Genomic DNA, 112,474 nt, shown 5'->3' with positions numbered 1-112,474 from the left:
AAGCCCCTGGAGGAATACCTTGTTAGAGAGGCATTGTTTAACATTTTCAGGAGGGAAGATGTTAAAGAATACCTTCTTGAATAAAATGAAGGGCGCAACTGTTACGAATAACAGAGGTAGGATCGCCCGTCATTGCTCCTCATTTAAAAGCGTGTTGCAGCGCCCTGGAATAAATGAGGCTTTCATTATCTATCGCTGACACTTCGGGAGTGTTATTAATAGAAGATTGCCAGCCTGAACGTAAATACCACTGACGGCGTTTATTCAGTCTGACCGCTTATAATCCCTAACGGAGGTTATAAGGCTTAGAGCACGGAATATGCTCTCTGAAAGAGAATGTGCGCGGTGATTGTTCGTTACCACCCGACACAAGTGGGAACGCCCGCGCCACCCTTTGGAACTAAACACAACAAAGGAAAACAACCAGCTTTCAGAGAGAATATTCAGAGGGAGAGAGCGCCGCCTATGGGAAACGGCATTCTCAGGGAGAGCACACACTATGGGATAGTGTTTGCAAGTCGTATTGACGTACAAGGGAGATAAACGTGATTCGATACGTTTATTCAGGTCCTATTACCAATATAACATAAAAGTGACAATATTGCAAGCGTTTTATTCATTTTAATTGCATATTTATTCACTGTAACTTTGTAACAGATTGCTCAGTTCGTCCTTACACGCTGCCAGGGACAGCGCCAACTGTGTTACATCATCTATTAGCTCCTGATCCTCCCGTAGGCTCTCTGTACCCTCCACAGAGAGGATAATCCCCTCCAGCGCCACTGCTGACATATGACACAGCCTTACAGCGTCAGAGAGGCTCTCAGGCTTGCTCTCAGGGCTTGCCTTGTATACGGCGTTCACTGCTGCAAGCAGCGGCATATGTAGCTGTTGATGGAATTCGTCCAGAGCATCATCAATGTCAATCATTGGGTCATTCGTTCCTTATTGGCTTTAATTGTGGTAGCCACTGCCAGAAATGGCGTTGCGAGGGTCAATATCTTGTCTTCCAGTTCATCAAGCGCCGCTAATTTTTCTTCATCGGTTAGATAAGCGTCATTGGTGATGAGGTTTATCTCTTCGTAATACCATTGGCAGCACTTAACGTGTTGCGCGAATCTTTTAGTTTGTGTTGTCTGTGTATGCATTATTCTTTGTAACTGTCTCCGATGTTAAATAGTTCATCAAAATCCCTGGCTCCCGCCACGGTGTTGTTCATTGCGTTATATGTGAGATAATGGCGTAAAGAGGTGAAGCCTAACATCTGCCATTTTTTTAGCTGGCTATCGTCCCAGGTGTAAACTTTGCGTTTACGGGGTTTGTAATAAACACCCGGACACGAAGAAAGAATGTCATTCATCGCCGCCCACGTTTCACCGTCTGGCGGGGGTGAATCCACTAATTCAACGTGTTCTATCAAAGTGCCGGGGATTTCTTCGAGGGAAGTGATTAATAATCGCTGTTGCTGTTTTTGTGCTGCTTTGCCGATTCGTAGAATGTTATTCCGTTCTTTCTTACTCATTGCACCTCGTTAATTATTCGAGGTGATGAATGAAACGTTGTGAGACACATCAAAATCGTAATATCCACCACGACGCGTTAGCGTAATCACCTTTGCATCTTTCATCAGGGATAACCAATAACGGATTCCGCTTTCAGAATATCCAAGGGCAGACGCCAGGGTTTTGACGCTGGAACGGAATGTTCCGTTCTCACGGTGAAGGCTGGCGAGGTGGTTATAGATGCGGTAACAAACGTCATTAACTTGAAATTGATGCTTGGTAGCCTCATTGAGGCAGTAAAGATTGTTCAATTATTCTCCTGTTGCTTAGAGTTTCCCGGTTCGCTCATACAACATTCTTTTCATCTCAAGATGTTCTATGGCTGCCGGATTGGTTAGCTTGCCCTGACTCTCGAACATCGCCAGATAAGGCAAATCAAAATTATTGAAGCCAGTAAACTGATCGCCATCATTGCACCGTTTCAGATGCAGCCAATCCTTTGATTCGTCACGAGGATTTTTAAACTCGAATGGGGAAATGGCTTGCGGTGAGGCTGGTGTTTTCTTTGGCGCTGGTTTCTTCGTGGGCTTTGGCTTTGGCTTCACTTTTTCCGGCGTTGGCGCTTCTTCTTCCGGTGCTTCGTCAAGGTCGCACATCGGATCGGCTTTCGCCTCTTCGCGTTGTATCTCTGGCGCTACGTCTTCTTTGGCGTTGCTGAACACTGGATGTTTAAGACAATCCACCCAGACAGGCTTTTTTGTCGTCCCGGTGTTACGTTCGAGAAGGAATAATTCTGGGGAGAGATCGATAACAGTCCATTCGTAAGTTTTTCCTAATTTCTTTTTGGTGAGCAGTCCGGCTGCTTCCATTCTGCCAATTGCACTGCTCACTGTACCAACGTCAGAAACACCGATTGCCTCAGCGATGCTTTCAATGGTGTCGTAGTGCTTACCAGTTGTATAATACTTATTGCCTGTTGATTGGTCGGTGAATAAATGGAACCTCTTCCGCAGGATCATATATGCTAATTTGGCGTTACCGATTAGCTTTACTGACACGCCTGTTTTGAGATTTGTAATTCGGGTTGCTGATAATAATGCTTCTTCGATTGAGGCGTATTTGTATACTTTCCCGTCGATAAAGTTATTCTTTGCCATTGTTGTTTGCTCCTGTGTATGCTCAGTAAATTACGAATGCTCTTCATTTGGTTTTCTCCGCTTCTCATTCGTGGGATGAGTGTTAATGCTGGTACGTGGTTATTACGCGCCAGCTTTCGAGTATTTGATCGCCAGACTTTGGCATTCTTCAAGAAGGAGTGCGCTTACGCTCATTTTTCGGCGCTTCGCTTCTTTGAATAAAATCTGAAATGTCGCATCCGGGATCATTAACGATGTGGACGGCGGTAATTTGGTTCTCTTCTCGATCATACTGATTTCCTCCTTCAAATTTATTATTCAGCGGTAGAAGTGCGGATTTCATCCCAGCGCTTCAATACTTCTGTGAGAAAGGCTTCCCTTTCATGGTATCCGCGAGCGCGGCAAGCGTTGCGTAATGCTCGGATATGGTATCGGGTGGTTGAACCGTCCCGTAATTGTTGAAGGGTGTCTTCAACGTCGAAATATCTCAGTGTGGCCTCCTATGGTTGGCGTATATAAAAAAACACCTCGCAAACCTTATGGTTTCGAAGTGCGTTGATTGGATTGTGTGGATAAAGTTTTATGCTACATGGGTACTATAACATTTTTCTTACCTACCTGTCAACCCCTCAACGGTGATTTTGTTAAAAATTTTTGATCTTTTTCAAGGCGTTATATTTTTGCTTTGCGATTAGTGCTCTTTATAGCAAAAACAAATGCTATCTGTCAAGCGATATCTGTGGTATGATCCAAACCCGAGCAGCTCACCGATGGGCAACCAGCCAAAACCTTCTGTAACGCTTTGTACGGCGTTCTAACACATTCAGGCTACGATTGCATTACCTCCCCTCTTAAAACCGCTTACAGCGCGTCTTAGGCGCTCTATTCGCATCACTGCCGCCTTCTGGCACTTATTCCCAACCCCAAGAGCCTTAGCACGAGAATAACGGTAGTTATTGAGGGTTAATTGGTGATTGGTTAGGTTGGCTGGTGAACTGGAACCGTAGCACGGTGAACAGGGAACCTTAGCCGCTCTACCTTCGAGAATGAGCACAACTACGGACGGTAGGACGTAGGAGGGGTGAATTGTCGTTAGGTAGGGTTAGCATGTGTCAATTATCGTTAGATGGTTGGTACATGGTTACATCACGCCCACGGCGAAATGATAATGTGCCTGACTCACGTCAAGGCCAAAGCCTGGCACAATCCCAACTTGTAAAGAGATTACGCTTTGCTGCGTCGTGAGCGGAACGGGGCTAACCCCGAAGCCCGACAGGGTAGCGAAGGAGGTTACTTGCCAGGAGTGACGGCGATAGACGCCAGGCAAAAGATCTTGCGACAAGCGCAAAAACACAGATCTTTTAGAAATCTCTTTCTTTAGAATCGATTTCTAAAATCTCTTTCTATTGGACGGGTTTTTCCCTGGTATCATTGCCGAATACTCGGTTTTTTCCCGTGTATCCATTCTGAACAGTCGGGTTTTTCCCGTGTATCCTTCATCCTGCTAATTTCGATAGACGGGTTTTTCCCGTGCATTACGAGAGTACCAAAACGTTACTTTCAGCCCTTCACCCAACGATAGCTCGTCGCCCTGCTCACTTCGAATCATCCATACAACAACACCTAAGATTAATCCGAGGTTAACCTGGGGTTATCCTTACCAAATAGGCATCTAATCTGCTGGTAATTGGCAGGTAAAGATTGCCGTTGTTACAGGAGTAAAGTTGCCATAGTAACAATTGAAACTATTGATCAGTTTGCCTAAAAGCCTTACGCCGTGCGGCTCCAGCGATCATTGTCCACTATGAGCACTTTCATGACAGGTGCAATTTGCTTAAAGACTTTTTGTGTTTTATCAAATTTATTTTAATCGCGATTTTCCATGCCAAAACCGCCAATTAATTATCATTCTAATCATTTCAACACGTAATCAGTTTCAAGTGAATAAACTCTGCATAATCCGTGCATACTGGCAGGTTAGCGCCGCTCTCGCCTAACAACCCCACATTTACCAACCTAAAATCAATGAGATAGACAACAACCACACACAACCATCTGTAGTGTGATGTTCCAGTTTTGCCGCTCCTCTACGTGCCGATCTGATGATTTGGCAACGTGCAAACACATGTTTAAAAATGCCAAATAATTGATTTTATTGAAGATATTTTGTAATTATGCAAATTTCGATCTGGGTGTGCCTGATCTTTGCGTTCAGCACTGGACACAATCGCGCCATCCACCACACACAACACAGATCATTTATTGATCATTTTTCTTGCAAGATGATGAAATTGATCATATTGTTTACTTCATAGATTTAGATGTGTGACCTTATAGGAGGGTAAATTGAACAGAGCAGTAGTGTTAGACGAACAGCAAGCCAAAGCGATCAGGGAGTGGCTCAACGCACATAACAAGAGCCTGATAGCTGACGTTACGTTAATGATGCAAGCCGCCGTACTGCGTGTGGGTGATGCCGTCGCGTTACGCTTCGACGAGGTGATCAACGGTGAGATAGACATTGAAGAGCAGAAGACAGGGAAGCGTAAAGCCCTCACCCTTCCGGCTCCAGTGGTGCAGATGATCGCACGTCGCCGTGCTGAGTTTCCGCATGATTTGCATGTGTTCAGGAGCCAGCGTAACCGCTCGATGAACAAGCAAGCACCTGTACGACGCGAGGAAGTGAGTAAGCAGATCGCAGAAGCCGCTAAAGCTATCGGCATTCATGGCACTGTATCGGCGCACAGCTTCCGCAAAGCTGGCGGCAATGCCATCTACAAGCGTTCAGCAAACAACATCGCGTTAGCTATGACCGTGCTCAATCACAGCAACATCACTGACACCAGGCGCTATCTGGACTTAGACAAGCAAGCCGTTAGCCGGGTGATCAATGAGATGGACTTATAAGGGGGTACACATGAAAAACAGCTTACTGGTGCTGGCATTATTTCCAGCCCTCGGCCACGCAGGAATCACATTAACTTTAACGGACGAACAGGAGACAGATAACGCGAAGATCTGCGTATATAGCAACGCAAATTATACAGAGACAGTGACGATCAGACCGTCGCAGCAGTGCCGCTACACGATGACATTTGAGGAATAAAAAAATGAAATGGGCGAAAGTTGGACTTACACAACGAACGCCAATATCATACTCATGGTAAATTTAAAGAATTCGCCAATTTATCCTCTATAATTTCAGCACTTCTCACAATATATCTTGAACGTTCTAAAAGCTCATCATAAAAGAGGATGTCAATATTTTTCAAATTTCTTCTATAAAGTTCAAGTGTCTTTCTCTTAATGAGTTTTTCTTTATCCGAACCATCAATTGATGATAATGACCCAATAATCAATATACATTCGGTATCGAAAGACTCCTCATGAATCAAATTACCATCCGCAGTATAGTTCTTCGTCTGACTCTCTATTTCCCAGTTTGCTTTCTGAGCCAAAATTTGGCTTACTGCATCGGTTAGTTCACTCGAAAGGAACCATGTGTCAGAGCGACCTTGCCTTTTTGTGAATAGCTTTGTTGTTGGTGTCTTCAGTTCAACTATTTTTGTATATCGAGAATCTGACATTAAAAAATCAGCAATAACATCATTACCACCATTCAAGTCAGTTTTTGATATATGGGCTTCTCTTTGTAAAATCTTAAGAAATTTATACTTTAAGCCATACCCGAATATCCATTCATTACGTTCAAAAAAACGCTGCCAATCAGGTTCTGTATGATTTTCTGGATGCTCAAGCATATCCTCATACTCGGAAAGTGATTCTTTTCTCCCAAGTATTGTATTAATATCATTATTTGTCAGTTTGTTGCTAACAAGATGCTGCAATGCCATAACCAGAGAGTGATTATCAGCATGTTCAAGTATATTGATTATCTCATTGTAATTATCTTTGACTTCAACGAATCTTCCAGTTGATACAGATGAGTTATCAGCAATTACGCTATAGCTGGACAAATATTTGTGCAACTGTTGCAGGTTCTGAATATTAAGTTTACATGTAAAACGAGGCGCTCCAGTATTTGAGCAATGAGCGAAAAAACATGCTGATATATCTTCTATGTTTTTCTCTTGCGTATCAAGACCTGATATATTTAATACCAGGTCATTAACGCCATCACTTCCGATCACATGTGAATGGCTAAGACTCATATTTTACACCTTAGCTATGACATTTTGGTATCCGTCATACTCAGGATTATATTTTTCATTAATTGGAAACTCTGGTTCATTCTCAAGAATCACAACATTAGATAAAGTTTCTATATCAAATGTTCTAAACTCAGGGAAATTAGGCGCGGTATCAGTTACACCAGCAGTTTGCACTATATGCAACTTTGTAGTTTCAACACCATCACTTTTACGGCGCATTATAAAAATAGCATGGACGTTTCCGATTCTTTCACCAGCTACCTTTCCAGGCTTGTTATATTGGAATGAAATAGGTTTTCGTCTTTGGACTGACTCTCTTAACAATTGCAGACTCATATCAACTTCCTTTTAGGTCGTTTAGTTAGCGGCAATACATCAATCTTCATCGACAAAATTAATAACATCCGTACAAATGTGTCAAGGTGTTTCTTGCCATTTTTTGAACAATTGCAAGATCTTAGCGCCGTACAGAAAAGATCAAAACATCGCATTAGCAGCTCTGGCTAATTTGATCTCTGCCTCTTCTTCCTGCTTTCGAGCTAACCAGGCTTTACCCTCTGGAGTTGCCAGAAATTTACGGGCATGAATCTTACGGTTGTTGCGCTTTGTCGCGGCGCTTTTGGTCGCGTTTGCCATATTCTCACCTCAATTTGCAAATTTTCTATACGGATCAAGATACTGGAGGCTATCCAAAGTTGAGGAACAATGACAAATACAAAACCTTTGGGTAATACTTCACCTTTACGTGCCGTGATGGGCACATAAGAAAACGGGGAGCGTAGCGACTTCGTTAGAAGATCCGGCAATGTATCAATTACGTGATTTATCAGGTGATCGTTGTGTTCCGGTGATCGCTACCGTGGCAGAGCCGGATTCTTTCCCGATCCGGTTAGTGTCCCATCATTTACGCCTGTTTATCCATCCATCACAGCGCCATACAAAGCCCAGAGGCTTACGAATGAATCTGGTATGAACTGCCTGATCCTCGTGTTGCTTCACAGCAAGAATGATCAAGTAGCCCCCGCACGAAGGGGATCACGTTAGAGCTTCGTTATCATATTGTGTGGGCCTGGCTGCCCTGTTCGCACGATTCAGTTTTACAAAGCAAGTGGTCATGCAAGATTCACATGCTTCTACAGGTTGGACGCTTCGCACACCTGCCCATGCAATGTATACTGATAACCGCCCATACATCACACAGGCGTTTAGACGTGTTAAGACAGGATCAAAGGTCACGGGGAAAATCACGTAAGTCTTTGATTTTATTGAATGGTGCCGATAATAGGAGTCGAACCTACGACCTTCGCATTACGAATGCGCTGCTCTACCAACTGAGCTATATCGGCCCTGAAAGGACATGTTCACGAATGTGAGTCACGGGGTAAAAGGTTAAAACTAAGTGGGTGACGCGTCAATGGCCTTATGAATCAAACGGCTACTTTTGCATCACCCGCTTAGTATTAAGCACGAATGGTATCGTCGCCGAAACCAATCCACTTATAGGTCGTTAACGCTTCCAGGCCCATCGGGCCGCGCGCGTGCAGCTTCTGGGTGCTGACCGCCACTTCCGCGCCGAGACCAAACTGGCCGCCATCGGTAAAGCGGGTAGAGGCGTTGATATACACCGCCGAAGAGTCCACTTCGTTGATAAAGCGGTTAGCATTGCGCAGCGTACGGGTCAGGATGGCATCAGAATGCTGGGTGCCATGGGCGCGTATATGCGCGATGGCCTCATCCAGGTCCGCGACCGCTTTCACGTTCAGATCCAGCGACAGATACTCATCGTTGTACTGCTCCGCCTTCACCGGCTCGACGTTTGCCGGGCCGTTTTGCAAAACCGGCAGGGTGGCGGCGTCGGCATGCAGCGTCACGCCGCTTTCGGCCATCTGTTTGCTCAGGACAGGCAGGAAACGCTCGGCGATATGCTGATTCACCAGCAAGGTTTCTACCGAGTTACAGGCGCTTGGCCGCTGAACTTTGGCATTGACGATAATCTTCAGCGCCTCAGCCATGTCCGCCGAATCATCAATATAGATATGACACACGCCAATCCCGCCGGTGATCACCGGAATCGTGGACTGCTCGCGGCACAGCTTATGCAACCCGGCGCCGCCGCGCGGGATCAGCATATCGATGTATTTATCCATCTTCAGCATCTCGCCGACCAGCGCGCGATCCGGGTTCTCGATGGCCTGGACGGTTGCCGCCGGTAAACCGCACTCCTGCAGCGCCCGCTGAATCACTTTCACCGTGGCGGCATTGGTGCGCCAGGTCTCTTTACCGCCGCGTAGAATCGCCGCATTGCCGGTTTTCAGGCATAAAGAGGCCACATCAACGGTCACATTAGGACGGGCCTCGTAAATCACCCCAACCACGCCCAGCGGCACGCGGCGGCGTTCGATACGCAGGCCGCTGTCCAGCAGGCCGCCGTCGATCACCTGACCGACCGGATCGGCCAGATTGCAAACCTGACGGACATCGTCAGCAATCCCGCGCAAACGCGCCGGGTTGAGCGCCAGGCGATCGAGCAGCGCTTCGCTTAAGCCATTGGCGCGCGCTTCCGCCAGGTCCTCGGCGTTGGCGCGCAGAATCTCTTCGCTCTGCGCTTCGAGATAATCGGCAATCTTTTCCAGCACCTGGTTCTTTTCACGGCTGGAGAGTTGCGCCAGTTGGTAAGAGGCCGCCTTGGCAGCTATGCCCATTTGTTCCAGCATTTTCAGCTCCTTAACGGATAATCATATCGTCACGATGGACGGCGACCGGGCCATATTCGTAGCCCAGAATGGCATCAATCTGCTGCGAGTGCTGGCCGGCAATCATGCGCAGCGCATCGCTGTTGTAGCGGCTCACGCCGTGGGCGATATCGCGGCCTTCGCTATTGCGAATGCGGATAACTTCGCCACGCGAGAAGTTGCCGGTCACGGTTTTGATGCCTTTCGGCAGCAGGGAACTGCCGCGTTCCAGAATCGCCTGGGTAGCGCCGGCGTCAACGCTAATTTCACCCGCCGGCGGGGCGCCGAAGATCCAACGTTTGCGGTTTTCCAGCGGCGATTCCTGAGCGTGGAAGCGCGTCCCGACCGAAACGTTTTCCATCACGTCGGCAATCACGCCGGGACGGTTACCGGCGGCGATAATGGTGTCGATACCCGCGCGGCAGGCGACGTCTGCGGCCTGCAGCTTAGTACCCATGCCGCCGGTCCCGAGACCGGAAACGCTATCGCCGGCGATGGCGCGCAGGGCGTCATCAATGCCGTAGACATCTTTAATCAACTCGGCCTGCGGGTTATTGCGCGGATCGGCGGTGAACAGACCCGGCTGGTCCGTCAGCAGCAGCAGCTTATCGGCGCCGGCAAGAATCGCCGCCAGCGCGGAAAGGTTGTCGTTGTCGCCGACCTTGATCTCGGCGGTCGCCACGGCGTCATTCTCATTAATGACCGGCACGATGTTGTTATCCAGCAGCGCGCGGAGGGTATCGCGGGCGTTAAGGAAACGCTCACGGTCTTCCATATCCGCGCGGGTCAGCAGCATCTGGCCAACGTGAATGCCGTAAATAGAAAACAGCTGTTCCCACAGCTGGATCAGGCGGCTCTGGCCTACCGCCGCCAGCAGCTGTTTCGACGCGATGGTCGCCGGCAGTTCCGGGTAGCCAAGGTGTTCACGTCCGGCGGCGATCGCCCCGGAGGTCACAATGACAATACGATGGCCCATAGCATGCAGCTGTGCGCACTGGCGCACTAATTCGACGATATGGGCGCGGTTCAGGCGACGGGATCCGCCCGTTAAAACACTGGTGCCCAGTTTTACCACCAGCGTCTGGCTATCACTCATGATTCTCTGCCGTTCAAAAGGAATATCGATATCAAGCTGATGTTGTAACAGGACTCAGGCCGCTTGCCAACACTGGCGTGCCCGGGCGAACCACTTTATTGCGCGAGATCGGGCATTCTGGAGAATTCAGGTGACGAATTAATGACAGAAACATCTAAATACTCTTTTTTATAAAAAGTTCCACTTTGTCATAAATTTTTAATATCCGGGCGTTAAAAAACCTCCTGTTTTTCACGGGGCCTTCGCCCGGAATTGATTAGCGCGTATAAATAAATCACCAGGACTGAATAATGAAAAAGAGCTCACTGGCATTAATGATGATGGGTCTTATCGCTTCTTCGGCTACACCGGCAGCGGAAGTTTATAATAAAAACGCCAATAAACTGGACGTGTACGGCAAAGTCAGAGCGATGCACTATATCAGCGACGATAATAGCAAAGACGGCGACCAGACCTATGTGCGTTTCGGTATTAAAGGCGAAACCCAGATTAACGACCAGCTGACCGGTTACGGCCGTTGGGAATCTGAATTCTCCGGCAATAAAACCGAAAGCGACTCCACCCAGAAAACCCGCCTCGCGTTTGCCGGCCTGAAACTGAAAGACTTCGGTTCTTTCGATTACGGTCGTAACCTCGGCGCTCTGTACGATGTGGAAGCCTGGACCGATATGTTCCCGGAATTCGGCGGCGACTCTTCTGCGCAGACCGATAACTTCATGACCAAGCGTTCCAGCGGCCTGGCAACCTACCGTAATACCGATTTCTTTGGCGTCGTGGATGGCCTGGATCTGACCCTGCAATATCAGGGTAAAAACGAAAGCCGTGACGCCAAAAAACAGAACGGCGACGGGTTCGGCACCTCTTTAAGCTATGACTTCGGCGGCAGCGATTTCGCCATCAGCGCGGCCTATACCAACTCTGACCGTACCAATGACCAGAACCTGCTGGCCCGCGGCGTGGGTAAAAAAGCGGAAGCCTGGGCGACCGGCCTGAAATATGACGCCAACAATATTTACCTGGCGACCATCTATTCCGAAACTCGCAAAATGACGCCAATCAGCGGCGGTTTTGCCAACAAGGCGCAGAACTTTGAAGCGGTCGCGCAGTACCAGTTCGACTTCGGTCTGCGTCCGTCCCTCGGCTATGTTCTGTCCAAAGGCAAAGATATTGAAGGCGTAGGTAACGAAGATCTGGTCAACTATATTGACGTCGGCCTGACGTACTACTTCAATAAAAATATGAACGCCTTCGTGGATTATAAAATCAACCAGCTGAAGAGCGATAATAAACTCGGTCTCAGCGATGACGACATTGTGGCGCTGGGGATGACCTATCAGTTCTGATGGTGCTGATGCCAGGATGGCGTAAATGATACCGGGAAGGATCAAAAAAGCCGCGGCGCCAGGGCCGCGGCTTTTTATTGTGCATCATCAGCGATTTTTGGCGACGTGCAGGTTGTCATTATTCATGGTGATCTGCGCGTTATACTCCTTCGGCAGGCGACGCGCCTGATAGAACGCCGACTTCCAGTACGGATTGTCCAGCGATGAGCGCATGACGCCCTGGCTGGCGGAGGCGTGGAGGAAGTTCTGGTTGGTATCATAGAAGCCGACGTGCATGCCGCCTTTAATCCGGAAGAACACCAGGTCTCCGGGACGCAGCTGCTGCGGCTTCACTCGCTCTCCCATATGCAGAAGCTCTTTGGTGGTAACCCGCTCCATCGGCAGGTTGAAGCGGTCCTTCAGCGTACGCCAGACAAAACCGGAGCAATCGACCCCGCTTTCATCGGTACCGCCCCACTCGTAGGGGGTGCCGTGCCAGGTGTGCATCTGGTCGTGCAGCGCGGCGAGCACCGGAATCAGGTCATCTGAACCGCTGTCGATCGGGGCGTTGGCATGATGGGCTACGGTTTTCGGGTGTTTCGCCGGGGATGAACATCCTGCCAAAAGCAAAAAGGGGACTAATAATAAAGCGTGAGCAAGTTTAGGCGTCATATCGTTATTTTTCGTGAGGGAGAATGGGCCGTGGTCATTTATAACGTATCCGCCATATTGTCAGAATGGTTCGCTGAAAAATTTACGAAACCTTACGTAGATTAAACTTCCGGCTTCACATTCTTGATTCACGCGGTTAAATATAAGCGGGTTGGATGTAATGCAGTTTGTTAATAAATTATTTCATCATGAAACACTATTTCGCGACCGCAGATAAGACACATCTGATGTTAATTGCCTTATTGCCGGCGCAGAAGGTGAAAGATCCTCATCATTCGGCCATTGCGCGCTGGGGGCGACGTCCAGTACTTTGTCCGCTCAAGGTCCCTGTGAGGCAAGTTTATGCATCTCGATTTTCGCCAGCTGCGCAATTTTGCCGCATTGGTTGAATACGGTAGTTTTCACCGCGCCGCCGAGGCGGTATGCCTGTCGCAATCGGCGTTCAGCCGCAGTATTCAGGCGCTGGAGCAGAGCGTCGGCCATCCCTTATTCGACCGGCAGAATAAACTGCCGACGCTGACGCTACACGGGCAAAAGCTGCTGCCCTACGCCCGTCGTTTTCAGGAACTTAACGTCGAACTGAGTAGTCTGCTGGGGGATGCTGACGATACGCAAGATGGCGAGGTGGCGTTCGGCTGCGGCCCGGCGCCCGCGGCGCGCCTGATTCCGGCGGCCATCGGCGAGTTTCACCACCATCTCCCGCAGGCGAGGGTGCGTTTTCAGGTTGATAACTGGTTTGCCCTGCATCATGCGCTGACGACCCAGCAGTTTCCCTTCGTGGTGGCCGATAGCTGGCATGCGGAGCTGGATCCGCAGCTACGAGTCCAGCCGCTGAGCCCGCAGCGCTGTTTCTTCATCTGCCATGCCGATCATCCTCTGGCGCGGCAGGGGCCGGTGTCTATTCAGGCGATGCTGCGCTACCCCTTTGCCGCGCCCTATCTGCCCCCGGGGGTGCGAAAAGTGCTGGCGACCCTCAGTCAGCAGCAGGATTTCACCCCGGCGATTCAGTGTGATCACGTCTATGCATTGCTGTCGACGCTGGCGCGCACCCAGGCGATAAGCTTTGCCAGCGAAGACGGTTTCGCCCTGTGCCAGCATAGCCATCGCCTGGTGAAGCTTGAGCTCAGCGACCTCCCGGAAGAGTGGCGGTTGATGCAGACCCGGTTTGCGGTGATCACCCCGATTCACGCCGTGCTTTCGCCGCTGGTCACCCGATTTATCGATATTATCCTGCATACCGACCGCCAGCATCAGAACCCGCTGTTGGCGCCGGAGGAGGAGGCTTAGCCGGCGTTCTCCGCCTGGCCTTTGGCATCGTACTGCGGCCAGTGGTTTTCCAGCCGCTGCGTCTTCAGCGCCTGTTCGACAAACTGCCCGTCGACCCACTGCGTCACCGTAAAGGCGTTGCGAATGAGGCGGCCCGTTTTGGCCTGTTCAACGCTGCTGCTGAAGCTGTCGGTCAGGAACGGGTCGATACGCGGCGAGGTGCTGAAGTTGAGATCCTGCGGCTGCAGATCTTCAAGGAACAGCGCCTGTGGAATCTGGCTCTGCTGCGCCATCTCTGCCGACCAGGCCTCGCGATTCGCCGGGTTGCTGATTTCCGCCGCGTTTTTCACCAGCACATCGATAATTTGCTGGGTGGCCTGCGGCCAGGCCTGAATAAACGCCTGAGTTCCGAGAAAACCCGCCTGGGTCGTATTCTGGCGACCGGAATCACCGCTTTTCACCACCACGTCAATTTTGTCGCCGCGCAGCGCCAGCAGCGAGACGCCGCCCCATACCGCATCAACCCGGCCGGCCGCCAGCGCGGCTTTCCCGGCGCTCCAGTCCAGATTAATGACCTGCATATTGCGTTCGCTAAGCCCGACGGTCTGCAAGGCGCGATCGAAGGCCAGCTGGTCTGCGGTACCGCGATACACCGCCACGCGTTTACCTTTCAGGTCCGCCAGCTGTTTAATTCCCGATGCCCGGGTGGCGGCGAGGTAAGATTCCGAACCGCGGCTGCCCAGCAGCAGGCGGGTCGGCAGGCCGTTGGCTTTGCCGATAATCGCCGCCAGGTCACCGAGATAGACAAAATCGAGCTGCTGGTTGGCCAGCGCTTCATTCACCGCCGGTCCGGCGCCCTTAAAGAACTGCCACTGGACCTCCACGCCCTGCGGTTTAAACACCGCCTCCAGCTGATGGCGGATAAACGCCATTCCGACCGGCCCTTCAATGAACGGTTTGCTGCCGGCGCTCTGATCCGGAACGCCAATGCGAATGGTGTGCAGGCTCCCGGCCTGCGCGCTGGCCATCAGTGCGATCGCGGCGACCAGCGCCAGCGCTGTACGGGTAAAAAAGGCTTTCATCATTGGTGGTGACTCCCTGAGTTTTTTCTCACCCTAAAGAGGCCTGGCGCGTGCTGTTAAATGCTTTTATTCGCAGAGCAAAGGCAAAAATAAGCTAAATCAGGGCCCGCCTGTCCGCCAGGCTGAGATGCATTTGCTGCATCGGGATTATTCAGCAAACGCAATGGCGGGAGGCGGCGAGGCGCGATGTGATAGGGCGATGATTTCACCCACAACGGACTGCTATGTCGCAGATGATCTTGAAAACACGCCGGTTCACCTGGCCTGCCGTCAGGCTAAACGGCTGGCCCCTGTTGCTGCCCGCGCTGTTAGTGCTGGTGTGGCACATCGCCGCCGTGGAGCGCTGGATGCCGGAACAAATCCTGCCCGCTCCGGCGGTCGTCGCCGATACCGCGCTGTCGCTCCTCAGCGGCGATCTGCTGGCGCAGTGGGGGTTTAGCCTTCAGCATCTGGCCGTCGGGCTGCTGCTGGGCGTGGCGGCGGGGACCCTGCTGGGAGCGCTGTTTGGTCTGCTACCGGCCGCGGCCCAGCGGATAGAGCCGCTATTTTATGCCCTCGCGCAGATCCCCACCCTGGGCTGGATCCCGCTGTTTATGGTGCTGTTTGGCATCGATAACGGCCTGAAGCTGGCGGTTATCGTCAAAACAACCCTTGTCCCGATGACCATCAATACCCAGATGGCGGTAACCAGCATCCCGCAGGCGCTGGGGGAAGCGGCGCAGGTGATGAATTTTTCCCGCTGGCAACGGCTGCGCTGGCTGGTTATCCCCGCCAGTCTGCCGGGCTGGTTTACCGGCCTGCGGCTGGCGCTATCTCAGGCCTGGGTCTCGCTGATCGTTGTCGAACTGCTGGCCTCGTCTGAAGGGATCGGCTACCTGATGGTCTGGGGCCGCCAGCTGTTTCAGCTGGATATTGTCTTCGTCACCATCGCGGTGGTGGGCCTGAGCGGGTTGTTGATGGAGTGGGCGACGAACCGGGTATATGCCCGGCTGGTCTTCTGGCCGCAGCCCGCTACCGGGCGACTGGCCTGGAAGCCGCAGGCCAGCTGGCATACATTCCAGCTGCCGCTGATCCTGCTGGTGCTGTGGCAGCTGGCCAGCCGCTGGGGCTGGATCGACAGCGCGTTATTCTCCTCGCCGCTGGCGGTGGCGCAGCGCTTTATTGCCGGAGCGGCCAGCGGCGAGCTGCCTGCCGCGATGCTGGCGAGCCTCGGTCGGGCCTTTGCCGGCGGCGCGCTGGGGATCGCCGCCGGGCTGCTGTGCGGATTACTGCTGGCTTTGCGTCCGCGTGCCGGGCAGATATTGACCCCGACGCTGAACGTCCTGCGCCATATTGCGCTCTTTGCCTGGCTGCCGCTGCTGACGGCATGGGTGGGCAACGATAACGGCGGCAAAATCGTGTTTATCGCCCTGGCGTCCTTCTTCCCGATGTTTTTCAGCACCTTGCAGGCCGTCAGCCAGCGCGATCCGCAGCTCGATGAAGTGGCGAAGGTGCTGCGCTTTGGTCCGCTGACCCGTCTGCGGGCGCTGATTTTACCGGGGGCGGCGCCGGGCATATTTGCCGGCCTGCGCCTGGCGTTGATTTATGCGTGGCTGGGCAATATCGGCGCGGAATATTTCATGTCCTCCGGGACCGGTATCGGCAGCCTGATGATCAATGCCCAGCAGCTGCTGGATATGCCGACCATTCTCTGCGGCATGGTGCTGATTGGTATCACCGGCGCCGCGCTGGATAAAGGCGGACGTTTACTGGAATCTCGCGCCACCCGCTGGCGCCAACGGGAGCAACGATGACCGACTCGACCCTGGTCTCTTTTCGCCATGTGCATAAATCCTGGCAACAGGTGACGGCATTAGACAATTTCAGCCTCGATATCGCCGCCGGTGAGCTGGTGGTGCTGGTCGGCAGCAGCGGCTGCGGCAAGTCCACGCTGCTGCGGATGTTGATTGGCCTGGAGCCGGTGACGCAGGGGGAAATCCGCGTTAACGGCGAGCCGGTGCGCGGCGCGGGCAAAGAGCGCGGCATCGTCTTTCAGGAGCCGCGGCTGTTTCCCTGGCTGACGGTGATCGACAACGTGATGCTTGGCCTGGCGGATGAAAAGCTGAACCGCGGGGTGAAGCGCCAGCGCGCGCTGGAAATGCTGGAACGCGTACAGCTCACGGAGTTCGCCCATGCGCTGCCCGCCCAGCTTTCCGGCGGGATGGCCCAGCGGGTGGCGATTGCCCGCGGGCTGATCGCCCGGCCGCAAATTCTGATGCTCGATGAGCCTTTCGGCGCGCTGGATGCCCTGACGCGCCATACCCTGCAGCAGGAGCTGCTGCATATTCATCGCCGTACGGGGACCACCACGCTGCTGGTGACCCACGATGTGGAAGAGGCGGTGGCGCTGGCCGACCGGGTGGTGGTGCTCTCTCCCCGCCCGGGGCGGATCCGTGAGGTGGTGACGCTGGCGTTACCCCACCCGCGCCAGCGCGATGATGAGTCGTTTTCCGCCGCCTGCCGGCAGATTCGTACCTTGATTACTTGTGCCTGATTTGACTATTTAAGGAGTGACAACATGGGACATCCTTCCGTCTACCCGACCGGCGCCACGATCTACGATCCGCAGCGCGCGTGGAGCGGCTATACCGTTTTTCAGGCCACCGAACGCGGAGCGATTCTGCTTGATATGAATGGCAACGTGGTTCGCGAATGGCCCGAGCTGCACGGTTTCCCGAATAAGATCCTGCCCGGGGGGGCGATCCTGGGCCACAGCGGCGAACGCGATCCCCGCTACGGGATGCAGGATATGCTCGATCTGATTCAGGTGGACTGGGAAGGCAATATCACCTGGAAATTTGACCGCTATGAACAGGTGAGCGACCCGGGTCACGCGCCGCGCTGGATGGCGCGCGCGCACCATGATTATCAGCGTACCGGAAATCCGGTGGGCTATTACGCCCCGGGGCTCGAGCCGCAGGTTGACGGGGGCAACACCTTAATTCTGGCCCACACCAACCTGGTGAATGAAGCGATTTCCGACAAGCTGCTGCTCGATGACACCATCATCGAGGTCGACTGGCAGGGCAATGTGGTGTGGGAATGGCGCTGCAGCGATCATTTTCACGAGCTGGGCTTTGACGACGCGGCGCGCGCGGCGCTGCGTAATAACCCCAATATGCGCGCCAGCGGCGGCGGGATGGGCGACTGGATGCACATCAACTCCATGTCGGCGCTGGGACCAAACAAATGGTATGACGCCGGCGACGCGCGCTTCCATCCTGACAACATCATCTGGGATGCCCGCGAGTCCAATATCATCGCCATCATTGATAAACAGAGCGGCAATATTGTCTGGCAGCTTGGCCCGGACTACAGCACGCCGCAGCTGAAGCATCTGGGGTGGATTATCGGCCAGCACCACGCGCATATGATCCCCCAGGGATTACCGGGGGCGGGCAATATTCTGATCTTCGATAACGGCGGCTGGGCCGGGTACGGCGCCCCCAATCCGGCGTCGGCGGATGGGGTGAAAAACGCCTGGCGCGACTATTCGCGGATCCTCGAGATCAACCCGGTGACGCTCGATATCGAATGGCGCTACTCGCCGTATGAGGCGGATCTCCCGCAGCCAACCGACTCGTATCGGTTCTATAGCCCGTATATCAGCAATATGCAGCGCCTGGAAAACGGCAATACCCTCATCAACGAAGGCTCCAACGGACGTATTTTTGAAGTGACCCGCGATCATGAAATTGTCTGGGAGTATATTTCGCCGTTCTGGGGCAAAACGTTGAATAACAACATGGTTTACCGCGCCTATCGTATTCCGTACGCCTGGATCCCGCAGCTGGCGCAGCCGTCCGAAGTGCCGATTGCGGCGGTTGACGTGCGGACTTTACGCCAGCCCGGCGCCGCGCCCGCGGGGCCGGCGCAAAGCGTGGTGCGCGTCGCCGGCGTGCGGCCCTACAGTAAAAGCGCCGATGCGCTGTGCGTGGCGACTGACAACGATACCCTGCGCCGCAGCCCGAAACTGTTCCGCGTGGCGGAGAGCCGCTTCACGCCGCTGAACGCGGACAGCGAGCTCTCCGGCGAGTTTGAATCTCCGCTGCTGCTGTTCGTCGGGGCCGAACGCTGCGTCCACTGCCGCAGGTTGTGGCAGCTGCTGCGGCATGAGTCCCTGGCCAGCCACCTTGCGGCGCTGGAGACACGCTATTTGGATGCCGACCGTCATCAGCAACTGGCGACAACCCTGGGGGTCCGCGGCTTACCTACGCTGCTGATCCTGAAAGCGGGTCAGCCGACGGCGCGGGCCCCGGCGGATCTTTCCGTGGAAAGCCTGCTGGACTGGCTACAGAGCGCGGTGCGCTAACCCACGCGAGCGAAAGGGCGGCTGCGGCGTCAGGCCGGGCCGCCGTTCATCTGGCGGACAAAGGCGGCGGGAGCCTGGCCGATCGTTTTACGAAACATGGTGGTAAAGGCCGCCGGATGTTCATATCCCAGGCTGAGCGCCACGTCGGTAATCGTTCTGCCTTCGCGCAGCGCCGTCAGGGCGTACATCAGGCAGGCCTGCTGGCGCCAGTCGCGAAAAGCCATCCCGGTCTGCTGGCGAAAATGACGGTTGAAGGTACGAACGCTCTTATTAAGCCTGGCGGCCCACCGTTGCGGAGCGCTGTGAATATCCGGCTGCTGCAAAAAAGCGCTGCACAAGGCGGCCAGCTGCGCGTTCTGCGGCAGGGGGGTAAACATCGGCAGCGGCGACGCGGCTTTCAGTTCGTACAGAACCAGCTCAATGAGCGCCGCGTCATGTCCACTTTCGTTATACAGCAGCGGCAGCTGGCAGACGCTGAGCAGCAGCTGGTGCAGCAGCGGCGAGACCTGGACAACCTCGCAGCGTTCACCGGCGCGCGGCGCCGCCTCCGGTTCAATGTACAGGCTGTGGGTACTGACCCCCGGCATCCACACCCGGTGCGGTTTAGTGGCCGGGATCCACACGCCGCTGTACGGCGGAACCAGCCAGTGACCATCATCCGTCTCCACCTTCATCAGCCCGTTCATGGCATAGAGAAACTGCGCCCGGCGGTGGCTGTGGCGCGCCAGCTGGGTATTGGCCGGGTAATCGCTGCCCAGCGCCAGCACCCGGCGCGGGAGATGGTCGACATCATTAACGGCAATGTTGCGCATGAATCATGATCCTGGCTGAAATTCATAAGATGATGGCTTTTAATCGTAAGTCAGCCATGGGGTTATTCTATATCGTGACTGCTCTGAATGGAGGAGTATCCGATGATGTGCTGGCTTTTTTTCTGCGGCGTGGTGTGCGGGGTGACGACCTGGCTCTTTGGTTTTGGCGGCGGTTTTGTCACCGTACCGCTTATCTATTTACTGGTGACGGCGATCTGGGGGATGCACAGCGATATTGGCGCGCAGGCGATGCAGATTGCCGTGGCGACCTCCGCGCTGGTAATGCTCTGTGCGGCGCTGCTGGCGACCTGGCGTCATCTGCGGGCTGGAACCCTCTGCTGGCGTCCTCTGCGGGTGATGTTCATCGGCATCGCCGCCGGCGGTATAGCCGGCGCTGTGCTGGCGCTGTCGGTAAAAGGGGAGTGGATCCGCGGCCTATTTATCGCCTATTTGCTGGCGACGATCCTCGACTGCTACCTGCGACCGGGGTTTATGGCTCCGGCCACGCCGCGGCCCGCTCCGACGGCGGCGCGTGAACTGGCGACGGGCGGGGGGATTGGCCTGATTGCCGCGTTTCTCGGCGTCGGCGGTAGCGTGATGACCGTCCCGCTGATGCGTCGGCGCGGCGCGGCGATGGCGCAGGCGGCGGCGATGGCTAACCTGCTGACGCTGCCGCTGGCGGCGAGCGCCACCCTAACCTGGCTGGTGTTGGCATGGCTGTCGCCGACGCGTTTACCCGGCGGATTTATCGGCGATATCTGGCTTTCGGCCGCGGGGCTGCTGGTGGCCGGGAGCTGGCTGGGCCTGAGGATGGCGGCCCGCTGGCTCGGGCGCCTGCCGGACCGCTGGCACGCGCGAATATACCCGCTGCTATTGATGACGGTGCTGCTGGCGATGAGCGTCCAGGGATAAATTTCGCGGCAGCGGCGCAGCCATCACGGTGGTGGCATATCGCCGCCGATCCATTAATCTGACCTCTTTTTGGCGCTTTTTGCTACCCTTTGCCTGGCCGACAGGGAGAGTCATTCTGCTGTCATCCTGGTTAAGCATGCTCTGCTGAACCCATTTTGCTGATGAGGAAACATGAACGATGGCCAAAAATCTGACGATATTCGATCTGGATAATACTTTGATTAAGGGTGACAGCAGCACGATATGGAGCCGGTTTCTGGTGAGGGAAGGCTGGGTGAGCGATCCGGACTATCTGGCGCGCGAAGCGATGCTGATGGACGATTACGATCGCGGCGAAATGAATATTGCCGACTATGTTGCCTTAATCCAGGCGCCGCTGATCGGCGTGCCGCAGGCGGAAGTCGATGCGCTGGTTGCCCGCTGCGTGCGCGAGGAGATCCTGCCGCGCGTCTATCCCCAGGCGTGGGATCGGCTGCAGACCCTGCGGGCGCAAGGCGAGCAGATGCTGGTGATTTCGGCCTCGGTGAGCCTGCTGGTGCGCGCGGTGGCGTCGGCGCTAGGGATTGAGCAGGCGTTAGGCATCGATGTGGAGATGGCGGATGGCGGCTATAGCGGGGTGATTGCCGGCACGCCAAGCTACCAGCAGGGGAAGGTGGTGCGGCTGGCGGCGTGGCAGAAAGCCTGGCCGCATGAGAGCGGCCAGGTGACGTTCTATACCGATTCGATTAACGACCTGCCGCTGTGCCTGCACGCGGACCACGTCTGGCTGGTCAATCCCTGCCCGCAGCTGGCGGCGGCGAATGCCACCCACCGCTGGCCGGTGCTGGAATGGCGGCTCTGAGCGAATCCCTGCGGCCGCAGTCATCCGTCGCCCCGGTAAGCGCAGCGCGACCGGGGAGCGGGTTAATTCGCTTTGAACAGCGGCACCACGTGGCCGCCAATATAGCGGCGGCGCAGCCAGGCGGAGAGCGTATCCATCACCATGACCACCGCCACCAGCAGCAGGGTGATAAACATCACCACGTCCCAGTTCCACAAACGCATGTTTTCCGCATAAATCAGGCCGATACCGCCCGCGCCGACGAAGCCCAGTACCGCCGCCGAACGGGTATTCGACTCAATCTGATACAGGCTCAGCGCCAGAAACGTCGGAAAGGATTGGGTAAAAATGCCGAAGCGGTGCTTCTGCAGACCGTTTGCGCCCACCGCGGTCAGCCCGCGCCCCGGCGAACGGTCAACCGCTTCATGTCCTTCGGCATATAGCCGCCCGAGCAGCCCGGTGTCCTGCATGATAATGGCCAGCACCCCGGCCAGCGGCCCGAGGCCCACGGCGCGGACAAAAATCAGCCCCCAGATCGCCATATCAATACCGCGCAGCACGTCAAACAGGCGGCGCATCAGCAGGGCGATAAACCCGGGAATCAAGCCGCGCATTATGTTGCGCGCCGCGAGGAAAGAGAGCAGCAATGCGATGACCGTCGCGGTCAGGGTTCCGACGAAGACAATCGCCAGGGTGATGCCGATTTGCGTGAAATAGTAGCGGAACGGCCAGTTGAAAAAGTCATGCCAGACAAACATCCGCATCAGGTAGCGGCTGATTTGCTGCAGCCCGGTGGTAAGCTGCTCGCCGCTGATGCCGAAGCGGGTAAAAAACCACGCATAATAGAGCACGCAGGCCAGGGTCAGCAGTCCGACGTAACGCAAATAGCGCCCCTGGGCCTGATACAATTCCCGGTGCTGTCGACGGCTGGCGGCGACATCCGGTTGGCTTTGCCATTGACGACTCATTTTTTCCCCTCGAGTACCCACTGCCGCAGGCGACCGGACAGCATATCCAGCAGCGACACCACGATGATGATCAGCAGCAGCGTGATGCTGACCTGATCGTAACGATCCAGTTTGATGTTGGTCATCAGCTCCTGACCGATCCCGCCGGCGCCCACCAGCCCAAGAATGGTGGATGAGCGGAAGTTGATCTCCAGGCGCATAAAACCGTAGGAGAGAAAAATCGGTTTAACCTGTGGCCACAGCGCAAAACGGATCCGCTGTATCGGCGAGGCGCCGCAGGCCATCAGCCCGCGTACCGGCTTGTCCTGCGCGCTTTCCACCGCTTCGTAAAACAGTTTGGTCAGGCTACCGATGGTGTGCAGCATCAGCGCCAGAAAGCCGGGGATGGCGCCAATGCCGAAAGCCATCACGAAAATCACCGCCCACGCCAGCTCTGGCATGGTGCGTAAAAACGCCACCATCACGCGAATGGCGAAGCGCAGCGGCGGCGGCGACCAGGCGTTGCTGGCGGCCAGAAACGCCAGCAGGGTGGCGATAGCCACCGCCACCAGCGTAGAGGCCACCGCCAGCTGCAAGGTTTCCCAGATCAGCGGCAGCTGAATCGGCAGGCGATAGCCCCAGTAGGCCAGCGAACCTTTGGTATGAGAATCGGCGAACAGATCGCGGATATGGATCGTCGGCAGGGTCTCAAACATGTAATCAAGGAAGTTCGGCAGGGAGTGCCAGATGGTAAAAAGATTAAATTCGGCGGCGCTGCCGGCGGCGAAGTACAGCACCAGCAACAGCAGGGACCAGCTAAAAGTATCGCGTTTTTGCCGCGCCCGTACCTGCTGGTAGTAACGTTCAAATTCGCTATTCGATATATTCATACGTCGACGGGTCTTCAGCATGCCGCCGCCTCGCGCATTACCAGCCGGAGGCGGCGTTGGGGCGGGATTAACGGGCGCTCACCAGCTCGCGTTTCATATCGATAATCTGCTGGAAATCGGCGACGCTAGACGGGCCGATATGCTGGGTACCGCCCATCGCTTTGATAAAGCAGGCGTGATCGTCGGTATCCAGTTTTTTGACCGCGGCGACGACTTTGGCTTTAAAATCAGCCGGCAGCGCGTTGCTGACCAGAATCGGGCCGTTCGGAATCAGCGGCGATTGCCAGATGATGCGGATCTGCTTCATCAGATCCGGGTGATCCATGCGAATCAGGCGGTTGAAGGCACCGACGCTGTAGCCGCTGTTATAGTCGCCGACCAGCGATGTCCAGGTTACCGCCCCGGCGAACTGCCCGTTCAGCACCCCAAGAATGTCCTGCTCGTGGCCGCCGGAGAAGGTCACGCTGGAGAAGAAGTTGTTATATTTATTATCCGTGGTACCGCCGAACTGCTGTTTAAAGGTCTGGTTCGGAATCAAAAAGCCGGAAGTGGAGTCCGGATCGGCAAAGCCAAACGCTTTACCTTTCAGATCTTCTAACTTCTGATACGGGCTATCGGCTTTGACAATCACCACGGAATGGTAGCCGCGGGACTGATCTTTATCATCCACGGCGATCCCGACGATATCGACCGCTTTCGGGTTATTGATATAAACCGAGGCGTATGACGACGGCGACATACTCAGCACCACGTCGACTTTCCCGCCCAGCAGACCCTGAATGACCCCCGAATAGTCGGAAGAGTTACGCAATTTGGTGTCGACGTTCAGCTCTTTATCGAGAAACTGTTTTACGCACTGGTTATCACCAATCTGCTGGGTGGCGTTCTGCCCGCCGAGGATCCCCAGGTTTAGCTCTTTCGGCTGCTCCGCCGCACCTGCCTGCCATGCCATCATCATTCCCGCGACCGCTGCGGAGAAACGAACTGCGCCAGTGATGTATTGTTTCATTATTTTGTCCGTGTGAGTGGAAATTAATGCAATTGGCTAATTTCATCACCGTACAGCCGGTGCAGGATATCCTGGTTCAGCTGTGAGGGATGGTCGTCAAAAATAATGTTGCCCTTCGCTACGCCGATAACCCGCGTGCAATACTCTTTCACCAGTTCTACCGAGTGCAGGTTCACCATCACGCTGATGCCCTGTTCGCTGATTTCACGCAGCACGTCCATGATGCGCTGCGTATTTTTCGGATCGAGCGAGGCGACCGGTTCATCGGCCAGCAAAATGCCGGGCTTCTGCATCAGCGCGCGACAAATCGCGACGCGCTGCATCTGGCCGCCGGAAAGGTTTTCCGCCCGCTGCAGCGCATGCGGCAGCATATTCATCCATTCCAGCAGCGCGATGGCGCGGGCGCGGTCGGCGTCAGGGAAGACTTTGAACAGCGACTTCAGCGTCGAGGTCTGGCTCAGGCGGCCCAGCAGTACGTTAGTCAGCACGTCGAGACGCGGCACCAGGCAAAAATCCTGGAAAATCATTCCGCACTCGCTGCGCCAGGCGTTCAGCGCGCGGCCTTTGAGTTTCGCCACGTCATGCGGCATGCCCACTTCCGGGTAGCTGAGGATCTCGCCGCCGGTGGCGCTATGAGTACCGTTCAGCACATGCAGCAGGGTCGATTTACCGGCGCCGGAACGGCCGATAACCCCCACCAGTTCGCCGGCATGAAGGTCAAAGCTGACGTTATCCAGCACGACTTGTTGTGCGTTGTAAGACTTATTCAGGTTGCGCACGCTTAAGACTTTTCGCTGCCGGACGGTATTCGGCTGAAGCAAATGCGGATAATCGATGTCGGTTACCGCGGCAAGAGAACTATTCATAAGAGCGTCCAGGTTCGTCATTAAACTGGCACTATTAATGGCGTTTTATGTGATCGTTAGATGACGGTAAGGCGAAAAAATAGTGAACGGCGAGATTATTGCGCCAGCGATAGCGCGGGGAAAAGCGGTGGAAGCCGCATCTGGCGCAGCGCGTCAGATGCGGAAAAAGCCCTTTATTCGTCGTTCAGCAGCGGGCTGACCAGCGCAATGTGGGTTTTGATACCGACGGCCAGGGCATCTTCGTCGATGCGGAAATGCGGATTATGCACGTTCCAGACGGCCCCTTTTTCCTTGTTGCCGCAGCCGATAAACAGGAAGGTACCGGGAACCTTTTCCTGATAGGAGGAGAAATCTTCGCTGCCAAACAGCGGCCGATCCTCCAGCTTCAGGGTCCCCGCCGGGAAGTGGCGTTCGATAGCGGCGCGGGCGATGGCGTTGGTGCTGTCGTGGTTGTGGCCGACGGCGTAACCCTGCTGCCAGCGAATGTCGCAGCTTGCGCCGTGGGCGGCGGCAATCCCGTCAATGATGCGCGACATCAGCTGCGGCACCGCTTCGCGGACCTGCTGGTTATGGGTACGCAGCGTGCCGGCCAGGCGGGCGCTGTCAGGGATGACGTTGTAGCTGTCACCGGCCTGGAAGGTAGCGATGGTCAATACCGGCGCCGTACCCGGGTCGATATTGCGCGCCACGATCTGCTGCAATGCCCCGACCATTTCCGCACCGATGGTGACCGGGTCGATACAGTGCTGCGGCATGGAGCCATGACCGCCTTTGCCACGAATGGTGATATCGAAATTGTCGCTGGAGGCGACGTAGACCCCCTCTTTCAGCGTCAGGGTGCCGACCGGGCTGGTGGGGAAAACGTGCAGACCGAAAATATGCTCCACGTCGTCGACCACCCCCAGCTCCACCAGCTCCCGCGCGCCGCCCGGCGGCACTTCTTCCGCCGGCTGAAAAATAAATTTAATGTTGCCGTGCAGGTTATCGCGCAGCTGGCACAGCACTTTTGCCGCCCCCATCAGCATCGCCGTATGGGCGTCGTGGCCGCAGGCGTGCATCACGCCAGGCACGGTGGAGCAGAAACTCTCGCCGCTCTCTTCCTGCAGCGGCAGGGCATCAATGTCGGCGCGCAGCGCCCACGTCGGGCCCGGATGCGGGCCGCGCAGCACGGCAATCACGCTATTATCCAGCGGGCGGCTAATCTCCAGCCCGGTAAACGACGCCAGCTCGCGGGCGATGTAATCGGCGGTCGGCTTCTCCTGGAAAGAGAGGTCCGGGTGAGCGTGGATGTGGCGACGCCAGCGCAGCGCCTCTTCGGCGGCGGCGGAAATCAGCAGTTCGGTGGCGTGATTCATCAGATTCTCCTTCAATCAGCAACGGGCAGGCCGGCGACGGTTTTGCGTTTCATCAGCGGCAGCACCGCTATCGCCGAGCAGACCATCGCCAGTGACAGAAACAGGAACGCGCTGGCATAGCTGTGGGTTTTCGCCACCAGATAGCCAATCACGATCGGCGAAACAAAGCCGCCAAGGGTGCCGCCGGTATTAATCAGGCCGATAGCTGAACCCATGATGTTCTCCGGCAGCCGCTTCATCGGCAGGGTAAAAGCGGTAACGAAAGTGGCCATTAAAAAGATCTCGCCGACGAACAGCAGCAGGCTGGCGGTCAGCGCCGTCCCGGCATGAAAAATCGCGAAAATGGCGGCGGCGCTGAGCAGGGCGCTGACGGCGATCACCAGCGGTTCACGATGAAGAAAATATTTCCCCACCAGCCAGCCGGTTCCCAGCGATGAAACCCAGATCCCGAGGCCGCCGGCGGCCACCACATAGCCTGAAGCCGACAGCGACATGCCCATGCTTTGGACGAAGAATTTCGGCAGCCACGCCATCAGGCCGTAGCTGGGAATGTTGACGCAGAATATAGAGATAAACAGCAGGATAACCGTAGGGTTACGCCACAGCGCGCCGCCAGAGGATGCCTTCTTCGCGACTGCGGGAGCCGGCGGGCGGCGCGGTACCCGCCAGGCAATGAGGGCGGCAGTGACGCAGACCAGCGCTCCGAGGGCGGCAAATGAGCGGTGCCAGCCCAGCAGCGACAGGGCGTTCACCGCGATAATCGGCCCGATAGTCATCGCCAGACCGGCGGAGGAGAGCAGAACTGACTGAGCGAAGGTGCGTTTTTCGACGCTGAAATTACTGACTACCGCTTTCGCGCATGAGCAGGGGTAGCCGGAATGGCCCACCCCTGAGAGAAAGCGAAACAGCAGCAGCAGACCAAAGCTGAGGCCCAGCACGCCGAAGCAGAGGGCGAAAATCCCCAGCGCCGACAGCGACAGTACCAGCATCGTTTTATAGCCAATCCGGTCGTTCAACCAGCCCGCCGGGACCTGGAACAGGGAGTAGGCGAGGAAAAAGATACCGGTGATGTAGCCCAGCTGTTCCGCGTTGAGGCCAAATTCTTTTTCGATCGGCAGCAGCGCGAAGCCGGTGACGGTTTTATCGATATAAACGAATACGTAGCCAATAAACAGCAAGAAGATCATTTGAGACTGACTTTTCATTTTTGTTTCCGCCTTTTGTCTCATTAGTGTGTGTTGTGTGTGCGGGAGACCCCATCCGCATCCTGGGGCTTTACTGCAACGGCGGGAAGATATAATTTTTCTATAGGTGATGCTTTTTTCTGATAGGGGTTGGCGGTGAAATATCTCCCAAAAGTGAGCCATCTGCAGGCGCTAAGGCAGGTGGCGCGCAGCGGCAGCATCCGTTCGGCGGCACGTGAACTGGGTCAGTCGCAGCCGGCGCTCAGCCGGACGTTGCGTGAGCTGGAGCAGACCCTCGGCACGCAACTTTTGCTGCGTAGCAAAGAGGGGATCACGCTCACCGAAGCGGGCAGCGCGTTTTCGCAGCGCGCGGAGTGGGTGCTGGAGGAGTTGCGCCGGGCGGCGGACGAGGTTGAACAAATCAATCAGGTGACCCACGGCCGCCTGACGGTAGGCTTTTCTTCGCTGATCGCGCTGACGGTGTTTCCGGCGGTGGCGGAGGGGTTTAAGCAGGCGTTGCCGCAGATGCTGCTGACGCTAAAGGAGGGGCAGCTCTCCTCCCTGTTGCCCGGGGTGCGCAGCGGCGAAATCGATCTGGCGATCGGTTCGGTGGACCCGATGCGGCCGCCGGAAGGGGTGATGATTGAGCCGCTGTTTACCGCGCCGTTCTGCGTGGTGGCGCGTAAAGGGCATCCGCTGGCGAATGAAAGCGATTTGATGGCCTTACGGCGGGCGAAATGGTTGCTGCCGGAGTCGCCGATGGGCTACTACCAGCAGCTGCAAAACGAGCTGATTCATTTTTATCGCCAGGTGGCGATCACCCCGCTGCGTACGGACTCGGTGATCACCGGCCTCAACATGGTGCTGGAGTCTGATTATCTGACCATTGTCGCCCGGGCTATGAGTCACCCGCTCCAGCTCGGGGATAAGCTGGTGACCCTGCCGGTTTCCTCGCTGCCGGCGGCGCAGTATTGCGCCGTGTGGTCGCAAAAATCGGCATTGACCGCGAACGCGCAGCAGTTTCTTACCCGCCTGCGTAGCGCCTGTCAGCGTTACGCCTGGTAAAGCGGCGGTTTGCCAGCAGGCTCAGGCCGCAGCACAGCAGGTAATAGACCGCGCCGGTGAAGACGAAAATCGCCAGCGGGTAGATCTGCACCCGGTTGTTCACCTGACCGGCGACGGTGGTGAGCTCCGGCACGTTGACGATAAACGCCAGCGAGGTGTCTTTCAGCAGGTTGATAAAAATCCCCACCAGCGACGGCTGTACGTTGCGCAGCGCCTGCGGCAGCAGGATTAAGCGCAGCGTTTGCCCCGGGGAAAAGCCCTGAGTACGCGCCGCCTCATACTGCCCGGCGGGCAGCGACTGCAGACCCGCGAGCACCGAGTGCATCACCGACGCGGCGGTAAACCAGGCCAGCGCCAGCGTCACCGTCACCGCGCCCGGCAGGTCGCTTCCGGTGAGCATCGGCAGCAGATACCACAGCCAAAAAATGACGAAAATAAGCGGAATGCCGCGAATCAGCTCCGCCCAGAGAAACAGCAGCCGGCGCACCAGGCCGCCGTAGCGCCAGGCCGCGCCTGCCAGCAGAATCCCGACGGGTAGGGCCAGTGCCGCCGCGCCGATCGCCATCATCAGGGTCAGCGCGACGCCGCCGGGAATGCCATCCGCCAGCCGTCCCCACAGCAGGTAATCGAGGTTATCGGCGATCACCGCCAGATTAGCGTTCATGCTGGGTGCTCCTGTGCTGGGTTTTGCCCGGGCCGAGACGCGACAGCGCTATCCCCATCACCACGCCGAGCGCCAGGTACAGTACCGTGCCGACGGCGAAGGCCTCCAGCGCATGGGCGTTATAGCTTTCGATTTGCCGCACCTGGTAGGTCAGTTCCGCAAAGCCGATACCGCTGGCCAGCGATGAAAGCTTCATCAGATTCAGGTACTGGCCAATGATCGGTTGCCAGGCGTTCGCCAGCGCCTGCGGCAGCAGAATATGGCGCAGCTCGCCCCATGGAGTAAATCCCTGGGAGAGGGCCGCTTCCTGCTGGCCGTGGCTGACGGCGCGCAGCCCGGAAGCGATCTCTTCCACCAGAAATGCGGAGGTAAACACCCCCAGTCCCCACATCGAACAGAGAAACTCCGGCGTCAGCCACCAGACGTTACCCGGCAGAATCGACCATGGACGATCGGCGTTGATAAAATCCCGCGCCGCCAGTGGCAGCAGGTTCCAGGCGGCGAAATACCAGAACAACAGCTGAACCAGCAGCGGGGTATTGCGAAACAGCGAGACCCAGCAGGCCACCAGCCCACGGCCCGCTTTGCCGCCGCCTAAGCGCAGCGCCAGCAGCAGAACGGCCAGCACGGTAGCCAGTATGATCCCGGCGACGCTGACCCATACGGTGGTCAGAAAGCCGGAGATGATCCACTGCAGAGGCTGCCCGCTCAGTACGCCGTGCCAGTCGAGAACAGGGCTCACCCGAGACTCTCCTGGTGCAGCGGATTGAGCACCTTTTGCAGGAAGCGACGCGTGCGGGCGTGCTGCGGATGGGCGAAAAATTGCGCCGGCGGCGCCACTTCGAGAATGTCGCCGCCGTCGATAAACACCACCCGGTCGGCAATTTCGCGGGCAAACTGCATTTCATGGGTGACCACCAGCATGGTGATCCCGCTGTGCGCCAGCGCCTTCATGACCAGCAGAACTTCGCCGATCATTTCCGGATCCAGCGCCGAGGTCGGTTCATCGAAAAGAATAATTTGCGGCGAGGAGGCGAGGGCGCGGGCAATGGCTACGCGCTGCTGCTGGCCGCCGGAGAGCTGGGCCGGCATTTGCCGGGCTTTATCTTCCAGCCCGACCTGTCGCAGCAGCTCCAGCGCCCGCTGACGGGCGGCGTGTTTCGCCCAGCCGTGCACGCGTTCCAGCGCAAGGGTGATATTTTCCTGCGCCGTCAGATGGGCATAGAGGTTGAACTGCTGGAACACAAAGCCCACGCGGCTGCGCAGCTGGCGCAGGGCGCTGCCCGTCAGTTGGCTCGTCGGTTTGCCGTCGATCAGGATCTCGCCGCCGCTGAGGGATTCAAGCTGATTGATCAGGCGAATCAGGGTGGATTTCCCCGATCCGGAGGGGCCGAGTATCGCCACCACTTCCCCGGGATCCACCTGCAGATCCACGCCGTTCAATACCTGATGATCGCCGTAGCTTTTTGCCGCTTTACGGAATTCAATGCTGGCGCGCTGCAGATGCGAAAAATCCGCGGACGAAGCCGCGGAGCGTGAAAACAGACCCGATAACATATTATTTAGCTTCTATGGTAAACGCACGCGGCTGAGGCGTTTTGGTGGCCGGGCCAAACCAGACGTCATAGATTTTCGCGGCCTGGCCGGTTTTCTCCAGGTTGACCAGCTCATCATTCACCGCCTTCAGCAGCGCCGGTTCGCCTTTCTTCACGCCAACGCCGATCTCTTCTTTGCTCAGCAAATCAGGGAGGATTTTAAAGTTGGCTTTGTCCGGGGCCTCTGCCAGCAGACCGGCAAGAATGGTGCTGTCCTGGGTGATGGCCTGAACGTTGCCGTTACGCAGCGCGGTCAGCGCCAGCGGAATATCGTCATAGGAGAGCACGCGCGACTGCGGGAAACGCTGGTGCAGCGCCTGTTCGCCGGTGGTGCCTTTTACCGCGCCGATCCGCGCTTTGCTGTAGCTGTCGAGCTGGTCCGCTGATTTTGCCGGGACGAGGAACTGCTGGCCGGTGACAAAATACGGCGTAGAAAAATCAATGACCTGTGCGCGTTCCGGGGTGATGGTGATATCGGCGACGATCAGGTCGGCTTTACCGGATTGCAGCAGCGGAATACGGTTGGCCGGGTTGGTGGCCACCAGCTCCAGTTTTACCCCGAGCGATTTTGCCAGCGCCTGGGCGAAATCGACATCATAGCCCACCAGCTGGTGGGTTTTCGGGTCGACGGAACCAAACGGCGGATTGGCGTCGAAGGTAGCGACTTTCACCACCCCTGCGGCTTTAATGTCTGCCAGCTGGTCTGCCTGAACCTGGGCGGTCAGCGCCAGAATTCCCAGCGCCAGCGCGATTTTTGTTTTTGCAATGCGCATGATTATTTCCCCTGAATCCCTGTTTTTGTTTTGTGGCTATCACGCTCCCACAAATGGGCCGCCCCCGGCAAAGAAGAAAAAGTTCTTATCTATAACGAAAAAGAACTTAACAAACTCATGGGTATTCCCCGTCCGCGGTGCGCTGACCGGGGCGATGGATCAGGGGGGGCCGGATAAGGCGCGTCGCGCCGCTATCCGGGGAGCGCTGCGTAATATGCGTCTTTCGGCATTGAAAACCCGGAATTGATATTTCCCGCAGCGGAGGATCTGTGGTTGAAATGTAGCCAGACAAATCGCTTCCCGACGGAGGAAAAATGAAAGTAGCACTATGGCAACGAATCACGCGCTGGCTGGCTTTTTTATCTACCGGTGAGGCCGGGCAGCAGGATACCCAACGGATGATGGAGGCAATATTACCGGTCGCCAGCCTGTACGGCGTGGATATTGGCAATGTTGAAACACGGTGGTTTCGTCATGATAAAACATACTGAGCGACGCAGGACGCGTGAAGCCTACTGGAACGAGGTGTGCTTTGTGTAGCGCGAGGCTGCTGGAGGTTGCGGCGAAAGGGACGACAGGCCGCAGCCTCCAGCAGCTTTAATCTTTAACCCGGTTGAATCCCCAACGGTTTCACCTTGCCATGTAGCGCCGGATTGTCACTTTCGTCCTTGAGGTGTACGCCGGTCAGACGACGTAAAAAAGCCTGCTCCAGCAGCCACGCCAGCTTGAAGGCGGCGGCATCATAACTCAGCCCTTGCGGGCGAATATTCGAAATACAGTTGCGCTCCGACTCCAGCCGCTGGCGATGCGGTTGCCAGGTCAGATAGACGCCAAGGCTATCCGGCGAAGAGAGCCCCGGCCGCTCGCCAATTAACATCGCCACCGCCCTGGCCTGCAGGGTTTCCCCGATATCATCCCCCAGCGCCACCCGCGATTGATGGGCCAGCACTACCGGCGCCAGGCTGATCCCCAGAGTGCGCAGATAGGGCAGCAGCGCGCGTATCAGCGGCAGAGCCTGCCGGTGCACCGCATAAGAGGAAAGCCCGTCGCCAATCACCAGCAGCAGGTCGGCCGGACGGGCGCCGCTGGCGGCCAGACCGGCGCGGCTGGCGTCATCCAGACGACGTCCCAGGTCGGGGCGGTTAAGGTAAATATGCCGATCGCCGGCGGCGCTATGGACCGTTAACGCTGAGAGGCCCATTGCCGCCAGTTCGGGTTCCAGCCGCTCGCTGGCAAACGGCTGGTGGATGGCATCGCGCGCTCTGGCGTGCGCGAGGCCGAAATTGAGCACTTCGCGAGTCGGCAGGCTGGCGCCGCTGCGGCCGAGAGCAATACGCGCAGCGGTAAATTCACGTAGCGGATTCCAGGCGTCGGGGCGATTCATACCGATTCTCCTTGCGGCAGGACGGACAGCAGCGGGTGACGGGCATCGGTCAGACGCAGCGCGCCGTCCGGGTCAATAATCTGCATTCTGCTCAGCCAAGCGGCGAACTCCGGCGCGTGCTTTAAGCCCAGCAGGCGCCGGGCGTACAGCGCATCGTGAAACGAGGTGCTCTGGTAGTTGAGCATGATATCGTCCGCGCCCGGAACGCCAATCAGGAAGGTCAGTCCGGCTGTGCACAGCAGGGTCAGCAGAGTATCCATATCATCCTGATCCGCTTCGGCGTGGTTGGTATAGCAGACGTCGCAGCCGAGGGGCAGCCCCAGCAGCTTGCCGCAGAAGTGATCCTCCAGACCGGCGCGGATAATTTGCTTCCCGTCGTAGAGATATTCCGGGCCGATAAAGCCAACCACCGTGTTGACCAGCAGCGGCTCAAAATGACGGGCGACGGCGTAGGCGCGGGCTTCGCAGGTCTGCTGATCCACGCCGTGATGGGCGTTGGCGGAAAGCGCGCTGCCCTGACCGGTCTCGAAATACATCACATTGTTGCCCAGCGTCCCGCGGTTGAGGCTCAAGGCGGCTTCCCGCGCTTCCTGCAGCAGCGCCAGATTGATACCGAAACCGCTGTTGGCCGCCTCGGTCCCCGCCACCGATTGAAACACCAGATCGACCGGCGCACCGCGCTCGATCAGCTGCAGGGTGTTGGTGACGTGGGTCAGAATGCAGGACTGAGTAGGGATGGCGAAGCGCTGAATAATATCGTCGAGCATATGGTTAAGCTGCGCCAGCACCGGCAGGCTGTCGCTGGCCGGGTTGATGCCGATCACCGCGTCGCCCGCGCCGTAGAGCAGGCCGTCGAGCATGCTGGCGGCGATGCCTTTCAGATCGTCGGTCGGGTGGTTGGGCTGCAGGCGCACGCTAAGATGCCCCGGCAGACCAAGGGTATTGCGAAAGCGGGTGGTGACCCGGCACTTGCTGGCGGCGAGGATCAGATCCTGATTGCGCATTAATTTGCTGACCGCCGCCGCCATCTCGGGCGTAATCGCCCGCGCCACCCGCTGCAGAGTGGCGGTATCGGTGGCGTCATCCAGCAGCCAGTCGCGGAAATCGCCCACCGTCAGGTGACGAATGGCGGCAAAACCCTGGTTATCGTGGGTATCGAGTATCAGCTGGGTCACCTCATCCTGTTCATAGGGGATGAGAGGATTCGCCAGAATTTCGCTCAGCGGGACGTCCGCCAGCGCGATTTTCGCCGCCATGCGCTCCTCGGCGCTATCGGCAATAATGCCCGCAAGGGCATCGCCGGAGCGCGTCGGGGAGGCTTTGGCCATTAATGTCTTCAGGCTATCAAAGCGCCAGACCTGGCCTGATAGCGTGGTTTTATACATGCCGACTCCTCAGGAGACTGTGCGCAGCTGCGGATCCACCGCCGCGCGTTCGCGGGAGGCCGCGGTTTTACGGAACCACAGGTAGCCTCCCAGCATCATTGCCGCGAAAATCAGCGCCAGCAGCGGGTTATACCAGACCATCGCCACCAGGCAGAGCACCGCCATCGCCAGCGCAAACGCGGGCGCCCAGGGGTACAGCGGCGCGCGGAACGGCCGGATCAACCTGGGCTCGCTGCGGCGCAGTTTAAACAGCGCCGCCATCGAGGTGATATACATAACAATAGCGCCAAATACCGACATCGTGACGATGCAGGCGGTCAGCGGCATGCCGCTGATGGTGATCAGCGAGTCGGAAAAAATCGCCGCAATCCCGACCACGCCGCCGGCAAGGATCGCCAGATGCGGCGTGCGGGTGCGGCGGTTGAGGGTCGCGAGGCTGGCGGGCAGATAGCCGGCCCGCGCGAGGGAGTAGATTTGCCGGGAATAGCCCATAATGATGCCGTGAAACGAGGCCACCAGGCCGAACAACCCCAGCCATACCAGCATATGCAGCCAGCCGCTGCTGCTGCCCACCACGATTTTCATGGCCTGCGGCAGCGGGTCATTGATATTGGCCAGCGTGCGCCAGTCGCCGACGCCGCCGGCGAACACCATCACGCCGATCGCCAGCACGGTCAGGGTCAGAATGCCGCCCCCCAGGGCGCGCGGGATGGTGCGCTGCGGATCTTTGGCCTCTTCGGCGGCCATCGACGCGCCCTCAATCGCCAGAAAGAACCAGATGGCAAAGGGGATCGCCGCGAACATCCCCGGCAGCGCCAGGCCGCTGAAGCTCTCCGCCCCGGCCCAGCCGTTGGCGGTAAAGTGGCTCCATGAGAAGCCTGGCGCAACCACCCCCATAAACACCAGCAGCTCGAAAATCGCCAGCAGGGTGACAATCAGTTCGAAGGTGGCCGCGATGCCGACCCCGAGAATATTCAGGGTCATAAAGACCACGTAGGCGCCGCAGGCTACCCATTTCGGATCCAGCGCCGGGAACTGAACGTTGAGATAGGCGCCGATCGCCATGGCGATGGCCGGCGGCGCAAAGACGAACTCAATCAGGGTGGCAAAACCGGCAATAAAGCCGCCGGTGGGGCCGAAGGCGCGGTAAGCGTAGGCGAACGGCCCGCCGGCATGGGGAATCGCGGTCGTCAGCTCGGTAAAGCTAAAAATAAAGGCGCAGTACATGGCGGCAATCGCCAGCGCCACAATCATAAAGCCCAGCGTCCCGGCCTGCGACCAGCCATAGCTCCAGCCAAAATACTCGCCGGAAATGACCAGCCCAACGGCAATGCCCCATAAACGGAAGCTGCCGAGCGTTCTTTTTAATGTCGTGGTTTGCCCTGTCATCGTGAATACCTCAGCGGATCAAGATGAACGAGAGTTGCAAGGAGGATGCCAGAATGTCGCCCGCGCCGCTGGCCCGGCCGACGGCGGCGGGTGGGCAAAAATGGGGCAGGATGCACGACGATCGCATGACGGAATGGTGCAGGGCGTTTTGCATTTTATGGCGCGGCAGGGTATAACGGACCTCTTTTGGATGTTTGGATGTCCATACGTTTAGAAGTTCATATGCAGACAACGCAACAAGCCGATGGGTAGTTAACGCGCATCATGAAAACGCGCCATCTGATCATGCTGTCATTGGGCGGCGTCATTGGCACTGGGTTAGGGTGCGTACTATCTGGCTCGTTCACGGACATTGACCCAGGAGTCTCAACATGTCGCAGAGTAACCCGTTAACCGCGCTCCTTGCCAGCCAGCCCTTTGTGCTGCTTGACGGCGCGATGGCGACGGAGCTGGAAGCGCGCGGCTGTCATCTCGCCGATAGCCTATGGTCGGCGAAGGTGCTGCTGGAAAACCCGCAGCTGATCCGCGATGTACACCTCGATTACTTTCGCGCCGGGGCGCAGGTGGCGATCACCGCCAGCTACCAGGCGACGCCGGCCGGTTTTGCCGCCCGCGGGCTGGACCAGGCCCGGTCGAAGGCGTTGATTAGCACCAGCGTTGAGCTGGCGCGAAAGGCGCGGGAAGCGTATCTGGCGGAAAACCCGCGGGCGGGCACGCTGCTGGTCGCCGGGTCGGTCGGGCCCTATGGCGCGTATCTTGCCGACGGTTCTGAATACCGCGGCGATTACCAGCGCACTGCCCAGGCGTTTCAGGCGTTCCATCGGCCGCGGATTGAAGCCCTGCTGGACGCCGGGGCGGATCTCCTGGCCTGTGAGACCCTGCCGTCGTTGGCCGAGATTCGCGCGCTGGCGGCGCTGCTCGCCGACTATCCGCGCGCTCGCGCCTGGTTCTCGTTTACCCTGCGCGACGCCGGACACCTGAGCGACGGCACGCCGCTGCGGGAGGTGGTGGCCGCACTGGCGGACTCGTCGCAGGTGGTGGCGCTGGGGATAAACTGTATCCCGCTGGAGAGTGCGACCGCCGCGCTGGCGCATCTGCAGAGTCTGACCGCGCTGCCGCTGGTGGTGTATCCCAACTCCGGCGAGCACTACGACGCGCAGAGCAAAACCTGGCATCGCCACGGAGAAAACTGCGCCCGCCTGCATGATTACCTGCCGCAGTGGCTGGCGGCCGGCGCAAAGCTGATTGGCGGCTGCTGTCGTACCACGCCGCAGGATATTGCCGGTTTAAACGCGCGCCGCTGAGGGTTGCCGGGCCGCAGTACCCGGCAACGCATTACGCCGCCTCGGCGAGAACAAACATGCCGTACGGATGGATTTCGAGGTAATAGTGCTCGCCCACGTCCGGCTGCAGGCGGGTGGCATTCACCTGCAATAAGATTTCCTGCCCTTGCCATACCACCGTCACTTCATACTGCGGCCCCATATAGGCCACGTGATGAATGACGCAGCGCTGACTCTCCTCTCCGCGATCGCTTAAGGTGATCGCTTCCGGACGCACGCCGAGGGTGCCGGAGCCCCCGGCAGCAAAGTGCGCAGGGCGCGGCAGACGGTAGCCGTAGATATCAACATATTCCTGACTGAAGGTAGCCGGGAACAGGTTGGCGTCGCCCATAAAGCTTGCCATAAAGCGCGAGGCCGGCTGACGATAGAGCTCCTGCGGTGAGCCGATCTGCATAATATGCCCTTTATTCATCACCAGTACGGTGTCGGAAACCGCAAAGGCTTCGCTCTGATCGTGAGTGACGTACAGCGAGGTGATATCAAACTGCTTTTGCAGCTCGCGGATTTTGTCGCGCATGCTGCGTCTGAGGTTGGCGTCAAGGTTGCTGAGCGGTTCATCAAACAGCAGCACCTTCGGTTTGAGGATCAGCGCGCGGGCCAGCGCCACGCGCTGCTGCTGGCCGCCGGAGATCTGGTCGACATAGCGCTCTTCAAAACCGTCGAGATCGACCATCGCCAGCGCCTCCTTCACCCGGCGCTTCACTTCGGCGCGCGACACGCCGAGCATCTTCAGGCCATAGCCGACGTTTTCGCCCAACGACATATGCGGAAACAGGGCGTAAGACTGGAACACCATGCAGATATCGCGCTGCTGGATAGAACGATGGGTCACGTCCTCGCCATCAATGAAAATCTGCCCTGCGCTCGGTTTTTCCAGCCCGGCGACCAGCCGCAGAATGGTGGTCTTTCCGCAGCCGGAAGGGCCGAGCAGGGTCACCATTTGTCCCTGCGGAATGATGAGATTGATGTTGTCGATAACGGTGTTGCTGGCAAATCGTTTGCTGATGTTGCGCAGCTCAACAAAATTTTTCTGACTCATAGTGCGCTCCATTACGCCTGGTTTTTGGCTTTTGAACGGGAGATTCGCGCTTCACCGATCAGCCAGTCAAAGATGAAAATAATCGCCAGCATCACCACGATCAGGATCGAGCCGTAGGCGATCGCCACGCCGTACTCGCCGTCTTCCACGCGGTTGAGAATGTAGGCCGTTGCCACGCGGGTATCCGGCGTGACGAGGAACACGATGGCGCTAACGGTGGTGATGGCGCGCACGAAGCTGTAGATCAGCGCCGAGAGGATCGCCGGGCGCAGCAGCGGCAGCAGGATGTGGGTGATGGTGCGCAGTGAACCGGCGCGCAGGCTCAGGGAGGCCTCATCCAGCGATTTATCAATCTGCCCCAGGCCGGCGATCCCGGCGCGGATCCCCACCGGCACGTTGCGCATCACCATCGAGATAATGACGATAGCCGCCGTTCCAGTGAGGTACACCGGCGCGCTGTTAAAGGCGAGAATATAGGAGACCCCCGCCACGGTGCCGGGGACGGCAAAGCACAGCATAGTGGTGAACTCGATCGTCTTTTTGCCTTTAAACTGCTGGCGAACGACGATCCAGGCGATCAGCAGGCCGAAGGCGGCGGTGATAGGGGCGGCAATCCCGGCGTAGAGCAGCGTATCGAGCAGGGAAGGCCATGCTCCGTCGCTCATCCCCTGGCCGAATAGTTTAATAAAGTTATCCAACGTCAGGGTGTAATCGACGCCCCAGTTGACGGTGAAGCTGCCGTAGAAAATGCTGCCGTAGAGCAGGGCGTTAAAGGCGATCCACACCGCCAGCAGCGCGATCACGCTCCATACCAGAGTGACCGGCAGCGGCTGAACCTCGCCGCGGTAGGATTTACCGGATACCGTGACGTAAGAGCGCTTGCCGATCCACATGTACTGGATGCAGAACACCAGCAGAGAGAACAGCAGCAGGAAGGCGCCGAGGGTGCTGGCGGCCTGGTAATCGAGCTGTGAACCGGTGATGTAGAAGTAGATTTGCGTCGCCAGCACGTCGAAGTTGCCGCCGAGCACCAGCGGGTTACTGAAGTCGGCCAGCGACTGGACAATCACAATCAGGAAGGCGTTAGCCAGCGCCGGCTTGAGCAGCGGGACAAAAACGCCGTTAAAGGTCTGCCAGCGGCTGGCGCGCAGGGTGTAGGACGCCTCTTCCAGCGAGGGGTGAATGGTTTTGATCGCGCCGTCGAGAATCATAAACGCCATCGGGGTAAAGGCCAGGACCTGCGCCAGCCAGATGCCGGTAAAGCCGTACAGCCAGTTGGTGTTGCTCAGGCCGAACCACGCCACCATAAATTCGGTGACGTAGCCGGAGCGCCCCATCATCAGCGTCACCCCCAGGCCGACGACAAACGGCGGCGTGACGATCGGCAGAATCGAGAAGATGCGGCCAATAATGGCGCTGCGTATGGCGATACGGGTGGTGTAGATGGCCAGCACCAGGCCGAAGAAGGTGCAGCCGACGCCGACGGCGATCGACAGCAGGATCGAGTTGATGATGACCTGGACAATATGCGCCTGCGCAAGTACCACCATAAACGCCAGCGGCGCGAATTCCCCCGCATCGTTGGTGAACATCGGGATAAAAATCGCGATGCTTGGCCAGACGATAAAGATGGCGATGAGCGCCACAATCACCACCAGCGCGCCGATGACGAAACGGTCGCCTCCCAGCCATTCGAGGCGGGTCAGCGCCAGGGTCACGATCGCGCCCAATGCCACAAACAGTACGATGGTGGCGTAGCCTAAGCCACGGCCTTCAATCGTGGCGCTGATGACGATAAACGCCATGCACAGGAACGCCCAGCCGGCGTCGAAATAGTGGCGGCTGCGCGGCTCGCGTCCGGCCTCGTGGAACGGGCGAATCAGCAGCAGGCTCGGCAGCAAATACCACAAGGCGCTGATATTGAACTGTGACCAGCCGTAGGCGGCGAGAATTTCATCGCTCGTCGACTCCAGCAGGCCGTAATCGAGGCTCCAGCTCGGCAGCAGCGCGAACGCCAGCCAGCCCAGCAAAACCAAAAGGAATATCGCATCCCGTTTTTTAGCGGGACGGAGTGCAAGTGTGTGTGCCATAAGCTTTCCGGATGTTCAGGCCGGGCAAGGGGTGACGCTTACCCGGCAATAACCGCATACCCGCCGGCGAGCAGGCGGAAAATGTCTGCCGCCCATTGGGCAGAAAATGTGGGCTTATTTACCCATCTTCACTTCGCTGACCCACTTGTTGATCAGCGCCTTACGGACGTCGGTTGACCCGTACTTATCCATGTCGTAGTTGATCAGTTTCAGATCGTCGAGCTTCAGCGAATTCGGCGAGGTTTCGGCGGTGGTGTTGGTCAGGATCTGATAGGACTTACCCTTTTGCCACGCCAGCTCCTGGGCATCCTTCGACAGCACCCAGTCGACGAACAGTTTCGCGTTGTCGAGGTTGCGCGCGCCCTTCAGGATACTGACGCCGCCAATTTCGTAGCCGGTACCTTCGCACGGAGAAATCAGCTCCAGCGGCGCGCCCTGTTCTTTTTCCAGCGAGTAATCGTGCAGGAAGCCGATGCCAATTGCCGTTTCGCCGCGGGCGGCGTTGCGCGCCGGGGCAATCCCGGATTTGGTATACTGAGACACGTTGGCGTTCAGCTGTTTCAGGTAGTCAAAGGCCTGGTCTTCACCCCACAGCTGGGCGAAGGTCGCCAGCGCGGTGTAGGCGGTGCCGGAGCTTTGCGGGTCGGCAATCTGGATTTCGCCTTTGTATTCCGCTTTGGTCAGATCCTTCCAGCATTTCGGCACCGGCAGGTTTTTCTCTTTCAGGCGCTGGGTGTTGACGCCAAAACCGAGGATGCCGACGTAGACCGCCGACGAGTAGTTGCCTTTTAGCTTCGCCGGATCGCGAAATTTCTCCATCACCTGCTCGAGGTTAGGGGATTTATAGGGTTGCAGCAGGCCCATTTCCCCCGCCTGGGATTGCGGGTCGAGCGTGCCGCCGTACCAGACGTCGGCCTGCGGGTTTTTCTTCTCAGCATCGACCTTCGCCAGCGTACTGCCGGAGCCGTTGCGGATGAATGAGGTTTTTACATCATATTTGTCGCCGAAGGCTTTGGCTTCTGCCTCGCACATTTCGTTCGTGGCGCTGCAGTAAATCACCAGACGGCCTTTGGCGTGTGCCGCGCCGCTTAACGTCGCCAGCGCAATGCCGGAAGCCATCAGGGTTGTGACCAGCGTTTTTTTCATTGTTTTATCCTTTGATCGGGAGAGGTAGTAATGCCCGCCATCAGTAGCGGCATCAGCAATAAACCCATAAGTACCGCGGCGACCGAGACCATCAGCCCCAGCGTGAACAGCAAAATCATCGGCGCCCGCTGGCCGCTGAACAGCAAATCCGAGCCCCAACCGGCAAACAGCGCGCCGAGCAAGCCCCCCGCTTCAAACAGCATCACCGTGGCGTTGGCGCTGAGCAGGTTGACGCCGTGGTTCTCCGTCAGCCAGAGATTGCCCCAGTCGTTAAGGGCAATGCGGATCACATAAACCAGTACGTAAGAGACCCCCAGCAGCCAGATCATCGGGTTTTGCAGCATGGTGGTGCGCAGCATTTGCCACAGACCCATGGGCGGGCTTTGCTGCTCCTGACGTAGCTCCAGCGGGTCCCTGCGCCAGTGCCCAACCGATGGCAATCCCTCTTGCTGGGGCGTTCCTTTCAGCTGCAACGTTAACCAGACTCCCAGCGCCATGCTGATTACCCCCGGCGCCAGCATCGCCGCCTGCCAGCCCCACCAGTGGGCGGCAAAGGCGCTGATCGGCGGGATGATCGCCCCACCGATGTTGATCGACATATTCCAGCATCCCCACCAGAAACCGCGCTCATTGCGTGAGTACCAGTGGGTCAGCAGGCGGGCGCAGGGGGGCCACCCCCAGCCCTGAAAAAATCCGTTCAGCGTCCAGACCGCCAGCAGCAGCATCAGCGACTCGCCGAAGGCAAACACCACGTTCAGCAGGCCGGTGGCAAACAGTCCGACGCCCATAAACCAGCGCTGCCCGTGGCTGTCGTGCCACAGCCCGGCGGCAAATTTCGACAGGCCGTAGGTCAGATAAAACAGCGAGCCCAACAGTCCTATAGCGCCTTTATCCAGCCCGAGATCGGTTTGCAGCGCGGGAAGCACGTAGTTAAGGCTTTTGCGCGTCAGGTAAAAGGCGGCGTAGCCAATAACCATGCACATCAGCAGTCGTGAACGTAGCGTCCGGTAGCGTTGTTGGATTTCACTGGTCGCGCCTGGGGGCATAGTCGTCTCCGTTTTGCTGACTATAAGGAAGGGAAAACGAAAGGGGATGAGAGAAAGTCCGGAGTGGCTAAGACTTTTTCCTGGTTACGAGGCGGTTTGTTGCAAATTTGTGGGCAGGTTAACAATTACCCGCGTACCGCGCTGCGACTCCAGCGTCAGCTCGCCGCCGAGGGCGTTAACGCGCTCGCGCATCCCCTGAATGCCGAATCCGGGGGGGGTGCCGGGGCTAATGCCCACGCCGTTGTCCTCCACTTCCAGATGCAAAACGTTATCCTGCTGGCGCAAGGTAATCGCGACCTCGCTGGCTCCGGCGTGTTTGCTGATGTTGTTGAGCAACTCCTGCAACAGCCGGTACAGCGTGAAGCGCAGCGTTTCGCTTTCCGGCGTGGTGGTCAGCTGCCAGATAAACCGGCAGCGAATGCCGCGTTCGGCAAAGGCGAATTCATTGAGCAGATGCTGCAGCGCCTCCTCGAACGACAGTTCGTCAAGGGCCGGTGGGCGCAGCTGACGCAGCAGCTGGCGGGTGGAGTGATGGATCCGCCGGGCCAGGTCGTTAATCTGGCTGGCTGCCGCCTGGGTTTGCGCCGGGTCGCGCGCCCGCTTGACCAGCTGCGACTGGATCTGGATGGCCGTGATGTTCTGCCCAATTTCGTCGTGCAGTTCACGCGCCAGGCTTTTGCGCGTGTCTTCTTCGCTGTGGATCAACTGTTCGGTTAGCGCCCGCCGCGCCGCCAGCTCACTCTCCAGCCGCTGGCGGTAATGATGCAGGTTTTGCGCCAGATGCTGTTGACGGCTGATGGCGATCCCCAGGCCGATGCCGAGCAGTGACTGAGTGGCCAGGAAGATCTCCAGTTCCACCAGATTGCTGAATCCCACGCCAATCTGGCGGGCGATGGTAATCATCATACTGCCCAACAGACCGGCGAGTACGCCGCCCTGCCAGCCAAACTTCCACGCCATCACTACGTTAGGCAGAAATACCACGATCAGCAGCAGGCGCTCAATTTCCGGCGACAGCACCACCTGGGTAGCGATGCCGATAATAAAGAACAAACTGCACCAGATAATTAACGACGTGCGCAGCGGAGGGTTATTGGTATCCAGTCCCAGCAGGTTATAGCGATGCTGCTGACGTAAAAATTCAAAGATCAGATAGACGAACGGCGTCAGCAGCACGCCGCCGGTAAACGAAGCCAGACCTGGCAGCAGCACCGGGGTAGCCACAAACGGCGACAGCAGGGCGGTATTGAGTAATGAGGTCGCCGTCACCGTGGCCAGCAGCAGCGTCAACCGCTGCCAGTAAAGGGGAAAACGGTGCCACCAGGTCTGCGCAAGGGCGGCGGGAAACAGGGGAATGAACGGTGCGGCCAGCAGAGCATAGCCGCTCAGCAGCTGTTCGCCGTGCAGCCAGAACAGCATCGCCGCTGGCGGTAGCGCCAGCGCGGGCCAGTAGCGGCGTGAAAGCAGAATCAGCAGCGCCAGGTAGACGCCGTGGGGTAGAAAAAGCGCCGCCTGCTGACCGTTGTGGGTCAGGTAAAACCCGAGGGTCCACAGCATCAGCCAGCCGCTGCCCCAGGCCAGCACGATAAACAGCGAGATCACCCCATGGCGAAGATTGCGCGACATTAATGCCCCGGGAGCAGCTGGTGATCGAGGGCAAAATGCACCAGCTCAATGGTGCTGTGGCACTGCAGCTTGCTCAATACGTTGGCGCGGTGCACATGCACCGTCTTATGGCTGAGGTCGAGCGTATAGGCGATCTCCTTCACGCTGTTGCCTTTAATCAGCAGGTCAAAGACCTCGCGCTCGCGGGGAGTCAGTCCCCCCAGCGCCGGCGCCGGCTGTTCGCCGCCGCGCAGAGCCCGCAGAGCGTCGGCGCAGAGATAGTGCCCGCCCATGCCGACCGAACGCACCGCCTGCACCAGCTCTTCCGGCCCGCAGCGTTTGGTGAGATAGCCGCTGGCCCCGGCGTCCAGCGCGCTCTGCACAAAAGCCGGCGTGTCGTAGATACTGAGAATGATGGCGCGAAAGCCGGGCTTCTGCGCGCGCAGCCGTTTTAGCAGACTCAGGCCATTTTCATCCGGCATGGCGATATCCATCACCGCCACATTGACGTCATCGCGCAGCAGGGCAGGCCACGCCTGCGCCGCGCTGCTGTACTGGCCCGCAACATCGAGGTCTTCTTCGAGGCTGAGTAATTGCGCAAAGCCGGAACGCACTACCACATGGTCATCGACCAGCACCACCCGAATCATGTTGTTTCTCTCTTGCCGAATCATGATCCTATGATGCCTGCTGGCGCTGTGCTGGCAATCGGCCAGATGCAGTTATGCAATGCGTGTAACAAAACCGTCATACTTCTTTCTCATTCCCGGCGGCGTTCCGCGCTGCGACGAATGGCCGGGCGCTGGCGCATTTGACGCTTTTTGTGAAAAACAGATAACGATTGCCGGTATTTATCTAAAAACGATTGGCTATTAACCAGAATTTTTAATTACTTCATCAAACACATCAGGCCGGAAATACTGCACCCATAACAACTCAGGGGAAGCAGACACTATGGCACTCACATCGCGTTTCACACTTTTCGCCGCACTGGCATTCGCCGCATTTCAGGCGCAGGCGGTTAACGTCACCGTGGCTTATCAAACCTCTGCCGAGCCGGCGAAAGTCGCGCAGGCGGACAACACCTTCGCCAAAGCGAGCGGCGCGACCGTTGACTGGCGCAAATTCGACAGCGGCGCAAGCATCGTGCGGGCGCTGGCTTCCGGCGATGTGCAGATCGGCAATCTCGGTTCCAGCCCGCTGGCGGTAGCCGCCAGCCAGCAGGTGCCGATTGAAGTCTTCCTGCTGGCCTCGAAACTCGGCAATTCCGAAGCGCTGGTGGTGAAAAAGAGCATCACGAAACCGGAGGATTTGATCGGCAAACGTATCGCGGTGCCGTTTATCTCCACCACCCACTACAGCCTGCTGTCGGCGCTCAAACACTGGGGCATTAAGCCGGGGCAGGTGCAGATTCTTAACCTGCAGCCGCCGGCGATTATCGCCGCCTGGCAGCGCGGCGATATTGACGGCGCCTACGTCTGGGCACCGGCGGTGAATGAGCTGGAAAAAGAGGGCAAGGTGCTGACCGACTCGTCGCAGGTGGGCGAGTGGGGCGCGCCGACTCTTGACGTCTGGGTGGTGCGCAAAGATTTTGCCGATAAACACCCTGAGATCGTGAAAGCCTTTGCGAAGAGCGCCATCGACGCCCAGCAGCCGTACATCGCGAACCCCGATGAGTGGCTGAAACAGCCGGAGAATATCAGCAAGCTGTCGCGTTTGAGCGGCGTGCCGGAGGCCGACGTCCCGGGTCTGGTGAAGGGGAATACCTATCTGACCGCCGCCCAGCAGGCGCAGGAGCTGAGCGGCCCGGTGAACAAAGCGATCGTCGACACCGCTAAATTCCTCAAAGAGCAGGGTAAAGTGCCGACCGCCGGCGCCGACTACAGCCAGTACGTCACCGACCGTTTTGTGAAGTAAAGGAGGCCATGATGCTGCAAATCTCGCATCTCTCTGCCGACTACGGCGGTAAACCGGCGCTGGCAGATATCAACCTGACGCTGGACAGCGGCGAATTGCTGGTGGTCCTCGGGCCCTCCGGCTGCGGTAAAACCACGCTACTGAACCTGATTGCCGGATTTGTGCCTTATCAGCACGGCAGCATCACTCTCGAAGGCCAGCGTGTTGAGGGCCCGGGCGCCGAGCGCGGCGTGGTCTTTCAGCACGAAGGCCTGCTGCCGTGGCGCAACGTGCAGGATAACGTCGCGCTGGGGCTACAGCTGGCGGGCGTGGACAAAGCCAGCCGTCGCGAAACGGCGGCGCAGATGTTGAAAAAGGTCGGGCTGGAAGGGGCGGAAAAACGCTTTATCTGGCAGCTTTCCGGCGGCCAGCGGCAGCGGGTGGGGATTGCCCGGGCGCTGGCGGCAAATCCGCAGCTGCTGTTGCTGGATGAACCGTTTGGCGCGCTGGATGCCTTTACCCGCGAACAGATGCAGACCCTGCTGCTCGGCCTGTGGCATGAGACCGGCAAACAGGTGCTGCTGATTACGCATGATATTGAAGAGGCCGTCTTTATGGCCACTGAACTGGTGCTGCTGTCGCCGGGACCGGGCCAGGTGCTGGAGCGGTTACCGCTGAATTTTGGCCGGCGTTTCGTGGCCGGAGAGTCCTGCCGCAGCATTAAATCTGACCCGCAGTTTATCGAACAGCGTGAATATGTCCTGAGCCGGGTATTTGAACAACGGGAGGCTTTCTCATGAGCGTGGTGATTAACGACAAACCGCGTCAGCGGGCGCTGAAGTGGCGCTGGCCGCTCTCCCGTCAGCTGACGCTGAGCCTGTCGACGCTGGCGGTCGTGCTGGCGATCTGGTGGGCGGTGGCCGCTCTGCAGCTGATTAGCCCGCTATTCCTCCCGCCGCCGGGTCAGGTGTTGCAGAAGCTGATTACCATTGCCGGCCCGCAGGGCTTTATGGATGCCACCCTTTGGCAGCATCTGGCGGCAAGCCTGACGCGGATCGTGATCGCGCTGGCGGCGGCGGTGGTTATCGGCGTCCCGGTGGGGATCGCGATGGGCCTGAGCCCGACGGCGCGCGGGATCCTCGATCCGCTGATCGAACTGTATCGCCCGGTACCGCCGCTGGCCTATCTGCCGCTGATGGTGATCTGGTTCGGCATCGGGGAAACCTCGAAGATCTTGTTGATCTACCTGGCGATTTTCGCGCCGGTGGCGATGTCGGCGCTGGCGGGGGTAAAAAGCGCCCAGCAGGTGCGTATTCGCGCCGCGCAGTCTTTAGGCGCCAGCCGCGCGCAGGTGCTGTGGCTGGTGATTTTACCCGGCGCCTTGCCGGAAATTCTGACCGGTTTGCGCATTGGGCTGGGCGTGGGCTGGTCGACGCTGGTGGCCGCGGAGCTTATCGCCGCCACCCGTGGTTTAGGTTTTATGGTGCAATCCGCCGGTGAATTCCTGGCGACCGATGTGGTGCTGGCCGGGATTGCGGTCATTGCGATAATCGCCTTTCTGTTAGAACTGGGACTGCGCGCGTTGCAGCGCCGCCTGACGCCCTGGCATGGAGAAGTACAATGAGTGAACGTCTGAGCATTACCCCACTGGGGCCATATATTGGCGCGCAGGTTGCCGGCGCGGACCTGACCCGTCCGCTGAGCGATAATCAGTTTGAACAGCTGTATCACGCGGTGCTGCGCCACCAGGTGGTATTCCTGCGTGAACAGAATATCACCCCGCAGCAGCAGCGCGATCTCGCTTTGCGCTTTGGCGACCTGCATATTCACCCGGTCTACCCCCATGCCCCGGGCGTCGATGAGATTATCGTGCTGGATACCCATGACGATAATCCGCCGGATAACGATAACTGGCATACCGATGTCACCTTTATCGCGACCCCGCCGGCCGGGGCGATTCTGGCGGCGAAAGAGCTGCCCGCCACCGGGGGCGATACGCTGTGGACCAGCGGCGTGGCGGCGTATGAGGCGCTTTCCGAACCTTTCCGCCAGCTGCTAAGCGGCCTGCGGGCGGAGCATGATTTCCGCAAATCGTTCCAGGAGTACAAATACCGCAAAACGGAAGAGGAGCACCAGCGCTGGCTGGAGGCGGTGGCCAAGAACCCGCCGCTGCTACATCCGGTGGTGCGTACCCATCCGGTGACCGGCAAGCAGGCGCTGTTCGTCAACGAAGGGTTCACGACCCGCATTGTCGACGTCACGGAAAAAGAGAGCGAGGCGCTGCTGGGCTTCCTGTTCGCCCACGTCACGAAGCCTGAGTTTCAGGTACGCTGGCGCTGGCAGCCCAACGACGTGGCGATCTGGGATAACCGGGTGACGCAGCATTACGCCAATGCGGACTACCTGCCGCAGCGGCGGATTATGCATCGGGCGACGATCCTCGGCGATAAGCCCTATTATCGCGCCGGTTAAAGCCCGCCGTAGCCCGGCTCAGGCGCCACGCGCCGCAGGCCGGGGTTCAGGTTACAGATGCGCCCCGATGTAGCGCTGATAGCGGTTGGCCTTCAGATACGTTAAATCCACCAGCACCAGGCCATCGACGCAGTTGTTGAAGTCCGGGTCGCTGCCGAAGTCGATAAACTGCACCCCGCCGGGTTCGCAGACCTCGGAATATTGCTTATACAGCGGCGGAATGGCGCAGCCGAGGTTACCCAGCAGCGACTTCAGCCGCGTGAGGTCTTCGCTGTAATCCTCCCCGCCGAACTGCGCCAGCACATCGGGCAGCGAGGCGGGGTAGGGCCGACGAGATTCCGCCAGCGGATGGCTGGCCGGGAACCACAGGCGATAGAAGGCCACCAGCAGATCGCGTGCCGCAGGCGGCAGGCCGCCGGAAATGGAAACCGGGCCGAACAGGTAACGGTAGTGCGGGTAGCGCGCCAGATAAGCGCCGATACCCGACCACAGATAATCCAGCCCGCGGCGGCCCCAGTAGCGCGGTTGAATAAAACTGCGTCCCAGTTCAATGCCGTGGGTGAGGATATCATTCATCCGGTCGTCGTAATGGAACAGGCTGTAGCTGTAGATCCCTTCCAGACCGCGTTTTTCCCGCTGCATTGCGGTAGGCATAAAGCGATAGGCGCCGACGATTTCCAGATCGTCTTCATCCCACAGAATCAGATGCAGGTAATCGTCGTCATAGCTGTCGACGTCGCGACGCTTGCCGCTGCCTTCGCCGACCGCGCGAAAGGCAATTTCCCGCAGACGACCCAGCTCACGCAGCAGCGGCGCATCGTCCTGACCATGGCGCTGCCACAGGTAGATGACTTTGCCATCCGCCGTGCGCCCCAGACACTCCGTCCGGCTAAGCTCGCGCTTGAGCAGCGCGCGATCTTCGGGGCGGGCAATGGCGCTTTCCGTTTTGAAGAGCCCAGGCAGCCCTTTGCCCAGCCGTTCGACGTGGCGATAGCAGCGGTCCGCCAGTTCGCGAGCCGGTGTTTGCGCGCAGTGCCAGGCGGACCAGGCAATCTGTTCCCCGATACCGATCGGCAGACTGCTGTTGCGCCGGCGGAACATTTGCTGCATCAGCAGCAGTAGCGGCAGGTTAGCTGACACCAGGGCGCTGGCGTAAAACAGCGCGCTGTTGTGCGCGCGAATCCAAACCGGGAGCAGCGGAGCGCGGTATTTATTCGCCAGTTTGATAAAACCGGAGTGCCATTTTTTATCGCGGATCCCCCGGGGCGTAACGCGCGAGACCTCGCCCGCCGGGAAAAAGATCAGCACTCCGCCGTTCTGCAGCTGCCGATCCATCTGCTGTAGCGCCGCTTTGGCGGTGCGGCCGTTGATGTTGTCGACGGGAATAAACAGCGAACTGAGCGGTTCAAGATGGGTCAGCAGGCGATTGGTCACCACTTTGACATCGCGGCGCACCCGGGAGACGGCGTAGAGCAGCGCAAGGCCATCAAGCGTGCCGGTGGGATGGTTAGCGACGATAACCAGCGGGCCGTGTTCGGGGATTTGTTCCAGATCGTGCGCCGGAATGGCGCAGCGGATGTTGAGATGTTCCAGCACCTGTTCGACCGTATCAAGCCCTTTCAGGTGGCGATGGCGAGCGGCAAATTGTTGAAACTCATCCTCATGCAGTAATTTTTTTAACAGTTTCTTTTGCCAGGGGGCAGGCCTCGCCTGAGGCCACAGGTCGTCGAGTACATTGTCGAGACTAAACATAGCGCTTCCTCCTCCGTCCTGCCCAGACAGTAGAAGGTGGAAATGTCGCTTATATTGCAGTTAAGTGAATATTCGGTATCGGCGGGCCAGGGAACGGTCGGGACAGCAGCCCCGGTCAGCGCAGCGCGACCGGGGAAGACGAGGGGATTAACGCAGGATTTTCTTTTCGGCCAGATCGCGGGCGAAATAGCTGAAGATCAGATCCGCGCCGGCGCGTTTAATGGCGCCAAGGCTTTCCAGAACCACTTTCTGTTCATCGATGGCGCCCGCCTGGGCGGCAAATTTGATCATCGCGTATTCACCGCTGACCTGGTAGGCCCCGATCGGCAGATCGCTGCGCTCGCGGATATCGCGCAGAATATCCAGATAGGCGCCGGCCGGTTTTACCATCAGGCAATCTGCGCCCTGGGCTTCATCCAGCAGGGATTCACGAATCGCTTCGCGGCGGTTCATCGGGCTCATCTGGTAGGTCTTACGATCGCCTTTCAACGCGGTACCGGCCGCTTCACGGAACGGGCCGTAGAACGAAGAAGCAAATTTGGTGGAGTAGGACATGATCGCCGTGTTGGTAAACCCGGCGGCGTCCAGCGCCTGGCGAATCGCCTGCACCTGGCCATCCATTGCGGCGGATGGCGCAATGAAGTCGGCGCCGGCCGCGGCGGCAACGACCGCCTGCTTCCCGAGGTTCACCAGGGTCGCGTCGTTATCGACGCCGTGGTCGCACAGTACGCCGCAGTGGCCGTGCGAGGTGTATTCACAGAAGCAAGTATCGGACATGACGATCATCTCCGGTACCGCATCCTTACAGATCCGCGACATCCGCGCGACCAGGCCGTTTTCGTTCCACGCATCGCTGCCGGTCGCATCGGTATGGTGAGAGATACCGAAGGTCATTACCGAACGGATACCGGCATTGGCAATTCGCTCAATTTCACGGGCCAGCTGTTTTTCCGGAATGCGCATCACGCCGGGCATGGCTTCAATGGCTTTGTAATCGTCGATTTCTTCTTCAACAAAGATCGGCAACACCAGGTCGTTCAAACTCAGTGTTGTCTCTTCAAACATGGCGCGCAGCGAAGCGGACTGACGTAGGCGGCGGGGGCGAGTGATTAAATCTGTCATGGTTTGCCTGATTTTGTGAAATGAAAGCAAATAGTCTAACCGAAATAGCGCCGGGATGTTTCGCCAAAGGAAGCATTAATGCGCTCATCCTTCGGCGCGCCATCCCGCGATCTTATCAGGATTCTGGTATTGCCGCCGGCTGTCCGCCGCTCAGTTCGCTGACCAAATCGTTGATACCGTCACTCATGCTGCTAAAGCGGGTCAGCGATGAACGGGTGACCACCACGAAGGCGCCGACGTTCGCCTGCGGGTTCATCGCCATATAGGTGATAAATCCGCCGCCGCCGCCGGTTTTCTGGATTATTCCCGGATGACCATTTTTGGGTTTCATGTAGACCCAGCCGAGACCGAGCGCATCGGCTTTCCCCGGCACATCCATACCGATGACCCGGGTCAGCTGGCTACGCTGATAAATCAGCGTTTGCATACGGTCAGCCTGTCGCCCGCGGGTATAAAAGTCGGACGAGAGGAACTGCTGCATCCAGCGCATCATATCGCCAGGGGTTGAATAAACGCCGCCGCTGCCGATCGCCGCCAGCGTATTGTTACACGGGCTGGCGCCTTTCTCGGCGACCATCAGGCGGGCGCATTGATCCGGCGATGGCGTGAAGGTGGTGTCTTTCATCCCCAGCGGGCGGGTGATTTGCTCTTCAAAGAGCTGCGGATAAGGTTTACCCGCGGCGGTGGAGAGGGCGTCCGCCAGCAGGTCAAACGCCAGGTTTGAGTAGGCGGCCTGCGAGCCGGGGGCCGTTTTCAGCGAGGCCGTCGACAGCCACGCCCAGCGCTGCTGGCGCGTCGGCCAGACGAAGACCGGACGATGCGCCGCTCCGCCCGGCTGCTCCCGCGGCAGGGCGCTGGTATGCGTCGCCAGGTTAACCAGCGTAATCGGCGTCCCCTGGTAGGTCGGCACCCGCGCGCCCGGCGGCGCGTACTTGCTCAGCGGATCGTTAAGCTTCACGACGCCCTGATCGAGCATTTTTACCAGCATTTCGCTGGTCATCAGTTTACTCAACGAGGCAATGCGAATAACCGAATCCAGCTGCGGATGCTCATTGTTGCCCGGGCGCGTTTCGCCAAAGCTGCGGAATACGCGCTGGTTACCGTCGATAACCACCAGCGCCATTCCGGTGGCGCCGCTGCCGTAATAGATATGGTTGGCGTAACGATCGACCACGTTGGAGGCAAATTCCGGGTCAACGATCGGTTGAGCAGCCTGGACCGATGTCCACGACGCCACGCACAGCGCAGCAAAAATGAGCAGACTACGTTTCAACTGGGGTATCCATAAAAATGAGAAGAGATATAAGGCGTATTTATACTACGAAGCGAGGCAGAGCAAGGTGGGAATAACGTCAATATTTTGCGGAAAAACGTAACGGTGCGTAAAAAGGACTTTTTTACGCATCCGGATATCCGCTTTACCCGGCGGGCGGGTATGATTAGCGTTTGTTTAAGCGGATGGTGAGAGAGATATGACGGCTCAACGGGTGGTAATGGTAGTAGATATGCAAAATGGCGTCTTTGCGACCCCGCGCATTGAGCGTGCGCGCTGCGTCGCACAAATTAACCATCTGATACGCGCCGCAGATCGCGTTATTTTTATTCAACACGCCGAGGACGGCGGCCTGGAAGAGGGCAGCGAAGGTTTTGCCCTGCTGGCGGAGCTGGAGCAACCGGCAGGATCGCTTTATGTCACCAAAACCGCCTGCGATGCGTTCTATAAAACCCGTCTTACGCAGGTATTGCGCGACCTGAACGTCGGCCAGTTCGTGATTTGCGGCTGCGCCACCGACTATTGTGTCGATACCACCATCAAGAACGGCGCCAGCCGGGGTTATGCCATCACCGTTGCCGAAGATGCGCACACCACCGCCAACCGTCCCGCGGCGCAGGCGAAAACGCTAATCGCCCACTACAACGAGGTCTGGCGTACGCTGACCGTCCCTGGCAATCCTTTACATGTGAAACCCGTGGAAACAATTCTGCGCGCATGGCAGACGAACTAAGCTGCTGATATTCGGTCTCATCATCCGGTCGCCTTTCATTGCCGCACCCGTTATGCGGCGGGCGTTTTTGTGGTACACAGCATAACCATAACGATAAAGAAGTTAGCAGGAGTGCATGATGTTTAAATCTTTTTTCCCTAAACCAGGGCCGTTTTTTCTCTCTGCCTTTATCTGGTCGCTGCTGGCAGTGATCTTTTGGCAGGCGGGCGGCGGCGACTGGCTGCTGCGTTTAACCGGAGCCTCGCAAAATGTGGCCATCAGCGCCGCGCGGTTCTGGTCGCTGAACTATCTGCTGTTTTACGCCTACTACGTGTTCTGCGTCGGCGTTTTTGCCCTGTTTTGGTTTACTTATAGCCCGCACCGCTGGCAGTACTGGTCCATCCTCGGCACCTCGCTGATTATCTTCGTTACCTGGTTTCTGGTGGAGGTCGGGGTGGCGATCAACGCCTGGTACGCTCCGTTCTACGATCTGATTCAGACCGCGCTGGCCACGCCGCACAAAGTCAGTATCAACCAGTTCTATCAGGAGATTGGCGTGTTCCTTGGCATCGCGATCATTGCGGTGATTATTGGCGTTATGAATAACTTCTTCGTCAGCCACTATGTCTTCCGCTGGCGTACCGCGATGAACGAACACTATATGGCGCACTGGCATCACCTGCGCCATATCGAAGGCGCCGCCCAGCGTGTGCAGGAAGACACTATGCGCTTTGCCTCCACGCTTGAGGACATGGGGGTGAGCTTTATCAACGCCGTGATGACGCTGATTGCCTTCCTGCCGGTGCTGGTCACCTTGTCCGCGCATGTGCCGGACCTGCCGATTGTCGGCCATCTGCCGTATGGCCTGGTGATTGCCGCGGTGGTGTGGTCGCTGATGGGGACCGGCCTGCTGGCGGTGGTGGGGATTAAGCTGCCGGGACTGGAATTTAAAAATCAGCGGGTGGAGGCGGCGTATCGTAAAGAGCTGGTCTATGGCGAAGATGATGAATCCCGCGCCACGCCGCCGACGGTACGCGAGCTGTTCAGCGCCGTGCGGCGCAACTATTTCCGACTCTATTTCCACTACATGTACTTCAACATCGCCCGTATTCTTTATCTGCAGGTGGATAACGTTTTCGGCTTGTTCCTGCTGTTTCCGTCGATCGTTGCCGGTACGATTACCCTCGGTTTGATGACGCAGATTACTAACGTATTTGGTCAGGTGCGCGGTTCGTTCCAGTATCTGATTAGCTCGTGGACGACGCTGGTGGAACTGATGTCGATCTACAAACGTCTGCGCAGCTTTGAACGCGAGCTTGATGGCAAAGAGCTGCAGCCGGTAACGCAAACGCTGAATTAATGACGGATACCTCAACCTAATTGCAGAGGCAGATTGCAGGATGACGCATAGACAAGGAAAGAGCAGGGCGACAGCGGGGCCGCGGATCGCGCCATGCGCCCTGACGTTACTGGCCGGGATGGTGCTGAGCGCCTGTACCAGCCAGCAGGCTCCGGTAGTGAAAAAAGGCGAAAAGGCCGTTGATGTGGCGGCGGTGGTGCGGCAAAAAATGCCCGCCAGCGTCAAAGACCGCGAGCAATGGGCGCAGGCGATCGCGAAAACCTTCGCCAGCCAGAAGCTGGCGCCGACGGAAGAGAACGTCTGTTCGGTGCTGGCCGTCGCGCAGCAGGAATCGAACTACCAATCCGATCCGCTGGTGCCGGGGCTGAATAAAATCGCCTGGCAGGAGATAGACCGCCGGGCGGAGAAGATGCACATCCCGGTTTTCCTCGTGCATACCGCGCTAAAAATTCCGTCGCCTGATGGCAAAAGCTACAGTGAGCGCCTGGATGGCGTAAAAACCGAAAAGCAGCTCAGCGCCGTGTTTGATGATTTTATCGGCATGGTGCCGATGGGGCAGAAGCTCTTTGGCTCGCTCAATCCGGTGCATACCGGCGGCCCGATGCAGGTGAGTATTGCGTTTGCCCAGCAGCATACCGACGGCTATCCGTGGAAAATCAACGGCACCGTGCGCCAGGAGGTGTTCAGCCTGCGCGGCGGCCTGTGGTTCGGCACCTATCATCTGCTGAACTACCCGGCCAACTACAGCGTACCGCTGTACCGCTTTGCCGATTTCAACGCCGGCTGGTACGCCAGCCGCAACGCCGCATTCCAGAATGCGGTCAGTAAAGCGACCGGCGTCAGGCTGGCGCTGGACGGCGATTTAATTCGTTATGACAGCGATGAAGCAGGCACGACCGAGCTGGCGGTGCGGCGGTTAGCCGGGCAGCTGGCGATGAGCGATGATGATATCCACCGCCAGCTGAAAAAGGGCGATAGCCTGGCGTTTGAAAAAACCGATTTGTACCAGCAGGTTTATCGTCTGGCGGAGAAGAAAGCGGGCAAGGCGTTACCGCGGGAGATGCTGCCGGGAATTCAGCTTGAGAGCCCGAAAATTACGCGTAATCTGACAACCGCCTGGTTTGCCAAACGCGTTGATGAACGGCGCGCCAGCTGCATGGCGCGTAACTAGCGGTTGTTGCGCCAGCGTAGGATCAGCCCGAGCACCCCGACCAGCATGCAGCCGATCAGGAAGGGGATCAGGCCGAACAGGGTGCCCACCGCCAGGCCGATCTCAATCCGGGGACGGTCATTGTCCTGGACCTGCATCAGGTGTTCGAACACGCCGGGGGCATGCACCAGCATGCTCAACATTTGCGCCCCGGCCCAGAAGCAAAACAGCACGAACAGGGCGTAGGCGATATTGCTGCTGGTGAGTGGCCCTCTCTTTTTGCCGCCGATAATTGATTTTGAAAAGGCGAACTCTGCCATTTGACCCTCCGAACTTCACTGACCTGCGGGTTTTGCACCTGCTACTTAGCGATCATTCTGGCAGCGGCCGGAGGTTGGCAGTATCGGATTGCTGGTAATTTCCACCCAGGAATATTCCTGTTTTCCTCATTGTGTCGGCTGGCGACAATTTTTGTCGAATTTAGAGCAATATCTCAATGTTTGATAATTCTCCGCGGGGCTACAGACCGCGGATTCCGGGTGTGCGAAGATGTTTTTTTTGTTGTCGGAGTGGTTATGAAGCTCACTGAAAAAATTCGCCGGGACTGGCACTACTACGCCTTTGCGCTGGGGTTGATTTTTATTCTGAACGGGGTGGTGGGGCTGCTGGGGCTGGAGACTCAGGGCTGGCAATCCTACGCCGTCGGTCTGGTCACCTGGGTGATCAGCTTCTGGATTGCGGGAAAAATTATCCGCCGTCGCCAGGTTGAGGAAGCGTAAGGGGCCGGTTTCCCCGGCTGCGCCTGGCTTACCGGGCTGTGGGGATCTCTTCCGTTAGCCCGGGTACGACGCCGCGCGCCGCAACCCGGGGGGAAACCATCAATTCATCGAGGTCTTCAGCGCGCGGTCTGCCGCATGGCGCTCCAGCGCCAGTTCAATCAGGCGGCTGATCAGGCTGGTGTAATCCAGGCCGCTGGCTTGCCACAGTTTTGGATACATACTGATATTGGTAAAGCCTGGCAGCGTATTGATTTCGTTGATGATAACCTCGTTATCTGCCGTCAGGAACACGTCCACCCGCGCCATTCCGCTACAGCCCAGCGTCTGGTAGGCACGCACGGCAATAGCGCGGATGCTGTCGTTGACTTCGCTATCGATGGCCGCAGGAACCACCACTTTGGCACCTTGATCGTCAATGTACTTGGTATCGTAGGCATAGAATTCACTGTTCAGCACGATTTCGCCGCAGGTGCTGGCCTGGGGGAAGTCGTTGCCCAATACCGCGCATTCGATCTCGCGGCCTTTAACCCCCTGCTCAACCACCACTTTGTGGTCGAATTCAAAGGCCAGCGCCACCGCCTGCTGGTACTGCTCTTCGCTATTCACTTTGCTGACCCCAACCGAAGAACCCTGGTTTGCCGGTTTCACAAACAGCGGCAGGCCCAGTTTTTCTTTAATTTCAGCAAAACTGAACTGCTGGCGGTTGGCGCGGGTCAGGGTGACGAACGGGGCAACAGAGAGGCCGGCGTCACGCAGCAGACGTTTGGTGACGTCTTTGTCCATGCAGGCCGCGGAGCCAAGGACATCGGAACCGACGAAGGGCAGGTTAGCCATCCGCAGCATGCCCTGCAGCGAGCCGTCTTCACCCAGCGTACCGTGGACAATCGGGAAAATGACGTCGATGGCTGCCAGCGGCTGGCCGCTGTCGGCATCGATCAGCTGCTGTGCGTTGCGGCCCGGGATTTGCGCCAGAGTGACGTCAGAGGGACGCAGCGCAATACGGGCGGGATCGTGCGGATTTAACAGATAGTTACCGGCGTCGTTGATATGCCAGAGCCCCTGTTTATCAATCCCCAGCAGAACCACGTCGAAGCGCGTCTTATCAATCGCTTCAACGATATTCTTCGCCGACTGCAGCGACACTTCGTGTTCTGCCGACTTACCGCCAAAAACGATCCCAACCCTCATCTTAGCCATTTCAACTTCCATCCTGATGACAACAAAACGCATAACATAGCATGTGTAAGCGCCGCATGGCTGCCATAATATTCACATTGCAAAGCGACGGGAGGCGGCGTGAAAGGAAAGGGTCTTATCGCTGTGCTGGCGCTACTGGCGGCCGGCTACGTCGGATATCGTTATCTTCCCCCGTCGTATAATCCGCTGGCGCCGCTCCGTCTGGAAGACCCGCCGGGGACTATCAGCCAGTTCAAGCTGCGGCGACTGACGCCCGCGCAGTGCGCCGGTCTGCTGGAGGAGGCGAATCGTCGACGGCTCATCTCCAGCCAGCCCGCTGCCGACAGCGGGGGCGCGTGCCCGCTGGAAAACGTGGTGCGGGTACGCGACTTCGGCACGGTCAAACTGAGCAGCAGTTTCCTCGCCAGCTGTTCGCTGGCGCTAAGCAGCGCGCTGTACGTTGAACAGCAGGCGAAACCGCTGACCCGCCGGATGCTGGCGAGCGATCTCCGGCAAATCGATCATCTTGGCAGCTTTGCCTGCCGCAACATCTATCATCGCCAGAACGCGCCGCGCAGCGAACATGCGACGGCGGAGGCGCTGGATATCAGCGGCTTTCGCTTAGCCGATGGCCGCCGCATCAGCGTGCTGAAGGGCTGGCCGGACGCGGAATATCATCCGTGGCTGCAAACGCTGCTGGCGAACGGCTGCCACTACTTCGGCAACGCGCTGGGGCCGGAATATAATGCCGCTCATGCCAACCATTTCCATCTCGGGATGCGCGGGCAGCGTTTCTGCTTTTGAACGGATCTCCTCGTACCGCACGCCGTATGGGCGATAACTTAGGGATAACGTACTGCTTATGTGGCATTTCACCACGAAATTGTTCGCCCGATGGGAGTCAAATGTCATAAAACACTAAACTCATCGCCAGCGCATCTCTGGTAATACGTCGACGGATGGAAATTGCTAAGCTAGGTAATAATTCACAAAAAATTAATGAATACGTGTAGTTATGGAATCCTGGAAGGTCAATCTCATCTCCGTCTGGTTTGGCTGCTTTTTCACCGGCCTGGCGATTAGCCAAATTCTCCCCTTTCTACCGCTCTATGTTTCCCAACTGGGCGTGACCTCTCATGAGGCTTTATCGATGTGGTCGGGGCTGACGTTCAGCGTCACCTTCCTCGTTTCGGCCATCGTTTCGCCGATGTGGGGCAGCTTGGCGGACCGTAAAGGGCGTAAGCTGATGCTGCTGCGCGCCTCCCTGGGGATGGCGGTGGCCATTCTGCTGCAGGCCTTCGCCACCAACGTCTGGCAGCTTTTTATCCTGCGCGCGGTGATGGGACTGACCTCCGGCTATATTCCGAACGCCATGGCGCTGGTGGCCTCCCAGGTACCGCGCGAGCGCAGCGGCTGGGCGCTCAGCACCCTATCGACGGCGCAGATTAGCGGCGTGATCGGCGGGCCGCTGCTGGGCGGCTTCCTTGCCGACCATGTCGGCCTGCGGGCGGTCTTTTTTATCACCGCGATCCTGCTGACGGTGAGCTTCCTCGTCACGCTGTTTCTGATTAAAGAGGGAGTACGGCCGCAGACCAGCAAAGCCGATCGTTTAAGCGGCAGAGAGGTGTTCGCTTCGCTACCCTATCCGGGGCTGATGATTAGCCTGTTTTTCACCACCCTGGTGATTCAGCTCTGCAACGGCTCCATTGGCCCGATTCTGGCGCTGTTTATTAAATCGATGGCGCCGGACAGCAACAATATTGCGTTTCTCGCCGGGATGATTGCCGCCGTGCCCGGGGTTTCCGCGCTGATCTCCGCGCCGCGGTTGGGGAAACTCGGCGATCGGATTGGCACCGCGCGCATTCTGCTGGCGACGCTGTGCTGTGCGGTGGTGATGTTTTTTGCCATGTCGTTCGTGACCACGCCGCTGCAGCTCGGCGTCCTGCGCTTCCTGCTGGGTTTTGCCGACGGGGCGATGCTGCCGGCGGTGCAAACCCTGTTGCTCAAGTACAGCAGCGATAACGTCACCGGGCGTATCTTCGGTTACAACCAGTCGTTTATGTATCTGGGAAATGTTGTCGGGCCGTTGATTGGCGCATCGGTATCGGCGATGGCCGGCTTCCGCTGGGTCTTTATCGCCACCGCGATTATCGTGTTGATCAACCTCTGGCAGCTGGCCGTGATGTTGCGCCGCAGCCGTCGTCGCGCCGCCTAGTCTCTTCTTTCCCGGCATTGGCGCGCCAGGCGCCAATGCCGCATCCAGCGCCTCTCTTTGCGTAAATGTCGCACTGATCACAAATTAATCATTTCTCTGTCTCTCCCTCTTTAAATGTCTACTGTTACGCGTATACAGTTACGCATAACAGTACTTAAAAAAGAGATTTTATGAAGAATCTATTCGATTTATCCGGCAAGCGCGCATTGATCACCGGTTCAGCCCGCGGCATCGGTAACCTGCTGGCCGAAGGCCTGGCGCAGTACGGGGCGGAGATCATCATCAATGACCGGACGCAACAGAAAGCGGATCGCGCGGCGCAGGCGCTGGTGGACCTCGGCTATCGTGCGGTAGGGGTCGCTTTTGACGTCACCCGTTCGGCGGAAGTTGAACAGGCGATCGCCCGCATTGAGGCGGAGATCGGCGCGATTGATATTTTGGTCAATAACGCCGGTATTCAGCGTCGTTACCCGTTTAGCGAATTCCCTGAGGAGGAGTGGGATCGGGTGATTGAGGTCAACCAGAAGGGCGTGTTCCTCGTTTCGCAGCAGGTGGCCAAATATATGATGGCGCGTCGGGCGGGGAAAATAATTAACATTTGTTCGATGCAGAGTGAATTAGGTCGCAAGACCATTACGCCGTACGCCGCATCGAAAGGGGCGGTCAAAATGCTCACCCGCGGCATGTGCGTCGAGCTGGCGGAATATAATATTCAGGTCAACGGGATTGCTCCGGGTTATTTCGCGACAGAAATGACCGCGCCGTTGGTCAATGATGAGGCGTTTTCCGCCTGGCTATATCAGCGTACTCCGGCCGCGCGTTGGGGGAAACCGGAAGAATTAATTGGCGCTGCGGTGTATCTGGCCTCCCCGGCGGCAAATTTTGTGAATGGCCACCTGTTGTTTGTCGATGGCGGGATGCTTGCCGCCGTGTGAAGCGCTCGTCGTCTTTCTCGTCTGCGGTCTTAACCCGCGGAAAGACGACGAATAATAAAATAATTAAACCAGTTTGATTATGCACATAATCTGAGGATGGCATATGCAAATGCTCGCGAAATTACCAGCGCGTCGCTGGTGGTATTTAATGCCTATTATCTTTATTACCTATAGTCTGGCCTATCTCGACCGCGCGAATTATGGTTTTGACGCCGCAGCGGGAATTGAAAGTGATTTAGGCATTACCAAAGGGACCGCATCGCTTATTGGCGCGTTATTCTTTCTGGGTTATTTCTTTTTCCAGGTTCCCGGTGCGATATATGCGGTAAAACGCAGCGTACGTAAAATGATTTTCTGCAGCCTGGTTTTATGGGGCTTTTGCGCGGCGGCTACCGGGTTTGTCAGCAATATTCCGATGCTGATGGCGATTCGTTTTATTCTCGGGGTGGTGGAAGCGGCGGTGATGCCGGCGATGCTGATTTATATCAGCAACTGGTTTACCAAAACCGAGCGTTCGCGGGCCAATACCTTCCTGATCCTTGGCAACCCGGTGACGGTATTGTGGATGTCCATCGTCTCCGGCTACCTGATCCAGGCCTGGGGCTGGCGTGAAATGTTTATCATTGAAGGTATTCCGGCGATGCTGTGGGCGATCTGCTGGTGGATTCTGGTGCGGGACAAGCCGTCCGAGGTCTCATGGCTTAACGCGCAGGAGAAACAGACCCTGCAGCAGGCGATGGACAGCGAACAGAGCCATATCAAGCCGGTACGCAACTATGGCGAGGCGCTGCGTTCGCGCAATGTGGTCATGCTCTGCGCCGTCCATGCGCTGTGGAGCATCGGGGTGTACGGTTTCATGATGTGGATGCCTTCGATTCTGAAAAATGCGGCGCAGATGGATATCGTGGCGGTCGGCTGGCTGGCGGCGGTCCCGTATCTGGCGGCCATTTGCCTGATGCTGACGGTCTCCTGGTTGTCGGATAAGTTCCAGAATCGTAAGCTGTTCATCTGGCCATTGCTGCTGATTGCCGCCATTGCCTTCTTCGGTTCCTGGATGATTGGCAACCAGTCCTTCTGGTTCTCTTATGCGCTGCTGGTGATCGCCGCCGCCTGCATGTATGCGCCGTACGGCCCGTTCTTTGCGTTAATTCCGGAGCTGCTGCCGCGCAACGTCTCCGGCGTGTCGATGGGGCTGATCAACAGCTTCGGCGCGCTCGGCGCGTTCCTCGGCGCCTGGCTGGTGGGCTATCTGAATGGCGTGATGGGCGGACCCGGCGTGTCCTATACCTTTATGGCTATCGCTCTGTTGGCTTCGGTGGTGCTGATGTACCACGTACGCGCCAACGATGAACGCGCCTCTCCTCTAATCACAACAAAGAAGCTTGCGGGTTAACAGAAACGAAGCTGCTGTGTTAAGGTTCTCTGCGAGCATATGCGTCGTTTGCCGTAGAGAACCCGATGAAAAACAACCGGATGACATTACAGGATATCGCGAACCTGGCCGGGCTGAATAAAATGACGGTCAGCCGTTATTTACGCGACCCGAGCCAGGTATCGCAGCGCAGCCGTGAGCTGATTGCTAAGGTCATGGAAGAGAACAACTATATCCCTAACCGGGCGCCGGAAATTTTGCTCAACGCGCGCAGTAAAACGATAGGCGTGCTGATCCCCTCCTTCCGTAATCAGATTTTCGCCGACGTGCTCGCCGGGATTGAGTCCGTCACCTCCGCGCATCAGTATCAGACCCTGATTGCCAACTACGGCTACGATCCGCAGCGTGAAGAGCGCGAAGTGCTCAATTTACTCTCGTATAATATCGACGGACTGATCCTGACCGGCAAACAGCACAGTGAGCGCATGATCCAGTACGTGCGCGCCAGCGGTATTCCGGTGGCTGAACTGATGGACTTTGGCGGTGAGCCGCTCGATATTCAGGTGGGGTTTGATAATGAGAAAGCCGCCTGGGATATGAGCCATGCGTTTCTGGAAAGCGGCAAGCGGCATATCGCTTTTTTTGGTTCGATGGACGATCCCCGCGATTTGAGCCGTTTTCGCGGTACCGAACGCGCCGTCGCGGCCTATGGCCTGAAAGCCTATCATATGACGCCGCGCACCATCTCCTCGGTCGCGCTTGGCCGCCAGATGTTCCTGCAGATGCAGCAGTCGCATCCGGAGATTGACGCTATTTTTTGCACCAATGACGATCTTGCGGTCGGCGTGCTGCTGGAGTGCCAGGCCCAGGGAAAATCGGTACCGCAGGAGATCGCCATTGCCGGTTTCCACGGGCTGGAAATCGGTCGCGCGCGTCTGCAGAAAATCGCCAGCGTCATTACCCCGCGTTATGACATCGGCAAAACGGCAAGTGAAATAATCATTGCTCGTCTGGCCGGTAAAGACGCGCCAGACAGCGTGAATTTGGCCTATCAGATATATTATGGTGATACGCTATAGTTATTACCCGAATAGCAATATGCCTTTTTATTATTATCTATTGAATTTAGTTATGACCAGTATTGTTCTGGTGCTGAGTTTATTCCTCGGGCGTGCGCAGAATGAGCAAAACGTTTCGCTTATTATATTCCGGGATGAATAATCATTTTTAAAAAATAATACTGGTATCCGACGGCGGATGTATGACATAACTAGCAAATAATGGAACCCGCATAAGGATAACGTGCTATGAAGAATCTGATTGCCGAACTACTGGTCAACCTTGCGCAAAAGGAAGAGGAAGCAAAGGAATTGACGGTGCAGGTTGAGGCGCTGGAGGTAGTCGTGACGGCGCTGCTGCGTCATATGGCGCAGGACGCGCAGCAGGCGCTAATTAACGATATTGAGCACGCGATTGAACAGGCCAGCCCTGGCCCGCTGGTAGACGATCGTGACGCCCAGCTGTTACAGCAATATATAAAAAAGCTGTTGCGGCATCCGCGTAGTTAGTTCTTGTGACAGGACATGGATGCTGTCATTTTACTGTCATCTCACTTTTATAAAGTCTCCTTCGTTTTGTTTTTTAAGTATTTTTACATGGAGACGACAAAAGTGAAATTAAGCGCCCTGTTTATTGCCCTGATACCTCTGCTGGGTTCCCCGGCTATTCATGCCGAAACCACCGCCGCTCCGGTTCTGGAGAATCGTGCCGCTCAGGGCGATATCACCGCCCCCGGTGGCGCGCGTCGGTTAAGCGGCGACCAGACCGCCGCGCTCCAGGCCTCGTTAATCAACAAACCGGCGAAGAATATTATTTTGCTGATTGGCGACGGAATGGGCGATTCAGAAATTACGGCTGCGCGCAATTATGCTGAAGGCGCGGGCGGTTTCTTTAAAGGCATTGATGCGCTGCCGCTGACCGGCCAGTACACCCATTATTCTCTGGATAAGAAAACCGGCAAACCGGATTATGTGACCGACTCCGCCGCGTCCGCTACCGCCTGGACCACCGGTGTGAAAAGCTATAATGGCGCGCTGGGCGTCGATATCCACGAAAAAGATCATCAGACCATCCTTGAACTGGCGAAGGCGGCGGGCTTTGCCACCGGCAACGTCTCCACGGCGGAGCTGCAGGATGCCACGCCAGCGGCGCTGGTGGCGCACGTCACCTCACGTAAATGCTATGGCCCGAGCGTAACCAGCGAAAAATGCCCGGACAATGCGCTGGAAAAAGGCGGTAAGGGCTCCATTACCGAACAGCTGCTGAATGCCCGCGCGGACGTGACCTTAGGCGGCGGCGCGAAAACCTTCGCCGAAACCGCCACCGCCGGCGAATGGCAGGGAAAAACCCTGCACGATCAGGCCATCGCTCGCGGCTATCAGATTGTGACCGATGCCAGCTCGCTGGCGGCAATCGACGAAGCTAACCAGAACAAGCCGCTGCTGGGCCTGTTCTCTGACGGTAATATGCCGGTTCGCTGGGAAGGGCCGAAAGCCTCTTACCACGGTAACATCGATAAACCTGCGGTTACCTGCACGACGAATAGCAAACGCGACGCCTCCGTTCCGACGCTGGCACAGATGACCGAGAAAGCGATTAACCTGCTGAGCCGCAACGAGAAGGGTTTCTTCCTGCAGGTTGAAGGGGCTTCTATCGACAAACAGGACCATGCGGCAAATCCCTGCGGTCAGATTGGTGAGACCGTCGATCTTGATGAAGCGGTACAAAAAGCGCTGGAGTTTGCCAAAAAAGAGGGCAATACGCTGGTGGTGGTCACCGCTGACCATGCGCACTCCAGCCAGATTATCCCCGCCGAGACCAAAGCGCCGGGTCTGACTCAGGCGCTGACCACCAAAGACGGTTCCGTGATGGTTATCAGCTACGGCAACTCGGAAGAAGAGTCGATGGAGCACACCGGCACGCAGCTGCGCATCGCCGCCTACGGTCCGCATGCCGCTAACGTGGTGGGATTAACCGATCAGACCGATCTGTTCTACACCATGAAAGCCGCTCTGGGCCTGAAATAAGCCAATGCCGGCGGCGAATTATCGCCGCCGGCTGGTTTTTTTCCCATCAGCGACCAGACTTACAGAGATCGACTTACAGAAGGATGGTGCGATGAAAATAACATTACTGGTATCCCTACTTTTTGGCGTGATCTTTGTGACTGCGGTGAGCGCCGCGGAAAAAACGCCCACTCCTCAGCAGCAAAAAATGACGATCTGTAACAAAGAGGCCTCGTCGAAGTCGCTGAAAGGGGACGAGCGTAAAACGTTTATGAGCCAGTGTCTGAAGAAAGATGCACCGGCGCAGGAGGGGAAGGGGCTGACGCCGCAGCAGCAAAAAATGCGCGAATGTAATGGTCAGGCAACCCAGCAGTCCCTGAAAGGGGACGATCGTCAGAAATTTATGAGCTCCTGCCTGAAAAAACAGGTGTAGCGAAAAGTGTAATGAGCACGGGTGAGCTCTGCCTCACCCGTGGTTTATTTTCAGGATCAGGCGCGACTAAGCTTCTCTGATTTTTCCATGCACTTCACCATCGCTTCGATGACCGCAGAACGGAAGCCTTTCTCTTCCAGCACCCGCACCGCTTCGATAGTGGTTCCGCCCGGCGAGCAGACCATATCTTTCAGCGTACCCGGATGCTCGCCGCTTTCGAGAACCATTTTCGCCGATCCCATCACCGCCTGAGCGGCAAATTTGTAGGCCTGGGCGCGCGGCATTCCGCCGAGCACCGCGGCATCGGCCATCGCCTCAATAAACATAAACACATAGGCTGGCGCGGAGCCGCTGACGCCCACCACCGGATGGATCATCGGCTCAGAGATAATCTCCGCCTGGCCGAAACAGCGGAAAATCGTCAGCGCTTCGGCGATTTCCTCGCTGGTGACCAGCGCGTTAGGCGTAACGGAGGTCATGCCGGCGTTGACCAGCGACGGCGTGTTCGGCATGGCGCGCACGATCTTGCGATCGTGGCCCAGCGCGCGCGCCAGCTGATCGAGAGTGACGCCGGCGGCGATAGAGATCACCAGCGAGTCTTTATTCAGGCTGGAAGCAATTTCGCTCAGCACTTTCACCATGATGCCCGGCTTCACCGCGCCGAAGACAATGTCCGCGACCTGGGCGACTTCCTGCGCGCTCTGCGCCGCATTGATGCCGTACTGGTCATGCAGGGCAGCGACCTTGTCCGGGGACGGGGTATAGACCCAAATTTGACCCGGCTGTACCTGTCCGCTGGCGATCAGCCCGCCCAGAATGGCCTTACCCATATTGCCGCAGCCGATAAAGCCAATTTTCTTCTCCATCACCGTTCCCCTTTGCTTATTTTGTCGTGAGTTGTCTAGCTTATCACTCTGGCGCTTTCATGGGGGACAAAAGCAGGTGACAATGATGACTCCCTTTTCGTCGACAGGAGCCGGAATGGCTATTTGGGTAGATGCGGACGCGTGTCCGAACGTCATTAAAGAGATTTTGTTCCGTGCCGCGGAGCGCACGCAAACGTCGCTGACGCTGGTCGCCAACCAGCCGCTGCGGGTGCCGCCGTCACGGGTTATCCGCACGCTGCGCGTGCCGCAGGGTTTTGATGTCGCTGATAATGAAATTGTTCGCCTGTGCGAACCGGGCGATCTGGTGATCACCGCCGATATCCCGCTGGCGGCGGAGGTGCTGGCCAAAGGCGGCGCAGCCTTGAACCCCCGCGGCGAGCGCTACAGTGACGCCACTATTCGCGAGCGGCTGACGATGCGTGATTTTATGGAGACCATGCGCGCCAGCGGCGTGCAGACCGGCGGCCCGGATAGTTTATCGCAGCGCGACCGGCAACAGTTCGCCGCCGCGCTGGAGAAGTGGCTGTTGGAGACGACGCGCCAGCAGGGTTAAACCCAGCTATCGTCATCGCCGCTGAAATCGTCATCAGCGCCAAAACCGGCGTCGAAGTCGGAATTCAGGGTGTTATTATCCGCGAAGAACGGGTTATCTTCCTGACGGAACGGAGCGTCGGCAGCGCTGGCATCCGGGGTCTGGCTGAGATCGGCCTGCGGCTGCTCTTCGATAATATTGACGATTTCCTGCGGATGCGAGCCGCTGAACATATGGGTCAGCATATTGCCCAGCACCACGCCGCCGGCCACGCCTGCTGCCGTTTGTAGCGCGCCGGCCATAAAGCCGCCGCCGCTACGCGCCGCCTGCGGGGCGTAGTTTTGCTGCTGTACGGGCGGAGCATACTGCGGCTGTGCATTCGCCTGCGGGCGAGCGTACTGCTCTGCCCCTGGAATAGGGTCAGAGACGCGGGACTGGCCGCCGCCAAACAGGCCGGAAAGGAACCCGCCGCTGCTCGGTTTTGCCGCCTGCAGCTGCGTCACCTGGCTTTCCAGCGCCTGGATACGATCGTTTAGCTGTTTGATCGCCGCCTCCTGAATCAGGATCGTTTGCGCCATATAGTAAGGGGCCGCAGGCTGCTCTTTGATATGTTGCGCAATCCGCTCCTCAGCGCTGGCATCGCGCGAAGCGCTCTGCGTCCCGGCTTCTTTCAGCCGGGAAAACAGTCCATCAATAAGGCGTTGTTCTTCAGATTGCATGGTACATTCCTCTGTCACATAGGTCATTTAGCGTCAGAGTGCGTCCGAATGGCCCTGTTTGTAAATATGTTGTCGCGTAAAGCTATACCTAAATGTGTTACCGTTTACGCCAGCCAATGATTGAAAAATAACCCGCGGAAATAAGTAAATCTGGCCTAACACTTGATGCAATGATAAGTTTACACGAAAAATCCTTTTGCTCTCTGTGGTGGAATGGGGTTGTTAGATTAATGTAACGTTTATTTTACGGTTATTGTGCAACGTTTTTGCAGGTATCATTGCTTACTTTTCGTATTCATTTTCCCGCGACATGCGGAACCAGGGGGTCTTAGGTAATGACATTGCCAATCTTTCTCATCGGGCCACGCGGCTGTGGTAAAACGACGGTCGGCCATGCACTGGCGCGGGCGCGTAATTACCAGTTTACCGATACCGATCACGCTCTGCAGGAGCGTGAACAGCGTACGGTCGCGACGATTGTCCAACAGGAAGGTTGGGATCGTTTTCGTGAACTGGAATCAGAGGCGCTGAAAGCCGCCACGCAGCCGGGCACGGTCGTTGCGACCGGCGGCGGCATTATTCTGGCTGAAGGCAACCGGCAGTTCATGCGGGAAAATGGCGTGGTTATTTACCTCCAGGCCTCGGTTTCGGCGCTGATCGATCGCCTTGAAGCCTACCCTAAAACAGAGCAACGCCCGACGCTGACCGGCAAACCGGTCCGTGATGAAGTCGGCGAGGTGCTGGCGCAAAGGGAAGCGCTGTATCGGGCCACGGCGCATCATATTATCGATGCGACGGCGACGCCGGATGAGGTCGTCAGGCAAATTATGGCGACGTTGCCGGGTGTCTCAGCCCCGCAAGAGGCTCAATGCGTCGAGGCGGCACGCGAGTAGAGGGATGCCTCGCCCGGCGAGTTAAGACTTTACTGACGGTAAACGGCGTAGAGGCCCCTATACTTAATAGCTCTGATGGTCGAAGAAGGAAGAGCTATGCCAACCCAACCGCCATATCCGAGAGAAGCGCGTGTCGTTGCCGTTGAGAAAGGTACCCGGGGCCAGGGGGAGACCTGGTATCAGCTGCGTGCCGATTTCCCGACCCCCGATTCACTGATCAGCGAACACCCAACTGAGCAGGAAGCGCTGGATGCCAAACGGCGCTATGAAGACCCCGATAAATCATAATCCCTCGCGCCCGGAATTCTTTTGCACAGCGGAATACCGGGCCTTCATCACATTTTCAATTCATCACCCATACTAATGAATACCGAAGGTACGGATTTTTCAGGCACCCACCTGAGGTCGCTTCAATCTTTACATTCAACGGCGGCGCGAAGCTGCTACGCTTCTGGTCGGTTGATTTTTAGTCAACAGGGGGGCGGATGTTGTGTGTAGTAAGCCTGTGCTGAAGCTGTGGTAGTGAAAAGGTACGTGATATGAGTACAACGATGGCAATTTTAAGCGTTGGCGTGGTACCGGTGGCCGAAGTTCTGCCGCTTTTAACCGAACATATCAGGGAAGAACAGATCACCCATATTAGCCTGTTAGGCGAAATGACGCGTGAAGATGTGATGCAAGATTATGCCGTTGATTCCGGCGACGAAAGCCTGCTGACGTTATTAAATGATAACCAGCCGGCAGAGGTCTCGCGGCAGAAGGTCGAGCGCGATTTAAAGCATGTTATCGCGATGCTCGACAGGCAAGAATATGACGTCATCCTGCTGCTGAATTTCGACATGCTCAGTGGCCTGACGGCGCACAATGCCATATTACTGGAACCGCAGCGGATTATTCCGCCTCTGGTGGCGTCGATTGTTGATGGTCATCAGGTGGGGGTGATTGTTCCCGTCGAGGAAGTGCTGCCCATGCAGCGGCAAAAATGGCTGTCCTTAGAAAACGCACCGTACTATGCGTTAGCCAACCCGAGCAGCGGCAGCGATAGCGATTTATTGAGCGCCGGGCGTGAACTGCTGGAGCAGGGGGCCGATGTGCTGGTGCTGGATTGTCTGGGCTACCATCAGCATCACCGGGACGTATTGCAAAAAGCGTTGGATGTGCCGGTTCTGTTGTCAAACGTGCTGGTTTCGCGACTGGCCGCAGAACTATTAGTTTAACATGGCGTAATCGAGTAATTTTGCGTGACAGGGGCAAGGAGCGCCCCCTATATTGAGGTTTCAACAAAAGATCATAAGGGTTTGTTTATGCTTCAAAGCAATGAATACTTCGATGGAAAAGTGAAATCTATTGGCTTCACCAGCAGCAGTACCGGCCGTGCAAGCGTCGGGGTGATGGCGGAAGGGGAATATACCTTTGGTACCGCCCAGCCAGAAGAGATGACGGTGGTTAGCGGCGCGCTGAATGTGCTGCTGCCAGGGGAAACCGAGTGGAAAGTTTATACCGCCGGTGAAGTATTCAATGTGCCGGGCAGCAGCGAGTTCCATCTGCAGGTGGCTGAGCCGACTTCTTATCTGTGCCGCTATCTGTAATCAGCAGCCTTCCTGCCGCGGCGGGAAGGCATGCCTATTATCGTCACCCGATCTTAACGCTGGGCTTCTCCGCCCAGAGCTTCCACCAGACTGGCAATCAACGCCGCCAGTTCGCCGGTCATCAGAATAAAGTCGGCGTCGAAGCGCTGAGCGAAATCTTCCCGGTCAATATCTTCATTCTGGTCGCGCAGTTCGTCACAAAACTTCAGCCGTTTGATTGAACCATCGTCACACATCAGGAACTGGATACGCTGCTGCCAGTCAAGGGCCAGCTTGGTCACCACTTTACCGGCTTCGATATGAACGGCGATTTCATCGCTGACCAGATCCTGTTTCTTCGCGCGGATCACGCCGCCATCTTCGAGCATCGCTTTCAGCTCGGCTTCATCCAGCAGCTGGAAGCCTTGCGCCACGGTTCCGGAGCGGACCCACTCGGTGAGCGTCAGCTCGATCGGGTTTTCCAGCGCCAGGGGGACGACCGGCAGCGATCCTAAAGTTTTACGCAGCAGCGCCAGCGTATCTTCGGCTTTCCTGGCGCTGGCGCAATCCACCATGATCAGACCGTTGACGGTATCGATCCACATCATGGTCTGGCTGAAGCGGCTGAAGGCACGCGGCAGCAGCGAGTGCAGCACTTCATCTTTCAGCGCATCTTTCTCGGTTTTTTTCAGCTTACGGCCCTGATCGGCTTCCAGCTTGAGGATCCTGGCTTCCAGCGCCTGTTTGATCACCGGCGACGGCAGGATCTTCTCTTCTTTACGTGCGCAGATCACGATCTGGCCGTTAGCCGTATGCGTCAGCGCATCGCTGTGCGATCCCATCGGCGAGACCCAGCCGGTTTTCGCCATATCCTGGCTACCACAAGGGGTAAAAGTCAGCTCGGCCAGCTGTTTTTCCATCTCCCCGGCACGCAATGAAATGTCGCGGCTGAGACGGTAAACCATTAAATTTTTGAACCACAGCATGATAATTTCCACGGCGTTATCGTTAAATCCAGCGGGCATGATAGCGAATTGTCGCTATGCTTGCATTGTTAATCGGGGAGAGGAGCGTACAGTGCGTATTGGTATTGATCTGGGTGGTACAAAAACAGAAGTCATTGCCCTGAGTGACCAGGGAGAACAGCTCTTTCGCCACCGTCTGCCGACGCCGCGGGAGGATTATCGGCAAACGATCGACAATATCGCCGCGCTGGTGGCGATGGCGGAGCAGGCAACCGGAGAACGCGGCAGCGTGGGCGTCGGGATTCCGGGGTCGATTTCGCCGTATACCGGAGTGGTAAAAAATGCCAACTCCACCTGGCTCAACGGTCAGCCGTTTGATAAAGACCTCAGTCAGCGCTTAAACCGTGACGTGCGACTGGCGAATGATGCCAACTGTCTGGCGGTATCGGAAGCGGTAGACGGCGCCGCCGCCGGGGCGCAGACCGTGTTTGCGGTGATTATCGGCACCGGCTGCGGCGCGGGAGTGGCGATAAGTGGCCGTTCCCACATTGGCGGCAACGGTACCGCGGGCGAGTGGGGGCATAACCCGCTACCGTGGATGGATGAGGATGAACTGCGCTACCGGGCGGAAGTTCCGTGTTACTGCGGTAAGCAAGGGTGCATTGAAACCTTTATCTCCGGCACCGGCTTCGCCACCGACTATCGGCGTCTGAGCGGCCATCCGCTAACGGGAAATGAGATTATGCGGCGGGTCGCAGAACAGGATCCGCTGGCCGAGCTGGCCCTGTCGCGCTATGAGATGCGTCTGGCGAAGTCGCTGGCCCACGTGGTGAATATCCTCGACCCGGACGTCATTGTACTGGGGGGCGGGATGAGCAACGTCGAACGTCTGTATCAGACGGTGCCCAACCTGGTGAAACCGTGGGTGTTCGGCGGCGAGTGCGAGACGCCGATTCGCAAAGCGGTTCATGGTGACTCCAGCGGCGTGCGCGGCGCGGCCTGGCTGTGGCCGCTGTAACCGGCTGACGGCGCCCCGGGTCGCGGCATGCTGCCTGACCCGGGGAACGGTGCTTACCTACTCCACCGCAAAGGCTTTATCCAGCCGGCTGTAGCCCAATCCATTGATTTTTTTAACCTTAATCTGCACCGGAATGCGTTCCTTCATCGCTTCGACGTGGCTGATCACGCCGATCACTTTGCCGCTGGCGTTGAGCGCATCTAAGGCATCCAGCGCGGTATCCAGCGTTTCGCTATCGAGCGTGCCGAACCCTTCATCAAGAAACAGTGAATCAATGCGCGTTTTATGGCTCACCAGATCGGACAGCGCCAGCGCCAGCGCGAGGCTGACAAGGAAACTCTCGCCGCCGGAAAGGGTACGGGTATCTCGTACCGCATCCGCCTGCCAGGTATCCACGACCTCCAGCTCCAGCGCTTCGCTGGCCTTGCGTTGAAGCTGATAGCGCCCGTGCAGACGATTCAGCTGGTGGTTTGCCAGCCAGACCAGGTTATCCAGGGTGAGTCCCTGGGCGAATTTGCGGAACTTATCGCCTTCTTTAGAGCCGATCAGCGAATTGAGCCACGCCCAGTCCTCCAGCTGGCGGGTGGCAAGCTCCATCTGCTGGCGGAGCGCCTGCTGACGCTGCTGATTTTCGGCGTTCTGCTTCAGCTGCTGGCGTATTTCCCCCTGACGGGCGCTATTTTCCCGCAGCAGCGGCGCCAGCTGCTGCAGACGGACCTGCACCTGTTCCAGCGGCCGGGTGATATCCGCATCCGCCGGCGGCTGTTGCTGATGCTGGCCGAGCGCTTCGCGCGCGCGTACGGCCAGGGCATTGCTTTGCTGTAAGCGATTTTCCAGCGTTTGCTGGCGCTGCTGCAGGCGCTGGCGCGTCTCTTCATCAAGCAGGGCGTCAAGAAAGGCCTGTCGATCGGCAAACGGGCTGCTGGCTAACGCGTCAGTGAACTGCTTTTCGCTGGTGCGCAACGCTTCCTGCTGCTGATTTTCCTGCTCGCACAGCGTACGCCATTGGCTTTGCAGGGCCAGGCAATCGTCATGCACCTGACGCCAGCCCGTCAGCGGCGCGGTTTCGGCGCTCTCTGTGCTCTCCGGCAGGGTTTCCAGCAGCGGGGTCAGCTGCTGAAGTTGCTCCTGCAGAGCGACGGATTCATTTTGTTGCTCCTGCCAGCGCCGCGTCTCCTCTTCCCGCTGCGTCAGCCAGTTCGCCGCCTGCTCGGCCGGCGGGACGCTGAGGGCGAAGGGCGCAAGCTCTGCTGCCAGCTGGGCATGACGCTGCTCAAGCTCGCGCTGGATCTGCTGTAACTGCTGCTGGCACTCCAGCTGCTGGGCCTGCCAGGCCAGCCGCTGCTGGTGCTGGTACAGCTGCTGTTCATGCTCCTGCTGCGCCTCCAGCCAGCCGGGAATATCGTCCTGCGGTTGCAGTGTAATATTTAATCCGCTGACGGTGGCCTGCCATTGTGATGTAAGTACTTGCTCCTGCTGGAGAAGAGAGTCCTGCTCCTCTTTTTCTTGACCTTGCTGTTTCAGCTGCGCCTCCAGCTGGCCGCGCAGCTGGGCGCCTTCTTCCGCCAGCTGCTTGACCTCGCGTTCCAGGGCCTCGCGGCGAGCCTGGTTAACGCCGGGAACCAGCGCCCGGTATTCGGCGACGGCCGGGTGTTCGCTGGAACCGCAGAGCGGGCAAGGCGCGCCGGGCTGCAGGCGGGCGCGCTCTTCTTCCAGCCCGGCGATCCGCGCTTCCAGCTCACAGATGGCTTTGACATCGCTGAACTGCTGATTTTTCTCTTTATAGGCCTGACGCCGCTGATTCAGCGCCGTCTCCAGCTTTTCCTGCTCCGCGCGGCGGGCCTGCGCCAGCGTTTGCAGCTGCTGCAGGCGCTGACGGAGCGGCAACAGACGCCCGTGCAGGGCGGCAAGCTGCTGGCGCAGCGGGCGGGCGGCGGCATGCTGCGCCAGGCTGGCGGTCACCTGTCCGGCATCCAGCGCCAGCGTCGTCGTCGGCAGTTCGGCCAGCTTGCGGGCGGCATCGGCCTGACGCTGCTGTATCAGGGCATACTGCTGTCCGTCGCGAGCCTGCTGCTGAAAGACCGCCCGCCAGCCCGCCAGCGCATTTCCCCACTGGCGATAGCGATCGTGTTCTTTCAGCCAACCGTGGAGGGCGTGATGCGCCTCCTGTAAACGGGCTATCTGCTGGCCCGCCGCAAGGCGAATGCCCGCGCGCAGGCGCAGCCGCTGATGTAAGCGAGCATTTACTTCTTCCACCTGACGACGGGTGTGTGCCAGCGCGGTGGTCTGTTCCTGCTGTCGGCTCCACAGCGGGCGTAGCTGTTCAGCCGGCTGGGCCTTCTGCAGAGCGCAGAGCTGCGGCTGGGCCTCCTCCAGCGCCTGCCGCGCCGCCGCGAGCTGCGTTTCGGCCTGAGATTGTTCCGCGGTGAGCTCCTGGCGACGCAGCAGCCACTGCTGCGTCGTTTGCAGCTGGCTCTGCTCGGCCAGCTGCTGACGTTCTTCATCAGTAAGTACTTGCAAACTTTGCTGCAGCGCCTGCTGCTGCTCGTCGCTCAGCAGCAGCACGCCCGATGCCTGCGCCTGCAGCTTATCCAGTTCGCCGCGGGCGAGTTTATGTTTTTCAAAGACCTGCGCCGAGATTTGGCCATAGATTTCCGTGCCGGTCAGCTCCTCAAGGAGCTCGGCGCGCTCTTTGGGTTTCGCATTGAGAAAGGCGGCAAACTGGCCCTGAGAGAGCAGCATCGAGCGGGTAAAACGGCCGTAATCGAGGCCGGTTAGCGACGCGGTGAGTTCCAGCTTATCCTTCACTTTGTCGGCCAGGATTTGGCCATCGTCGCAGCGCGCCAGCTCGACGCGCGGGGCCTGCAGATTACCGTCCGGCTGGTTGCGGGCGCGGTTCTGACTCCAGAAGGCGCGATAGGCCGTCCCTTTGACCTCGAACTCCACTTCCGCCAGACACTCGGCGGTGTCGCGGGTCATCAGATCGTTTTGCGATTGCGAGACGCTGCTCAGACGCGGCGTTTCGTGATACAGCGCGAGGCAGATGGCGTCCAGCAGGGTGGTTTTCCCCGCGCCGGTCGGCCCGGTGATGGCGAACAGCCCGTTGCTGGCGAACGGCTCGGCGGTGAAGTCGATTTTCCATTCGCCTTTCAGCGAATTAAGGTTTTTCAGGCGCAGGCTCAGAATTTTCACAGGTGCTCCTCCCCGTGCAGACTCTGCAGCGTTTCGTTAAACAGCTGCTTCAGGCGCAGCTGCTGCGCCTCTTCCAGCGTTTCCAGCGCCAGACGGCGCTCAAAAACGTCTTCCACCTGCAGTTCGCTGAGCGTTTCGCGCCGCTCTCCCGCCAGAATGCGTTCGCGCTGGGCCCGGCTGCGGCGCACCAGCAGCACTTCGACCGGCAGATCGTCGGCCTGGGCCTGGATTTTGCGCTGAATATCATGCAGGTATTCGTCGCTGGTGATTTCGATATCCAGCCAGACGACCGGCTGTTGCGGGGCGTCACGCCACTGAGCGAGCTGTTCGCTGATGCTGGCGAAATCGCCTTTCAGCACCGCCAGAGGTTGGGTGACCGGGACCGGCAGCGGACGCACCTCGCTCAGATGTCCTGCGCTAAAGGTCACCAGGTTGACGCTTTTAGGTTTACCGGTTTCATCAAAACTGAGGGCGATCGGCGAACCGCAGTAGCGAATGTGCTCGCTGCCGCCGACCACCTGCGCCCGGTGGATATGGCCGAGCGCGATATAGTCCGCAGGCGGAAAATGGCTGGCGGGAAAGGCATCGAGGGTACCGATATAGATGTCGCGCACCGCATCGCTTTTGCTGGCGCCGACGGTGGTCAGGTGGCCGCTGGCGATAATCGGCAGCGGACGATCGCCGCGCAGGGCGCAGGCTTCCTGATACTGCTGTTGATAGTAGTCGCTGATGGCGCTTAGCAACTGCTGCTGCTTTTCACCGCTGGAGTGTCCAGCCTGGCTGGTGACCAGCTCGCGCGGACGCAGGAAAGGCACCGGGCAGAATATGGCCCCGGGGGTACCGTCGCGCAGCGGCAGAATAAAGGGCGAATGGCCGGCGTTCGCTACCACCGTGGTTTTCAGAAAAGCCAGAATATCGCGCGACTCATTTAAGGTGGCGACCGAATCATGATTGCCCGCCAGCACCACCAGCTGACAGCCGGTTTGCTGCAGCTGGACCACAAAGCGGTTATACAGTTCGCGGGCGTAGCTCGGCGGCGAACCGGTATCAAAGATATCGCCAGCGACAATAATGGCATCGACCTCGTGTTCCTGCGCGCTGGTCAGCAGCCAGTCGAGAAAGGCCGAATGTTCGGCGGCACGGCTTTTGCTGTAAAAATTCTGGCCAAGGTGCCAGTCGGAGGTGTGGATGATGCGCATAATTCTTCCCTAACGAAAAAGCATGGGCGCATTATATACGCGTCATCCCCCGGTTGCCCCCTTAACACCACGAGGATCGGTTGTTAGTCCTTGTCATGATTCAAAATCCGCTATCATCAAACGGTCATTTTCTTCATAAATCTGTCACAAAACTGACGCATAATGACGCCGCACTCTATACTGATGGCTAAAAAATACAGGGTAAATAATGGCGAGAAGAATTCTGGTCGTTGAAGATGAAGCTCCAATCCGCGAAATGGTCTGCTTTGTTCTGGAGCAAAACGGCTTTCAGCCCGTCGAGGCGGAAGATTATGACAGCGCGGTGAATCAACTCAATGAACCCTGGCCTGATTTGATTCTCCTCGACTGGATGCTGCCGGGAGGATCGGGCCTGCAGTTTATTAAGCTGCTCAAGCGTGAAGCGATGACCCGTGATATTCCGGTGGTGATGCTGACCGCCCGCGGTGAAGAAGAAGATCGCGTACGCGGTCTCGAAACCGGCGCCGATGATTACATTACCAAGCCTTTCTCACCAAAAGAGCTGGTGGCGCGGATCAAAGCCGTCATGCGGCGAATTTCGCCGATGGCGGTGGAAGAAGTGATTGAAATGCAGGGGCTGAGCCTCGATCCTTCATCGCATCGCGTGATGACCAGCGAAAGTCCGCTGGACATGGGGCCGACGGAGTTTAAATTATTACACTTCTTTATGACCCACCCGGAACGCGTCTACAGCCGCGAACAGCTGCTGAATCACGTCTGGGGAACCAACGTGTATGTAGAAGACAGAACGGTGGATGTGCATATTCGCCGTCTGCGCAAAGCGCTGGAACATAGCGGCCACGACCGGATGGTACAAACGGTCCGCGGTACGGGATATCGTTTCTCCGCCCGTTTCTGAATCTCGACAGGAGTGTGAACCGTGCTGGAACGGCTGTCATGGAAAAGGCTGGCGCTTGAGCTTTTCTTATGTTGTATCCCGGCCCTGATTCTCGGGGCATTATTGGGTTATCTGCCGTGGTTTTTACTGGCGGCAGTGACCGGGCTTCTTATCTGGCATTTCTGGAATCTGCTGCGTCTTTCATGGTGGCTATGGGTCGATCGGAGTATGACCCCGCCGCCGGGAAGAGGCAGCTGGGAACCGTTGCTCTACGGCCTCCACCAGATGCAGATGCGCAATAAAAAGCGCCGACGCGAGCTGGGAAGTCTGATCAAACGCTTTCGCAGCGGCGCCGAGTCGCTGCCCGATGCGGTGGTGCTGACGACGGAGGAGGGGGCCATCTTCTGGTGTAATGGTCTGGCGCAGCAGATCCTCAATCTGCGCTGGCCGGACGATAGCGGACAAAATATTCTCAATCTCCTGCGCTACCCTGAATTCGCCAACTACCTCAAAAACAGGGATTTCTCAAAACCCCTCAATCTGGTGCTGAATACGGCTCGCCATCTCGAGATCCGCGTGATGCCTTACAGCGACAAGCAGTGGCTGATGGTGGCGCGCGACGTTACGCAGATGCATCAGCTCGAAGGCGCGCGGCGGAACTTTTTCGCCAACGTCAGCCACGAGCTGCGCACGCCGCTGACGGTGCTGCAGGGATATCTGGAGATGATGCAGGAGCAGGTGCTGGAAGGGGGAACGCGCGAAAAAGCGCTGCATACCATGCGTGAACAAACCCAGCGCATGGAGGGGTTAGTCAAGCAGCTGCTGACGCTGTCGCGCATTGAAGCGGCGCCGGTGCTGGCGATGAATGACAGAATCGACGTGCCGATGATGCTGCGGGTGGTGGAGCGCGAAGCGCAGACGCTCAGCCAGCAGAAGCAGACGCTGCGTTTCCTGGTTGATGAATCCTTGCAGGTGTTGGGCAACGAAGAGCAGCTGCGTAGCGCGATTTCCAACCTGGTGTATAACGCGGTTAACCATACCCCCGCAGGAACGGAGATTACCGTTAGCTGGCAGCGGGCGCCGCATGGCGCGCTGTTTAGCGTTGAAGATAACGGGCCGGGCATTGCGCCCGAGCATATTCCGCGGCTGACCGAACGTTTTTATCGCGTGGATAAAGCCCGGTCACGACAAACCGGCGGCAGCGGTCTGGGGCTGGCGATTGTCAAACATGCGGTTAACCATCACGATAGCCGGCTGGAGATAGAGAGTACGCTGGGCAAAGGGACGCGCTTTAGTTTCTTACTGCCGGAACGTTTAATTGCCAAAAAAAGCGCCTGACCGCAGCGATGTCAACATGACTTGCCAATGACCAGCTTCGGCTGGTCATTTTCGTTTGCAGCCGCTTTTTAGTCGCGTAATTAATGAACGTCTGCTGCTTTTTTGTTCGCATGATTAGCCATGTGTTTTCCATCAGTATGGTCAATAATTCTAACCTTAAAAATAGAGTTAGCATAATCATCTGCTTTTGCGATCCCTCCTTGCATTAAAACGTTATAAGCGTTTAAATTGCCCCCCATACAGTCGCAGACAGACTGTTTTTGCGTGGTAATTCAAAAAACAATTCTTTCCCACGCCGCTTCGGGAGCATATCTCGCTGACTTTGCCGGCAACCGCCGCTGTATCATCCCCAGGGGAAGGCACGGTATTTCCCGTTTTTTAACAACACCACATCCACAGGCAGTAATGAATTTATGACCCATCAGTTAAAATCTCGCGACATCATCGCGTTGGGCTTTATGACCTTCGCGTTGTTCGTTGGCGCAGGCAACATTATCTTCCCTCCGATGGTCGGTTTACAGGCAGGTGAACACGTCTGGACCGCCGCTATTGGCTTCCTGATTACCGCCGTGGGGTTACCGGTGCTAACGGTCGTGGCGCTGGCGAAGGTGGGCGGCGGCGTGGAAAGCCTGAGCACGCCGATCGGCAAAGTCGCCGGTATCCTGCTGGCTGTGGTCTGCTACCTGGCCGTCGGGCCGCTGTTTGCCACGCCGCGTACCGCCACGGTCTCCTTTGAAGTGGGGATTGCTCCGCTGACCGGCGACGGCGCGCTGCCGCTGATGGTTTACAGCGTAATCTATTTCGCGCTGGTGATTCTGGTCTCTCTCTATCCGGGCAAGCTGCTGGATACCGTGGGCAATTTCCTTGCGCCGCTGAAAATTATCGCCCTGATTATTCTCTCCGTTGCCGCGATTATCTGGCCGGCCGGCCCGATCAGCGACGCGCTGGAGGCCTATCGTACCGCGCCATTCTCTAACGGCTTCGTCAACGGCTATCTGACCATGGACACCCTCGGCGCGATGGTCTTCGGGATCGTGATTGTTAACGCCGCGCGTTCCCGTGGCGTGAGCGAAGCGCGCCTGTTGACCCGCTACACCGTGTGGGCTGGGCTGATGGCCGGCGTGGGCCTGACGCTGCTGTATCTGGCGCTGTTCCGCCTCGGTTCTGATAGCGCGACGCTGGTGGATCAGTCCGCTAACGGCGCGGCCATTCTGCATGCCTACGTTCAGCACACCTTCGGCGGTGCGGGCAGCTTCATGCTGGCGGCGCTGATTTTCATCGCCTGTCTGGTCACCGCCGTGGGCCTGACCTGCGCCTGTGCGGAGTTCTTCGCGCAGTACCTGCCGTTATCCTATCGTTCACTGGTGTTTATCCTCGGGATTTTCTCGATGGCGGTCTCCAACCTCGGGTTGAGCCACCTGATTCAGATTTCTATTCCGGTGCTGACGGCTATCTATCCGCCTTGTATTGCCCTGGTGGTATTAAGCTTTACCCGCAACTGGTGGCATAATTCGTCCCGCGTGATTGCGCCGGCCATGTTTATCAGCCTGATGTTTGGTATCATTGACGGCATTAAATCGTCGGCGTTTGCGGATCTGCTGCCCGCCTGGACCGCGCGTCTGCCGCTGGCCGAGCAGGGTCTGGCCTGGCTGATGCCGACCGCGGTGATGGTGGTTCTGGCGGTTATCTGGGATCGTGCGGCAGGGCGTCAGGTGACCTCCAGCGCACACTAACCGGCATTTATAATCAGTGTTAAGCCACGGGACTTCGGGTCCCGTGGTTTTTTGTTTTTCAGGTAATCCTCTTTTGCTTTTTGCCCTCGCGAAGGCTAAAAGAGAAAAACGGCATGGAATACGATGGAAAGTAGTAACAAGCTTAAGCGCGGGCTAAGTACCCGGCATATCCGCTTTATGGCCCTGGGTTCCGCAATCGGTACCGGCCTGTTCTATGGTTCGGCTGACGCCATTAAGATGGCCGGCCCGAGCGTACTGTTAGCCTATATTATCGGCGGTGCGGCGGCGTACATCATTATGCGCGCCCTGGGCGAGATGTCGGTACATAACCCGGCCGCCAGCTCATTTTCACGCTATGCGCAGGACTACCTCGGTCCGCTGGCGGGCTATATCACCGGCTGGACCTACTGCTTTGAAATTCTGATTGTGGCGATTGCCGACGTGACGGCCTTTGGCATCTATATGGGCGTCTGGTTTCCGACGGTGCCGCACTGGATCTGGGTGCTCAGCGTGGTGCTGATTATCTGCGCCGTCAACCTGATGAGCGTTAAGGTCTTCGGCGAGCTGGAGTTCTGGTTCTCCTTCTTTAAAGTCGCCACCATTATCATCATGATCGTTGCCGGTTTCGGCATCATCATCTGGGGGATCGGCAACGGCGGTCAGCCCACCGGCATCCATAATCTATGGAGCAACGGCGGCTTCTTCAGCCACGGCTGGCTGGGAATGGTGATGTCGCTGCAGATGGTGATGTTTGCCTACGGCGGAATTGAAATTATCGGCATTACCGCCGGTGAGGCGAAAGACCCGGAGAAATCTATTCCGCGCGCCATTAACTCGGTTCCGATGCGGATCCTGGTGTTCTATGTCGGCACGCTGTTCGTGATCATGTCCATTTATCCGTGGAACCAGGTCGGAACCGACGGCAGCCCGTTCGTCCTGACCTTCCAGCATATGGGCATTGCCTTTGCCGCCAGCATCCTCAACTTTGTGGTGCTGACCGCTTCGCTGTCGGCGATTAACAGCGATGTGTTTGGCGTCGGGCGTATGCTGCACGGGATGGCCGAGCAGGGCAGCGCGCCGAAGATCTTCGCCAAAACCTCGCGTCGCGGTATTCCATGGGTGACGGTGCTGGTGATGACCGTCGCGCTGCTGTTTGCGGTCTATCTGAACTACATCATGCCGGAAAATGTCTTCCTGGTGATTGCGTCGCTGGCGACCTTTGCCACCGTCTGGGTGTGGATTATGATCCTGCTGTCGCAGATTGCCTTCCGCCGCCGGCTGCCGCCGGAAGAGGCGAAAGCGCTGAAGTTTAAAGTGCCTGGCGGGGTGGCCACGATGGCGGTAGGGCTGGCGTTCCTGGTCTTTATTATTGCGCTGATTGGCTACCACCCGGATACCCGCATCTCGCTGTACGTCGGCTGCGCGTGGATTGTACTGCTGCTGGTTGGCTGGCAGTTTAAAATCCGCCGCGACCGCCAGCTGGCGCAGGCGCAGTAACGTTCCCCTTCGCCTGCCGGGTCGCTATGCGCTATCCGGCAGGCGTTTTCTCCACCCCCATTATCCTCCCCCAATAATTGCGGTGATGATGAGTCATATGCCCGCGCGCTGTGGCAAGGTGTGCCCATTCTGGAGAGAGAGGAATGACGATGTTGAAGGCATGGCACCTGCCTGTGGCTCCGTTTATCAAGGAGCAGCAGGAACGACTGTTGATCACATTATGGTTAAGCGGCGATGATCTGCCGCAGCGGGTGACGCTGCGCGGCGAAGAAGATAATGAAGAGCTCTCGCTGCCGATGCACCGGCTACGCCAGGAGCCTCGTCCGGGCGTTGTCGCCTGGCGCGGCGAGATAAGCCTTGCCAGCGGCCAGCCTCGTCGGCGCTATAGCTTCAAACTTCTGTGGGCGGATCGCCAGCGCTGGTTCACCCCGCAGGGCTTTAACCGTTTCCCGCCGGCGCGCCTGGAGCAGTTTGCCGTCGACCTGCCGGATAGCGGCCCGCAGTGGGTGGCCGACCAGGTGTTTTATCAAATCTTCCCTGACCGCTTTGCGCGCAGCGAGCCGCGGGAGGAGGGGCAGGATCGGGTCTATCATCATCATGCCGCCGGGCAGGATATCGTGCACAAAGCGTGGGACGAGCCGCTGACCGGCGAGGCGGGCGGTTCCACCTTTTATGGCGGCGACCTTGACGGCATCAGCGAGAAACTGCCGTACCTTAAACAGCTTGGGGTGACCGCCCTGTATCTGAATCCGGTGTTTGTCGCCCCCAGCGTGCATAAATACGATACCGAAGATTATCGCCGCGTCGATCCGCAGTTTGGCGGCGATGCCGCGCTGCTGCGCCTGCGGCACAACACCCAGCGGGAAGGTATGCGCCTGATTCTCGACGGGGTGTTTAACCATACCGGCGATTCGCACGCCTGGTTCGACCGCCACCAGCGCGGCAGCGGCGGCGCCTGCCACCATGCGGACTCGCCGTGGCGCGACTGGTTTACCATCTCTCCCGCAGGGGAAGCGCATAGCTGGCTGGGCTATTCCAGCCTGCCTAAGCTGGACTATCAATCGACGAGCCTGATCAATGAGATCTATGCCGGGGAGGACAGTATTGTCCGCCACTGGCTGAAAGCGCCGTGGAGCATGGACGGCTGGCGGCTGGACGTGGTGCATATGCTGGGCGAAGGGGGCGGGGCGCGGAATAACCTGCGGCATATTGCCGGCATTACCCAGGCGGCGAAGCAGACCCAGCCTGACGCTTTTGTATTCGGCGAACATTTTGGCGATGCGCGCCAGTGGCTGCAGGCGGACGCCGAAGATGCCGCCATGAACTATCGCGGTTTCACTTTCCCGCTGTGGGGCTTCCTCGCGAATACCGATATCTCCTACGATCCGCAGCACATCGATGCGCAAACCTGCGTCGCCTGGATGGATAACTATCGCGCCGGGCTGTCGCATCAGCAGCAGCTGCGGATGTTTAACCAGCTCGATAGCCACGATACCGCGCGCTTTAAGTCGCTGCTGGGGAAAGACGTCGCGCGGCTGCCGCTGGCGGTGGTGTGGTTGTTCTGCTGGCCAGGCGTACCCTGTATTTACTACGGTGATGAAGTGGGGGTTGACGGTAATAACGATCCCTTCTGCCGCAAACCCTTCCCGTGGGATCCCGCTCTGCAGGATAACGTCCTGCTGGGGCTGTATAAGCGCATGACGAAACTGCGTAAAGCCAACCAGGCGTTACGTTACGGCGGTTGTCAGGTGATTTATGCCGAAGACAACGTGGTGGTCTTTGCGCGCGTCTATAAACAGCAGCGCGTGCTGGTTGCCATCAACCGCGGCGAAGCCTGCGAGGTGGTCGTTGAGGATTCGCCGCTGCTGGACGTCAGCGAATGGCTGTTGAAAGAGGGCGCCGGCGCGTGGCACGAAGGGGTGCTGACGCTACCGGCGATTTCCGCCAGCGTGTGGTCTGGTCGTTAAGGATAAAGCTGGCTCAGAAACGATGGCTGGAGAATAGCCTCCCGCCACCAGCGCTGAGCCAGCCCGTCGTTATCGCTACGCCAGGCAAGATAGGCGAGATCTTTCTCGCGACAGGAGAGGACGGGTTTTTGCACCAGTTCTCCGCTATCCAGCCACGGTTGGGCAATATGGCGCGGCAGAAAACCGCAGCCCAGTCCGGCCCGCAGCAGCGCCACTTTGCTGGCGAAATCATCGACGCGAATTTGCGACTGCTCGGTAAGCAGGTTGCTGTTGAGCGCCTGGCAATAGCGGGCGCTGTCGCTGATCACCACCGCCCGATGCAGGCTCAGCTGCTTGTTGCCGAGCGGCTGGGTGGTCTCTGCCAGCGGGTGGCCGGGGGCGACGACGAAAATATTATCCAGCGTGCCGACCATTTTCCACGACCATTCGGCGGAGGTGGGCGGTTCGTTGATGGCGCCGAGAATAATATCCGCGCCGTTGCGGGTCAGTTCTTCCCACGCTCCTGCCAACGTATGGTGGGTAAAGTTGAGCCGGGTCTGCGGGTTTTGCGCGTAAAAGGCGTCGATCAACGGCAGCAGACGTGCGAAGGGGAAAGAGGCGTCGAGCGCGATATTCAGATCCCGCTCCCAGCCGGCATCCAGTTGCCGCGCCTGTTTTTCCAGATCTTTCGCTGCGTTGAGCAACAGGCGCCCCTTTTCCAGCACCATTCTGCCGGTATCGGTAAATTTTGCCCGGTGGCCGCTGCGATCGAGCAGGGTGATATTCAGATCGCTTTCCAGCTTCTGGATCATATAGCTCAGCGCGGCAGGGGTCTTATACAGCGACTCTGCGGCGGCGGCGAAAGAGCCATGGGTCTCTAATGCATCCAGAATCAGCAGGACATCAAGGTTTAAGCGCATCCATTACTTACCCGATAAACAAGAATGGCTCAGTTTTACCGAAGCCAGAGGGGCAATACCAGTGAATAATTTAGAACCCTTTGGTGTAATTTTTTGTCCAACAGCATGCCGGGTAATAACAGATTCTTGAGCCATCTCGCCGGCGCCTTTCAGGCGGCATCAACGTTGATTTTCCTCCCTTAGCCCGAAATCCATTATCCATATAGCTGTTTATTTTCACCATACAACAGAAAATTTCTTTAATAACTCGTTAGAAATAACTGACTATACTCATCAGGCTTTATCCGTCACGATTCAGACCCACAACAGTAGCCGTTATATCTCTTTAACTTATTGATTAAGAGGGTATGTCATGTCTATTCGGGAACTGATCGATCCAACTAACTCCACGCTTATCTTTATTGACCATCAGCCGCAAATGTCTTTTGGGGTAGCCAATATTGACCGCCAGACGCTTAAAAATAATACCGTTGCGCTGGCCAAAGCCGGCAAGATTTTTAATGTCCCGGTTATTTATACCTCTGTAGAAACAAAAAGCTTTAGTGGTTATATCTGGCCGGAATTACTGGCGGTACACCCGCAGGTTAAACCAATTGAACGAACCTCAATGAACTCCTGGGAAGATGCCGCTTTTGTGCAAGCGGTGAAAGCCAGCGGGCGGAAAAAACTGATTATCTCCGCGCTGTGGACCGAAGTGTGCCTGACCTTCCCGGCGCTGATGGCGCTGGAGGAGGGGTATGAAGTGTATGTGGTGACCGATACCTCCGGCGGCACGTCGGTTGACGCCCATGAGCGCTCAATCGACCGTATGGTGCAGGCCGGGGCCGTACCGGTGACCTGGCAGCAGGTTCTGCTGGAATACCAGCGCGACTGGTCGCGCAAAGAGACCTACGACGCGGTGATGGATCTGGTGCGCGAACACAGCGGCGCTTACGGTATGGGCGTGGATTATGCCTATACGATGGTGCACGGCGCTTCGCAACGCCAGGCCTGATCGCCTGTCCTGGGTGGGTTAACGCTCGCCCGTTGTGCTGCAGCAAGGAGTCCGGTCATGACGCAACAGAAATCGGTGACCCTGGTGATAAGCCATGTACTCAATCCCGAGGATGGGGAACGCTATGAGCAATGGCTCGGGAAAATTATGCCTGTCGCGGCGGAGTTTCCTGGCCATCTTGGCGCAAACGTGATTCGCCCGGCGGCCGGGCAGAATCTCTGGAGCATCATCATTCACTTCGACACCATTGAACATCTCTACGCCTGGACGCAGTCGGAAACGCGCCGCGAACTGGTGGCGGAAATTGCGCCGCTGCTCAATGAAGGCGATCGCACGGAAGTGCGCACCGAAGCGGCATTCTGGTTTACCCCACCGGCGGTGAACGTCCGTCAGCCGCTGCGCTGGAAGCAGTTTCTGCTGACGCTGCTGGTGATTTTTCCCAGCACCAACCTGGTGCCCTGGCTGACCGGGATGCTGTTGCCCGCATGGCGGGGAAGCCTGCTGCTGCATTTGATTAATGATGCCTGGGTGGTCGCGCTGGTGGTCTGGCTGTGGATGCCCATCGTGACCCGCCTGTTTGCCGGCTGGTTAAAGAAAAACTGAGCCGGCCTCCTGAAGGAGAGCGTTATGTCGCAAACTGCCACACTGATCCTGACGAATGGACGAATTCATACACTCGATCGAAACAACCCATTGACCGATTCTGTCGCGATCGCCGAGGGTAAGATCCTCGCCACCGGCAGCCGGGATCGGATCATGAGCTTTGCCGCGGAGGGGACGCAGATCGTCGATCTGCAGGGGCATACGGTGATCCCGGGACTGAATGATTCCCACCTGCATCTGATCCGCGGGGGGCTGAACTACAACCTCGAGCTTCGCTGGGAAGGGGTACCGTCGCTGGCGGACGCGCTGCGGATGCTCAAAGAGCAGGCCGATCGCACACCGTCGCCGCAGTGGGTGCGCGTGGTGGGCGGCTGGAGTGAATTCCAGTTCGCCGAACGGCGCATGCCAACCCTTGACGAACTCAATGCGGCGGCGCCGGATACGCCGGTATTCGTCCTGCATCTCTACGATCGCGCGCTGCTGAACCGGGCGGCGCTGAAGGCGGTGGGCTACGGCAAAGAGACGCCGGATCCCGCCGGCGGCGAAATTGTCCGCGATAGCCACGGTAACCCGACCGGGATGCTGATCGCCAAACCTAACGCCATGATCCTCTACGCCACCCTGGCGAAGGGACCGAAGCTGCCGCTGGAGCTACAGGTCAACTCGACGCGCCAGTTTATGCGCGAGCTGAACAGGCTCGGCCTGACCAGCGCCATTGACGCCGGCGGCGGTTTCCAGAACTACCCGGAAGATTATCAAATTATTGAACAGCTGCATGCGCAGGAGCAGATGACCATACGCATCGCTTATAACCTGTTTACCCAGCGGCCAAAGCAGGAGCTGGACGATTTCGCCCGCTGGACCGATATGCTCAAGCCGGGGCAGGGGACCGACTTTTTCCGCGCCAACGGCGCCGGCGAGATGCTGGTGTTCTCGGCCGCGGATTTTGAAGATTTCCTGCAGCCGCGCCCGGACCTGCCCGAAGGGATGGAGGATGAGCTGGAGCGGGTGGTGCGCCATCTGGTGGAACACCGCTGGCCGTTCCGCCTGCACGCAACCTATGACCAGTCCATCAGCCGGATGCTGGACGTTTTTGAGAAGGTGAACCGCGATATTCCGTTTAACGGTCTGCACTGGTTCTTTGATCACGCGGAAACCATTACCGAACGCAATATTGAACGGGTGAAGGCGCTCGGCGGCGGCATTGCGGTACAGCACCGGATGGCGTTCCAGGGCGAATATTTCGTCGACCGCTACGGCCAGGATGCGGTCAGGCATACGCCGCCGGTGGCGAAAATGCTGGCGCTGGAGGTCCCGGTGGGGCTGGGGACCGACGCCACGCGGGTGGCGAGCTATAACCCATGGACCGCGCTCTACTGGCTGGTCTCCGGGCGCACCGTGGGCGGTATGGCGATGTATGACGAAAGCAACCGTCTGCCGCGCGACGTGGCGCTGGAGCTGTGGACGGCGGGCAGCGCCTGGTTCTCCAGTGAACAGAGTAAGAAAGGACGAATCGAGAACGATCTGCTTGCCGACCTCGTGGTGCTATCAAAAGACTATTTCAGCGTGCCGGAAGAGGAGATTAAAGGTATTGAGTCGGTGCTGACGGTCGTTGACGGCAAAGTGGTGTATGCCGCCGGGCACTTTTCGCCGCTGGCGCCGCCGCCGATTCCGGTCCTGCCTGACTGGTCTCCGGTGGTTAAGGTTCCGGGTCACTATCGTTCCGCAGCGCCGGCGGCGGCCAAAATCGGCGCCGTCGTGCAAATGCATCAGTGCTGCGGCAGCTGCGGCGTGCACGGGCACCAGCACAATATCGCCCGCCAGTCGTCGATCCCGGTCGCGGACGAGCAGGCGTTCTGGGGCGTGCTGGGCTGCTCCTGCTTTGCGTTTTAGTCTCTGACAGATTAACGCGCTCCCCCGGCGAGACCGCGGGGGAGCGCCTGGCACGAGCATCTGATTGAGTATCAATGATTATGCCGGGCTTAGCCCCGGTTCTGAGAGCCAAATAGCTGGATCCGGCGGGCAACCATCTCACGCACGGGCAGCAACCCTTGCTGGATAACTTTGCGCGGATCGTTAATATCGTGGCCGTTATCGGCAGCAAACAGCGCTTTCACGGCTTCGCACCAGGCGTACATATTCTCGGTGTTGACGTTAATTTTTGCCGTACCGCAGGCAATCGCTTTTCGCATATCGTCGTCAGCAATGCCGGTCCCGCCGTGAAGTACCAGAGGCACTTTGACAAGCTCCGATATTGCTTTCATTTCAGCAAAGCCGAGTTTTGCCTTCCCTTTATAAAGCCCGTGCGTTGAACCGAGCGCTGCGGCGAGGCAGTCTACCTGCGTTTCGCTGACCAGGGTAAAGCACTCCTGCGGGTCGGCATAGATAACCTCAGAATTCACGATGCCATCTTCACTGCCGGCAATGGTTCCCAGCTCGGCTTCAACGGAGATGCCTCTGCTGTGCGCCAGGTCGACCAGATGGCGGGTGATCGCCAGGTTTTCCGCAAACGGTAAATGGGAACCATCAAACATAATCGAGCTAAAGCCAGCTTCAATGGCCTCTTCGCAGGCCTCGCGCGTGGTCCCGTGATCGAGATGCAATGCGACCGGAATATCAATCTGTAGATAGTCCATCGCATTCACCACGATATCATGAATGCATTTCAGGCCCAGCATATGTTTTACCGTGCCACCGGAGACCCCCAAAATAATAGGCGAGCGGAGTTGTTGCCCGGTGCTTAATACGGCGGCAACCCATTCCAGATTATTAATATTGAACTGCCCTACGGCATAACCGTCCCGCAGGGCATGCTGGAGCATGTCCTTCATAGAAACTAACATAATCACCTCGGAATTAATTATTCATCAAAATACTGCGTTAAGTTTCTTTCGTAGCTGTTTAATGCGTTATGAACAACGGCAAGATCTGGCATGGATTCACGGACGCCTTTTTTCTCAATAGAAATTGCGGCGGTCAGGCTGGCAAAGAGAATAATATTATCGATATGCCATGAATAATGAACTCCGTAAGTGAAAGCACCATGAAAAACATCGCCGGCGCCGGTTGTATCGACGGCCTGACATTGCCAGGTGGGAACAATATGCAGCATCCCGCTCTTTAAAAAGGCACAGCCTTTTTCTCCAAGAGTAATAAATGCCGCGCCCCGGCAGATTTTATTTAATTCAATAAGCGCTGTTTTTAGCTCTTTCTCTGTGCTCAGCGCGCGGTAGCTCATATAATCTCTGGCGAAATGTTCGCTGACGACGAAATAATCTGTCCAGGCCGCTAGCTTGATATTACTGGCGCGTAGGGAACCGCCATCCATTACCACGCGGGCAGTGGGGAGTTTTTTAATTAAATACTCGCTGATTTCCGCTTCATGACCATCAATTAACAGCGTAACCGGTTCTTCTGAAACAATGAGGCGCTGTGCGAGATTGTCAAGTTTCAGTTTTTCATCGTAGGTCAGCGAAGGTGGTGTTTGCATTTTACGGGTAATAATGGTTCGCGAGCCCGTTAAACGGTTAACCAGTACCGACGCCAGCGGAGTGATCATCTCATCGGAAAAGACGATGTGGCTGGTATCAACCCCGGCCTGAGCAAACTCATCGACGATACGCTGACCATAAATATCCGCATTCAGATGACCGATGTAATAGACATCCTCGCCCCATAATCCTAGCAGCCATGCGGCATTTGCCGCCGGACCGCCGCCGCTTTCAATAAAGTCGTGGCAGAAGTTTTTGGTGTTTTCCTGCGGCCACTCATTCAGAAAGAAGAACTGATCAAAACATGAAAATCCTATGGACAATATAGCCATAACTACTCCTGATAATGTCGTCAGCTACGGGAAGAATGCTTCCCGTAGGGAAAAATGAAACCCTATTCATTTTTCTTATTCGCCGTGAGCACTTCATAGCTGAGCGTATCTCCTACCACGCGAACTGAGCGGAAGCAGAAAGGCACCAGCAGAGCGATGAGCAGGGCGAAGCAAATCAAATAGATGGTTATCTGGCCAAACTGGGTAAACGCATTACCGATAATGATGCCCCATACCGCGAAATCGAAATCGGCAAAGGTGCTGTTCTCAAAGCCCAGGCTGCCTAAAGCCGGTAGCAACATCGCCGGCAGGAAGGCAAGGAAGATGCCGCCAATGAACGAGGCAATGACGCAGCCTCGCTTGCCGCCTAGTTTGTCGGCAAAGACGCCGGAAGTCCCGCCGCAGAAGAAATGCGGCACCATACCGGGAATGATCAGCGCCATGCCGAAGGCGCCCAGCAGCAGCATCCCTACCAGACCACCGATAAAGGAACTGATAAAACCGACGACCACTGCCGTTGGGCTGAAAGTAAAGAACACCGCGCAGTCAACGGCCGGAATCGAATCGGGAATCAGCTTCTGGCTAATCCCCTGGAACGCCGGTACCAGATCGCCAAGAATTAGACGCACGCCGTTGTAGACGATGGCGACGCCGACGGCAAACTGCAACCCAGTCAGGATAGAGAAGATCAGCATGTTCTGGTCAGTGATCGTCCGCAGGTATTCGGTGCCGGCCACGGCGCTGCAGACAAAGTAGATAACGAACATCACGATCCCGGTAGTGACCGTGGTATCGCGCAGAAAGCCCCATTTCTCAGAGATTTCGGTATCGGCGAAAGAGTTTGCCGGGTTGCCGGTTTTGCTGGCAATCCACGCGGAGATATAATACCCCAGCGAGCCAAAATGCCCCATTGCAATACCGCCATCTTCGGTGACCTGCTTAGTATAGCGTTGGCCAATCGCCGGAGAGATCGCCGACCAGGAACCGAGTAAGAATCCGCCAATCAATACCAGTATCCAGCCGCGGAATTCTGCCGCCTGCAGTACCGCAGAGAACAGACAGGCGAGGAAGAAAGAGTGGTGACCGGTAAGGAAGATATATTTATACTTAGTGCAGCGGGCAATAAGCAGGTTAAAAATAAAACCTAACAGCAATATACTCATGGTTTCCACGCCCAGTACCTTCTGGGCGACGGAAACAATGGCCTCGTTGTTCGGAATAACGCCGCGAATATTAAAGCCGGCTTCGATAATTCCGCCGAGCGGATTGAGGTTGGCGACGATAACCCCCGCGCCGGCGCTGAGCATTAAACAACCGAGAATGGGCTTTAAGGTACCGGTGAGAAGTTTATTTCCGGGGGACCGCAGTGCCACTAAACCGACAAATGCGATAATCCCCATCAGAAATGCGGGTTGGCTGAATATTTCTGATAAGAATGTGAGTATAGCCTGCATGATCGTGTCCTTAATAATGATTAAGAATGAGTCGCAGCAATTTTTGTCAGAGCGTCGGTAATATCTTCAGCAATTTTTGCTTTATGTGCATAGCTGCGAATAATGGCGACCTGACAATGCGCAGGGAACTGATTGGCTAATTCTTTGATGGTGATATAGAGGTCGGCTTTCTCTCCTACGGCATTGGCAAAATCAACAGAGGCGACGTCAGCTTTGATCCCTAATTCATCACATATTTTTTTGACATTGCTTGCGGCCATTAGTGAACTGCCAATGCCGTTACCACAAACTGTTCTGATAACTAACATAATGATGACTCCATTTTATTGTGGATGAAATTGAATACAGAATTGATGTCATGCTCTTCACGAAGGAACGACACAATATCTGATTCAATCAGTGAGGCGATTATCTGGATCATTTTTATATGGTTATCGGCATCGGCGCCGGCGATACCGATAATGACGCTCACCGGGTCAAACTCCTCATGACCAAAGTGAAGCGGCTGGCGGGTCGTGATTAAAGAAAAGCCGGTGCGGATGGCCCCCTTTTCGGGGCGTGCGTGGGGCATCGCCAGCCCGCTATCAATAACGATGGCGGGACCAAAATCCTTATAGACTTCGAGCATCGCGGTGATGTATTCGGGGCGACAAATTTGCTGGCGGGTCAGCAGCGTCCCGGATAATTCGATCGCCTGACTGGCGGTGGTAATGTGCTGATCCAGTGCGATTAACCGGCGATCAAAAATGATTTCCATAATCCAATCCTTAACGCATTTATTTTCTGAGTGAAAGCATGACGAAATAGAAAGCAGGAAATCATGGTTCAGATCACATTTGAATTTTTAAACCTTGAAGTTGATCACAGCGAAATGATATTTATGTTATTTTTAAAGGGAAATTATTTTTTATTATCTTGTTAATTATCAGTTAGTTATGATTGGGTTATGAATTATTGAAAAAATATCAGGTGGGAAGGGTTAAAAATAGGAGAGATTTATTTTTTAGAAGTGCTGTGCGTATCACAAATATCATGACAGTTTTTTACCAAAGTTTGAGTTTGATAGCAAAAAAGCCGTCAGGGAAGGGTGAGGAAGCGGCGACTGCGCGATAGAGTGCAAAAATGTGCGGCGGCAGGAGATAAAAAAGCCCGCATTCGCGGGCCTTTTTCACAACGTCAACCGATTACAGGCTGGAGACGTTTTCGGTCAGGTATTTTGCAACGCCTTCCGGAGAGGCGGACATCCCTTCTTTGCCTTTTTCCCACTGCGCCGGGCAAACTTCACCGTGCTCTTCGTGGAACTGCAGCGCGTCAACCATGCGCAGCATTTCGTCGATGTTACGTCCCAGCGGCAGGTCGTTAACTACCTGGTGGCGAACGACGCCGTTAGCGTCGATCAGGAACGAGCCGCGCAGCGCCACGCCTTCGTCCGGATGTTCGATACCGTAAGCTTTCTGGATTTCACGTTTGATGTCAGCAACCATCGCGTATTTAACCGGACCAATACCACCCTGGTCTACCGGGGTGTTACGCCATGCGTTGTGGACGAATTCGGAATCGAAGGAGACGCCAACCACTTCCACGCCGCGCTTCTGGAACTCTTCGTAACGTTTGTCAAAGGCGATCAGCTCAGACGGGCAAACGAAGGTGAAGTCCATCGGCCAGAAGAACAGGACGGTCGCTTTACCGTTGGTGTGTTGTTTGAAGTTGAATTTCTCAACGATTTCGCCGTTACCTAAAACTGCCGCCGCGGTAAAATCCGGAGCCTGACGAGTGACCAGAACCATATGATTCTCCTGTTAATAATAAGGTTAATTGGAACGCAACGCGGGCAAGTATAGGGATTGGTTCATGCGAACTCAACGTGACGTTGACAATCAATGAGATAGGTTTTACCTATCAATAGATGTTGGAATGCGCTGTTCAGAATAGACTTTTTATAAGAAAGCGCAATCATTTATAACTCATGTTTTTTGGCCTGGGCCATCATACGCGGGTAAAAATGCCAGAACTGCTGTTCAAGACTGTGGTAATGGGCGTCCAGATCCTGCCAGGAGTCGCGCAGGGCGTCGAGACGTGGTCGGCGGCTGGCCATGCCGTTGAGGACACGCTGAATAAACGCCATATCCTCATAACGTTCAAGCCAGCGTTCGGACCACAAATAGGCGTTGAGATTGACGAAGCGCGGTGGCGAATCCGCTAAAATGGTTGTCACCTGAGCTTCGGCATAGCGCACAAATTCACTGAGCGGCATATCGGGTGCAATCCGCTCCCAGTGGCGTGAAAGAAAGTGATCCCACATCACATCCAGCGCGATTGGCGCCACGCGACGGGTTTGCGGGCGAAACCACTCGCGGGCTTGTTTTACTTCCGCCAGATTATCGGTCATGACATCGATGCGGCGATGCATAAAAATGCCGTCGACGATATCGGCCGGATAGTCCGCCTGCGGGTTACCGCGGACGAAATCCGCCAGCAGATTACCGGGCAGCGAGCTGTCGGCAAGATGGGCGAGGTGCAGGTGTGCCAAAAAATTCATCGTTATACTCTGTGTGTTTCAGGCTGCATGGGCGTTGTCTTCCTGGGGTCATGGTCGCGCTCGGTTTCGCCGACTCCCTTGCGGGCATACTCCCGGCTGCGATGCGGGCCGTCGGCGGCCGCGCCCCGAAGGACCTTCGCTATTCACTCACGCCGCAGGGGTTATCGCCAGACGACGCGTATTATTTCGCGGATTATCTCCGCGCGGAGGTGGTAACGGTTGCAGGGAGCACGTCCCGGCACTAGACTACCCGCCTCTTTATTTAGTCTGAGCCACCGTCATGCGCGTTACCGATTTTTCCTTTGAATTACCCGAATCACTGATTGCCCACTACCCACAGCCGGAGCGCAGTCGCTGTCGCCTGCTGTCGTTAGACGGGCCGACGGGGGCGCTGACGCATGGTACTTTCACCGATCTGCTCGATAAGCTCAACCCTGGCGATCTGCTGGTCTTTAACAATACCCGCGTGATCCCGGCGCGTCTGTTTGGCCGTAAAGCCAGCGGCGGCAAGATTGAAGTGCTGGTCGAGCGCATGCTGGATGATAAACGTATTCTGGCACATATTCGCGCTTCTAAAGCGCCGAAGCCGGGTGCGGAACTGCTGCTTGGCGATGATGAAAGCATCAGCGCCATCATGGTGGCGCGCCACGACGCCCTGTTTGAAGTCGAATTTAACGATCGGCGTCCGGTGCTGGATATTCTCAACAGCATCGGCCATATGCCGCTGCCGCCGTATATCGACCGCCCGGATGAAGATGCCGACCGCGAGCTGTATCAGACCGTCTACAGCGCCAGGCCGGGGGCCGTCGCCGCACCGACCGCAGGACTGCACTTTGACGAGCCGATGCTGGAAAAGCTGCGTGAGAAAGGCATCGAGATGGCGTTCGTCACGCTGCACGTCGGGGCGGGGACCTTCCAGCCGGTGCGCGTGGAGACGATTGAAGACCACATTATGCACTCCGAATACGCCGAAGTGCCGCAGGAGGTTGTCGATGCCGTGCTGGCGGCGAAAGCGCGCGGCAACCGCGTGGTTGCGGTAGGCACCACCTCCGTGCGTTCGCTGGAGAGCGCGGCGCAGGCGGCGAAAAACGACCTCATTGAACCGTTCTTCGGCGACACGCAGATTTTCATCTATCAGGGATATCAGTACAAAGTGGTTGATGCGCTGGTGACCAACTTCCATCTCCCTGAATCGACTCTGATTATGCTGGTGTCGGCTTTTGCCGGCTATCAGCACACCATGAATGCCTATCAGGCTGCGGTAGAACAAAAATATCGCTTTTTTAGCTACGGGGACGCGATGTTTATCACGTACAATCCGCAGGCTATTTTTGAGCATGTCGGGGAGTCAGTCCGCGGCATGAGTGTTTAACGTCAGACTGTTTTTCTGACGCAGGAGTGAAGATGAAATTTGAACTGGATACCACCGACGGCCGCGCCCGCCGCGGCCGGCTGGTGTTTGATCGCGGTGTGGTTGAAACACCTGCTTTTATGCCTGTCGGCACCTACGGCACCGTAAAAGGGATGACGCCGGAAGAAGTTGAAGCCACCGGCGCGCAAATTATCCTCGGCAACACGTTCCACCTGTGGCTGCGGCCTGGCCAGGAAATCATGAAGCTGCATGGCGATCTGCATGACTTCATGCAGTGGAAGGGGCCGATCCTGACTGATTCCGGCGGTTTTCAGGTCTTCAGCCTCGGCGATATTCGGAAGATTACCGAGCAGGGCGTCCATTTCCGCAACCCGATCAACGGCGATCCTATTTTCCTCGATCCTGAAAAATCGATGGAGATTCAGTACGATCTCGGTTCCGACATCGTGATGATCTTCGACGAATGTACGCCGTATCCGGCGGACTGGGATTATGCCAAACGTTCGATGGAAATGTCCCTGCGCTGGGCGCAGCGTAGCCGCGACCGTTTCGACGGGCTGGGCAACAAAAACGCGCTGTTCGGCATCATCCAGGGCAGCGTTTACGAAGATTTACGTGATATCTCGGTTAAAGGTCTGGTAGATATCGGCTTTGATGGCTACGCTGTCGGCGGTTTGGCTGTCGGCGAGCCGAAGGAAGACATGCACCGTATCCTGGAGCACGTTTGCCCGCAGATTCCGGCGGACAAACCGCGCTATCTGATGGGCGTCGGCAAACCAGAAGATCTGGTTGAAGGGGTACGCCGCGGTATCGACATGTTCGACTGCGTCATGCCAACGCGCAACGCGCGCAACGGTCACCTGTTCGTCACCGACGGCGTGGTGAAAATCCGTAACGCGAAGCATAAAAGCGACACCGCGCCGCTGGATGCGGAGTGTGATTGCTATACATGTCGCAATTATTCACGGGCTTACTTGCATCATCTCGATCGTTGCAACGAAATATTGGGCGCGCGCCTCAATACCATTCATAACCTGCGCTACTATCAGCGTTTAATGGCTGGTTTACGCAAGGCTATCGAAGAGGGTAAATTAGAGAGCTTCGTGACCGATTTTTACCAACGTCAGGGGCGACCTGTTCCACCTTTGAACGTTGATTAATTTTAATAATGAGGGAATTTGAATGAGCTTTTTTATTTCTGATGCGGTAGCAGCAACCGGTGGCGCGGCGCAGGGTAGCCCGATGTCTCTGATTCTGATGCTGGTGGTGTTCGGTCTGATTTTTTACTTCATGATCCTGCGCCCACAGCAGAAACGCACCAAGGAACATAAAAACCTGATGAACTCCATCGCGAAAGGTGATGAAGTGCTGACGAATGGTGGTCTGGTCGGTCGCGTGACTAAAGTGGCGGAAAGCGGATACATTGCTATCGCACTGAATGACACCACTGAAGTGGTTATTAAACGTGACTTCGTAGCTGCCGTTCTGCCGAAAGGCACCATGAAGGCGCTGTAATCCACTTTTCCCTAAGGGAACTGCCGTGTTAAACCGTTATCCTTTGTGGAAGTACATCATGCTGGTCGTCGTGATCATCGTCGGCCTGATGTATGCGCTCCCCAACCTGTATGGTGAGGATCCGGCCGTTCAAATCACTGGCGCGCGCGGTGTCGCCGCCAGTGAGCAAACGCTGATCCAGGTCCAGAAAACGTTACAAGAAGAAAAAATTACCGCTAAGTCTGTGGCACTGGAAGAGGGCGCCATTCTTGCGCGCTTCGACACCACCGATGTCCAGTTACGCGCACGTGAAGTGCTGATGGGCGTATTGGGTGACAAATACGTTGTGGCGCTGAACCTTGCACCGGCTACCCCGCGCTGGTTAGCGGCCATTCATGCTGAGCCGATGAAGCTGGGTCTTGACCTACGCGGCGGCGTACACTTCCTGATGGAAGTGGATATGGAGACTGCGCTGGGCAAACTGCAGGAACAAAATATCGACAGCCTGCGCAGCGAACTGCGTGAAAAAGGCATCCCTTACTCCACCGTGCGTAAGGAAGACAATTTTGGTCTGAGCATTGCTTTTCGCGATAGCGCAGCACGCGATCAGGCCATCTCCTGGCTGGGCCCGCGCCACCGCGATCTGGTCATCTCCAGCCAGGGAAATAACGCCCTGAAAGCGGTGATGAGCGATGAGCGCATGAAAGAAGCCCGCGAATACGCCGTACAGCAGAACATTAATATACTGCGCAACCGCGTTAACCAACTGGGCGTTGCCGAGCCGCTGGTTCAGCGTCAGGGCGCCGACCGTATCGTGGTTGAGCTGCCGGGTATTCAGGATACCGCGCGGGCGAAAGAGATCCTCGGCGCCACGGCGACCCTGGAATTCCGTCTGGTCAACAGCAACGTTGACAGCGCCGCTGCCGCATCGGGCCGCGTGCCTGGCGACTCCGAAGTGAAAGATACCCGTGAAGGTCGCCCGGTTGTACTCTACAAGCGCGTGATTCTGACCGGTGACCATATCACCGACTCGACGTCGAGCATGGATGAGTTCAACCAGCCGCAGGTTAACATCTCGCTGGATAGCGCAGGCGGCAACATCATGTCTAACTTCACCAAGGACAACATCGGTAAGCCGATGGCGACCCTGTTCGTGGAGTACAAAGACAGCGGTAAGAAAGATGCCAACGGTCGTGCGGTTCTGGTGAAAGAGGAAGAGGTGATTAACATCGCCAACATCCAGTCGCGCCTGGGCAACAGCTTCCGTATCACCGGTATCAGCAACCCGAACGAAGCGCGTCAGCTTTCGCTGCTGCTGCGTGCCGGTGCGCTGATTGCGCCGATTCAGATCGTTGAAGAGCGTACCATCGGTCCAACCCTCGGGATGCAGAACATCAAACAGGGCCTGGAAGCGTGTCTGGCTGGTCTGGTCGTTTCTATCCTGTTCATGATTTTCTTCTATAAGAAATTTGGTCTGATTGCGACCTCGGCGCTGGTGGCGAACCTGGTTCTGATCGTCGGTATCATGTCCCTGCTGCCAGGGGCCACGCTGAGTATGCCGGGGATTGCGGGTATCGTGCTCACCCTTGCGGTGGCGGTCGATGCTAACGTACTGATCAACGAGCGTATTAAAGAAGAGTTGAGCAACGGGCGTTCCGTTCAGCAGGCGATTGATGAAGGTTACAAGGGCGCATTCAGCTCGATCTTCGATGCTAACATCACGACGTTGATCAAAGTTATCATCCTGTACGCGGTCGGTACCGGTGCCATTAAAGGGTTTGCTATTACTACCGGTATCGGTGTGGCAACCTCGATGTTTACCGCTATCGTCGGCACCCGTGCCATCGTGAACCTGCTGTACGGCGGCAAGCGCGTTAAAAAGCTGTCTATCTGAGGAGTGCGTTGTGGCACAGGAATATACTGTTGAACAATTGAACCACGGCCGTAAAGTCTATGACTTTATGCGCTGGGACTACTGGGCTTTCGGCATCTCCGGTTTTCTGCTGATTGCCGCCATTATTGTGATGGGCGTGCGTGGGTTTAACTGGGGTCTGGACTTCACCGGCGGGACGGTGATTGAAATTACCCTCGAAAAACCCGCGGACATGGACCAGATGCGCGACGCGCTGCAGAAGGCGGGCTTTGAAGAGCCGCAGCTGCAGAACTTCGGCAGCAGCCGCGATATCATGGTGCGTATGCCGCCGGTACACGATGCCAACGGCAGCCAGGAGCTGGGCAGTAAGGTCATTAGCGTGATTAACGAATCGACCAGCCAGAACGCGACGGTGAAACGTATCGAGTTCGTGGGGCCAAGCGTCGGGGCAGACCTGGCGCAAAGCGGCGCGATGGCGCTGCTGGCGGCGTTGATCTGTATCCTGGTGTACGTCGGTTTCCGTTTTGAATGGCGTCTGGCCGCCGGGGTGGTTATCGCCCTCGCGCACGATGTGGTCATTACTATGGGCATCCTGTCGCTGTTCCATATCGAAATTGACCTGACCATCGTGGCCTCGCTGATGTCGGTGATCGGCTACTCGCTGAACGACAGCATCGTGGTCTCTGACCGTATCCGTGAAAACTTCCGTAAGATCCGCCGCGGTACGCCGTATGAGATCTTCAACGTGTCGTTGACCCAGACGCTGCATCGTACCTTGATTACCTCCGGTACCACGTTGGTGGTGATCCTGATGCTGTATCTCTTTGGCGGCCCGGTGCTGGAAGGCTTCTCGCTGACCATGCTGATCGGCGTCTCTATCGGTACGGCCTCTTCTATCTACGTAGCGTCCGCGCTGGCGCTGAAGCTGGGCATGAAGCGCGAGCATATGCTGCAGCAGAAAGTTGAGAAAGAAGGGGCGGATCAGCCGTCAATTCTGCCGTAAGTCAGGTACGTTCTGTTAATGTCATCCCGGTCGCAAGGCCGGGATTTTTTTATTACCGTTCCCCGCAAATTTGGTTACTCTCCCTGCACAGCGTTTAATGACATGGAGATCTGCCGATGGCCGTCATCACCCTTTCCCCAGTAGCCCAACCTGACGTCTGGCACGACATGCCTTCCGTCACCCTCAGCGATGAAACCCTACGTCAGCGCAAAGCCAAAGTGCTTGCGCACATGCGCCAGCACGGGTTTGACACGCTGATTGTCTACGCCGATAAAGAGCATGGCGGCAACTTTGAGTATCTCACCGGATTTATTCCTCGTTTTGAAGAGGCGCTGCTGGTGCTGCACGGCGCGGGGGAGAAGGTGCTGGTGCTGGGCAATGAAAACCTCAAGCTGGCGGCCTGCGCCCGGCTGGAAAACCGGGTGATCCATGCGCCGTGGTTCTCGTTGCCGAATCAACCGATGACCAATGACCAGCCTCTGTCGCAGCTGTTGCAGGACGCCGGCGTTAGCGCCGGGAAAAAACTGGGGCTGGCAGGGTGGAAGCTGTTTACCGGCCACGCTGACGACCGGGCGCAGATGTTTGACCTGCCGGCTTTTATCGTTGATGCCATTCGCCAGGCCGCCGGACCGCAGGCGGTACTGCGCAACGCCACCGGGATATTTATTGCGCCGGACGGCGGGGTGAGAACGGTTAACTCCGCCAATGAGCTGGCCCATTACGAATACGGCGCCAACCTGGCATCAACGGCGATCCTGACCGCACTCAACGCCATCGCGCCGGGGAAAACGGAAAAGCAGATCGGCGCGCTGCTGGCTGCGGAAGGCCAGCCCAACAGCGTGGTGATGATTGCCGCCACGGGGGAGCGCTTTGCTCATGCCAACCTCTACCCCGGTGATAAAACCATCACGCGTGGCGATAAGTTCTCGCTGACTACTGCTTATAAAGGCGGCTTAAGCAGCCGTGCGGCATATGTGGTCCACGATGAAACGGAGCTGGCGCCGGAGGTCGCGGATTATCTGGAAGTCGTGGCGAAGCCCTATTTTCGGGCGGTGGTCAGCTGGCTGGAAAATCTGCGTATCGGGATGCGCGGCGGCGAGATGTATGCGCTGATCGAGCGGGTTTTGCCGAAAGCGGAGTATCGCTGGCACCTGAACCCCGGGCATCTGGTGGCTGACGAAGAGTGGCTGTGTTCACCCATCGGACCGGACTCCAGCGCCTGCCTGCGCAGCGGTATGCTTTTGCAGATCGACATTATCCCGTCCCGGGCCGGCTATGGCGGGGCAAGTTGCGAAGATACGGTGGCGTTAGCGGATGCGGCGCTGCGCGATGAGCTGGCGCAGGCTTACCCGCGGCTCTGGCAGCGGATCCTCGCCCGGCGCGCCTATATTCGCCAGCAGCTGGGCATTGCCCTGCCCGAGGAGGTGCTGCCGTTTTCCAACACCGTGGGCTATTTCCGCCCGTGGCTGCTGGAGCCGTCGCGCGCGCTGGTGCAGGCAGCAGAGGGCGCGTAAAACACTCCTGACAGTATGCTGTCAGGAGCCCTGTCATACACTCCTTGTGAACTTACACAACGGACAGGAGGATGTATGAATAATGTGATTAACTGGTTTGAAATTCCGGTCGTCGATATGGATCGCGCGATGAAGTTTTACTCGCAGTTACTGGCTATTGAATTCCGTCAGGAAACCATCTCTGGCATTGAGAATGCGGTGTTTCCGTATACCCATCCGGCAACCGGCGGTGCGCTGGTGAAAGGTGAAATGTTCACCCCTGCCAGTACCGGCGTGGTGGTGTATCTGCATACCGCCGATATTGCCTCAACCTTAACGCGCCTGGAGCAAGCCGGCGGCAGCAAGGTTTTTGGCCCGGAAGTGCTACCGCACGATATCGGGACCATCGCCCTGTTTACCGACAGCGAAGGTAACCGCGTCGGGCTGCACCAGCCGGCTTAACCCGCAGAACGATGTGAAAGGAACATGACCCGACGCGCCGATCGTTTATTTCAGATAGTACAGATTCTGCGCGGCAGGCGGCTGACGACGGCCGCGCTGCTGGCGGAGCGGCTCGCCGTGTCGGAGCGCACGATCTACCGTGATATTCGCGATTTATCGCTTTCCGGCGTTCCGGTCGAAGGGGAGGCCGGCAGCGGCTACCGGCTGATGTCGGGCTTTGATCTCCCGCCGCTGATGCTGACCCATCGTGAATCGGAAGCGCTGATGGTGGCTATCCGTGTGCTTAAAACCTGGGGCGGCGATTCGCTGTCGCGAGAGCTGGAGTCGGCGCAGGAAAAGGTGCTGGCAATTTTGCCGGAAGAGAGCCGTCGCAAGGCGGAGCAGACGCGGATTTTTGCCCCGGATCTCGGCAATCAGCCCTATTCCAGAAGTGATTTTGATCTCATCCACCAGGCGATTTCTGCGCAGCGGGTGCTGGCACTGAATTACCGTGACGAGGCCGGGCAGCGGTCGCAGCGGGAGGTGATGCCGCTGGGTCTGTTCTTCTGGGGCGAACGCTGGATGCTGGTGGCCTGGTGCGAACTGCGCAACGACTATCGCTGTTTTCGCCTCGACCGCTGTCTGCGGATCGTTGCCACGGAGCGGCGTTTTCGCGAAGGTGCCGACCGTTCATTGAGCGATTTTTTACGTAAGGTGAAGTGTTAAGCCTGGTCTGGCGGGGCAGTCTTATTGCCGGGAGCGGCTTTTTTCCGGCGGCGCGGCGCCGCCGGATTTTATCGTCAGGCAGGATTAGAAGTTGTAGCCGACAACAAAGTAACCACCCCAGCCGGTAGAACGGACGTTGAAGTCGCCGTCGCCGAAGTTCAGCTTAGCGTCGTCTGCCCATTGGCCGCCGTTGTGGAAGTAACGTGCTACGACAGAGTAGTGCCAGTGATCATAGTTCAGCGCCAGGATGTGGCTGGAAGCGATGGAGTTGCTGCTACGCGCGTGCTTACCGTTCAGGTCGTAGAAGTTGTCATCGCCCAGATCGGAACCCCAGTCAAAGTTGGTGAAGCCGATATAGCTCAGCGAGCCGCCCCACAGGTCGGTCAGCGGAACAAAGTATTTCACTTTGAAGCGATAGCCATCCCACTCGTTTTCGTTGGACGCGCCATAGTTCTGCCACTGGTATTTCGCATACACGTTCAGGGACAGGCTCATCGGCAGGCCGGTATCGATGTCGGTACCCAGACCCATGTACCAGGTGCTCTGGCGACCGGAGGCGTTACGACCCATATCGTAGATATAGTTGTTGGCGAAATACCACTCTTTGAACGGACCAAAGCTCAGATCGGTATTGGTCAGTTTGTCGATGGAGAAGCGAGGTTCAATTTCCATAAACAGTGGCGAACCGTGGTTCCAGATACCTTTCGCGTCGGTGTTACCGCCAAAGAATACCGGCGCATCCATGTAACCATAAAAATCGAACCAATCTTTCTTGGCGAACGCTTCGTATTCCAGGTAGGTATCGTTACGGATCTGCGGCCCAAAACGCGTGTGGTAGCTACCCACCACGTTTACACTCTGGTGCCACCAGTCAGACAGGTACTGCGGTTTGTCGTTTTCTGCCGCGCCAGCAGTGAACGATGTGGACAGCGCCAGAACGGCGCCTGCTGCCAGTAATGTTTTTTTCATAATGATGCCACTGTTTAAATTAAGCCAAAAGGCGTGAGAAACGTTGCCGAAGCGTTGCTAAATATTTCGTATTTCTGTGGGGGTCTATTATAGAAATCATTGCTCACAAAAATACGTGTTGTTTCACAGAACAGAAACATACGTAATCGATTGCGTTCACGATTCTATGCATTTCTTGACAAAATGCCACTGAAATTCATCAGTGCGGCCAATTTTTACTGAACCGAACGGAAAAATTGTGAATGAATTTTCGCGGGGGAGGGCCGGATGTCAGCGACACCCGGCGACAGCGCTTTACTGCGGGTTGGCGGGCTGGATATCGTGAATGCGCACGAAGCCGAGCCGATCCGGCGTGACGCCGTTCAGGCGCAGCGGGATGTCCACATCGCTGGGGGCCAGAGTGCTGGCGGGCGCGCTGATCAGCTGATCCTGAACGTTCACTTCCTGATAGTTTTCCGTCGTGCCGCTGAGCTCACCGGAGGCGACGGTGGCGCTAAACGCCGGTAGCGGATCGTTCGATTCACCCTGAATACGTAACGTCAGGCGAGTGCCGCCCGCGTCAGGAGTGATATCACGTAGCGACATCCGCAATGTCCCGATTTGGCTTTGCAGGCGCGCCGGGGTTCTGGCGCCGGGCAGGAGATAGACGCCGCTGCTGGACTTTGCGTTCAGGGCGTTTTGCTGGGTAATCTTCACCGTTTGCTGATTAAGCTGCGTCATCTCTTTGCTCAACGTACTCACGCTTTGGTCCATCTGGCGAACTGCACTTTGCTGGGCGCAGGCGCTGAGGGTAAAGAGACTCGCCACAATGGCCAGCTTAAAATAACGTCTTGTCATGGTAGGGGATTCCGTTAACAGAGAATAATTAATGGTAGCCAGTTCAGATTAACCAGGCATAGATCCTTTGTCTCAAAAGCTCTTTCTTTGTTGTCGGGTCACTTCGCGGTAAACTACCCGTCAGTTTAACTTCCTGTCAGGACGCGCTATGCATTGCCCTTTCTGTTTCGCCGTAGATACCAAAGTGATCGACTCTCGTCTGGTGGGTGAGGGCTCTTCTGTGCGTCGTCGTCGGCAGTGCCTGGTCTGTAATGAACGTTTCACCACCTTTGAGGTGGCAGAGCTGGTAATGCCTCGGGTGATCAAGAGCAACGATGTGCGGGAACCCTTCAATGAAGATAAGCTGCGTAGCGGGATGCTGAAAGCCCTGGAGAAACGTCCGGTCAGCGCTGACGATGTTGAAATGGCGCTCAACCATATCAAGACGCATTTGCGCGGCACCGGCGAACGCGAAGTGCCCAGCAAAATGATCGGCAACCTGGTGATGGAACAGCTGAAGAAGCTCGATAAAGTGGCCTATATTCGCTTTGCTTCGGTCTACCGCAGTTTTGAAGATATTAAAGAATTCGGCGAAGAAATCGCCCGCTTACAGGATTAAGCCATGCATGACGAAATGTACATGGCGCGAGCGCTCAAGCTGGCGCAGCGCGGGCGTTTTACGACCCATCCGAACCCGAATGTCGGCTGTGTGATCGTGAAAGACGGTGACATCGTCGGGGAAGGTTTTCACTATCGCGCCGGTGAGCCGCATGCGGAAGTGCATGCGCTGCGCATGGCCGGCGACAAGGCCAAAGGGGCGACCGCCTACGTAACGCTGGAGCCCTGCAGCCATCATGGCCGTACGCCGCCCTGCTGCGAAGCGCTGATTGCCGCGGGCGTCACCCGCGTCGTTGCCGCGATGCAGGATCCTAACCCGCAGGTGGCGGGGCGCGGTCTGTATCGTCTGCAGCAGGAAGGAATTGCGGTCAGCCATGGCCTGATGATGGGCGAAGCTGAAGCGCTGAATAAAGGCTTTCTCAAGCGGATGCGCACCGGATTCCCTTATGTTCAGCTCAAAATGGGCGCTTCGCTGGATGGGCGCACGGCGATGGCCAGCGGCGAAAGCCAGTGGATCACCTCGGCGCAGGCGCGGCGCGACGTACAGCGTCTGCGCGCCCGGAGCCATGCTATTTTGACCAGCAGCGCCACCGTTCTGGCGGACGACCCGGCACTGACCGTGCGCTGGGAAGAACTGGACCCCGATACCCAGGCGCTGTACCCGCGGGAAAACCTGCGTCAGCCGCTGCGGATCGTCATCGACAGCCACAACCGCGTCACGCCGCAGCACCGCATTGTGCAGCAGGCGGGAGAGACTCTTTTTGCCCGTACCCAGGCTGACGATCGGCAATGGCCGGAAAACGTGCGCACCCTGCAGATCCCGGAACATAACGGCCACCTTGATCTGGTGTTATTGATGATGCAGCTTGGCAAACAGCAGGTGAACAGCATCTGGGTGGAGGCGGGGCCGACGCTGGCCGGCGCGCTTTTGCAGGCGGGGCTGGTGGACGAGCTTATCGTCTATATTGCGCCTAAACTATTAGGCAGTGACGCGCGCGGGCTATGCGAGCTGCCGGGCCTTGAGAAACTGGCCGCAGCTCCCCATTTCAAATTCAATGAGATACGTCATGTAGGCCCGGATGTTTGCCTGCATTTAGTGGGCGCATGATCTCCCTGGTCGAAAGGGAAGCAGCGCACAAATTATTATGATAAAATCCGCCCCCCTGCGGGGCCATATGAACCCGAAGGAAGAGTATGAACATTATTGAAGCTAACGTTGCTACCCCGGACGCTCGCGTCGCCATCACCATTGCGCGTTTCAACAACTTTATCAATGACAGCCTGCTGGAAGGGGCGCTTGACGCACTGAAGCGCATCGGTCAGGTAAAAGATGAAAATATTACCGTTGTGTGGGTTCCAGGCGCGTATGAGCTGCCGCTGGCGGCTGGCGTACTGGCAAAAACCGGTAAATATGACGCGGTTATTGCGCTGGGTACGGTGATTCGTGGTGGTACCGCGCACTTTGAATATGTGGCTGGCGGAGCAAGCAATGGCCTCGCTCATGTCGCGCAGGACAGCGAAATCCCGGTAGCCTTTGGTGTTCTGACCACAGAAAGCATTGAACAAGCCATCGAACGCGCTGGCACCAAAGCCGGTAATAAAGGCGCAGAAGCTGCGCTGACCGCGCTGGAAATGATTAACGTATTGAAAGCCATCAAGGCCTGATTTTTTTTGTAAGGGGAATTCCGTGAAACCTGCTGCTCGTCGCCGCGCCCGTGAGTGTGCTGTCCAGGCGCTTTACTCCTGGCAGTTGTCCCAGAACGACATCGCCGATGTTGAATACCAGTTCCTGGCGGAACAAGATGTTAAAGATGTCGACGTTCTGTATTTCCGCGAACTGCTGTCCGGAGTGGCGACTAACAGCGCATACCTCGACGGCCTGATGAAGCCGTACCTGTCCCGTCTGCTGGAAGAGCTGGGCCAGGTGGAAAAAGCGGTACTGCGTATCGCCCTGTTCGAGCTGTCAAAGCGTGACGATGTCCCGTACAAAGTGGCGATCAACGAAGCTATCGAACTGGCGAAAACCTTCGGCGCCGAAGATAGCCATAAGTTTGTTAACGGCGTGCTGGACAAAGCAGCCCCGGCAATTCGTCCCAACAAAAAGTAAACTCCAGGCCGGGTCTCGCGGGATGTCATCCACGCAGGGTCCGGCCTTATTCTTTTCTTTTGCTGAGGCATAACGTATGGCATGCGGCGAATTCTCCCTGATTGCCCGTTATTTTGATCGCGTAAAAAGCAGGCGTCTCGATGTAGAAACCGGCATCGGCGATGACTGCGCTCTCCTGAATATTCCCGATAAAAAAACGCTGGCAATCAGCACCGACACCCTGGTGGCGGGCAACCATTTCTTACCTGATATCGATCCTGCAGACCTCGCCTATAAGGCGCTGGCGGTCAATCTGAGCGATCTCGCTGCGATGGGCGCTGAACCGGCGTGGCTGACGCTGGCGCTGACGCTACCGGAGGCGGACGAAGCGTGGCTGGAGTCGTTCAGCGACAGCCTGTTCATGCAGCTTAATTATTACGATATGCAGCTGATCGGCGGTGATACGACCCGCGGTCCTCTGTCAATGACCCTGGGTATTCACGGTTTTGTGCCGCCGGGACGCGCCCTGAAGCGCTCCGGGGCGAAACCCGGCGACTGGATTTATGTTACCGGCACCCCCGGCGATAGCGCCGCGGGGCTGGCTATTTTGCAGGATCGGCTGGTGGTGGAATCGGCGGCCGACGCCGATTATCTGCTGGCGCGCCATTTACGCCCGCTGCCGCGGGTACTGCAAGGTCAGGCGCTGCGCGATCTGGCCAGCTCGGCTATCGATCTTTCCGACGGCCTGATTGCCGATCTCGGCCATATCCTGAAGGCCAGCGGCTGCGGCGCGCGGATCGATCTCGACGCGCTGCCGCTATCCGATGCGCTGCTGCGCCAGGTTGCGCCGGAGCAGGCGCTGCGCTGGGCGCTGGCGGGCGGCGAAGACTATGAACTGTGCTTTACCGTCCCGGAGCTGAACCGCGGCGCGCTCGATGTGGCAATCGGCCAGCTCGGCGCGCGCTTTACCTGCATTGGGCAGGTGGGAGCTGAAGCGGACGGTTTGCAGCTGCTGCAGGCCGGCAAGCCGGTTCAGCTGGATTTAAAGGGGTACGATCATTTTGGTGCGTAGTAAAGATGTGGCAAAAAGCCGGCTCAATATGCTTAATCCCTGGCATTTGCTGGCGACCGGTTTTGGCAGCGGTTTAAGTCCCGTCGTGCCCGGTACGATGGGCTCGCTGGCGGCGATTCCGTTCTGGTATCTGATGACCTTTCTCCCCTGGCAGCTCTATTCGCTGGTGGTGATGATGAGCATCTGTATCGGGGTCTATATCTGCCATCGCACGGCGAAGGATATGGGCACCCACGATCACGGCAGCATCGTCTGGGATGAATTTGTCGGTATGTGGATAACCCTGATGGCGCTGCCGACCCTCGACTGGCAATGGGTGGCCGCCGGGTTCGCGATCTTCCGTATTTTCGATATGTGGAAACCGTGGCCGATTCGCTGGTTTGACCGCAATATTCACGGTGGGATGGGAATTATGGTCGACGATATCGTCGCCGGGGTGATTTCCGCAGGGGTGCTGTACGTGATTGGCCACCACTGGCCGATCGGTCTTTTCTGATGCCGGTACTCCGGCGGCGTTACGCAACCGGAGTGTCGTTCCCCGGGCGGGTCGCCCGGGGCGGCAATATCATTTAAAGCCGACAATCGGGTGCGGCTGGTACGGCGCTTCCATCTTCGCCACCTGCTCGGGGGTTAGCGTTAAATCCACCGCCCCCAGCAGTTCGTCGAGTTGCTCCTGGCGGGATGCCCCGACGATCGGCGCGGCGACGCCGGGTTTGCTCAGCAGCCAGGCCAGCGCCACCTGCGCGCGGTTGGCTCCCAGTTCTTCCGCTACGTCGGCAAGATTCTGCGCAATCTGCGCATCGTTTTCATCGGTGGCGCTGTAGAGCGTTTTGCCAAACTCATCGGACACCAGACGTGCGGTGGTTTCGCCCCACGGGCGGGTTAAGCGGCCCCGCGCCAGCGGACTCCACGGGATCACCGACACGCCGGCGCGCCGGCACAGCGGCAGCATCTCGTTTTCTTCCTCGCGATAGATCAGGTTGTAATGATCCTGCATGGTTACAAAGCGCGCCCAGCCGTTACGCTGCTGCAGCTCGAGGGCCTGGGCAAACTGCCGGGCATGCATCGATGAGGCGCCGATATAGCGCGCTTTACCCGCTTTTACCACCTCATCCAGCGCTGCCAGCGTCTCTTCGATCGGCGTGGTGTAATCCCAGCGGTGGATTTGCAGCAGGTCGACATATTCCATGCCTAAACGTCGCAGGCTGTCGTCGATAGAACGCAGAATTTGCCCGCGGGAGAGGCCTTCCGGCAGATCGCCGACCGGGTGATAAACTTTGGTGGCCACCACAACCTCATCGCGACGGGCGAAGTCGCGCAGCGCGCGGCCGACGATCTCTTCGCTACTGCCGTCTGAGTAGCTGTTGGCCGTATCGAAGAAGTTGATGCCGCCTTCCAGCGCGCGCTGAATCAACGGGCGGCTACTCTCTTCAGGCAAGGTCCAGGCGTGTTTACCCCGATCCGGCTCACCAAAGGTCATGCAGCCGAGACACAATCGGGAAACCCGTAGGTTGGTTGATTCTGGCGTGATGTATTGCATTGATATGCTCCTGCTATGCGCTAAAAAAGGTTTCTTTTAAGCATAGCAGGAGCCGTTGCGAGGGTTATGCGAGCCAGGCCGTGATTTTGGCTTCGATGCCGGCGGCATCAAGTCCGAGATCGGCACGCACTTCTTCCTGAGTCCCCTGCGGGATAAAGAAGTCCGGCAGGCCGATATTCAGCACCGGAACCGCGCGGCGGTGCGCCATCAGTAGCTCGTTCACTCCGCTGCCCGCGCCGCCCATAATGGCATTCTCTTCCAGGGTCACCAGCACGTCGTGTTCGCTGGCCAGCTGCAAAATCAGAGCATGGTCCAGCGGCTTCACGAAACGCATATCGACCAGGGTGGCGTTGAGTTTTTCCGCCACCTGGGCGGCTTCCGGCAGCAGGGTGCCGAAGTTGAGGATCGCAACTTTTTCGCCGCTGCGCTTAACGACGCCTTTGCCGATGGGCAGCGAAGCCAGCGGTTCCAGCGTGGCGCCGGTACCCGTACCGCGTGGGTAGCGGACTGCGCTGGGACCGTCGTTATAGTGATAGCCGGTATACAGCATCTGGCGGCACTCGTTCTCGTCGCTTGGCGTCATGATCACCATTTCCGGGATGCAGCGCAGGAAGGAGAGATCGAAGGCGCCCTGGTGCGTTTGCCCATCGGCGCCGACGATACCGGCGCGGTCGATAGCGAACAGGACCGGCAGCTTCTGGATGGCAACGTCGTGAATCACCTGATCGTAGGCGCGCTGCAGGAAGGTGGAGTAAATCGCCACCACCGGCTTATAGTCACCGATCGCCAGCCCGGCGGCGAAGGTGACCGCGTGCTGCTCGGCAATTGCCACATCGAAATACTGGTCGGGATATTTCCTGGAAAACTCGACCATGCCGGAACCTTCGCGCATGGCCGGGGTGACCGCCATCAGCTTGCGGTCCTGCGCCGCCGTTCCGCACAGCCAGTCGCCGAAAATTTTCGAATAGGAGGGCAGGCCGCCGCTGCTTTTCGGCAGCACGCCGCTGGTGTGATCGAATTTAGGCACCGCGTGGAAGGTAATCGGGTCCTTTTCCGCCGGCTCATAGCCGCGACCTTTTTTGGTCATAATATGCAGGAACTGCGGCCCTTTCAGGTCGCGCATATTTTTCAGCGTGTTAACCAGACCGAGCACATCGTGGCCGTCTACCGGGCCGATGTAGTTAAAGCCCAGCTCTTCAAACAGGGTACCGGGAACGACCATCCCTTTGAGATGTTCTTCGGTGCGTTTGAGCAGCTCTTTAATCGGCGGTACGCCGGAGAAGACTTTCTTCCCGCCTTCGCGCAGGGTCGAGTACAGCTTGCCGGAGAGCAGCTGCGCCAGATGATTATTCAGCGCGCCGACGTTCTCGGAAATCGACATTTCGTTGTCGTTGAGGACCACCAGCAGGTCGGGTTTAATATCGCCGGCGTGGTTCATGGCTTCAAAGGCCATGCCAGCGGTAATGGCGCCATCGCCGATGACGCAGACCGCGCGACGCTGCTTGTCTTCTTTCGCCGCGGCAATCGCCACCCCAATGCCTGCAGAAATGGAGGTCGATGAGTGGCCGACGCTCAGGACGTCATATTCGCTTTCACCGCGCCACGGGAACGGATGCAGCCCGCCTTTCTGCCGGATGGTGCCGATTTTATCGCGGCGCCCGGTCAGAATTTTATGCGGGTAGGCCTGGTGGCCGACGTCCCAGATTAAACGGTCAAACGGGGTATTATAGACATAGTGCAGCGCCACGGTCAGTTCGACCGTGCCGAGGCCGGAGGCAAAATGCCCGCTGGAACGGCTGACGCTGTCCAGCAGGTAACGCCGTAGTTCGTCGCACAGTTTCGGCAGGCTATCTTTCGGCAACAAACGCAACTCCTGGGTGGAATCCACCAGCGCCAGGGTCGGGTATTTGGC

Annotated in this window: 112 protein-coding genes, 1 tRNA gene and 2 pseudogenes; 58 read left to right on the top strand and 57 right to left on the bottom strand. The window is 57.2% G+C overall.

From position 1 onward, the window contains the following. Positions 1-633: 633 nt before the first annotated feature. From ACI2JR_RS10060 to ACI2JR_RS10035, 6 genes are all read right to left on the bottom strand, one after another. Entirely contained in the window at positions 634-930 is a 297-nt protein-coding gene (locus ACI2JR_RS10060) for a hypothetical protein (RefSeq protein ID WP_462478456.1), read from the bottom strand. Beyond that, positions 927-1,148, bottom strand: coding sequence for a hypothetical protein (locus ACI2JR_RS10055; RefSeq protein ID WP_462478455.1), 222 nt, complete (start codon positions 1,146-1,148; stop codon positions 927-929). The genes ACI2JR_RS10060 and ACI2JR_RS10055 overlap by 4 nt, the downstream gene beginning before the upstream one ends. After that, a complete protein-coding gene (locus ACI2JR_RS10050) occupies positions 1,148-1,522 on the bottom strand; it encodes a hypothetical protein (RefSeq protein WP_462478454.1) in 375 nt (124 codons plus the stop codon). The genes ACI2JR_RS10055 and ACI2JR_RS10050 overlap by 1 nt, the downstream gene beginning before the upstream one ends. A 9-nt stretch (positions 1,523-1,531) precedes the next feature. Beyond that, entirely contained in the window at positions 1,532-1,813 is a 282-nt protein-coding gene (locus ACI2JR_RS10045; protein ID WP_462478453.1) for a hypothetical protein, read from the bottom strand. A 15-nt stretch (positions 1,814-1,828) separates the two neighbouring features. Beyond that, positions 1,829-2,659, bottom strand: a complete 831-nt coding sequence (locus ACI2JR_RS10040; protein WP_462478452.1) for a DUF6945 domain-containing protein — start codon at positions 2,657-2,659, stop codon at positions 1,829-1,831. A gap of 102 nt (positions 2,660-2,761) precedes the next feature. Next, positions 2,762-2,929 carry a hypothetical protein gene (locus ACI2JR_RS10035; protein ID WP_462478451.1) on the bottom strand — a complete coding sequence of 56 codons (168 nt, stop codon included), beginning with the start codon at positions 2,927-2,929 and terminating at the stop codon, positions 2,762-2,764. A 2,055-nt stretch (positions 2,930-4,984) separates the two neighbouring features. Between ACI2JR_RS10035 and ACI2JR_RS10030 the strand changes: the two genes are divergently transcribed. Then, the gene (locus tag ACI2JR_RS10030) at positions 4,985-5,545 is read left to right on the top strand and encodes a tyrosine-type recombinase/integrase (protein WP_462478450.1); all 561 of its coding nucleotides are present in this window, start codon (positions 4,985-4,987) and stop codon (positions 5,543-5,545) included. 10 nt (positions 5,546-5,555) lie between these two features. Beyond that, complete coding sequence (locus tag ACI2JR_RS10025; protein ID WP_462478449.1) at positions 5,556-5,744, top strand: hypothetical protein; 189 nt, start codon at positions 5,556-5,558, stop codon at positions 5,742-5,744. Positions 5,745-5,796: 52 nt separating this feature from the next. Here ACI2JR_RS10025 and ACI2JR_RS10020 read toward each other — a convergent pair whose 3' ends face one another. The 6 genes from ACI2JR_RS10020 to proB all read right to left on the bottom strand — a co-directional run bounded on the left by ACI2JR_RS10020 (position 5,797) and on the right by proB (position 10,638). Next, positions 5,797-6,810: a Shedu immune nuclease family protein gene (locus ACI2JR_RS10020; protein ID WP_462478448.1), complete on the bottom strand. Its 1,014-nt coding sequence runs from the start codon at positions 6,808-6,810 to the stop codon at positions 5,797-5,799. A 3-nt stretch (positions 6,811-6,813) separates the two neighbouring features. Next, positions 6,814-7,146 (bottom strand): hypothetical protein, encoded by a 333-nt coding sequence (locus ACI2JR_RS10015; protein ID WP_064549253.1) that lies wholly within the window; start codon positions 7,144-7,146, stop codon positions 6,814-6,816. A gap of 141 nt (positions 7,147-7,287) precedes the next feature. Further along, positions 7,288-7,446, bottom strand: coding sequence for a hypothetical protein (locus ACI2JR_RS10010; RefSeq protein ID WP_167351071.1), 159 nt, complete (start codon positions 7,444-7,446; stop codon positions 7,288-7,290). Positions 7,447-8,080: 634 nt separating this feature from the next. Continuing rightward, positions 8,081-8,156: transfer RNA gene (locus ACI2JR_RS10005), tRNA-Thr, on the bottom strand. Between the two features lie 114 nt (positions 8,157-8,270). Then, positions 8,271-9,524 (bottom strand): glutamate-5-semialdehyde dehydrogenase, encoded by a 1,254-nt coding sequence (proA, locus tag ACI2JR_RS10000; protein WP_462478447.1) that lies wholly within the window; start codon positions 9,522-9,524, stop codon positions 8,271-8,273. A 10-nt stretch (positions 9,525-9,534) separates the two neighbouring features. Beyond that, positions 9,535-10,638, bottom strand: a complete 1,104-nt coding sequence (gene proB, locus ACI2JR_RS09995) for a glutamate 5-kinase (protein WP_132728268.1) — start codon at positions 10,636-10,638, stop codon at positions 9,535-9,537. Between the two features lie 290 nt (positions 10,639-10,928). On the opposite strand from proB, the gene phoE reads away from it, so the two are divergent. Continuing rightward, positions 10,929-11,981, top strand: coding sequence for a phosphoporin PhoE (phoE, locus tag ACI2JR_RS09990; protein ID WP_462478446.1), 1,053 nt, complete (start codon positions 10,929-10,931; stop codon positions 11,979-11,981). Positions 11,982-12,068: 87 nt separating this feature from the next. Here the strand turns inward: phoE and ACI2JR_RS09985 are convergent, their stop codons facing one another. Beyond that, the gene (locus ACI2JR_RS09985) at positions 12,069-12,632 is read right to left on the bottom strand and encodes a C40 family peptidase (protein WP_132728272.1); all 564 of its coding nucleotides are present in this window, start codon (positions 12,630-12,632) and stop codon (positions 12,069-12,071) included. 342 nt (positions 12,633-12,974) lie between these two features. On the opposite strand from ACI2JR_RS09985, the gene ACI2JR_RS09980 reads away from it, so the two are divergent. Then, positions 12,975-13,919 carry a LysR family transcriptional regulator gene (locus tag ACI2JR_RS09980; RefSeq protein ID WP_462478445.1) on the top strand — a complete coding sequence of 315 codons (945 nt, stop codon included), beginning with the start codon at positions 12,975-12,977 and terminating at the stop codon, positions 13,917-13,919. On the opposite strand, the gene ACI2JR_RS09975 is transcribed toward ACI2JR_RS09980, so the two are convergent. Then, the gene (locus ACI2JR_RS09975) at positions 13,916-14,983 is read right to left on the bottom strand and encodes an ABC transporter substrate-binding protein (RefSeq protein WP_462478444.1); all 1,068 of its coding nucleotides are present in this window, start codon (positions 14,981-14,983) and stop codon (positions 13,916-13,918) included. The genes ACI2JR_RS09980 and ACI2JR_RS09975 overlap by 4 nt on opposite strands. Positions 14,984-15,204: 221 nt before the next feature. On the opposite strand from ACI2JR_RS09975, the gene ACI2JR_RS09970 reads away from it, so the two are divergent. From ACI2JR_RS09970 to ACI2JR_RS09960, 3 genes are read left to right on the top strand one after another with little or no spacing between them, the layout of a single operon-like run. After that, on the top strand, positions 15,205-16,773 hold the full coding sequence (locus ACI2JR_RS09970) for an ABC transporter permease (RefSeq protein ID WP_462478443.1): 1,569 nt from the start codon (positions 15,205-15,207) through the stop codon (positions 16,771-16,773). Continuing rightward, the gene (locus ACI2JR_RS09965) at positions 16,770-17,513 is read left to right on the top strand and encodes an ABC transporter ATP-binding protein (RefSeq protein WP_132728279.1); all 744 of its coding nucleotides are present in this window, start codon (positions 16,770-16,772) and stop codon (positions 17,511-17,513) included. Before ACI2JR_RS09970 ends, ACI2JR_RS09965 begins: the two co-directional genes overlap by 4 nt. Before the next feature lie 24 nt (positions 17,514-17,537). Beyond that, positions 17,538-19,331 carry an aryl-sulfate sulfotransferase gene (locus ACI2JR_RS09960; protein ID WP_462478442.1) on the top strand — a complete coding sequence of 598 codons (1,794 nt, stop codon included), beginning with the start codon at positions 17,538-17,540 and terminating at the stop codon, positions 19,329-19,331. Positions 19,332-19,360: 29 nt separating this feature from the next. On the opposite strand, the gene ACI2JR_RS09955 is transcribed toward ACI2JR_RS09960, so the two are convergent. After that, positions 19,361-20,143 carry an AraC family transcriptional regulator gene (locus tag ACI2JR_RS09955; RefSeq protein WP_462478441.1) on the bottom strand — a complete coding sequence of 261 codons (783 nt, stop codon included), beginning with the start codon at positions 20,141-20,143 and terminating at the stop codon, positions 19,361-19,363. A 102-nt stretch (positions 20,144-20,245) separates the two neighbouring features. Between ACI2JR_RS09955 and ACI2JR_RS09950 the strand changes: the two genes are divergently transcribed. Beyond that, positions 20,246-21,055, top strand: coding sequence for a sulfite exporter TauE/SafE family protein (locus tag ACI2JR_RS09950; RefSeq protein WP_462478440.1), 810 nt, complete (start codon positions 20,246-20,248; stop codon positions 21,053-21,055). Between the two features lie 178 nt (positions 21,056-21,233). Continuing rightward, the gene (locus tag ACI2JR_RS09945; protein ID WP_462478439.1) at positions 21,234-21,896 is read left to right on the top strand and encodes an HAD family hydrolase; all 663 of its coding nucleotides are present in this window, start codon (positions 21,234-21,236) and stop codon (positions 21,894-21,896) included. A gap of 62 nt (positions 21,897-21,958) precedes the next feature. Here ACI2JR_RS09945 and phnE (ACI2JR_RS09940) read toward each other — a convergent pair whose 3' ends face one another. The 6 genes from phnE (ACI2JR_RS09940) to ACI2JR_RS09915 form a co-directional block, all read right to left on the bottom strand. Further along, a complete protein-coding gene (gene phnE, locus ACI2JR_RS09940; protein WP_132728289.1) occupies positions 21,959-22,843 on the bottom strand; it encodes a phosphonate ABC transporter, permease protein PhnE in 885 nt (294 codons plus the stop codon). Beyond that, positions 22,840-23,712 carry a phosphonate ABC transporter, permease protein PhnE gene (phnE, locus tag ACI2JR_RS09935; protein ID WP_132728996.1) on the bottom strand — a complete coding sequence of 291 codons (873 nt, stop codon included), beginning with the start codon at positions 23,710-23,712 and terminating at the stop codon, positions 22,840-22,842. Before phnE (ACI2JR_RS09935) ends, phnE (ACI2JR_RS09940) begins: the two co-directional genes overlap by 4 nt. Before the next feature lie 67 nt (positions 23,713-23,779). Further along, on the bottom strand, positions 23,780-24,721 hold the full coding sequence (gene phnD, locus ACI2JR_RS09930) for a phosphonate ABC transporter substrate-binding protein (RefSeq protein ID WP_132728291.1): 942 nt from the start codon (positions 24,719-24,721) through the stop codon (positions 23,780-23,782). 23 nt (positions 24,722-24,744) lie between these two features. Then, positions 24,745-25,587: a phosphonate ABC transporter ATP-binding protein gene (gene phnC, locus ACI2JR_RS09925; protein ID WP_132728293.1), complete on the bottom strand. Its 843-nt coding sequence runs from the start codon at positions 25,585-25,587 to the stop codon at positions 24,745-24,747. 173 nt (positions 25,588-25,760) lie between these two features. Beyond that, positions 25,761-26,942, bottom strand: a complete 1,182-nt coding sequence (locus tag ACI2JR_RS09920) for an amidohydrolase (protein ID WP_132728295.1) — start codon at positions 26,940-26,942, stop codon at positions 25,761-25,763. Between the two features lie 11 nt (positions 26,943-26,953). Next, on the bottom strand, positions 26,954-28,147 hold the full coding sequence (locus ACI2JR_RS09915) for an MFS transporter (RefSeq protein WP_462478438.1): 1,194 nt from the start codon (positions 28,145-28,147) through the stop codon (positions 26,954-26,956). A gap of 135 nt (positions 28,148-28,282) precedes the next feature. Here ACI2JR_RS09915 and ACI2JR_RS09910 point away from each other — a divergent pair, with 135 nt between their 5' ends. After that, positions 28,283-29,191, top strand: a complete 909-nt coding sequence (locus tag ACI2JR_RS09910) for a LysR substrate-binding domain-containing protein (RefSeq protein WP_132728298.1) — start codon at positions 28,283-28,285, stop codon at positions 29,189-29,191. Here ACI2JR_RS09910 and ACI2JR_RS09905 read toward each other — a convergent pair. The 4 genes from ACI2JR_RS09905 to ACI2JR_RS09890 are packed head-to-tail and all read right to left on the bottom strand — an operon-like array spanning position 29,151 to position 32,223. Next, on the bottom strand, positions 29,151-29,855 hold the full coding sequence (locus ACI2JR_RS09905) for an amino acid ABC transporter permease (protein ID WP_132728300.1): 705 nt from the start codon (positions 29,853-29,855) through the stop codon (positions 29,151-29,153). The two genes, ACI2JR_RS09910 and ACI2JR_RS09905, sit on opposite strands and share 41 nt — an antisense overlap. Further along, the gene (locus tag ACI2JR_RS09900) at positions 29,845-30,597 is read right to left on the bottom strand and encodes an amino acid ABC transporter permease (protein ID WP_462478437.1); all 753 of its coding nucleotides are present in this window, start codon (positions 30,595-30,597) and stop codon (positions 29,845-29,847) included. The genes ACI2JR_RS09905 and ACI2JR_RS09900 overlap by 11 nt, the downstream gene beginning before the upstream one ends. Beyond that, entirely contained in the window at positions 30,594-31,412 is an 819-nt protein-coding gene (locus ACI2JR_RS09895) for an amino acid ABC transporter ATP-binding protein (protein WP_132728304.1), read from the bottom strand. The genes ACI2JR_RS09900 and ACI2JR_RS09895 overlap by 4 nt, the downstream gene beginning before the upstream one ends. A gap of 1 nt (position 31,413) precedes the next feature. Further along, positions 31,414-32,223, bottom strand: coding sequence for an ABC transporter substrate-binding protein (locus tag ACI2JR_RS09890; RefSeq protein WP_132728306.1), 810 nt, complete (start codon positions 32,221-32,223; stop codon positions 31,414-31,416). A 314-nt stretch (positions 32,224-32,537) separates the two neighbouring features. Between ACI2JR_RS09890 and ACI2JR_RS09885 the strand changes: the two genes are divergently transcribed. Next, positions 32,538-32,714, top strand: coding sequence for a hypothetical protein (locus ACI2JR_RS09885; protein WP_132728308.1), 177 nt, complete (start codon positions 32,538-32,540; stop codon positions 32,712-32,714). Between the two features lie 113 nt (positions 32,715-32,827). Here the strand turns inward: ACI2JR_RS09885 and eutC are convergent, their stop codons facing one another. The 3 genes from eutC to eat are packed head-to-tail and all read right to left on the bottom strand — an operon-like array spanning position 32,828 to position 36,381. Beyond that, the gene (gene eutC, locus ACI2JR_RS09880; RefSeq protein ID WP_462478436.1) at positions 32,828-33,607 is read right to left on the bottom strand and encodes an ethanolamine ammonia-lyase subunit EutC; all 780 of its coding nucleotides are present in this window, start codon (positions 33,605-33,607) and stop codon (positions 32,828-32,830) included. Next, positions 33,604-34,992, bottom strand: a complete 1,389-nt coding sequence (locus ACI2JR_RS09875; RefSeq protein ID WP_462478435.1) for an ethanolamine ammonia-lyase subunit EutB — start codon at positions 34,990-34,992, stop codon at positions 33,604-33,606. The genes eutC and ACI2JR_RS09875 overlap by 4 nt, the downstream gene beginning before the upstream one ends. A gap of 9 nt (positions 34,993-35,001) precedes the next feature. Continuing rightward, positions 35,002-36,381: an ethanolamine permease gene (gene eat / locus ACI2JR_RS09870; RefSeq protein ID WP_462478434.1), complete on the bottom strand. Its 1,380-nt coding sequence runs from the start codon at positions 36,379-36,381 to the stop codon at positions 35,002-35,004. A 222-nt stretch (positions 36,382-36,603) separates the two neighbouring features. Here eat and ACI2JR_RS09865 point away from each other — a divergent pair. Continuing rightward, positions 36,604-36,702 (top strand): annotated as a pseudogene (locus tag ACI2JR_RS09865) (hypothetical protein); the annotation flags it as partial. A 50-nt stretch (positions 36,703-36,752) separates the two neighbouring features. Further along, positions 36,753-37,685, top strand: coding sequence for a homocysteine S-methyltransferase (gene mmuM, locus ACI2JR_RS09860; protein ID WP_462478433.1), 933 nt, complete (start codon positions 36,753-36,755; stop codon positions 37,683-37,685). Between the two features lie 31 nt (positions 37,686-37,716). Here the strand turns inward: mmuM and fbpC are convergent, their stop codons facing one another. From fbpC to ACI2JR_RS09830, 6 genes and pseudogenes are all read right to left on the bottom strand, one after another. Continuing rightward, entirely contained in the window at positions 37,717-38,763 is a 1,047-nt protein-coding gene (fbpC, locus tag ACI2JR_RS09855) for a ferric ABC transporter ATP-binding protein (protein ID WP_462478432.1), read from the bottom strand. Between the two features lie 11 nt (positions 38,764-38,774). Then, positions 38,775-40,853 (bottom strand): ABC transporter permease, encoded by a 2,079-nt coding sequence (locus tag ACI2JR_RS09850; RefSeq protein WP_462478431.1) that lies wholly within the window; start codon positions 40,851-40,853, stop codon positions 38,775-38,777. Positions 40,854-40,967: 114 nt separating this feature from the next. Continuing rightward, the gene (locus ACI2JR_RS09845; protein ID WP_132728320.1) at positions 40,968-41,999 is read right to left on the bottom strand and encodes an ABC transporter substrate-binding protein; all 1,032 of its coding nucleotides are present in this window, start codon (positions 41,997-41,999) and stop codon (positions 40,968-40,970) included. Positions 42,000-42,031: 32 nt separating this feature from the next. After that, a pseudogene (locus ACI2JR_RS09840) lies at positions 42,032-43,045 on the bottom strand (MFS transporter); the annotation flags it as partial. 84 nt (positions 43,046-43,129) lie between these two features. Next, positions 43,130-44,671, bottom strand: coding sequence for an MASE1 domain-containing protein (locus ACI2JR_RS09835; protein ID WP_462478430.1), 1,542 nt, complete (start codon positions 44,669-44,671; stop codon positions 43,130-43,132). Continuing rightward, a complete protein-coding gene (locus ACI2JR_RS09830) occupies positions 44,671-45,300 on the bottom strand; it encodes a response regulator (RefSeq protein WP_462478473.1) in 630 nt (209 codons plus the stop codon). Before ACI2JR_RS09830 ends, ACI2JR_RS09835 begins: the two co-directional genes overlap by 1 nt. Positions 45,301-45,379: 79 nt before the next feature. Between ACI2JR_RS09830 and ACI2JR_RS09825 the strand changes: the two genes are divergently transcribed. The 5 genes from ACI2JR_RS09825 to tauD all read left to right on the top strand — a co-directional run bounded on the left by ACI2JR_RS09825 (position 45,380) and on the right by tauD (position 49,018). After that, a complete protein-coding gene (locus ACI2JR_RS09825) occupies positions 45,380-45,526 on the top strand; it encodes a hypothetical protein (protein ID WP_462478429.1) in 147 nt (48 codons plus the stop codon). A gap of 78 nt (positions 45,527-45,604) precedes the next feature. Further along, complete coding sequence (gene tauA, locus ACI2JR_RS09820) at positions 45,605-46,567, top strand: taurine ABC transporter substrate-binding protein (protein ID WP_132728323.1); 963 nt, start codon at positions 45,605-45,607, stop codon at positions 46,565-46,567. Positions 46,568-46,578: 11 nt separating this feature from the next. After that, entirely contained in the window at positions 46,579-47,346 is a 768-nt protein-coding gene (gene tauB / locus ACI2JR_RS09815; protein WP_132729000.1) for a taurine ABC transporter ATP-binding subunit, read from the top strand. Beyond that, positions 47,343-48,170 carry a taurine ABC transporter permease TauC gene (tauC, locus tag ACI2JR_RS09810; protein ID WP_132728324.1) on the top strand — a complete coding sequence of 276 codons (828 nt, stop codon included), beginning with the start codon at positions 47,343-47,345 and terminating at the stop codon, positions 48,168-48,170. Before tauB ends, tauC begins: the two co-directional genes overlap by 4 nt. Next, positions 48,167-49,018, top strand: a complete 852-nt coding sequence (tauD, locus tag ACI2JR_RS09805; protein ID WP_132728325.1) for a taurine dioxygenase — start codon at positions 48,167-48,169, stop codon at positions 49,016-49,018. Before tauC ends, tauD begins: the two co-directional genes overlap by 4 nt. 51 nt (positions 49,019-49,069) lie before the next feature. On the opposite strand, the gene ACI2JR_RS09800 is transcribed toward tauD, so the two are convergent. The 3 genes from ACI2JR_RS09800 to ampH form a co-directional block, all read right to left on the bottom strand. Beyond that, positions 49,070-50,770 (bottom strand): lysophospholipid acyltransferase family protein, encoded by a 1,701-nt coding sequence (locus tag ACI2JR_RS09800; RefSeq protein ID WP_462478428.1) that lies wholly within the window; start codon positions 50,768-50,770, stop codon positions 49,070-49,072. Between the two features lie 147 nt (positions 50,771-50,917). Then, positions 50,918-51,892 (bottom strand): porphobilinogen synthase, encoded by a 975-nt coding sequence (hemB, locus tag ACI2JR_RS09795; protein WP_132728328.1) that lies wholly within the window; start codon positions 51,890-51,892, stop codon positions 50,918-50,920. A 115-nt stretch (positions 51,893-52,007) separates the two neighbouring features. Next, on the bottom strand, positions 52,008-53,165 hold the full coding sequence (ampH, locus tag ACI2JR_RS09790) for a D-alanyl-D-alanine-carboxypeptidase/endopeptidase AmpH (protein ID WP_132728330.1): 1,158 nt from the start codon (positions 53,163-53,165) through the stop codon (positions 52,008-52,010). Positions 53,166-53,385: 220 nt separating this feature from the next. Between ampH and ACI2JR_RS09785 the strand changes: the two genes are divergently transcribed. From ACI2JR_RS09785 to ACI2JR_RS09775, 3 genes are all read left to right on the top strand, one after another. Beyond that, positions 53,386-53,898, top strand: coding sequence for an isochorismatase family protein (locus ACI2JR_RS09785; RefSeq protein WP_462478471.1), 513 nt, complete (start codon positions 53,386-53,388; stop codon positions 53,896-53,898). A 118-nt stretch (positions 53,899-54,016) separates the two neighbouring features. Then, entirely contained in the window at positions 54,017-55,237 is a 1,221-nt protein-coding gene (sbmA, locus tag ACI2JR_RS09780; protein ID WP_132729002.1) for a peptide antibiotic transporter SbmA, read from the top strand. Positions 55,238-55,277: 40 nt separating this feature from the next. Next, positions 55,278-56,408: a DUF1615 domain-containing protein gene (locus ACI2JR_RS09775; RefSeq protein WP_165905679.1), complete on the top strand. Its 1,131-nt coding sequence runs from the start codon at positions 55,278-55,280 to the stop codon at positions 56,406-56,408. Here the strand turns inward: ACI2JR_RS09775 and ACI2JR_RS09770 are convergent. Next, positions 56,405-56,707, bottom strand: a complete 303-nt coding sequence (locus tag ACI2JR_RS09770; RefSeq protein ID WP_462478427.1) for a DUF2755 family protein — start codon at positions 56,705-56,707, stop codon at positions 56,405-56,407. The genes ACI2JR_RS09775 and ACI2JR_RS09770 overlap by 4 nt on opposite strands. 255 nt (positions 56,708-56,962) lie before the next feature. On the opposite strand from ACI2JR_RS09770, the gene ACI2JR_RS09765 reads away from it, so the two are divergent. Beyond that, on the top strand, positions 56,963-57,166 hold the full coding sequence (locus ACI2JR_RS09765) for a DUF2754 family protein (protein ID WP_462478426.1): 204 nt from the start codon (positions 56,963-56,965) through the stop codon (positions 57,164-57,166). A 99-nt stretch (positions 57,167-57,265) separates the two neighbouring features. Here ACI2JR_RS09765 and ddlA read toward each other — a convergent pair whose 3' ends face one another. Next, complete coding sequence (ddlA, locus tag ACI2JR_RS09760; RefSeq protein ID WP_132728337.1) at positions 57,266-58,363, bottom strand: D-alanine--D-alanine ligase; 1,098 nt, start codon at positions 58,361-58,363, stop codon at positions 57,266-57,268. A 99-nt stretch (positions 58,364-58,462) separates the two neighbouring features. On the opposite strand from ddlA, the gene ACI2JR_RS09755 reads away from it, so the two are divergent. The 8 genes from ACI2JR_RS09755 (at position 58,463) to psiF (ending at position 66,362) form a co-directional block, all read left to right on the top strand. Beyond that, complete coding sequence (locus ACI2JR_RS09755; RefSeq protein WP_132728339.1) at positions 58,463-59,146, top strand: extensin-like domain-containing protein; 684 nt, start codon at positions 58,463-58,465, stop codon at positions 59,144-59,146. A gap of 211 nt (positions 59,147-59,357) precedes the next feature. Continuing rightward, positions 59,358-60,557, top strand: a complete 1,200-nt coding sequence (locus tag ACI2JR_RS09750; protein ID WP_132728341.1) for a multidrug efflux MFS transporter — start codon at positions 59,358-59,360, stop codon at positions 60,555-60,557. Between the two features lie 170 nt (positions 60,558-60,727). Continuing rightward, the gene (gene idnO, locus ACI2JR_RS09745; RefSeq protein ID WP_462478425.1) at positions 60,728-61,492 is read left to right on the top strand and encodes a gluconate 5-dehydrogenase; all 765 of its coding nucleotides are present in this window, start codon (positions 60,728-60,730) and stop codon (positions 61,490-61,492) included. A gap of 103 nt (positions 61,493-61,595) precedes the next feature. Beyond that, positions 61,596-62,885: an MFS transporter gene (locus ACI2JR_RS09740; protein WP_462478424.1), complete on the top strand. Its 1,290-nt coding sequence runs from the start codon at positions 61,596-61,598 to the stop codon at positions 62,883-62,885. Positions 62,886-62,950: 65 nt separating this feature from the next. Then, positions 62,951-63,943, top strand: coding sequence for a DNA-binding transcriptional regulator IdnR (locus tag ACI2JR_RS09735; RefSeq protein WP_132728347.1), 993 nt, complete (start codon positions 62,951-62,953; stop codon positions 63,941-63,943). Between the two features lie 228 nt (positions 63,944-64,171). Next, positions 64,172-64,432 (top strand): anti-adapter protein IraP, encoded by a 261-nt coding sequence (gene iraP / locus ACI2JR_RS09730; protein ID WP_004858488.1) that lies wholly within the window; start codon positions 64,172-64,174, stop codon positions 64,430-64,432. Between the two features lie 87 nt (positions 64,433-64,519). Beyond that, on the top strand, positions 64,520-65,950 hold the full coding sequence (phoA, locus tag ACI2JR_RS09725) for an alkaline phosphatase (RefSeq protein WP_462478423.1): 1,431 nt from the start codon (positions 64,520-64,522) through the stop codon (positions 65,948-65,950). Positions 65,951-66,041: 91 nt separating this feature from the next. Next, positions 66,042-66,362: a phosphate starvation-inducible protein PsiF gene (gene psiF, locus ACI2JR_RS09720; RefSeq protein WP_462478422.1), complete on the top strand. Its 321-nt coding sequence runs from the start codon at positions 66,042-66,044 to the stop codon at positions 66,360-66,362. 56 nt (positions 66,363-66,418) lie between these two features. On the opposite strand, the gene proC is transcribed toward psiF, so the two are convergent. Beyond that, entirely contained in the window at positions 66,419-67,228 is an 810-nt protein-coding gene (gene proC, locus ACI2JR_RS09715; RefSeq protein WP_462478421.1) for a pyrroline-5-carboxylate reductase, read from the bottom strand. A 115-nt stretch (positions 67,229-67,343) separates the two neighbouring features. Here proC and ACI2JR_RS09710 point away from each other — a divergent pair, with 115 nt between their 5' ends. Beyond that, entirely contained in the window at positions 67,344-67,802 is a 459-nt protein-coding gene (locus tag ACI2JR_RS09710; protein WP_132728353.1) for a YaiI/YqxD family protein, read from the top strand. On the opposite strand, the gene ACI2JR_RS09705 is transcribed toward ACI2JR_RS09710, so the two are convergent. After that, positions 67,799-68,500, bottom strand: a complete 702-nt coding sequence (locus ACI2JR_RS09705; protein ID WP_462478420.1) for a DUF2076 domain-containing protein — start codon at positions 68,498-68,500, stop codon at positions 67,799-67,801. The two genes, ACI2JR_RS09710 and ACI2JR_RS09705, sit on opposite strands and share 4 nt — an antisense overlap. A 335-nt stretch (positions 68,501-68,835) precedes the next feature. Here ACI2JR_RS09705 and aroL point away from each other — a divergent pair, with 335 nt between their 5' ends. The 4 genes from aroL (at position 68,836) to ppnP (ending at position 70,982) form a co-directional block, all read left to right on the top strand. Continuing rightward, a complete protein-coding gene (gene aroL / locus ACI2JR_RS09700) occupies positions 68,836-69,393 on the top strand; it encodes a shikimate kinase AroL (protein WP_462478419.1) in 558 nt (185 codons plus the stop codon). A gap of 96 nt (positions 69,394-69,489) precedes the next feature. Continuing rightward, a complete protein-coding gene (locus tag ACI2JR_RS09695; RefSeq protein WP_132728359.1) occupies positions 69,490-69,681 on the top strand; it encodes a YaiA family protein in 192 nt (63 codons plus the stop codon). A gap of 251 nt (positions 69,682-69,932) precedes the next feature. Continuing rightward, positions 69,933-70,610 (top strand): AroM family protein, encoded by a 678-nt coding sequence (locus tag ACI2JR_RS09690; protein ID WP_132728361.1) that lies wholly within the window; start codon positions 69,933-69,935, stop codon positions 70,608-70,610. A gap of 87 nt (positions 70,611-70,697) precedes the next feature. After that, positions 70,698-70,982, top strand: coding sequence for a pyrimidine/purine nucleoside phosphorylase (gene ppnP, locus ACI2JR_RS09685; RefSeq protein WP_041144262.1), 285 nt, complete (start codon positions 70,698-70,700; stop codon positions 70,980-70,982). 53 nt (positions 70,983-71,035) lie between these two features. Here ppnP and rdgC read toward each other — a convergent pair whose 3' ends face one another. Further along, positions 71,036-71,947, bottom strand: coding sequence for a recombination-associated protein RdgC (gene rdgC / locus ACI2JR_RS09680; RefSeq protein WP_132728363.1), 912 nt, complete (start codon positions 71,945-71,947; stop codon positions 71,036-71,038). Between the two features lie 91 nt (positions 71,948-72,038). Here rdgC and mak point away from each other — a divergent pair, with 91 nt between their 5' ends. Beyond that, positions 72,039-72,944, top strand: coding sequence for a fructokinase (gene mak, locus ACI2JR_RS09675; protein WP_165905681.1), 906 nt, complete (start codon positions 72,039-72,041; stop codon positions 72,942-72,944). Positions 72,945-73,001: 57 nt separating this feature from the next. On the opposite strand, the gene sbcC is transcribed toward mak, so the two are convergent. Then, positions 73,002-76,136 carry an exonuclease subunit SbcC gene (gene sbcC / locus ACI2JR_RS09670; RefSeq protein ID WP_462478418.1) on the bottom strand — a complete coding sequence of 1,045 codons (3,135 nt, stop codon included), beginning with the start codon at positions 76,134-76,136 and terminating at the stop codon, positions 73,002-73,004. After that, positions 76,133-77,335, bottom strand: coding sequence for an exonuclease subunit SbcD (gene sbcD / locus ACI2JR_RS09665; RefSeq protein ID WP_462478417.1), 1,203 nt, complete (start codon positions 77,333-77,335; stop codon positions 76,133-76,135). Before sbcD ends, sbcC begins: the two co-directional genes overlap by 4 nt. Before the next feature lie 208 nt (positions 77,336-77,543). On the opposite strand from sbcD, the gene phoB reads away from it, so the two are divergent. The 5 genes from phoB to malZ all read left to right on the top strand — a co-directional run bounded on the left by phoB (position 77,544) and on the right by malZ (position 84,747). After that, positions 77,544-78,233: a phosphate response regulator transcription factor PhoB gene (gene phoB / locus ACI2JR_RS09660; RefSeq protein ID WP_462478416.1), complete on the top strand. Its 690-nt coding sequence runs from the start codon at positions 77,544-77,546 to the stop codon at positions 78,231-78,233. Between the two features lie 21 nt (positions 78,234-78,254). Next, positions 78,255-79,550 (top strand): phosphate regulon sensor histidine kinase PhoR, encoded by a 1,296-nt coding sequence (phoR, locus tag ACI2JR_RS09655; RefSeq protein ID WP_132728371.1) that lies wholly within the window; start codon positions 78,255-78,257, stop codon positions 79,548-79,550. Between the two features lie 413 nt (positions 79,551-79,963). Then, on the top strand, positions 79,964-81,283 hold the full coding sequence (brnQ, locus tag ACI2JR_RS09650; RefSeq protein ID WP_132728373.1) for a branched-chain amino acid transporter carrier protein BrnQ: 1,320 nt from the start codon (positions 79,964-79,966) through the stop codon (positions 81,281-81,283). A gap of 123 nt (positions 81,284-81,406) precedes the next feature. Next, positions 81,407-82,780 (top strand): proline-specific permease ProY, encoded by a 1,374-nt coding sequence (proY, locus tag ACI2JR_RS09645; protein ID WP_462478415.1) that lies wholly within the window; start codon positions 81,407-81,409, stop codon positions 82,778-82,780. A 149-nt stretch (positions 82,781-82,929) separates the two neighbouring features. Beyond that, entirely contained in the window at positions 82,930-84,747 is a 1,818-nt protein-coding gene (gene malZ, locus ACI2JR_RS09640) for a maltodextrin glucosidase (protein ID WP_132729008.1), read from the top strand. Here the strand turns inward: malZ and ACI2JR_RS09635 are convergent. Further along, positions 84,744-85,646, bottom strand: a complete 903-nt coding sequence (locus ACI2JR_RS09635) for a LysR substrate-binding domain-containing protein (RefSeq protein WP_132728377.1) — start codon at positions 85,644-85,646, stop codon at positions 84,744-84,746. The two genes, malZ and ACI2JR_RS09635, sit on opposite strands and share 4 nt — an antisense overlap. A gap of 3 nt (positions 85,647-85,649) precedes the next feature. After that, on the bottom strand, positions 85,650-85,781 hold the full coding sequence (locus tag ACI2JR_RS09630; protein WP_462478414.1) for a hypothetical protein: 132 nt from the start codon (positions 85,779-85,781) through the stop codon (positions 85,650-85,652). Between the two features lie 217 nt (positions 85,782-85,998). Between ACI2JR_RS09630 and ACI2JR_RS09625 the strand changes: the two genes are divergently transcribed. From ACI2JR_RS09625 to ACI2JR_RS09615, 3 genes are read left to right on the top strand one after another with little or no spacing between them, the layout of a single operon-like run. Next, positions 85,999-86,640, top strand: coding sequence for a hydrolase (locus ACI2JR_RS09625; RefSeq protein WP_132728378.1), 642 nt, complete (start codon positions 85,999-86,001; stop codon positions 86,638-86,640). A gap of 57 nt (positions 86,641-86,697) precedes the next feature. Then, positions 86,698-87,243, top strand: a complete 546-nt coding sequence (locus ACI2JR_RS09620) for an antibiotic biosynthesis monooxygenase (RefSeq protein WP_132728380.1) — start codon at positions 86,698-86,700, stop codon at positions 87,241-87,243. A gap of 24 nt (positions 87,244-87,267) precedes the next feature. Then, entirely contained in the window at positions 87,268-89,136 is a 1,869-nt protein-coding gene (locus ACI2JR_RS09615; protein WP_462478413.1) for an amidohydrolase, read from the top strand. A gap of 89 nt (positions 89,137-89,225) precedes the next feature. On the opposite strand, the gene fba is transcribed toward ACI2JR_RS09615, so the two are convergent. The 7 genes from fba to acpH form a co-directional block, all read right to left on the bottom strand. Then, positions 89,226-90,086, bottom strand: coding sequence for a class II fructose-1,6-bisphosphate aldolase (gene fba, locus ACI2JR_RS09610; RefSeq protein ID WP_462478412.1), 861 nt, complete (start codon positions 90,084-90,086; stop codon positions 89,226-89,228). Between the two features lie 17 nt (positions 90,087-90,103). Beyond that, a complete protein-coding gene (locus ACI2JR_RS09605) occupies positions 90,104-91,066 on the bottom strand; it encodes a carbohydrate kinase family protein (protein ID WP_462478411.1) in 963 nt (320 codons plus the stop codon). Between the two features lie 62 nt (positions 91,067-91,128). Beyond that, complete coding sequence (locus tag ACI2JR_RS09600; protein WP_462478410.1) at positions 91,129-92,520, bottom strand: PTS ascorbate transporter subunit IIC; 1,392 nt, start codon at positions 92,518-92,520, stop codon at positions 91,129-91,131. A 20-nt stretch (positions 92,521-92,540) separates the two neighbouring features. Beyond that, positions 92,541-92,828, bottom strand: a complete 288-nt coding sequence (locus ACI2JR_RS09595) for a PTS sugar transporter subunit IIB (RefSeq protein ID WP_462478409.1) — start codon at positions 92,826-92,828, stop codon at positions 92,541-92,543. Continuing rightward, positions 92,822-93,277: a PTS sugar transporter subunit IIA gene (locus ACI2JR_RS09590; protein ID WP_462478408.1), complete on the bottom strand. Its 456-nt coding sequence runs from the start codon at positions 93,275-93,277 to the stop codon at positions 92,822-92,824. The genes ACI2JR_RS09595 and ACI2JR_RS09590 overlap by 7 nt, the downstream gene beginning before the upstream one ends. A gap of 427 nt (positions 93,278-93,704) precedes the next feature. After that, positions 93,705-94,307: a peroxiredoxin gene (locus ACI2JR_RS09585; protein WP_132728384.1), complete on the bottom strand. Its 603-nt coding sequence runs from the start codon at positions 94,305-94,307 to the stop codon at positions 93,705-93,707. Between the two features lie 170 nt (positions 94,308-94,477). Then, a complete protein-coding gene (gene acpH, locus ACI2JR_RS09580; protein ID WP_132728386.1) occupies positions 94,478-95,059 on the bottom strand; it encodes an ACP phosphodiesterase in 582 nt (193 codons plus the stop codon). A 280-nt stretch (positions 95,060-95,339) separates the two neighbouring features. Between acpH and queA the strand changes: the two genes are divergently transcribed. The 8 genes from queA to ACI2JR_RS09540 all read left to right on the top strand — a co-directional run bounded on the left by queA (position 95,340) and on the right by ACI2JR_RS09540 (position 103,461). Continuing rightward, positions 95,340-96,431, top strand: coding sequence for a tRNA preQ1(34) S-adenosylmethionine ribosyltransferase-isomerase QueA (gene queA / locus ACI2JR_RS09575; protein WP_462478407.1), 1,092 nt, complete (start codon positions 95,340-95,342; stop codon positions 96,429-96,431). Between the two features lie 32 nt (positions 96,432-96,463). Then, positions 96,464-97,591, top strand: coding sequence for a tRNA guanosine(34) transglycosylase Tgt (gene tgt, locus ACI2JR_RS09570; RefSeq protein ID WP_132728389.1), 1,128 nt, complete (start codon positions 96,464-96,466; stop codon positions 97,589-97,591). A 22-nt stretch (positions 97,592-97,613) separates the two neighbouring features. After that, positions 97,614-97,946, top strand: coding sequence for a preprotein translocase subunit YajC (yajC, locus tag ACI2JR_RS09565; protein ID WP_004099423.1), 333 nt, complete (start codon positions 97,614-97,616; stop codon positions 97,944-97,946). Between the two features lie 25 nt (positions 97,947-97,971). Continuing rightward, the gene (gene secD / locus ACI2JR_RS09560) at positions 97,972-99,819 is read left to right on the top strand and encodes a protein translocase subunit SecD (RefSeq protein ID WP_132728391.1); all 1,848 of its coding nucleotides are present in this window, start codon (positions 97,972-97,974) and stop codon (positions 99,817-99,819) included. A 10-nt stretch (positions 99,820-99,829) separates the two neighbouring features. Then, positions 99,830-100,801 carry a protein translocase subunit SecF gene (gene secF, locus ACI2JR_RS09555; protein ID WP_132728392.1) on the top strand — a complete coding sequence of 324 codons (972 nt, stop codon included), beginning with the start codon at positions 99,830-99,832 and terminating at the stop codon, positions 100,799-100,801. Positions 100,802-100,917: 116 nt separating this feature from the next. After that, positions 100,918-102,315 carry a M24 family metallopeptidase gene (locus tag ACI2JR_RS09550; RefSeq protein ID WP_462478406.1) on the top strand — a complete coding sequence of 466 codons (1,398 nt, stop codon included), beginning with the start codon at positions 100,918-100,920 and terminating at the stop codon, positions 102,313-102,315. A gap of 75 nt (positions 102,316-102,390) precedes the next feature. Beyond that, positions 102,391-102,756 carry a VOC family protein gene (locus tag ACI2JR_RS09545; protein ID WP_132728396.1) on the top strand — a complete coding sequence of 122 codons (366 nt, stop codon included), beginning with the start codon at positions 102,391-102,393 and terminating at the stop codon, positions 102,754-102,756. A 24-nt stretch (positions 102,757-102,780) separates the two neighbouring features. After that, positions 102,781-103,461, top strand: a complete 681-nt coding sequence (locus ACI2JR_RS09540) for a helix-turn-helix transcriptional regulator (RefSeq protein ID WP_462478405.1) — start codon at positions 102,781-102,783, stop codon at positions 103,459-103,461. Between the two features lie 84 nt (positions 103,462-103,545). Here ACI2JR_RS09540 and ACI2JR_RS09535 read toward each other — a convergent pair whose 3' ends face one another. Both ACI2JR_RS09535 and ACI2JR_RS09530 read right to left on the bottom strand, forming a co-directional pair. After that, positions 103,546-104,430 carry a nucleoside-specific channel-forming protein Tsx gene (locus ACI2JR_RS09535; RefSeq protein WP_132728400.1) on the bottom strand — a complete coding sequence of 295 codons (885 nt, stop codon included), beginning with the start codon at positions 104,428-104,430 and terminating at the stop codon, positions 103,546-103,548. 294 nt (positions 104,431-104,724) lie between these two features. Beyond that, positions 104,725-105,267, bottom strand: coding sequence for a SadB/YajI family lipoprotein (locus tag ACI2JR_RS09530; protein WP_132728402.1), 543 nt, complete (start codon positions 105,265-105,267; stop codon positions 104,725-104,727). Positions 105,268-105,415: 148 nt separating this feature from the next. On the opposite strand from ACI2JR_RS09530, the gene nrdR reads away from it, so the two are divergent. The 6 genes from nrdR to pgpA all read left to right on the top strand — a co-directional run bounded on the left by nrdR (position 105,416) and on the right by pgpA (position 109,518). Further along, positions 105,416-105,865 (top strand): transcriptional regulator NrdR, encoded by a 450-nt coding sequence (gene nrdR / locus ACI2JR_RS09525; protein ID WP_132728404.1) that lies wholly within the window; start codon positions 105,416-105,418, stop codon positions 105,863-105,865. Between the two features lie 3 nt (positions 105,866-105,868). After that, positions 105,869-106,972, top strand: coding sequence for a bifunctional diaminohydroxyphosphoribosylaminopyrimidine deaminase/5-amino-6-(5-phosphoribosylamino)uracil reductase RibD (gene ribD / locus ACI2JR_RS09520; protein ID WP_132728406.1), 1,104 nt, complete (start codon positions 105,869-105,871; stop codon positions 106,970-106,972). A gap of 86 nt (positions 106,973-107,058) precedes the next feature. Further along, on the top strand, positions 107,059-107,529 hold the full coding sequence (gene ribE / locus ACI2JR_RS09515; RefSeq protein WP_132728408.1) for a 6,7-dimethyl-8-ribityllumazine synthase: 471 nt from the start codon (positions 107,059-107,061) through the stop codon (positions 107,527-107,529). Positions 107,530-107,551: 22 nt separating this feature from the next. Continuing rightward, complete coding sequence (gene nusB, locus ACI2JR_RS09510) at positions 107,552-107,971, top strand: transcription antitermination factor NusB (protein ID WP_004858621.1); 420 nt, start codon at positions 107,552-107,554, stop codon at positions 107,969-107,971. Between the two features lie 76 nt (positions 107,972-108,047). After that, positions 108,048-109,022, top strand: coding sequence for a thiamine-phosphate kinase (gene thiL / locus ACI2JR_RS09505; protein WP_132728410.1), 975 nt, complete (start codon positions 108,048-108,050; stop codon positions 109,020-109,022). Continuing rightward, a complete protein-coding gene (pgpA, locus tag ACI2JR_RS09500; protein WP_165905682.1) occupies positions 109,015-109,518 on the top strand; it encodes a phosphatidylglycerophosphatase A in 504 nt (167 codons plus the stop codon). The genes thiL and pgpA overlap by 8 nt, the downstream gene beginning before the upstream one ends. A 69-nt stretch (positions 109,519-109,587) precedes the next feature. On the opposite strand, the gene ACI2JR_RS09495 is transcribed toward pgpA, so the two are convergent. Both ACI2JR_RS09495 and dxs read right to left on the bottom strand, forming a co-directional pair. Beyond that, the gene (locus tag ACI2JR_RS09495) at positions 109,588-110,562 is read right to left on the bottom strand and encodes an aldo/keto reductase (protein WP_462478404.1); all 975 of its coding nucleotides are present in this window, start codon (positions 110,560-110,562) and stop codon (positions 109,588-109,590) included. 64 nt (positions 110,563-110,626) lie between these two features. Then, positions 110,627-112,474 (bottom strand): 1-deoxy-D-xylulose-5-phosphate synthase (dxs, locus tag ACI2JR_RS09490; RefSeq protein WP_462478403.1); only part of this gene is annotated, 1,848 nt, incomplete at its 5' end.

Origin of the sequence: Klebsiella sp. NPDC088457 (assembly GCF_044900465.1) — a bacterium.
Taxonomy (GTDB): Bacteria; Pseudomonadota; Gammaproteobacteria; order Enterobacterales; family Enterobacteriaceae; genus Klebsiella.
The sequence above is the reverse complement of the archived record's forward strand: the minus strand, read 5'-3'. Positions and strand labels throughout refer to the sequence as shown.

Coding starts and splice junctions, on each gene's coding strand:
- ACI2JR_RS10060 (WP_462478456.1), bottom strand. CDS start 930: ATGATTGACATTGATGATGCTCTGGACGAATTCCATCAACAGCTACAT.
- ACI2JR_RS10055 (WP_462478455.1), bottom strand. CDS start 1,148: ATGCATACACAGACAACACAAACTAAAAGATTCGCGCAACACGTTAAG.
- ACI2JR_RS10050 (WP_462478454.1), bottom strand. CDS start 1,522: ATGAGTAAGAAAGAACGGAATAACATTCTACGAATCGGCAAAGCAGCA.
- ACI2JR_RS10040 (WP_462478452.1), bottom strand. CDS start 2,659: ATGGCAAAGAATAACTTTATCGACGGGAAAGTATACAAATACGCCTCA.
- ACI2JR_RS10035 (WP_462478451.1), bottom strand. CDS start 2,929: ATGATCGAGAAGAGAACCAAATTACCGCCGTCCACATCGTTAATGATC.
- ACI2JR_RS10025 (WP_462478449.1), top strand. CDS start 5,556: ATGAAAAACAGCTTACTGGTGCTGGCATTATTTCCAGCCCTCGGCCAC.
- ACI2JR_RS10020 (WP_462478448.1), bottom strand. CDS start 6,810: ATGAGTCTTAGCCATTCACATGTGATCGGAAGTGATGGCGTTAATGAC.
- ACI2JR_RS10015 (WP_064549253.1), bottom strand. CDS start 7,146: ATGAGTCTGCAATTGTTAAGAGAGTCAGTCCAAAGACGAAAACCTATT.
- ACI2JR_RS10010 (WP_167351071.1), bottom strand. CDS start 7,446: ATGGCAAACGCGACCAAAAGCGCCGCGACAAAGCGCAACAACCGTAAG.
- proA (WP_462478447.1), bottom strand. CDS start 9,524: ATGCTGGAACAAATGGGCATAGCTGCCAAGGCGGCCTCTTACCAACTG.
- proB (WP_132728268.1), bottom strand. CDS start 10,638: ATGAGTGATAGCCAGACGCTGGTGGTAAAACTGGGCACCAGTGTTTTA.
- phoE (WP_462478446.1), top strand. CDS start 10,929: ATGAAAAAGAGCTCACTGGCATTAATGATGATGGGTCTTATCGCTTCT.
- ACI2JR_RS09985 (WP_132728272.1), bottom strand. CDS start 12,632: ATGACGCCTAAACTTGCTCACGCTTTATTATTAGTCCCCTTTTTGCTT.
- ACI2JR_RS09980 (WP_462478445.1), top strand. CDS start 12,975: ATGCATCTCGATTTTCGCCAGCTGCGCAATTTTGCCGCATTGGTTGAA.
- ACI2JR_RS09975 (WP_462478444.1), bottom strand. CDS start 14,983: ATGATGAAAGCCTTTTTTACCCGTACAGCGCTGGCGCTGGTCGCCGCG.
- ACI2JR_RS09970 (WP_462478443.1), top strand. CDS start 15,205: ATGTCGCAGATGATCTTGAAAACACGCCGGTTCACCTGGCCTGCCGTC.
- ACI2JR_RS09965 (WP_132728279.1), top strand. CDS start 16,770: ATGACCGACTCGACCCTGGTCTCTTTTCGCCATGTGCATAAATCCTGG.
- ACI2JR_RS09960 (WP_462478442.1), top strand. CDS start 17,538: ATGGGACATCCTTCCGTCTACCCGACCGGCGCCACGATCTACGATCCG.
- ACI2JR_RS09955 (WP_462478441.1), bottom strand. CDS start 20,143: ATGCGCAACATTGCCGTTAATGATGTCGACCATCTCCCGCGCCGGGTG.
- ACI2JR_RS09950 (WP_462478440.1), top strand. CDS start 20,246: ATGATGTGCTGGCTTTTTTTCTGCGGCGTGGTGTGCGGGGTGACGACC.
- ACI2JR_RS09945 (WP_462478439.1), top strand. CDS start 21,234: ATGGCCAAAAATCTGACGATATTCGATCTGGATAATACTTTGATTAAG.
- phnE (WP_132728289.1), bottom strand. CDS start 22,843: ATGAGTCGTCAATGGCAAAGCCAACCGGATGTCGCCGCCAGCCGTCGA.
- phnE (WP_132728996.1), bottom strand. CDS start 23,712: ATGAATATATCGAATAGCGAATTTGAACGTTACTACCAGCAGGTACGG.
- phnD (WP_132728291.1), bottom strand. CDS start 24,721: ATGAAACAATACATCACTGGCGCAGTTCGTTTCTCCGCAGCGGTCGCG.
- phnC (WP_132728293.1), bottom strand. CDS start 25,587: ATGAATAGTTCTCTTGCCGCGGTAACCGACATCGATTATCCGCATTTG.
- ACI2JR_RS09920 (WP_132728295.1), bottom strand. CDS start 26,942: ATGAATCACGCCACCGAACTGCTGATTTCCGCCGCCGCCGAAGAGGCG.
- ACI2JR_RS09915 (WP_462478438.1), bottom strand. CDS start 28,147: ATGAAAAGTCAGTCTCAAATGATCTTCTTGCTGTTTATTGGCTACGTA.
- ACI2JR_RS09905 (WP_132728300.1), bottom strand. CDS start 29,855: ATGAACGCTAATCTGGCGGTGATCGCCGATAACCTCGATTACCTGCTG.
- ACI2JR_RS09895 (WP_132728304.1), bottom strand. CDS start 31,412: ATGTTATCGGGTCTGTTTTCACGCTCCGCGGCTTCGTCCGCGGATTTT.
- ACI2JR_RS09890 (WP_132728306.1), bottom strand. CDS start 32,223: ATGCGCATTGCAAAAACAAAAATCGCGCTGGCGCTGGGAATTCTGGCG.
- ACI2JR_RS09885 (WP_132728308.1), top strand. CDS start 32,538: ATGAAAGTAGCACTATGGCAACGAATCACGCGCTGGCTGGCTTTTTTA.
- eutC (WP_462478436.1), bottom strand. CDS start 33,607: ATGAATCGCCCCGACGCCTGGAATCCGCTACGTGAATTTACCGCTGCG.
- ACI2JR_RS09875 (WP_462478435.1), bottom strand. CDS start 34,992: ATGTATAAAACCACGCTATCAGGCCAGGTCTGGCGCTTTGATAGCCTG.
- eat (WP_462478434.1), bottom strand. CDS start 36,381: ATGACAGGGCAAACCACGACATTAAAAAGAACGCTCGGCAGCTTCCGT.
- mmuM (WP_462478433.1), top strand. CDS start 36,753: ATGTCGCAGAGTAACCCGTTAACCGCGCTCCTTGCCAGCCAGCCCTTT.
- fbpC (WP_462478432.1), bottom strand. CDS start 38,763: ATGAGTCAGAAAAATTTTGTTGAGCTGCGCAACATCAGCAAACGATTT.
- ACI2JR_RS09850 (WP_462478431.1), bottom strand. CDS start 40,853: ATGGCACACACACTTGCACTCCGTCCCGCTAAAAAACGGGATGCGATA.
- ACI2JR_RS09845 (WP_132728320.1), bottom strand. CDS start 41,999: ATGAAAAAAACGCTGGTCACAACCCTGATGGCTTCCGGCATTGCGCTG.
- ACI2JR_RS09835 (WP_462478430.1), bottom strand. CDS start 44,671: ATGTCGCGCAATCTTCGCCATGGGGTGATCTCGCTGTTTATCGTGCTG.
- ACI2JR_RS09830 (WP_462478473.1), bottom strand. CDS start 45,300: ATGATTCGGGTGGTGCTGGTCGATGACCATGTGGTAGTGCGTTCCGGC.
- ACI2JR_RS09825 (WP_462478429.1), top strand. CDS start 45,380: ATGCGTGTAACAAAACCGTCATACTTCTTTCTCATTCCCGGCGGCGTT.
- tauA (WP_132728323.1), top strand. CDS start 45,605: ATGGCACTCACATCGCGTTTCACACTTTTCGCCGCACTGGCATTCGCC.
- tauB (WP_132729000.1), top strand. CDS start 46,579: ATGCTGCAAATCTCGCATCTCTCTGCCGACTACGGCGGTAAACCGGCG.
- tauC (WP_132728324.1), top strand. CDS start 47,343: ATGAGCGTGGTGATTAACGACAAACCGCGTCAGCGGGCGCTGAAGTGG.
- tauD (WP_132728325.1), top strand. CDS start 48,167: ATGAGTGAACGTCTGAGCATTACCCCACTGGGGCCATATATTGGCGCG.
- ACI2JR_RS09800 (WP_462478428.1), bottom strand. CDS start 50,770: ATGTTTAGTCTCGACAATGTACTCGACGACCTGTGGCCTCAGGCGAGG.
- hemB (WP_132728328.1), bottom strand. CDS start 51,892: ATGACAGATTTAATCACTCGCCCCCGCCGCCTACGTCAGTCCGCTTCG.
- ACI2JR_RS09785 (WP_462478471.1), top strand. CDS start 53,386: ATGGTAGTAGATATGCAAAATGGCGTCTTTGCGACCCCGCGCATTGAG.
- sbmA (WP_132729002.1), top strand. CDS start 54,017: ATGTTTAAATCTTTTTTCCCTAAACCAGGGCCGTTTTTTCTCTCTGCC.
- ACI2JR_RS09775 (WP_165905679.1), top strand. CDS start 55,278: ATGACGCATAGACAAGGAAAGAGCAGGGCGACAGCGGGGCCGCGGATC.
- ACI2JR_RS09770 (WP_462478427.1), bottom strand. CDS start 56,707: ATGGCAGAGTTCGCCTTTTCAAAATCAATTATCGGCGGCAAAAAGAGA.
- ACI2JR_RS09765 (WP_462478426.1), top strand. CDS start 56,963: ATGAAGCTCACTGAAAAAATTCGCCGGGACTGGCACTACTACGCCTTT.
- ddlA (WP_132728337.1), bottom strand. CDS start 58,363: ATGGCTAAGATGAGGGTTGGGATCGTTTTTGGCGGTAAGTCGGCAGAA.
- ACI2JR_RS09750 (WP_132728341.1), top strand. CDS start 59,358: ATGGAATCCTGGAAGGTCAATCTCATCTCCGTCTGGTTTGGCTGCTTT.
- idnO (WP_462478425.1), top strand. CDS start 60,728: ATGAAGAATCTATTCGATTTATCCGGCAAGCGCGCATTGATCACCGGT.
- ACI2JR_RS09740 (WP_462478424.1), top strand. CDS start 61,596: ATGCAAATGCTCGCGAAATTACCAGCGCGTCGCTGGTGGTATTTAATG.
- ACI2JR_RS09735 (WP_132728347.1), top strand. CDS start 62,951: ATGAAAAACAACCGGATGACATTACAGGATATCGCGAACCTGGCCGGG.
- iraP (WP_004858488.1), top strand. CDS start 64,172: ATGAAGAATCTGATTGCCGAACTACTGGTCAACCTTGCGCAAAAGGAA.
- phoA (WP_462478423.1), top strand. CDS start 64,520: ATGGAGACGACAAAAGTGAAATTAAGCGCCCTGTTTATTGCCCTGATA.
- psiF (WP_462478422.1), top strand. CDS start 66,042: ATGAAAATAACATTACTGGTATCCCTACTTTTTGGCGTGATCTTTGTG.
- proC (WP_462478421.1), bottom strand. CDS start 67,228: ATGGAGAAGAAAATTGGCTTTATCGGCTGCGGCAATATGGGTAAGGCC.
- ACI2JR_RS09710 (WP_132728353.1), top strand. CDS start 67,344: ATGGCTATTTGGGTAGATGCGGACGCGTGTCCGAACGTCATTAAAGAG.
- ACI2JR_RS09705 (WP_462478420.1), bottom strand. CDS start 68,500: ATGCAATCTGAAGAACAACGCCTTATTGATGGACTGTTTTCCCGGCTG.
- aroL (WP_462478419.1), top strand. CDS start 68,836: ATGACATTGCCAATCTTTCTCATCGGGCCACGCGGCTGTGGTAAAACG.
- ACI2JR_RS09695 (WP_132728359.1), top strand. CDS start 69,490: ATGCCAACCCAACCGCCATATCCGAGAGAAGCGCGTGTCGTTGCCGTT.
- ACI2JR_RS09690 (WP_132728361.1), top strand. CDS start 69,933: ATGAGTACAACGATGGCAATTTTAAGCGTTGGCGTGGTACCGGTGGCC.
- ppnP (WP_041144262.1), top strand. CDS start 70,698: ATGCTTCAAAGCAATGAATACTTCGATGGAAAAGTGAAATCTATTGGC.
- rdgC (WP_132728363.1), bottom strand. CDS start 71,947: ATGCTGTGGTTCAAAAATTTAATGGTTTACCGTCTCAGCCGCGACATT.
- sbcD (WP_462478417.1), bottom strand. CDS start 77,335: ATGCGCATCATCCACACCTCCGACTGGCACCTTGGCCAGAATTTTTAC.
- phoB (WP_462478416.1), top strand. CDS start 77,544: ATGGCGAGAAGAATTCTGGTCGTTGAAGATGAAGCTCCAATCCGCGAA.
- brnQ (WP_132728373.1), top strand. CDS start 79,964: ATGACCCATCAGTTAAAATCTCGCGACATCATCGCGTTGGGCTTTATG.
- proY (WP_462478415.1), top strand. CDS start 81,407: ATGGAAAGTAGTAACAAGCTTAAGCGCGGGCTAAGTACCCGGCATATC.
- malZ (WP_132729008.1), top strand. CDS start 82,930: ATGTTGAAGGCATGGCACCTGCCTGTGGCTCCGTTTATCAAGGAGCAG.
- ACI2JR_RS09635 (WP_132728377.1), bottom strand. CDS start 85,646: ATGCGCTTAAACCTTGATGTCCTGCTGATTCTGGATGCATTAGAGACC.
- ACI2JR_RS09630 (WP_462478414.1), bottom strand. CDS start 85,781: ATGGCTCAAGAATCTGTTATTACCCGGCATGCTGTTGGACAAAAAATT.
- ACI2JR_RS09625 (WP_132728378.1), top strand. CDS start 85,999: ATGTCTATTCGGGAACTGATCGATCCAACTAACTCCACGCTTATCTTT.
- ACI2JR_RS09620 (WP_132728380.1), top strand. CDS start 86,698: ATGACGCAACAGAAATCGGTGACCCTGGTGATAAGCCATGTACTCAAT.
- ACI2JR_RS09615 (WP_462478413.1), top strand. CDS start 87,268: ATGTCGCAAACTGCCACACTGATCCTGACGAATGGACGAATTCATACA.
- fba (WP_462478412.1), bottom strand. CDS start 90,086: ATGTTAGTTTCTATGAAGGACATGCTCCAGCATGCCCTGCGGGACGGT.
- ACI2JR_RS09605 (WP_462478411.1), bottom strand. CDS start 91,066: ATGGCTATATTGTCCATAGGATTTTCATGTTTTGATCAGTTCTTCTTT.
- ACI2JR_RS09600 (WP_462478410.1), bottom strand. CDS start 92,520: ATGCAGGCTATACTCACATTCTTATCAGAAATATTCAGCCAACCCGCA.
- ACI2JR_RS09595 (WP_462478409.1), bottom strand. CDS start 92,828: ATGTTAGTTATCAGAACAGTTTGTGGTAACGGCATTGGCAGTTCACTA.
- ACI2JR_RS09590 (WP_462478408.1), bottom strand. CDS start 93,277: ATGGAAATCATTTTTGATCGCCGGTTAATCGCACTGGATCAGCACATT.
- ACI2JR_RS09585 (WP_132728384.1), bottom strand. CDS start 94,307: ATGGTTCTGGTCACTCGTCAGGCTCCGGATTTTACCGCGGCGGCAGTT.
- acpH (WP_132728386.1), bottom strand. CDS start 95,059: ATGAATTTTTTGGCACACCTGCACCTCGCCCATCTTGCCGACAGCTCG.
- queA (WP_462478407.1), top strand. CDS start 95,340: ATGCGCGTTACCGATTTTTCCTTTGAATTACCCGAATCACTGATTGCC.
- tgt (WP_132728389.1), top strand. CDS start 96,464: ATGAAATTTGAACTGGATACCACCGACGGCCGCGCCCGCCGCGGCCGG.
- yajC (WP_004099423.1), top strand. CDS start 97,614: ATGAGCTTTTTTATTTCTGATGCGGTAGCAGCAACCGGTGGCGCGGCG.
- ACI2JR_RS09550 (WP_462478406.1), top strand. CDS start 100,918: ATGGCCGTCATCACCCTTTCCCCAGTAGCCCAACCTGACGTCTGGCAC.
- ACI2JR_RS09545 (WP_132728396.1), top strand. CDS start 102,391: ATGAATAATGTGATTAACTGGTTTGAAATTCCGGTCGTCGATATGGAT.
- ACI2JR_RS09540 (WP_462478405.1), top strand. CDS start 102,781: ATGACCCGACGCGCCGATCGTTTATTTCAGATAGTACAGATTCTGCGC.
- ACI2JR_RS09535 (WP_132728400.1), bottom strand. CDS start 104,430: ATGAAAAAAACATTACTGGCAGCAGGCGCCGTTCTGGCGCTGTCCACA.
- ACI2JR_RS09530 (WP_132728402.1), bottom strand. CDS start 105,267: ATGACAAGACGTTATTTTAAGCTGGCCATTGTGGCGAGTCTCTTTACC.
- nrdR (WP_132728404.1), top strand. CDS start 105,416: ATGCATTGCCCTTTCTGTTTCGCCGTAGATACCAAAGTGATCGACTCT.
- ribD (WP_132728406.1), top strand. CDS start 105,869: ATGCATGACGAAATGTACATGGCGCGAGCGCTCAAGCTGGCGCAGCGC.
- ribE (WP_132728408.1), top strand. CDS start 107,059: ATGAACATTATTGAAGCTAACGTTGCTACCCCGGACGCTCGCGTCGCC.
- thiL (WP_132728410.1), top strand. CDS start 108,048: ATGGCATGCGGCGAATTCTCCCTGATTGCCCGTTATTTTGATCGCGTA.
- ACI2JR_RS09495 (WP_462478404.1), bottom strand. CDS start 110,562: ATGCAATACATCACGCCAGAATCAACCAACCTACGGGTTTCCCGATTG.